At 58.6% G+C, this 115,343-nt stretch carries 99 protein-coding genes, 2 tRNA genes, 1 other RNA gene and 3 pseudogenes (1 of these 105 running past the window's edge); 45 read left to right on the top strand and 60 right to left on the bottom strand.

The window, feature by feature from the left end; all coding sequences use genetic code 11:
* The 15 genes from pnp to rlmE form a co-directional block, all read right to left on the bottom strand.
* Nucleotides 1–772, bottom strand: the 5' end (the start) of a protein-coding gene (pnp, locus tag ASE80_RS07075) for a polyribonucleotide nucleotidyltransferase (protein ID WP_056858281.1). The gene continues 1,334 nt to the left of window position 1, outside the view; 772 of the gene's 2,106 nt are visible here — the first part of the coding sequence; its start codon is at nt 770–772; its stop codon lies beyond the left edge, outside the window.
* 195 nt (nt 773–967) lie between these two features.
* Nucleotides 968–1,237: a 30S ribosomal protein S15 gene (gene rpsO, locus ASE80_RS07070; RefSeq protein WP_003176135.1), complete on the bottom strand. Its 270-nt coding sequence runs from the start codon at nt 1,235–1,237 to the stop codon at nt 968–970.
* Between the two features lie 115 nt (nt 1,238–1,352).
* Nucleotides 1,353–2,270, bottom strand: coding sequence for a tRNA pseudouridine(55) synthase TruB (truB, locus tag ASE80_RS07065; protein ID WP_017139248.1), 918 nt, complete (start codon nt 2,268–2,270; stop codon nt 1,353–1,355).
* Between the two features lie 3 nt (nt 2,271–2,273).
* On the bottom strand, nt 2,274–2,669 hold the full coding sequence (rbfA, locus tag ASE80_RS07060) for a 30S ribosome-binding factor RbfA (RefSeq protein WP_003176137.1): 396 nt from the start codon (nt 2,667–2,669) through the stop codon (nt 2,274–2,276).
* Between the two features lie 159 nt (nt 2,670–2,828).
* Nucleotides 2,829–5,354, bottom strand: a complete 2,526-nt coding sequence (infB, locus tag ASE80_RS07055) for a translation initiation factor IF-2 (protein ID WP_056858280.1) — start codon at nt 5,352–5,354, stop codon at nt 2,829–2,831.
* 27 nt (nt 5,355–5,381) lie between these two features.
* Nucleotides 5,382–6,863 (bottom strand): transcription termination factor NusA, encoded by a 1,482-nt coding sequence (gene nusA / locus ASE80_RS07050; protein ID WP_043051766.1) that lies wholly within the window; start codon nt 6,861–6,863, stop codon nt 5,382–5,384.
* A gap of 47 nt (nt 6,864–6,910) precedes the next feature.
* Nucleotides 6,911–7,369, bottom strand: a complete 459-nt coding sequence (gene rimP / locus ASE80_RS07045; RefSeq protein ID WP_032865935.1) for a ribosome maturation factor RimP — start codon at nt 7,367–7,369, stop codon at nt 6,911–6,913.
* A gap of 140 nt (nt 7,370–7,509) precedes the next feature.
* Nucleotides 7,510–7,586 (bottom strand) — tRNA-Met (locus ASE80_RS07040).
* Between the two features lie 96 nt (nt 7,587–7,682).
* Nucleotides 7,683–7,768: transfer RNA gene (locus ASE80_RS07035), tRNA-Leu, on the bottom strand.
* Between the two features lie 22 nt (nt 7,769–7,790).
* Nucleotides 7,791–8,174: a preprotein translocase subunit SecG gene (gene secG / locus ASE80_RS07030; protein ID WP_010206600.1), complete on the bottom strand. Its 384-nt coding sequence runs from the start codon at nt 8,172–8,174 to the stop codon at nt 7,791–7,793.
* 4 nt (nt 8,175–8,178) lie between these two features.
* Nucleotides 8,179–8,934 carry a triose-phosphate isomerase gene (gene tpiA, locus ASE80_RS07025; protein WP_043051841.1) on the bottom strand — a complete coding sequence of 252 codons (756 nt, stop codon included), beginning with the start codon at nt 8,932–8,934 and terminating at the stop codon, nt 8,179–8,181.
* 66 nt (nt 8,935–9,000) lie between these two features.
* The gene (gene glmM, locus ASE80_RS07020) at nt 9,001–10,338 is read right to left on the bottom strand and encodes a phosphoglucosamine mutase (RefSeq protein ID WP_017139252.1); all 1,338 of its coding nucleotides are present in this window, start codon (nt 10,336–10,338) and stop codon (nt 9,001–9,003) included.
* Nucleotides 10,339–10,354: 16 nt separating this feature from the next.
* Nucleotides 10,355–11,206 (bottom strand): dihydropteroate synthase, encoded by an 852-nt coding sequence (folP, locus tag ASE80_RS07015; protein WP_056858279.1) that lies wholly within the window; start codon nt 11,204–11,206, stop codon nt 10,355–10,357.
* Between the two features lie 8 nt (nt 11,207–11,214).
* Nucleotides 11,215–13,125, bottom strand: a complete 1,911-nt coding sequence (gene ftsH / locus ASE80_RS07010; RefSeq protein WP_032865933.1) for an ATP-dependent zinc metalloprotease FtsH — start codon at nt 13,123–13,125, stop codon at nt 11,215–11,217.
* A 200-nt stretch (nt 13,126–13,325) separates the two neighbouring features.
* A complete protein-coding gene (rlmE, locus tag ASE80_RS07005; RefSeq protein ID WP_017139255.1) occupies nt 13,326–13,976 on the bottom strand; it encodes a 23S rRNA (uridine(2552)-2'-O)-methyltransferase RlmE in 651 nt (216 codons plus the stop codon).
* Between the two features lie 105 nt (nt 13,977–14,081).
* Here rlmE and ASE80_RS07000 point away from each other — a divergent pair, with 105 nt between their 5' ends.
* Entirely contained in the window at nt 14,082–14,390 is a 309-nt protein-coding gene (locus tag ASE80_RS07000) for a YhbY family RNA-binding protein (protein WP_017139256.1), read from the top strand.
* An 8-nt stretch (nt 14,391–14,398) separates the two neighbouring features.
* Here ASE80_RS07000 and ASE80_RS06995 read toward each other — a convergent pair whose 3' ends face one another.
* From ASE80_RS06995 to grpE, 8 genes are all read right to left on the bottom strand, one after another.
* Nucleotides 14,399–14,803, bottom strand: a complete 405-nt coding sequence (locus tag ASE80_RS06995; RefSeq protein ID WP_056858278.1) for a hypothetical protein — start codon at nt 14,801–14,803, stop codon at nt 14,399–14,401.
* A gap of 28 nt (nt 14,804–14,831) precedes the next feature.
* A complete protein-coding gene (gene greA / locus ASE80_RS06990) occupies nt 14,832–15,308 on the bottom strand; it encodes a transcription elongation factor GreA (RefSeq protein WP_056858277.1) in 477 nt (158 codons plus the stop codon).
* Nucleotides 15,305–18,526, bottom strand: a complete 3,222-nt coding sequence (gene carB, locus ASE80_RS06985; RefSeq protein WP_056858276.1) for a carbamoyl-phosphate synthase large subunit — start codon at nt 18,524–18,526, stop codon at nt 15,305–15,307. Before carB ends, greA begins: the two co-directional genes overlap by 4 nt.
* A 105-nt stretch (nt 18,527–18,631) precedes the next feature.
* Nucleotides 18,632–19,768, bottom strand: coding sequence for a glutamine-hydrolyzing carbamoyl-phosphate synthase small subunit (gene carA, locus ASE80_RS06980; protein ID WP_056858275.1), 1,137 nt, complete (start codon nt 19,766–19,768; stop codon nt 18,632–18,634).
* 259 nt (nt 19,769–20,027) lie between these two features.
* The gene (gene dapB / locus ASE80_RS06975) at nt 20,028–20,834 is read right to left on the bottom strand and encodes a 4-hydroxy-tetrahydrodipicolinate reductase (RefSeq protein ID WP_056858274.1); all 807 of its coding nucleotides are present in this window, start codon (nt 20,832–20,834) and stop codon (nt 20,028–20,030) included.
* Between the two features lie 10 nt (nt 20,835–20,844).
* The gene (dnaJ, locus tag ASE80_RS06970) at nt 20,845–21,969 is read right to left on the bottom strand and encodes a molecular chaperone DnaJ (RefSeq protein WP_056858273.1); all 1,125 of its coding nucleotides are present in this window, start codon (nt 21,967–21,969) and stop codon (nt 20,845–20,847) included.
* 318 nt (nt 21,970–22,287) lie between these two features.
* The gene (dnaK, locus tag ASE80_RS06965) at nt 22,288–24,201 is read right to left on the bottom strand and encodes a molecular chaperone DnaK (RefSeq protein WP_056858272.1); all 1,914 of its coding nucleotides are present in this window, start codon (nt 24,199–24,201) and stop codon (nt 22,288–22,290) included.
* 102 nt (nt 24,202–24,303) lie between these two features.
* Entirely contained in the window at nt 24,304–24,864 is a 561-nt protein-coding gene (grpE, locus tag ASE80_RS06960) for a nucleotide exchange factor GrpE (RefSeq protein ID WP_017139264.1), read from the bottom strand.
* Nucleotides 24,865–25,118: 254 nt separating this feature from the next.
* On the opposite strand from grpE, the gene recN reads away from it, so the two are divergent.
* Nucleotides 25,119–26,792, top strand: coding sequence for a DNA repair protein RecN (recN, locus tag ASE80_RS06955; protein ID WP_017139265.1), 1,674 nt, complete (start codon nt 25,119–25,121; stop codon nt 26,790–26,792).
* 97 nt (nt 26,793–26,889) lie between these two features.
* Here the strand turns inward: recN and fur are convergent, their stop codons facing one another.
* Entirely contained in the window at nt 26,890–27,294 is a 405-nt protein-coding gene (fur, locus tag ASE80_RS06950) for a ferric iron uptake transcriptional regulator (protein ID WP_017139266.1), read from the bottom strand.
* 98 nt (nt 27,295–27,392) lie between these two features.
* Between fur and ASE80_RS06945 the strand changes: the two genes are divergently transcribed.
* Nucleotides 27,393–27,920, top strand: coding sequence for an outer membrane protein assembly factor BamE (locus ASE80_RS06945; protein ID WP_017139267.1), 528 nt, complete (start codon nt 27,393–27,395; stop codon nt 27,918–27,920).
* A gap of 64 nt (nt 27,921–27,984) precedes the next feature.
* Here ASE80_RS06945 and ASE80_RS06940 read toward each other — a convergent pair whose 3' ends face one another.
* Nucleotides 27,985–28,287: an RnfH family protein gene (locus ASE80_RS06940; RefSeq protein ID WP_056858271.1), complete on the bottom strand. Its 303-nt coding sequence runs from the start codon at nt 28,285–28,287 to the stop codon at nt 27,985–27,987.
* Nucleotides 28,280–28,714, bottom strand: a complete 435-nt coding sequence (locus ASE80_RS06935) for a type II toxin-antitoxin system RatA family toxin (RefSeq protein ID WP_056858270.1) — start codon at nt 28,712–28,714, stop codon at nt 28,280–28,282. The genes ASE80_RS06940 and ASE80_RS06935 overlap by 8 nt, the downstream gene beginning before the upstream one ends.
* Nucleotides 28,715–28,881: 167 nt before the next feature.
* Here ASE80_RS06935 and smpB point away from each other — a divergent pair, with 167 nt between their 5' ends.
* A complete protein-coding gene (smpB, locus tag ASE80_RS06930; RefSeq protein ID WP_003176160.1) occupies nt 28,882–29,364 on the top strand; it encodes an SsrA-binding protein SmpB in 483 nt (160 codons plus the stop codon).
* 28 nt (nt 29,365–29,392) lie between these two features.
* Here smpB and ASE80_RS06925 read toward each other — a convergent pair whose 3' ends face one another.
* Nucleotides 29,393–30,160: a GntR family transcriptional regulator gene (locus tag ASE80_RS06925; RefSeq protein ID WP_056858269.1), complete on the bottom strand. Its 768-nt coding sequence runs from the start codon at nt 30,158–30,160 to the stop codon at nt 29,393–29,395.
* 252 nt (nt 30,161–30,412) lie between these two features.
* Between ASE80_RS06925 and ASE80_RS06920 the strand changes: the two genes are divergently transcribed.
* The 9 genes and pseudogenes from ASE80_RS06920 (at nt 30,413) to ASE80_RS06890 (ending at nt 41,601) form a co-directional block, all read left to right on the top strand.
* A complete protein-coding gene (locus tag ASE80_RS06920) occupies nt 30,413–32,107 on the top strand; it encodes a lactate permease LctP family transporter (protein WP_056858268.1) in 1,695 nt (564 codons plus the stop codon).
* 72 nt (nt 32,108–32,179) lie between these two features.
* On the top strand, nt 32,180–35,002 hold the full coding sequence (locus tag ASE80_RS06915) for an FAD-binding and (Fe-S)-binding domain-containing protein (RefSeq protein WP_056858267.1): 2,823 nt from the start codon (nt 32,180–32,182) through the stop codon (nt 35,000–35,002).
* Nucleotides 35,003–35,127: 125 nt separating this feature from the next.
* Nucleotides 35,128–35,406, top strand: a complete 279-nt coding sequence (locus ASE80_RS06910) for a hypothetical protein (RefSeq protein WP_056858266.1) — start codon at nt 35,128–35,130, stop codon at nt 35,404–35,406.
* Nucleotides 35,407–35,510: 104 nt separating this feature from the next.
* Nucleotides 35,511–35,907, top strand: a transfer-messenger RNA (tmRNA) gene (ssrA, locus tag ASE80_RS29925).
* 381 nt (nt 35,908–36,288) lie between these two features.
* Nucleotides 36,289–36,549, top strand: a complete 261-nt coding sequence (locus tag ASE80_RS06905; protein ID WP_056858265.1) for a DUF6124 family protein — start codon at nt 36,289–36,291, stop codon at nt 36,547–36,549.
* Between the two features lie 113 nt (nt 36,550–36,662).
* Nucleotides 36,663–37,196 (top strand): annotated as a pseudogene (locus ASE80_RS29920) (integrase domain-containing protein); the annotation flags it as partial.
* A complete protein-coding gene (locus tag ASE80_RS06900; protein ID WP_056858264.1) occupies nt 37,193–37,471 on the top strand; it encodes a hypothetical protein in 279 nt (92 codons plus the stop codon). The pseudogene ASE80_RS29920 and the gene ASE80_RS06900, both read left to right, overlap by 4 nt.
* Nucleotides 37,472–37,625: 154 nt before the next feature.
* On the top strand, nt 37,626–40,193 hold the full coding sequence (locus ASE80_RS06895; protein ID WP_056858263.1) for a hypothetical protein: 2,568 nt from the start codon (nt 37,626–37,628) through the stop codon (nt 40,191–40,193).
* Nucleotides 40,138–41,601 carry a hypothetical protein gene (locus ASE80_RS06890; RefSeq protein WP_056858262.1) on the top strand — a complete coding sequence of 488 codons (1,464 nt, stop codon included), beginning with the start codon at nt 40,138–40,140 and terminating at the stop codon, nt 41,599–41,601. Before ASE80_RS06895 ends, ASE80_RS06890 begins: the two co-directional genes overlap by 56 nt.
* Nucleotides 41,602–41,708: 107 nt before the next feature.
* On the opposite strand, the gene ASE80_RS31220 is transcribed toward ASE80_RS06890, so the two are convergent.
* Nucleotides 41,709–43,520: a hypothetical protein gene (locus tag ASE80_RS31220; RefSeq protein WP_201784826.1), complete on the bottom strand. Its 1,812-nt coding sequence runs from the start codon at nt 43,518–43,520 to the stop codon at nt 41,709–41,711.
* Between the two features lie 715 nt (nt 43,521–44,235).
* Between ASE80_RS31220 and ASE80_RS06880 the strand changes: the two genes are divergently transcribed.
* Nucleotides 44,236–44,496: a DUF6124 family protein gene (locus tag ASE80_RS06880; protein ID WP_056858261.1), complete on the top strand. Its 261-nt coding sequence runs from the start codon at nt 44,236–44,238 to the stop codon at nt 44,494–44,496.
* A gap of 186 nt (nt 44,497–44,682) precedes the next feature.
* On the opposite strand, the gene ASE80_RS06875 is transcribed toward ASE80_RS06880, so the two are convergent.
* The 8 genes from ASE80_RS06875 to ASE80_RS06840 form a co-directional block, all read right to left on the bottom strand.
* A complete protein-coding gene (locus ASE80_RS06875) occupies nt 44,683–45,852 on the bottom strand; it encodes an MFS transporter (RefSeq protein WP_056858260.1) in 1,170 nt (389 codons plus the stop codon).
* 16 nt (nt 45,853–45,868) lie between these two features.
* On the bottom strand, nt 45,869–47,284 hold the full coding sequence (locus ASE80_RS06870) for a saccharopine dehydrogenase C-terminal domain-containing protein (protein ID WP_056858259.1): 1,416 nt from the start codon (nt 47,282–47,284) through the stop codon (nt 45,869–45,871).
* Between the two features lies 1 nt (nt 47,285).
* Nucleotides 47,286–47,996 (bottom strand): hypothetical protein, encoded by a 711-nt coding sequence (locus ASE80_RS06865; RefSeq protein WP_056858258.1) that lies wholly within the window; start codon nt 47,994–47,996, stop codon nt 47,286–47,288.
* Between the two features lie 392 nt (nt 47,997–48,388).
* Nucleotides 48,389–48,772 (bottom strand): 5-carboxymethyl-2-hydroxymuconate isomerase, encoded by a 384-nt coding sequence (locus tag ASE80_RS06860; RefSeq protein WP_056858257.1) that lies wholly within the window; start codon nt 48,770–48,772, stop codon nt 48,389–48,391.
* Between the two features lie 61 nt (nt 48,773–48,833).
* Nucleotides 48,834–49,664, bottom strand: coding sequence for a phytanoyl-CoA dioxygenase family protein (locus tag ASE80_RS06855; RefSeq protein WP_056858256.1), 831 nt, complete (start codon nt 49,662–49,664; stop codon nt 48,834–48,836).
* 40 nt (nt 49,665–49,704) lie between these two features.
* Nucleotides 49,705–51,084, bottom strand: a complete 1,380-nt coding sequence (locus ASE80_RS06850) for an MFS transporter (RefSeq protein ID WP_056858255.1) — start codon at nt 51,082–51,084, stop codon at nt 49,705–49,707.
* Nucleotides 51,085–51,094: 10 nt separating this feature from the next.
* Nucleotides 51,095–52,252, bottom strand: a complete 1,158-nt coding sequence (locus ASE80_RS06845) for a hypothetical protein (protein WP_056858254.1) — start codon at nt 52,250–52,252, stop codon at nt 51,095–51,097.
* Between the two features lie 21 nt (nt 52,253–52,273).
* A complete protein-coding gene (locus ASE80_RS06840; protein ID WP_056858253.1) occupies nt 52,274–53,260 on the bottom strand; it encodes an aldo/keto reductase in 987 nt (328 codons plus the stop codon).
* Nucleotides 53,261–53,574: 314 nt separating this feature from the next.
* Here ASE80_RS06840 and ASE80_RS06835 point away from each other — a divergent pair, with 314 nt between their 5' ends.
* The 10 genes from ASE80_RS06835 to ASE80_RS06790 all read left to right on the top strand — a co-directional run bounded on the left by ASE80_RS06835 (nt 53,575) and on the right by ASE80_RS06790 (nt 64,302).
* Entirely contained in the window at nt 53,575–55,230 is a 1,656-nt protein-coding gene (locus ASE80_RS06835) for a GH3 family domain-containing protein (protein ID WP_056858252.1), read from the top strand.
* Between the two features lie 15 nt (nt 55,231–55,245).
* Entirely contained in the window at nt 55,246–56,124 is an 879-nt protein-coding gene (locus ASE80_RS06830; RefSeq protein WP_056858251.1) for an alpha/beta hydrolase, read from the top strand.
* Nucleotides 56,111–57,304, top strand: a complete 1,194-nt coding sequence (locus ASE80_RS06825; protein WP_056858250.1) for an enolase C-terminal domain-like protein — start codon at nt 56,111–56,113, stop codon at nt 57,302–57,304. The genes ASE80_RS06830 and ASE80_RS06825 overlap by 14 nt, the downstream gene beginning before the upstream one ends.
* Nucleotides 57,301–59,022, top strand: a complete 1,722-nt coding sequence (locus ASE80_RS06820; protein WP_056858249.1) for a thiamine pyrophosphate-binding protein — start codon at nt 57,301–57,303, stop codon at nt 59,020–59,022. Before ASE80_RS06825 ends, ASE80_RS06820 begins: the two co-directional genes overlap by 4 nt.
* 10 nt (nt 59,023–59,032) lie before the next feature.
* Nucleotides 59,033–59,905 (top strand): hypothetical protein, encoded by an 873-nt coding sequence (locus tag ASE80_RS06815; protein ID WP_056858248.1) that lies wholly within the window; start codon nt 59,033–59,035, stop codon nt 59,903–59,905.
* On the top strand, nt 59,898–60,218 hold the full coding sequence (locus ASE80_RS06810) for a Dabb family protein (RefSeq protein ID WP_056858247.1): 321 nt from the start codon (nt 59,898–59,900) through the stop codon (nt 60,216–60,218). The genes ASE80_RS06815 and ASE80_RS06810 overlap by 8 nt, the downstream gene beginning before the upstream one ends.
* Nucleotides 60,205–60,915, top strand: coding sequence for an SDR family oxidoreductase (locus tag ASE80_RS06805; RefSeq protein WP_056858246.1), 711 nt, complete (start codon nt 60,205–60,207; stop codon nt 60,913–60,915). The genes ASE80_RS06810 and ASE80_RS06805 overlap by 14 nt, the downstream gene beginning before the upstream one ends.
* A 109-nt stretch (nt 60,916–61,024) precedes the next feature.
* Nucleotides 61,025–61,597, top strand: coding sequence for a TetR/AcrR family transcriptional regulator (locus tag ASE80_RS06800; protein WP_056858245.1), 573 nt, complete (start codon nt 61,025–61,027; stop codon nt 61,595–61,597).
* 115 nt (nt 61,598–61,712) lie between these two features.
* Complete coding sequence (locus tag ASE80_RS06795; RefSeq protein ID WP_056858244.1) at nt 61,713–62,738, top strand: hypothetical protein; 1,026 nt, start codon at nt 61,713–61,715, stop codon at nt 62,736–62,738.
* A 127-nt stretch (nt 62,739–62,865) separates the two neighbouring features.
* Nucleotides 62,866–64,302 carry an ArnT family glycosyltransferase gene (locus tag ASE80_RS06790; protein WP_056858243.1) on the top strand — a complete coding sequence of 479 codons (1,437 nt, stop codon included), beginning with the start codon at nt 62,866–62,868 and terminating at the stop codon, nt 64,300–64,302.
* Between the two features lie 15 nt (nt 64,303–64,317).
* Here the strand turns inward: ASE80_RS06790 and ASE80_RS06785 are convergent, their stop codons facing one another.
* Nucleotides 64,318–64,806, bottom strand: a complete 489-nt coding sequence (locus ASE80_RS06785) for a TIGR00645 family protein (protein ID WP_056858242.1) — start codon at nt 64,804–64,806, stop codon at nt 64,318–64,320.
* A 162-nt stretch (nt 64,807–64,968) separates the two neighbouring features.
* On the opposite strand from ASE80_RS06785, the gene ASE80_RS06780 reads away from it, so the two are divergent.
* The gene (locus ASE80_RS06780; RefSeq protein WP_056858241.1) at nt 64,969–66,792 is read left to right on the top strand and encodes a hypothetical protein; all 1,824 of its coding nucleotides are present in this window, start codon (nt 64,969–64,971) and stop codon (nt 66,790–66,792) included.
* A gap of 357 nt (nt 66,793–67,149) precedes the next feature.
* Here the strand turns inward: ASE80_RS06780 and ASE80_RS06775 are convergent, their stop codons facing one another.
* Nucleotides 67,150–67,479, bottom strand: a complete 330-nt coding sequence (locus tag ASE80_RS06775; RefSeq protein WP_056858240.1) for a PA4575 family protein — start codon at nt 67,477–67,479, stop codon at nt 67,150–67,152.
* Between the two features lie 300 nt (nt 67,480–67,779).
* The gene (locus ASE80_RS06770) at nt 67,780–70,218 is read right to left on the bottom strand and encodes a Lon protease family protein (protein WP_056858239.1); all 2,439 of its coding nucleotides are present in this window, start codon (nt 70,216–70,218) and stop codon (nt 67,780–67,782) included.
* 280 nt (nt 70,219–70,498) lie between these two features.
* Here ASE80_RS06770 and ASE80_RS06765 point away from each other — a divergent pair, with 280 nt between their 5' ends.
* The 4 genes from ASE80_RS06765 (at nt 70,499) to ASE80_RS06750 (ending at nt 74,701) form a co-directional block, all read left to right on the top strand.
* Entirely contained in the window at nt 70,499–70,987 is a 489-nt protein-coding gene (locus tag ASE80_RS06765; RefSeq protein WP_017139294.1) for a DUF3015 domain-containing protein, read from the top strand.
* 102 nt (nt 70,988–71,089) lie between these two features.
* Nucleotides 71,090–72,943, top strand: coding sequence for an Lnb N-terminal periplasmic domain-containing protein (locus ASE80_RS06760; protein ID WP_056858238.1), 1,854 nt, complete (start codon nt 71,090–71,092; stop codon nt 72,941–72,943).
* Nucleotides 72,944–73,111: 168 nt separating this feature from the next.
* Entirely contained in the window at nt 73,112–73,438 is a 327-nt protein-coding gene (locus ASE80_RS06755) for a chorismate mutase (RefSeq protein ID WP_056858237.1), read from the top strand.
* A 177-nt stretch (nt 73,439–73,615) separates the two neighbouring features.
* Nucleotides 73,616–74,701, top strand: a complete 1,086-nt coding sequence (locus ASE80_RS06750) for a type I restriction endonuclease (protein WP_056858236.1) — start codon at nt 73,616–73,618, stop codon at nt 74,699–74,701.
* Nucleotides 74,702–74,890: 189 nt separating this feature from the next.
* On the opposite strand, the gene ASE80_RS06745 is transcribed toward ASE80_RS06750, so the two are convergent.
* Nucleotides 74,891–75,181, bottom strand: a complete 291-nt coding sequence (locus tag ASE80_RS06745; protein WP_056858235.1) for a DUF3077 domain-containing protein — start codon at nt 75,179–75,181, stop codon at nt 74,891–74,893.
* Between the two features lie 556 nt (nt 75,182–75,737).
* Between ASE80_RS06745 and ASE80_RS06740 the strand changes: the two genes are divergently transcribed.
* Together ASE80_RS06740 and ASE80_RS06735 are read left to right on the top strand one after the other, a co-directional pair.
* Nucleotides 75,738–76,094 carry a hypothetical protein gene (locus ASE80_RS06740; protein WP_056858234.1) on the top strand — a complete coding sequence of 119 codons (357 nt, stop codon included), beginning with the start codon at nt 75,738–75,740 and terminating at the stop codon, nt 76,092–76,094.
* Between the two features lie 109 nt (nt 76,095–76,203).
* Nucleotides 76,204–76,692 carry a GreA/GreB family elongation factor gene (locus ASE80_RS06735; RefSeq protein WP_056858233.1) on the top strand — a complete coding sequence of 163 codons (489 nt, stop codon included), beginning with the start codon at nt 76,204–76,206 and terminating at the stop codon, nt 76,690–76,692.
* Here ASE80_RS06735 and gdhA read toward each other — a convergent pair.
* Both gdhA and ettA read right to left on the bottom strand, forming a co-directional pair.
* Entirely contained in the window at nt 76,689–78,026 is a 1,338-nt protein-coding gene (gene gdhA, locus ASE80_RS06730; RefSeq protein WP_056858232.1) for an NADP-specific glutamate dehydrogenase, read from the bottom strand. The genes ASE80_RS06735 and gdhA overlap by 4 nt on opposite strands.
* Nucleotides 78,027–78,374: 348 nt before the next feature.
* Nucleotides 78,375–80,039: an energy-dependent translational throttle protein EttA gene (gene ettA, locus ASE80_RS06725; RefSeq protein ID WP_056858231.1), complete on the bottom strand. Its 1,665-nt coding sequence runs from the start codon at nt 80,037–80,039 to the stop codon at nt 78,375–78,377.
* A gap of 284 nt (nt 80,040–80,323) precedes the next feature.
* On the opposite strand from ettA, the gene ASE80_RS06720 reads away from it, so the two are divergent.
* Both ASE80_RS06720 and glyA read left to right on the top strand, forming a co-directional pair.
* Nucleotides 80,324–84,175: a bifunctional diguanylate cyclase/phosphodiesterase gene (locus ASE80_RS06720; protein WP_056858230.1), complete on the top strand. Its 3,852-nt coding sequence runs from the start codon at nt 80,324–80,326 to the stop codon at nt 84,173–84,175.
* A 172-nt stretch (nt 84,176–84,347) separates the two neighbouring features.
* Nucleotides 84,348–85,601: a serine hydroxymethyltransferase gene (gene glyA / locus ASE80_RS06715; RefSeq protein ID WP_056858229.1), complete on the top strand. Its 1,254-nt coding sequence runs from the start codon at nt 84,348–84,350 to the stop codon at nt 85,599–85,601.
* A gap of 207 nt (nt 85,602–85,808) precedes the next feature.
* Here glyA and yjiA read toward each other — a convergent pair whose 3' ends face one another.
* The 3 genes from yjiA to ASE80_RS06700 all read right to left on the bottom strand — a co-directional run bounded on the left by yjiA (nt 85,809) and on the right by ASE80_RS06700 (nt 89,224).
* Nucleotides 85,809–86,813 (bottom strand): GTPase, encoded by a 1,005-nt coding sequence (gene yjiA / locus ASE80_RS06710; RefSeq protein WP_162238843.1) that lies wholly within the window; start codon nt 86,811–86,813, stop codon nt 85,809–85,811.
* 131 nt (nt 86,814–86,944) lie between these two features.
* Nucleotides 86,945–87,142, bottom strand: a complete 198-nt coding sequence (locus tag ASE80_RS06705) for a YbdD/YjiX family protein (RefSeq protein ID WP_003176208.1) — start codon at nt 87,140–87,142, stop codon at nt 86,945–86,947.
* Between the two features lie 15 nt (nt 87,143–87,157).
* Complete coding sequence (locus tag ASE80_RS06700) at nt 87,158–89,224, bottom strand: carbon starvation CstA family protein (protein WP_056858228.1); 2,067 nt, start codon at nt 89,222–89,224, stop codon at nt 87,158–87,160.
* Between the two features lie 173 nt (nt 89,225–89,397).
* Here ASE80_RS06700 and ASE80_RS06695 point away from each other — a divergent pair, with 173 nt between their 5' ends.
* The 4 genes from ASE80_RS06695 (at nt 89,398) to ASE80_RS06680 (ending at nt 93,038) form a co-directional block, all read left to right on the top strand.
* Complete coding sequence (locus tag ASE80_RS06695; protein ID WP_056858227.1) at nt 89,398–89,766, top strand: PilZ domain-containing protein; 369 nt, start codon at nt 89,398–89,400, stop codon at nt 89,764–89,766.
* Nucleotides 89,767–90,152: 386 nt separating this feature from the next.
* Nucleotides 90,153–91,298: a mandelate racemase/muconate lactonizing enzyme family protein gene (locus ASE80_RS06690; RefSeq protein ID WP_056858226.1), complete on the top strand. Its 1,146-nt coding sequence runs from the start codon at nt 90,153–90,155 to the stop codon at nt 91,296–91,298.
* Nucleotides 91,299–91,323: 25 nt separating this feature from the next.
* Nucleotides 91,324–92,253, top strand: a complete 930-nt coding sequence (locus tag ASE80_RS06685; RefSeq protein WP_056858225.1) for a LeuA family protein — start codon at nt 91,324–91,326, stop codon at nt 92,251–92,253.
* 38 nt (nt 92,254–92,291) lie between these two features.
* Complete coding sequence (locus tag ASE80_RS06680) at nt 92,292–93,038, top strand: sulfite exporter TauE/SafE family protein (RefSeq protein WP_017139306.1); 747 nt, start codon at nt 92,292–92,294, stop codon at nt 93,036–93,038.
* 25 nt (nt 93,039–93,063) lie between these two features.
* On the opposite strand, the gene ASE80_RS06675 is transcribed toward ASE80_RS06680, so the two are convergent.
* From ASE80_RS06675 to ASE80_RS06660, 4 genes are read right to left on the bottom strand one after another with little or no spacing between them, the layout of a single operon-like run.
* On the bottom strand, nt 93,064–93,798 hold the full coding sequence (locus ASE80_RS06675; protein ID WP_017139307.1) for a hypothetical protein: 735 nt from the start codon (nt 93,796–93,798) through the stop codon (nt 93,064–93,066).
* A gap of 26 nt (nt 93,799–93,824) precedes the next feature.
* Nucleotides 93,825–95,192 (bottom strand): DNA repair protein RadA, encoded by a 1,368-nt coding sequence (gene radA, locus ASE80_RS06670; protein ID WP_056858224.1) that lies wholly within the window; start codon nt 95,190–95,192, stop codon nt 93,825–93,827.
* Between the two features lie 35 nt (nt 95,193–95,227).
* A complete protein-coding gene (locus tag ASE80_RS06665) occupies nt 95,228–95,767 on the bottom strand; it encodes an ankyrin repeat domain-containing protein (protein WP_056858223.1) in 540 nt (179 codons plus the stop codon).
* A 56-nt stretch (nt 95,768–95,823) separates the two neighbouring features.
* The gene (locus ASE80_RS06660; RefSeq protein ID WP_056858222.1) at nt 95,824–97,365 is read right to left on the bottom strand and encodes a catalase; all 1,542 of its coding nucleotides are present in this window, start codon (nt 97,363–97,365) and stop codon (nt 95,824–95,826) included.
* A 287-nt stretch (nt 97,366–97,652) separates the two neighbouring features.
* Here ASE80_RS06660 and mscL point away from each other — a divergent pair, with 287 nt between their 5' ends.
* On the top strand, nt 97,653–98,069 hold the full coding sequence (mscL, locus tag ASE80_RS06655; protein WP_056858221.1) for a large-conductance mechanosensitive channel protein MscL: 417 nt from the start codon (nt 97,653–97,655) through the stop codon (nt 98,067–98,069).
* Between the two features lie 45 nt (nt 98,070–98,114).
* Here mscL and ASE80_RS06650 read toward each other — a convergent pair whose 3' ends face one another.
* Nucleotides 98,115–98,891, bottom strand: a complete 777-nt coding sequence (locus ASE80_RS06650; RefSeq protein WP_056858220.1) for a ferredoxin--NADP reductase — start codon at nt 98,889–98,891, stop codon at nt 98,115–98,117.
* Between the two features lie 425 nt (nt 98,892–99,316).
* Between ASE80_RS06650 and ASE80_RS06645 the strand changes: the two are divergent.
* Together ASE80_RS06645 and ASE80_RS06640 are read left to right on the top strand one after the other, a co-directional pair.
* Nucleotides 99,317–100,027: pseudogene (locus tag ASE80_RS06645) on the top strand (helix-turn-helix transcriptional regulator).
* Nucleotides 100,028–100,194: 167 nt separating this feature from the next.
* Nucleotides 100,195–101,319 carry a methyltransferase gene (locus ASE80_RS06640; RefSeq protein ID WP_056858219.1) on the top strand — a complete coding sequence of 375 codons (1,125 nt, stop codon included), beginning with the start codon at nt 100,195–100,197 and terminating at the stop codon, nt 101,317–101,319.
* A gap of 55 nt (nt 101,320–101,374) precedes the next feature.
* Here ASE80_RS06640 and ASE80_RS29915 read toward each other — a convergent pair whose 3' ends face one another.
* The 3 genes from ASE80_RS29915 to ASE80_RS06630 are packed head-to-tail and all read right to left on the bottom strand — an operon-like array spanning nt 101,375 to nt 104,003.
* A complete protein-coding gene (locus ASE80_RS29915; RefSeq protein WP_010206690.1) occupies nt 101,375–101,542 on the bottom strand; it encodes a DUF2474 domain-containing protein in 168 nt (55 codons plus the stop codon).
* Between the two features lie 12 nt (nt 101,543–101,554).
* A complete protein-coding gene (gene cydB, locus ASE80_RS06635) occupies nt 101,555–102,562 on the bottom strand; it encodes a cytochrome d ubiquinol oxidase subunit II (protein WP_056858218.1) in 1,008 nt (335 codons plus the stop codon).
* Nucleotide 102,563: 1 nt separating this feature from the next.
* Complete coding sequence (locus tag ASE80_RS06630; protein WP_056858217.1) at nt 102,564–104,003, bottom strand: cytochrome ubiquinol oxidase subunit I; 1,440 nt, start codon at nt 104,001–104,003, stop codon at nt 102,564–102,566.
* Between the two features lie 317 nt (nt 104,004–104,320).
* On the opposite strand from ASE80_RS06630, the gene ASE80_RS06625 reads away from it, so the two are divergent.
* Complete coding sequence (locus ASE80_RS06625; protein ID WP_056858216.1) at nt 104,321–105,559, top strand: MFS transporter; 1,239 nt, start codon at nt 104,321–104,323, stop codon at nt 105,557–105,559.
* Between the two features lie 138 nt (nt 105,560–105,697).
* Here the strand turns inward: ASE80_RS06625 and ASE80_RS06620 are convergent, their stop codons facing one another.
* The 4 genes from ASE80_RS06620 to ASE80_RS06605 all read right to left on the bottom strand — a co-directional run bounded on the left by ASE80_RS06620 (nt 105,698) and on the right by ASE80_RS06605 (nt 109,913).
* On the bottom strand, nt 105,698–107,881 hold the full coding sequence (locus tag ASE80_RS06620; RefSeq protein WP_056858215.1) for a xanthine dehydrogenase family protein molybdopterin-binding subunit: 2,184 nt from the start codon (nt 107,879–107,881) through the stop codon (nt 105,698–105,700).
* Nucleotides 107,878–108,867 (bottom strand): FAD binding domain-containing protein, encoded by a 990-nt coding sequence (locus ASE80_RS06615; protein WP_056858214.1) that lies wholly within the window; start codon nt 108,865–108,867, stop codon nt 107,878–107,880. The genes ASE80_RS06620 and ASE80_RS06615 overlap by 4 nt, the downstream gene beginning before the upstream one ends.
* The gene (locus ASE80_RS06610) at nt 108,864–109,373 is read right to left on the bottom strand and encodes a (2Fe-2S)-binding protein (protein ID WP_056858213.1); all 510 of its coding nucleotides are present in this window, start codon (nt 109,371–109,373) and stop codon (nt 108,864–108,866) included. The genes ASE80_RS06615 and ASE80_RS06610 overlap by 4 nt, the downstream gene beginning before the upstream one ends.
* Before the next feature lie 96 nt (nt 109,374–109,469).
* Nucleotides 109,470–109,913: a DUF4879 domain-containing protein gene (locus ASE80_RS06605; protein WP_056858212.1), complete on the bottom strand. Its 444-nt coding sequence runs from the start codon at nt 109,911–109,913 to the stop codon at nt 109,470–109,472.
* A 209-nt stretch (nt 109,914–110,122) separates the two neighbouring features.
* On the opposite strand from ASE80_RS06605, the gene ASE80_RS06600 reads away from it, so the two are divergent.
* On the top strand, nt 110,123–111,418 hold the full coding sequence (locus ASE80_RS06600) for an NCS2 family permease (protein WP_056858211.1): 1,296 nt from the start codon (nt 110,123–110,125) through the stop codon (nt 111,416–111,418).
* Entirely contained in the window at nt 111,415–112,494 is a 1,080-nt protein-coding gene (gene trmA, locus ASE80_RS06595) for a tRNA (uridine(54)-C5)-methyltransferase TrmA (RefSeq protein WP_056858210.1), read from the top strand. The genes ASE80_RS06600 and trmA overlap by 4 nt, the downstream gene beginning before the upstream one ends.
* Nucleotides 112,495–112,593: 99 nt before the next feature.
* On the opposite strand, the gene ASE80_RS06590 is transcribed toward trmA, so the two are convergent.
* The 3 genes and pseudogenes from ASE80_RS06590 to ASE80_RS29910 all read right to left on the bottom strand — a co-directional run.
* On the bottom strand, nt 112,594–113,061 hold the full coding sequence (locus tag ASE80_RS06590; RefSeq protein ID WP_056858209.1) for a DUF2442 domain-containing protein: 468 nt from the start codon (nt 113,059–113,061) through the stop codon (nt 112,594–112,596).
* On the bottom strand, nt 113,058–113,486 hold the full coding sequence (locus ASE80_RS06585; protein WP_056858208.1) for a hypothetical protein: 429 nt from the start codon (nt 113,484–113,486) through the stop codon (nt 113,058–113,060). Before ASE80_RS06585 ends, ASE80_RS06590 begins: the two co-directional genes overlap by 4 nt.
* A gap of 135 nt (nt 113,487–113,621) precedes the next feature.
* Nucleotides 113,622–113,766 (bottom strand): annotated as a pseudogene (locus ASE80_RS29910) (peptidase); the annotation flags it as partial.
* Nucleotides 113,767–113,919: 153 nt separating this feature from the next.
* Here ASE80_RS29910 and aroQ point away from each other — a divergent pair.
* Both aroQ and ASE80_RS06575 read left to right on the top strand, forming a co-directional pair.
* On the top strand, nt 113,920–114,369 hold the full coding sequence (aroQ, locus tag ASE80_RS06580; protein ID WP_056858207.1) for a type II 3-dehydroquinate dehydratase: 450 nt from the start codon (nt 113,920–113,922) through the stop codon (nt 114,367–114,369).
* The gene (locus ASE80_RS06575) at nt 114,366–115,214 is read left to right on the top strand and encodes a shikimate dehydrogenase (RefSeq protein ID WP_056858206.1); all 849 of its coding nucleotides are present in this window, start codon (nt 114,366–114,368) and stop codon (nt 115,212–115,214) included. The genes aroQ and ASE80_RS06575 overlap by 4 nt, the downstream gene beginning before the upstream one ends.
* Nucleotides 115,215–115,343: the final 129 nt, after the last annotated feature.

The raw sequence follows: 115,343 nt of genomic DNA, 5'->3' as shown, positions 1-115,343 counted from the left end.
CGTCGGAGATGGCAGCACCGAACTCGGAGCGGATAGCGCCCAGCAGTTCAGTCGCTTCAGCTTGTGGAGCCCAGGCCCATGTCGGCTTGGCAGCTTCGGCAGCCAGTTCTTTAACGGCTTTGATCACGGACTGGAACTCGTCGTGAGCAAACAGTACAGCGCCCAGCATCTGGTCTTCGGTCAGCTCTTTGGCTTCCGATTCAACCATCAATACGGCTTCAGAGGTACCGGCAACGACCATGTCCAGGCTCGACGCTTTCTGTTGCTCGTAAGTCGGGTTCAGCAGGTAGCCGGTGCTTTCGTGGAAAGCAACGCGCGCCGCGCCGATCGGGCCATCGAAAGGAATGCCGGAGATGGCCAGGGCAGCCGAGGTACCGATCATCGCAGCGATGTCCGGATCGGTCTTCTTGCTGGTGGAAACGACGGTGCAGACAACCTGCACTTCGTTCATGAAGCCTTCTGGGAACAGCGGACGGATCGGACGGTCGATCAGTCGGGAAGTCAGGGTTTCTTTCTCGGAAGGACGGCCTTCACGCTTGAAGAAACCGCCAGGGATCTTACCGGCAGCGTAAGTCTTTTCCTGGTAGTGAACGGAAAGAGGGAAGAAGCCTTTGCTCGGGTCAGCGGTCTTGGCGCCAACAACGGTCACCAATACGGTCACGTCGTCGTCAACGGTAACCAGCACTGCGCCGGAGGCTTGACGGGCGATACGGCCTGTCTCGAGGGTAACGGTCGACTGACCGAACTGGAATTTTTTGATAACCGGGTTCACGGTGTCCTACCTTCTTTGTGGCTCTTGGGGGAACTTGTCTTCTTGCGAAATTCTTGGGCAATGCCGGGAATCGGCCCGACGCTCGTCCAGGGTAAAACGTGTATCCAGATAAAACTTGAGGCTGGGAGCCTGCCATGGGCCAGCGGGAATCCCACTGACACACGGCAGACAACCAACCTCTAGCGCAATCGCTTATTAGCGACGCAGACCCAGGCGACCGATCAGAGCCTGATAACGACCCAGATCCTTGCCTTTCAGGTAGTCCAGCAGCTTACGGCGCTGGTTTACCATGCGGATCAGACCACGACGGGAGTGGTGATCTTTACCGTTGGCCTTGAAGTGACCTTGCAGCTTGTTGATGTTGTGGGTCAGCAGTGCAACTTGCACTTCTGGCGAACCAGTGTCACCAACAGCTTGCTGATAGTCAGCAACGATTTGTGCTTTTTCTTGAACGTCGAGAGCCATGAGGCAATCCTTTTTTCAGGAAACCACCCAAAGGGCAGTTTCAACAGGCCAGGGACAAATCCCTGTATCTAAAAATGAGTGTTGACCGTGCCTGTTAACAGCCACACTCGTTCGGTCATTCTGACCGAATCAGTCGACGCGGCGCTATACGCCCGTCTTCGCTCACTTCACCGATACCGATAAAGCGACCGTTATGATCCTGTACCCGCACCATACCGAACTTCGGAGCGTCCGGGGCACGTACCGGCTGGCCGTTTAGCCAGTAGAACGCGCTGTGCTCCGAGAAGTGCAGCAATGGCCAATCCAGCAAACCGCTGTCCGATGGCATCAGGAAGCGATCAACCGCTTCATTGCCGCCTTCGGCATGTACCGCTTCCAACTCTTCCAGCGTGACCGTCTGGGCCAGGGTGAAAGGTCCGGCTTGAGTACGTCGCAACTCTGCAACGTATGCACCACAGCCCAGTTGCTCACCGATATCTTCCACCAGGGTACGAATATAGGTGCCTTTGCTGCAGTCCACCGACAGTCGTGCGGTGTCGCCTTCACTGGCGAGCAATTCAAGCCGCGCAATAGTAACAGAACGCGGTTCACGCTCCACTACTTCGCCCGCACGTGCCAGCTTGTAAAGAGGCTGGCCATCACGCTTGAGCGCCGAGTACATCGGCGGTATCTGACTGATTTGCCCACGAAAAGCGGGTAAAACGGCCTCGATATCAGCACGACCAACGGTCACGTCGCGAACCTGCAGAACATCACCTTCGGCATCGGCCGTGGTGGTGGTCTTGCCCAGTTGCATGAGGGTTTCGTAACCCTTGTCGGAATCGAGCAGGTATTGCGAGAACTTGGTGGCCTCGCCAAAGCACAACGGCAGTACGCCGGTGGCCAATGGGTCGAGGCTGCCGGTGTGCCCGGCCTTCTCGGCATTGAGCAGCCAGCGAACCTTCTGCAGCGCGGCATTGGAGGTAAAGCCAATGGGCTTGTCGAGCAGAATGATGCCGCTGACGTTGCGACGGATACGTTTGACCTGAGCCACCGCTTACTCCTTGGCGTCTTCAGGTGTGGACGGGTGCTGGCTGTCTTCAGCCACGGCGCGCTCGATCAATGCCGACAGGTGCGCACCACGCACGACGCTTTCGTCGTAGTGGAAGTGCAACTGGGGAACACTGCGCAGCTTCATTTCACGGGCCAACTGCATGCGCAGGAAGCCAGCAGCCGAATTGAGCACCTTGATGCTTTGCGCGATTTCTTCGCTGTTGTCCTGCCCCATCACGGTGATGAAGATCTTGGCGTGACCCACGTCACGGCTCACTTCAACGGCGGTGATGGTGACCAGGCCAACGCGCGGGTCTTTGACTTCGCGACGGATCAGTTGGGCCAGCTCACGCTGCATCTGATCGCCGATACGTTGGGTACGGCTGTATTCTTTTGCCATGTCTTGTTACCTGTTACTGCCACACGGTGAAACCCGTGGGGTCTGAAAGCGGCAAACGCCCGGCCTGACAAAAGCCAGACCGGGCGTTGCGTTTAGAGTCCGTACGCTGCGCGGGGCATTTGCATGCCCACACGCGACGTGGCTCCGGAAGTGCGCGAGTTAGAGGCTGCGAGCAACCTGGACCTTCTCGTAGACTTCGATCTTGTCGCCAGCCTTGACGTCGTTGTAGCTCTTGACGCCGATACCGCATTCCATGCCGGCACGTACTTCGGAAGCGTCATCCTTGAAGCGGCGCAGGGATTCCAGCTCGCCTTCGAAGATAACGATGTCTTCACGCAGTACACGGATCGGACGGTTACGGTACACAGTACCTTCGATAACCATGCAACCGGCGATCGCACCGAATTTCGGCGAGCGGAACACGTCACGCACCTCGGCAACACCCAGGATGTTCTCCCGGACATCGCTGCCAAGCATGCCGGTAAGGGCTTTCTTGACGTCTTCGATGATGTCGTAGATGACGTTGTAGTAACGCATGTCCAGGCCTTCCTGCTCGACGATCTTGCGAGCGCCAGCATCGGCACGCACGTTGAAGCCGAACAGTACAGCGTTGGAAGCCAGTGCCAGGTTGGCGTCGGATTCGGTGATACCACCGACACCGCCACCGACAACGCGTACTTGCACTTCGTCGTTACCCAGGCCATTCAAGGCGCCGTTCAACGCTTCGAGGGAACCACGAACGTCAGATTTGAGGACGATGTTAAGCGTCTTCTTCTCTTCCTGGCCCATGTTCTCGAAGATGTTTTCCAGCTTGCCGGCGTGAGCACGGGCCAGCTTGACTTCGCGGAACTTGCCTTGACGGAACAGAGCCACTTCACGGGCTTTCTTCTCGTCGGCCACTACGCTCATCTCGTCGCCAGCATCCGGGGTACCGTCCAGGCCGAGGATCTCGACCGGGATAGCCGGGCCGGCTTCCTTGATTGGCTTGCCGTTCTCGTCGAGCATGGCACGTACACGGCCGTAGTTCGAACCAACCAGCACCATGTCGCCTTGGCGCAGGGTACCGTCTTGAACCAGAACGGTCGCAACCGGGCCACGGCCCTTGTCGAGGCGCGATTCAACCACAACACCACGGCCAGGAGCCGATGGGGTAGCGGTCAACTCGAGTACTTCGGCTTGCAACAGAACGGCTTCGAGCAGTTCGTCAACGCCAGTACCCATTTTTGCGGATACCGACACGAATGGCGTCTCGCCACCCCACTCTTCAGAAGTCACGCCGTGAACCGACAGTTCGCTACGGATGCGATCGAGATCGGCGCCCGGCTTGTCGATTTTGTTCACTGCAACCACCAGCGGTACGCCTGCCGCTTTCGCGTGCTGAACAGCTTCGATGGTTTGCGGCATCACGCCGTCGTCCGCTGCAACGACCAGGATCACGATGTCGGTGGCCTTGGCACCACGGGCACGCATTGCGGTAAACGCAGCGTGACCAGGGGTGTCGAGGAAAGTCACCATGCCACGCTCGGTTTCAACGTGGTACGCGCCGATGTGCTGGGTAATGCCGCCGGCTTCGCCTGCAGCAACCTTGGCACGACGGATGTAGTCGAGCAGGGAAGTTTTACCGTGGTCAACGTGGCCCATTACGGTCACAACCGGTGCACGGGAAACAGCCTCACCTTCAAACTTCAGGGACTCGGCCAGGGAATCTTCCAGGGCGGTGTCGCTGACCAGGGTCACTTTGTGGCCTAGCTCTTCAGCAACCAACTGGGCAGTTTCCTGGTCCAGTACCTGGTTGATGGTGGCTGGAGTGCCCAGCTTGAACATGAACTTGATGATTTCAGCTGCCTTGACCGACATCTGCTGGGCGAGATCGCCAACAGTGATGGTCTCGCCGATCTTCACTTCACGCACGACAGGGCCGGTTGGGCTCTGGAAACCGTGGGCGTTGCGTTTTTTCAGCTTGGCCTTGCCGCGACCACCACGACGGAAGCCATCGCTTTCTTCGTCGGTAGTACGTGGGGCAACGCGTGGAGCAGGCGCTTTCTCTTTGACCGAGGCACGATGCGGAGCGTTTTTACGCTCGCCGTCGCCACCACCACCGCGACGATTGTTATCGTCGGCACGTGGCTTGTCCGGACGACGAGGTTCGTCGCGCTTGCGAGCGTCAGCTGCAGGAGCAGGTGCGGCGGCAACCGGAGCGGCCTCACGCACAGCTTCAACAGGCGCACCAGGCGCGGCGACTGCTTCAGTAGTAGCAGTTTGCGCAGCTGCAGGCTGGCGACGCGCTTCTTCTTCGGCGCGACGCTTGGCTTCTTCTTCAGCCTTCTGACGAGCAGCATTTTCTACTGCGCGACGCTCTTCCAGCTCGCGTTTGCGCTCGGCTTCGATTTCTTCCGGGCTGCGCTGTACGAAGACTTTCTTCTTGCGTACTTCAACGCTGATGCTCTTGCTACCAGCAACACGCAGGGTGCTGGTGGTTTTGCGCTGCAATGTAATCTTGCGCGGTTCTTCCACTTTCGCCTTGTGGCTGCTCTTCAAGTGAGTCAGCAAAGACTGCTTCTCACTATCGCTCACACCTTCGTCGGCGGCGGTGTGCGGCAGACCTGCCTCACGCATCTGCTGCAACAGGCGCTCTACCGGTGTTTTGACCTCATCGGCCAGTTGTTTCACCGTGACTTGCGTCATGCACTTCTCTCCTCAGGCCGCGCCTAGTTACTCGAACCAATGGGCTCGGGCGGCCATGATCAACTTGCCGGCACGATCATCGTCAATGCCGTCGATGTCGAGCAGATCGTCAATAGACTGCTCGGCCAGGTCTTCGCGGGTAATTACGCCGCGCACCGCCAGTTCCATCGCCAAATCCTTGTCCATACCCTCAAGCGAGAGCAGGTCTTCGGCCGGATGGGCGTCTGCCAGCTTTTCCTCAGTAGCGATGGCTTTAGTCAACAAGCGATCCTTGGCCCGAGCGCGAAGCTCGTTGACGGTGTCTTCGTCAAAGCCGTCGATGTTGAGCATTTCTTCCAACGGTACGTAGGCAATCTCTTCCAGGCTGGTGAAGCCTTCATCAACCAGTACCTGTGCCAGGTCTTCATCGACTTCCAACTCTTCGATGAAGTTGCGCAGGATGTCACCGGTTTCAGCTTGCTGCTTAGCCTGGATGTCCGATTCGGTCATCACGTTCAGGGTCCAGCCGGTCAGTTGGCTGGCCAGACGCACGTTCTGACCACCACGACCAATGGCCTGAGCCAGATTGTCTGCGCCAACGGCGATGTCCATTGCATGGGCATCTTCGTCAACGATAATTGCCGCCACTTCAGCCGGCGACATGGCGTTGATCACGAACTGCGCCGGGTTATCGTCCCACAGGACGATGTCCACACGCTCACCGCCCAACTCGCCCGACACTGCCTGGACACGCGAACCGCGCATACCAATGCAAGCACCTTGCGGGTCGATGCGCTTGTCCTTGGAGCGGACCGCGATCTTGGCGCGCGAACCCGGGTCGCGGGACGCAGCCATGACTTCGATCAGGCCTTCGGCGATTTCCGGCACTTCGATGCGGAAAAGCTCGATCAGCATTTCCGGCGCGGTACGCGACAGGATCAGCTGAGGGCCGCGGTTCTCGGTGCGGATTTCCTTGAGCAGCGCACGCAGACGCACGCCGACACGGAAGGTTTCGCGAGAGATGATGTCTTCGCGGGCCAGCAACGCTTCGGCGTTGTTGCCCAGGTCAACGATCACGTTGTCGCGGGTCACTTTTTTCACGGTGCCGGAGATGATCTCACCCAGGCGTTCGCGATAAGCGTCAACGACTTGAGCGCGCTCAGCTTCGCGAACCTTTTGCACGATGACCTGCTTGGCGGTCTGTGCAGCAATACGGCCGAACTCGATCGACTCGATCTTTTCTTCGACGACATCACCGACCTGGGCGCCCGGATGCGTTTGCGCAACCTTGCTCGGCCAGGTTTCGATGGCCGGATCATCAAGATCGGCTTCTTCGACGACCGTCCAGCGACGGAAAGTCTCATAGGCACCGGTGTGGCGGTTGATTTCCACACGCAGATCAACTTCGTCTTCAAAACGCTTTTTGGTAGCAGTGGCCAGGGCCAGCTCCAGCGCTTCAAAAATCACGTTTGCCGGTACGCCCTTTTCATTGGATACCGACTCAACAACCAGCAGTACTTCTTTGCTCATCGTACGCCTCGCCTTTCGCAAGCCATTGGATCCGCGGGATCCGCGTCTCAGTCAAAACTGGGAATAATGTTGGCCTTGTCGATCATATCGATCGGCAACAGGAATTCATGGTCTTCTACCTGCACCACGACATCCTGTTCTTCTACACCGCGCAGAAGGCCCTGAAAGTTGCGTCGCCCTTCAAAGGGAGAGCGCAGCTTGATCTTCACTTGTTCACCGGCAAATTTTGCAAACTGATCAATAGTGAACAGTGGGCGTTCCATGCCTGGCGAGGAAACTTCGAGGGTGTATTCAACGGCGATTGGATCTTCAACATCCAGGACACCGCTGATCTGACGGCTGACAATGGCACAATCGTCCACCAGCACACCGCCCTCTTTATCGATATAAACGCGCAACATTGAGTGGCGACCTTGAGCCGAAAACTCAATACCCCAGCATTCATAGCCTAGGGCCACGACCACCGGGGCCAGCAAGGCCTGCAACTCTTCTAGCTTGCTCGACACCTGAACCCCCTCGTGCATGTATGTGCATGCTGTGCAAAATAAAAAAATGGGCGAAACGCCCATCCTTGAAACGCCGTCGAACAGCGGCGTTGAAAGTGTCCAGCTAACAAAAAGCCCCTTAAAAGGGGCTCCGCTAAAACTGGTTGCGGGGGCCGGATTTGAACCGACGACCTTCGGGTTATGAGCCCGACGAGCTACCAGACTGCTCCACCCCGCGACAAAGCTGGGGCGGAAGTATACGACCGATCCCTTACAGGGTCAATGTAACCTTCCACCTACAAGAAAGCCCGCAACAGCGGGCTCTCCTGATAATTGGTACCGAGAAGGGGACTCGAACCCCTACACCCTATGGGCACAACCACCTCAAGGTTGCGTGTCTACCAATTCCACCACCTCGGCAATACAGCGTTTACAACCCTTCTTACTTCTGCTCTTGAGCTGGAGGTACGTCAGTCGCTGGAGTAGCCGACTTTTGCTCTTGAAGCACCGGTACATCATCAGAAGCCGGTTTTGCTTTTGGTACTTCCAACACTGCCGGGTTTGGGAGACCTACTTGAGTCAGCACATGAGCTTTCTCTTTAGCAAAGTAACCTAACCCCAAGCTGGTTATGAAGAAACCGGCGGCAAGTATAGCAGTAAACTTACTAAGAAAGGTAGAGGAACCTTGGCTTCCGAACACAGTATTTGAAGCACCTGCACCGAAAGACGCACCAGCATCCGCACCTTTACCCTGTTGCAACAAAACCAGGGCAACTACGCCCAGGGCAGCCAACAAATGAAAAACGACTACGACTGTTTCCAGCATTTTTTCAGTTTCCCGCGGCGCGACAAATCGCACCGAACTCATCTGCATTCAGGGAAGCTCCACCAATGAGCCCCCCATCGATATCCGGCATGCCGAACAGTTCGACCGCATTGGCCGCCTTCACGCTGCCGCCGTATAGAAGCCGCACACCTTGTGCGACTTCAGAATTCTCTGCCGCTAACTGCGCGCGAATGGCTGCATGCACATCCTGCGCTTGTTGCGGCGTTGCAGTCAGCCCGGTGCCAATGGCCCAGACCGGCTCGTAAGCGATTACTGCCTTTGCAAATGCACCAACACCCAGCTCCTCGATGATGCTGCCCAGCTGACGCGAGACAACTTCAAGAGTCTTGCCCGATTCACGCTGCTCCAGGGTCTCCCCTATGCACAACACTGGAATCAAGCCACAAGCCTGTGCCGCTGCGAACTTGCGATTGAGTGTCCCATCACGCTCGCCCATCATCTGACGGCGCTCGGAGTGCCCGACAAGCACATAGGAACAACCCGCATCAACCAGCTGACTCGGTGAAATCTCACCGGTCAACGCACCTTGCATGGGTTCCACCGCAGAGTTCTGCGCGCCGACCTGAATCGACTTGCCTTTCAAGCCATCAACCACTTGGTTGATATGCAAGCAAGGCGGGAAAACCGCAACATCAACACCGCCAGGCAAGGCCAAGTGACGAAGGCCATTGATCAGCTCAGCGACACTGGCGCGGGTACCGTGCATCTTCCAGTTACCAGCTACCATAGTGCGACGCATGCTGTACCTCGTCGGTCAAAGTGGGCGCAGATGTTACCCAACCACATCATCACTGGCAAGCCGAATTCAGGCGCAAATTTCAGTTACCAGTTTTGCCAGGTCTTCGGCGTGGCCGCGAACCTGCGTTTCGTCCTCGCCTTCGACCATGACACGCACCAGCGGCTCTGTGCCGGACTTGCGCAACAACACGCGGCCACGCCCAGCCATTGCGAGGGTCACACGCTCGCAGGCGTCTTTGACAGCAGGGTGCTCGATAGGGTTTTCGCCACCGGCAAAGCGCACATTCAGCAGAACCTGCGGGCATTTGCGCAGCGCCTGGCGCGCTTGAGCCAGACTCTCTTTGCGACGACGCAACGACAGCAGTACCTGCAGCGCAGCAATAATGGCATCGCCCGTGGTGGTGTGTTGGAAGCAAACCACATGCCCCGAGTTCTCTCCGCCCACCAGCCAGTTACGCTCCAGCAGCTCGGCGATGACATAACGGTCACCGACATTGGCGCGCACAAACGGAATCCCCAGCTCGGCCAAGGCCAACTCAAGCCCGAGGTTGCTCATCAGCGTGCCAACCACACCGCCTTGCAGCTTGTCACGCTCATGCAGGTCGCGGGCAATGATGAACAACAGCTCATCGCCATCAACCACCGCACCGGTGTGATCCACCATCAATACACGGTCACCGTCGCCATCGAAGGCAATACCGAGGTCAGCGTGCTCGGCCAGGACAGCAGCCTGCAGCTGCTCCATATGCGTCGAGCCGCAGTTATCGTTGATGTTCAAACCATTTGGCTGGGCCGACAGCACCGTCACATCGGCGCCCAGCTCCTTGAATACGCTGGGAGCCACTTTGTAGGTTGCACCGTGAGCACAGTCGACAACAATTTTGAGGCCGGCAAAATTGGTGCTGGTCGGCACACTGCTCTTGCAGAACTCGATGTAGCGGCCCGAGGCGTCATTGATACGCGAGACCTTGCCCAGCTTGCTGGACTCAACCACGGTCATCGGCGCATCCAGCAACTCTTCGATCATCAGTTCGATCTCGTCCGGCAACTTGGTGCCCTGGCCCGAGAAGAACTTGATGCCGTTGTCATCATGGGGATTGTGCGAGGCACTGATCACGATACCGGCTTCAGCGTGGAAGGTACGCGTCAGGTAAGCGATTGCCGGTGTCGGCATTGGCCCCAGCAGCATGACATCGGCGCCCGCGGCAGACAGCCCCGCCTCCAGCGCAGATTCGAACATGTAACCCGAGATGCGGGTGTCTTTGCCCACCAGGATGCGGCAAGCGCCCATGCTGCGGAACGCCATACCGGCCGCCCAACCCAGCTTGAGCATGAAATCAGGAGTGATCGGGAATTCGCCGACCCGACCACGAATACCGTCGGTGCCAAAATATTTTTTAGTCATAAGTGCTCCATCATTCTTATTCGGCTGATTCTACCGCGGCCAGCATGCGCACCACATCAACCGTCTCGGCGACGTCATGCACCCGCAAAATACGCGCGCCCTTGGTCACGGCAAGTGCCGCCAACGCCAGGCCACCGTACAACCGCTCACCCACCGGGCGATTCAGGGCCAGCCCTATCATGCTCTTGCGCGACACGCCGACCAACAGGGGTCGACCAAGTGCGTGCAAGGCTTCCATATGCTTGAACAGGCTCAAGTTGTGTTGCAGGGTCTTGGCGAAGCCAAACCCGGGATCCAGGATAATCTTTTCGGCGGCGATACCCGCCTTGGTGCACTCAGCCATTCTTTGCGCAAGAAACCCACTCACCTCACCCACGAGATCATCGTAGTACGGGCTGTCCTGCATATTGCCGGGCTCTCCCAACATATGCATAAGGCACACCGGCAGCCCGGTGGCCGCCGCCGCATCCAGGGCGCCATCACGCTGAAGGGAGCGCACATCATTGATCAGCCCGGCACCGAGGCGCGCCGTCTCGCGCATTACGGCGGGAGTCGAGGTGTCCACCGAAATGATCACGTCCAGCTCACGGGCAATCCGCTCGACGATTGGCGCAACCCGCTCAAGCTCCTCCAAGGGGGAAACCACGCGAGCGCCCGGCCGAGTTGACTCACCACCCACATCAATCAATGTCGCGCCGGCCGCCACCATCGCTTCGGCATGACGCAACGCGGCATCCTGCTGGCTGAAGCGGCCGCCGTCAGAGAAAGAATCGGGGGTTACATTAAGAATGCCCATGACATGCGTATGGGCCAAATCAAGAACCCGGTTGCCGCAAGGCAACCGGGTGGAGGACAGCACGGAAGTCATTTCAAACCTTAGTGGTCAGCTGCGGGGCCGCCGATCGGGGCTTCAGGGCGCTCGTTCTGCACCACAGGCGGGGTGCCCGAAGTGCCCGAACCACCTTCCCAATCACGAGGCTCACGCGGTGCGCGACCCGCCATGATGTCGTCGATCTGATCGGCATCAATGGTTTCGTACTTCATCAGCGCATCAGCCATTGCATCCAGCTTGTCGCGGTTATCCGTCAGGATCTGCTTGGCCGTGCCGTAGCACTGGTCAATGATGCTGCGCACTTCGGAGTCGATCAGCTTGGCCGTCTCACCCGAGAAGCTGGCAGCTTGACCGCCACCACCACGCCCCAGGAACACTTCGCCTTCTTCCTCGGCATACATCAAAGGACCGAGTTTTTCCGACAAGCCCCACTTGGTCACCATGTTCCGTGCGATCTGGCTGGCACGCATGATGTCGTTGGAAGCACCGGTGGTCACACCGTCGAAGCCAAGCGTCATCTCTTCAGCAATCCGGCCGCCATACAGCGAACAGATCTGGCTGATCAGCGCCCGCTTGGAGAGACTGTAACGATCCTCTTCCGGCAGGAACATGGTCACACCCAGCGCACGCCCACGAGGAATGATCGACACTTTGTAGACCGGGTCATGCTCAGGCACAACACGACCAACAATGGCGTGACCGGCTTCGTGATAAGCGGTGTTCTGCTTCTCTTTCTCGGACATGACCATGGATTTGCGCTCGGCACCCATCATGATCTTGTCTTTGGCCAGTTCGAACTCTTTCATTTCAACAATGCGCTTGCCGGTACGGGCAGCGAACAACGAAGCCTCGTTGACCAGGTTGGCCAGGTCGGCACCGGAAAAGCCTGGCGTACCACGGGCAATCACGGCCGGAGCCACGTCGTCACCCATTGGCACTTTGCGCATGTGTACTTTCAGGATCTGTTCGCGACCGCGGATATCCGGCAGGCCCACCACAACCTGACGGTCGAAACGGCCTGGACGCAGCAACGCTGGGTCGAGTACGTCCGGACGGTTAGTCGCAGCGATGACGATGATGCCATCATTCATTTCGAAGCCGTCCATCTCAACCAGCAATTGGTTGAGGGTCTGCTCACGCTCATCATGACCGCCCCCCATGCCGGCGCCACGATGGCGACCCACAGCATCGATTTCGTCGATGAAGATGATGCACGGTGCGTGCTTCTTGGCCTGTTCGAACATATCGCGAACACGGCTGGCACCGACACCGACGAACATTTCGACGAAGTCAGAACCGGAAATGGTAAAGAACGGCACCTTGGCTTCGCCGGCAATTGCCTTGGCCAGCAAGGTTTTACCGGTACCCGGAGGACCGACCATCAGCACGCCACGAGGAATGCGGCCACCCAGGCGCTGGAACTTGCCCGGATCACGCAGGAACTCAACCAGCTCGCCGACTTCTTCCTTGGCTTCATCACAACCTGCGACGTCAGCCAGGGTGGTCTTCACCTGATCTTCGGAAAGCAGGCGTGCCTTGCTCTTGCCGAAACTCATCGGCCCGCCCTTGCCTCCCGCACCACCTTGCATCTGGCGCATGAAGAACATGAACACGGCGATAATCACCAGGATCGGGAAGCTCGCTACCAACAGCTGAGTCCAGATGCTCTGCTGCTCAGGCTGTTTGCCTTCAACCACTACGTGGTTATCCACCAAGTCGCCGATCAGACCGTTGTCCTGGATTGCCGGACGAATGGTCTTGAAGCTGTCGCCATCGTTGCGCTTGCCGGTGATCACGTAGCCATCAACCGCTACGCGCTCGACCTTGCCATCCTTAACTTGCTGGATGAAGTCGGAATAGTTGAGGGTCTGCGGCTCGTTAGGGCTGGAGAAGTTGTTCATCACCGTCACCAGGACAGCCGCGATGATCAACCACAGGATCAGATTCTTTGCCATATCGTTCAATTAACTACCCTCTGAAGCAAGCTCCGCTAGTGGCGCGCGCTTCGCATGATATTCACCGGCCTAACTTACTACATTACCTACAACTCTGGCAGGCGCCGTCTGTAACCCTTTGTGAAACTTTGACTACACAATATTCGTAAAGCTTCGTGACGAAAGCGATATAAAAAAACCTATCGCCCTCCTCGAATTCCTCAAAAACGCTCTTCGCTCTCAGCCCCTTCAACACCACGGAAGCCGCGGCACAGCAGGTATTGCTCGCGTGACCGGTCTCGCGAAGAGTCAGGTTTGCGCGTCTGTACCTTGTCGAACAGCTTGCGGATGTTCTTGTGGTACTCGTCAAAACCTTCGCCCTGGAAGACTTTCACCAGGAAATCACCGCCCGGACGCAAAACCCGACCCGCCAGGTCCAGTGCCAACTCGCACAGGAACATGGCTCGCGGCATATCAACGGCCGGTAATCCACTCATATTGGGGGCCATGTCGGAAATCACAAGGTCTACCTGCGAATTTCCCACAGCCTCGAGGATCTCGGCCAACACCGTGTCCTGGGTGAAGTCGCCGTGTACAAAGGTCACATCCGGGATGCTGTCCATCTCAAGGATGTCGGATGCGATCAATCGACCTTGCCCACCAATCAGACGACTGGTCACTTGGGACCAGCCACCAGGGGCTGCGCCAAGGTCAATAACGCTCATGCCTGGACGAATCAATTTGTCCTTGTCCTGGATCTCCAGCAGCTTGTAGCTGGCCCGGGAACGGTAGCCGTCCTTTTGCGCCTTTTTGACGTAAGGATCGTTGAAATGTTCTTGTAGCCACTTAAGGCTGGTTTTGGAACGGGCCACGGGCCACCTCGAAAATAAAACGGGTCGTGATTAACTGGGCGGTCCCGGACTCGCTCGGGTAAACTGGCCGCCGCTTTTTACAAGATCAGACGCAGGGGTCAGATTATGCCGCTCACTCAAGAGCAGAAGAAACAGTACAAATCCATTGGCCACCATCTGAAACCAGTTCTGATTGTGGCAGACAACGGTTTGACTGAAGGTGTGTTAGCCGAACTGGAACGCGCATTGGGCGATCACGAACTGATCAAGATCAAGGTCAACATCCTTGACCGCGAAGCGCGTTTGGCTGCCATTGCAGAACTGTGCAAGGTCGGCAAAGCGGACCTGGTACAGGTCATCGGCAAGATGGCACTGCTGTATCGCAAGAACTTCAGCGTCAACAAGCAGCTGTCGAACGTACACCGCTTCAAGTAATACAAGGGTCACGGGCGTGCTTCGCGCGCCCTGCCGCTCCATCCCGGTGCCGGCTGTATGACCAGCACCAGGCCGGAGAACCCTAGCACAAGATAGCTGAATAGCTGCCAGCGCAACGCTTGCGGCAGCCACACATGCACCACGCAAAACATTGCGCACGCATACAGCGCCATCAACAGCAGTTGGCCGCGAATATCCCGCCACAAGCTCTCCAAACCCTCGGCCTTGACCAGCACCAATGCCTGGAGCGTCACGCACGCCGCTGCAAAACCCACCAGCAGCGCACTCAGCATTCCGTTGAGCTCATCAATCAGCAGCGGCGCCAGGCCAATCAGGCCCAACACCGGCAGCACACCGATGTGCAACAACCACAGGCCGCCCACCCACAGCATCTGGGCAAGCTGCCAAAGCATGGCGCCCGCACGAAGCGGGCGCCGTCTTTCAGATGTGACGAACTTCAACAATCTCGTACTCGATTACACCACCGGGCGTTTTCACAGCCACCACGTCACCCTCTTCCTTGGCAATCAAGGCCCGGGCCAGTGGCGAACCGACGGAGATTTTGCCGAGTTTGAAGTCGGCTTCGTCTTCACCGACGATGTGGTAAACCACGCGCTCGTCGGTCTCGACGTTGGCGATTTCCACGGTAGTGCCGAAAATCACTTTGCCAGTCTTCGGGATGGTCGTGACATCGATGATGACCGCATTCTGCATACGGCCTTCGATATCACGGATCCGCGCCTCGACCATACCTTGCTGCTCACGAGCAGCGTGGTATTCGGCGTTCTCCTTCAAGTCACCCAGCTCGCGGGCCGTACCGATGTCCTGGCTCAGCTTCGGGCGGACGACCTTGGTCAAATGGGCGTGTTCTTCTTCCAGGGCCTTGGCGCCCTGGACGGTCATTGGGTATTTGGTCATGCCTTCAATCCTGCGTGTAGATCCTGCAAGCGACGCACGGTCTTTTCCGGACCGAACTTGAGCGCTTCGCAGATGGCTTCGCCAGCAGCAATGGTGGTGGTGCAATAGATCTTGTGCTGCAAGGCATTACGACGAATGGAATAGGAGTCCGCGATCGACTGGCGACCTTCGGTGGTGTTGATGATCAGGGTGACTTCGTCATTCTTGATCATGTCGACCACGTGCGGACGGCCTTCCGTCACCTTGTTCACGCGACGTACTTTCAGGCCGGCAGCCTCGATCAGCTTGGCCGTCCCGGCAGTCGCCACGACTTCAAAGCCCAAGTTGATCAGATCACGGGCCACGCCTGCAACCAGTGGCTTGTCATCATCACGCACGCTGATAAACGCAGTACCGCCGGTCGGCAGCACTTCGCTGGCGCCCATCTGGGCCTTGGCGAACGCTTCACCGAAGGTATCGCCCACGCCCATTACTTCACCGGTGGACTTCATCTCCGGGCCCAGGATCGGGTCCACGCCAGGGAATTTGGCGAAGGGGAACACCGCCTCTTTCACGCTGTAGAAGTTTGGAATGATTTCCTTGGTGAAGCCGATTTCCTTCAGGGTCTTACCGGCCATCACGCGGGCAGCGATCATGGCCAGGGACACACCGATGCACTTGGAAACAAATGGCACGGTACGCGAAGCACGCGGGTTCACTTCGATGACGTAGATGTCTTCGCCTTGCAGCGCCAACTGTACGTTCATCAGGCCGACCACGCCGAGTTCCAGGGCCATTTTCTTGACCTGCTCACGCATCTCGTCCTGGATGTGCGCCGGCAGCGAGTACGGCGGCAGCGAGCAAGCGGAGTCACCGGAGTGAACGCCAGCCTGTTCGATGTGCTGCATGATCGCGCCGATGACGACGTCGGTACCGTCGCACACCGCGTCCACGTCCATTTCGATGGCGCAGTTGAGGAAGTGGTCCAGCAGCACCGGGCTGTCGTTCGACACTTTCACCGCGTCACGCAGGTAGCGCTTGAGCTCGTCTTCTTCGTAGACGATTTCCATCGCCCGGCCGCCCAATACGTAGGACGGACGCACCACCAGCGGGTAGCCGATCTTGCTGGCTGCGCGGATGGCTTCATCTTCGCTGCGCACGGTGGCGTTTGGCGGCTGACGCAGGTTCAGGCGTTCAACCATTTGCTGGAAACGCTCACGGTCTTCAGCACGGTCGATGGCGTCAGGGCTGGTGCCGATGATCGGTACGCCGGCCGCTTCCAGGGCACGTGCCAGTTTCAGCGGGGTTTGGCCGCCGTACTGCACGATCACGCCTTTTGGCTTCTCGACGCGACAGATCTCCAGCACGTCTTCCAGGGTGACCGGCTCGAAGTACAGGCGGTCGGAAGTGTCGTAGTCAGTGGAAACGGTTTCCGGGTTGCAGTTGACCATGATGGTCTCGTACCCGTCTTCGCGCAGCGCGAGGGCGGCGTGTACGCAGCAGTAGTCGAACTCGATGCCCTGGCCGATACGGTTCGGACCGCCACCCAGGATGATGATCTTGTCGCGGCCCGACGGCGCAGCTTCGCACTCTTCCTCATAGGTGGAGTACAGGTAGGCAGTGTCGGTGGCGAACTCGGCAGCGCAGGTGTCAACGCGCTTGTAGACCGGGAAGATATCCAGCTTGTGGCGATGGGTACGCAGGTTCTTCTCGGTCACACCCAGCAGCTTGGCCAGGCGCTGGTCAGAGAAGCCTTTGCGCTTGAGGCGGAACATCAGGTCGCGGTCGATAGCGGACAAGCCCAGGGTCTTGACCTTCTCTTCTTCCTTGATCAGATCTTCGATCTGCACCAGGAACCACGGATCGATCATGTTCATGCCGAAGATATCTTCAACAGTCATGCCTGCGCGGAAAGCGTCAGCCACATACCAGATACGCTCGGCGCCCGGCACAGTCAGCTCGCGCTTGAGCACGCTCATGCTTTCCGGGTTGCTCAGGTCGAGCTTCTCGTCCAGGCCGCAAACACCTACTTCCAGGCCGCGCAGCGCTTTCTGCAGGGATTCCTGGAAGGTCCGGCCGATGGCCATGACTTCACCGACCGACTTCATCTGAGTGGTCAGGCGTGCATCGGCCTTGGCGAATTTCTCGAAGGCAAAGCGCGGCAGCTTGGTCACGACGTAGTCGATGGACGGCTCGAAAGACGCCGGCGTAGCGCCGCCCGTGATTTCGTTTTGCAACTCGTCCAGGGTGTAACCGATCGCCAGCTTGGCAGCGATGCGCGCAATCGGGAAACCGGTCGCTTTCGATGCCAGCGCCGAAGAACGCGATACACGCGGGTTCATCTCGATCACGACCATGCGGCCAGTGTCCGGGCAGATGCCGAACTGAACGTTGGAACCACCGGTTTCAACGCCGATCTCACGCAGTACCGCCAAGGAGGCGTTACGCATGATCTGGTATTCCTTGTCCGTCAGGGTCTGTGCCGGAGCAACGGTGATCGAGTCCCCGGTGTGCACGCCCATCGGGTCGAAGTTTTCGATGGAGCAAACGATGATGCAGTTGTCTTTTTTGTCGCGGACAACCTCCATCTCGTACTCTTTCCAGCCGATCAGGGATTCGTCGATCAGCAGCTCTTTGGTCGGCGACAGGTCCAGGCCACGGGCGCAGATTTCTTCGAACTCTTCACGGTTGTAGGCGATGCCGCCACCGGTGCCGCCCATGGTGAAGGACGGACGGATAATGCACGGGAAGCCCAGCTTTTCGAGTACCGCATTGGCCTCTTCCATGCTGTGGGCAATGCCGGAGCGCGGGCAGTCAAGGCCGATGGACTTCATGGCCTTGTCGAAACGCGAACGGTCTTCAGCCTTGTCGATGGTGTCGGCATTGGCGCCAATCATCTCTACGCCGAACTTCTCCAGAACGCCTTCGCGCTCCAGGTCCAGGGCGCAGTTCAGTGCGGTCTGGCCACCCATGGTCGGCAGCAACGCGTCCGGACGCTCTTTTTCGATGATCTTGGCAACGGTCTGCCACTTGATCGGTTCGATGTAGGTGGCGTCGGCCATGTCCGGGTCGGTCATGATGGTGGCCGGGTTGGAGTTCACCAGGATGACGCGGTAACCCTCCTCGCGCAGGGCTTTACAGGCCTGGGCGCCGGAGTAGTCGAATTCGCAGGCCTGGCCGATCACAATCGGGCCAGCGCCGAGAATCAGGATGCTTTTTATGTCTGTACGTTTTGGCATGGGTTTGTCACTCAAATCCGCAGGTCAGTCGGCAAGCCGTCTTGAACAATCGTTGAAGAGCCTGTGGGGGCCACCGAAGTTCGGGGCCGCCCGCAGGCCACTCAGTCAGCGTCGCTTGGCCATCTCATTGATGAAACGGTCGAACAGCGGCGCTACGTCGTTCGGGCCAGGGCTGGCTTCAGGGTGGCCCTGGAAGCTGAACGCGCTCTTGTCGGTGCGCTCGATGCCCTGCAAGGAGCCGTCGAACAGCGACTTGTGAATCGCGCGAACGTTGCTCGGCAGGGTGGCTTCATCCACCGCAAAACCGTGGTTCTGGCTGGTGATCATCACAACGCCGGTGTCCAGGTCTTGTACCGGGTGGTTGGCACCGTGATGGCCGTGGCCCATTTTCAGGGTTTTGGCGCCGGAGGCCAGGGCCAGCAGTTGGTGGCCGAGGCAGATGCCGAATACCGGAATCTCGGTTTCCAACACGTCCTTGATCGCCTGGATGGCATAGTCGCAAGGCTCAGGGTCACCCGGGCCGTTGGACAGGAACACGCCGTCCGGTTGCAGGGCCAGCACGTCGCTCGCAGGGGTTTGCGCCGGCACCACGGTCACGCGGCAGCCGCGCTCAACCAGCATGCGCAGGATGTTGTACTTCACGCCGTAGTCGTAGGCCACAACGTGGTATGGCAGATCAGCAGCTTCGATGGTCGCGTGACTGTCGGTCTTCAAGTCCCAGACAGTGGAGCGCCACTCGTACTTCTCTTTGACGCTGACAACTTTTGCCAGGTCCATGCCTTTCAGGCCTGGGAAACCTTGCGCAGCGGCGATCGCCGCCTCTTCGGAGATACTGTCACCGACCATGATGCAGCCGTTCTGCGAGCCTTTTTCACGCAGGATGCGTGTAAGGCGGCGCGTATCGATACCGGCGATCGCCACAACGTTGTTGGCTTTCAGGTAATCGGACAGCGACATCGTGTTACGCCAGTTGCTCGCAACCAGGGGCAGGTCACGAATCACCAGACCGGCCGACCAGACACGATCAGACTCGACATCTTCCGGTGTAGTACCGGTGTTGCCGATGTGCGGATAGGTCAGGGTAACGATCTGCTGGGCGTAGGAAGGATCGGTAAGGATTTCCTGATAGCCGGTCATGGCAGTGTTAAACACTACCTCTCCAACGGTTTGACCGTCGGCTCCAATGGCTTCGCCGCGAAAAATGCTGCCATCAGCAAGGGCGAGTATGGCTGGCTTAGTCAAGAAGACCTCCCGTAAATAAAGCCTGAAAGGGCGATCGCAGGTTGTAAAAAAGCGGAGTGACGTATGGACACGTCACCCCGCTTCTTCACTGAATTATTCTGCGCGCTTTTAGTGGACACACTAAAGCTGTAGCTTACAGAAAAAGGCTTTTTTGGTCCACCGCTAATGAGCCTTAAAGGCAGGGGAATGCGACAGGACGTCGCTTAGCGGGTAAAAACGGGGCCTAAGCATAAGCTTGAGGCCCTATTTTAGCTACTGATTAGTGCAGATCCAGCACGTCGCGCATGTCGTAAAGAGCAGGCTCACGACCTTCCAGCCAGAGCGCCGCACGCACCGCACCCTTGGCAAATGTCATGCGGCTGGAGGCCTTGTGCGTGATCTCCAGGCGCTCGCCTTCACTGGCAAACAGCACGGTGTGATCACCGACCACATCACCACCGCGCACCGTGGCAAAGCCAATGGTGTCGCGGGCACGCGCGCCGGTATGGCCTTCACGCCCGTAAACAGCGACTTTGGACAGGTCGCGCCCCAGGGCATCGGCAATCGCCTCGCCCATGCGCAGCGCAGTACCCGACGGCGCATCGATCTTGTGGCGATGGTGGGTCTCGATGATCTCGATATCCGCCTCATCACCCAACACGCGCGCGGCCAGGTCCAGCAACTTGAGCGACAGGTTCACGCCGACGCTGAAGTTGGCGGCGAAGACGATCGGAATATCCTTGCCCGCCTCCACCAGCAACTGCTTCTGCTCGGCACTCAAGCCTGTGGTGCCGATGACCATGGCCTTGCCCGCCTTGCGGCAGAACGCCAGGTTTTTCAGCATCACTTCCGGCAAGGTGAAGTCGATCAGCACATCAAACTCGTCAGCCACCTGCTCCAGGTTGCCCGACAACGAAACGCCGATGCGACCCAACGAGGCCAGCTCACCGGCGTCCGCACCGATCAGCGTGCTGCCGGGGCGAACAATCGCCGCCGTCAGCCCGGAGGCCGGCGAGCGCTGCTGCACCGCCTCGACCAGCGTCTTGCCCATGCGCCCGGCAGCGCCCATTACGGCTATACGTCGCATATTCACGTCCTTACAAGTCGCCGAAGAAGCGCTTCACGCCATCGAAGAAGCCAGTAGTTTTCGGCGAATGGGAGTCATCGCCTTCCAACGAGCTGCGGAACTCTTCAAGCAGTTCGCGCTGACGACGGCCGAGGTTGACGGGCGTTTCTACCGCCACACGGCACATCAAGTCGCCAGCACCGCCACCGCGCACCGGCGCAACGCCTTTGCCACGAATGCGGAACTGCTTGCCGGTCTGGGTGCCTTCCGGGATCTTGAGCTTGACCCGACCATCCAGGGTCGGAATTTCCAGCTCGCCACCCAATGCCGCGTCGACAAAGCTGATCGGCACTTCGCAGAACAGGTGCTTGCCATCACGCTGGAAGATCGAGTGCTCGCGCACATTGATCACCACGTACAGGTCGCCCGTCGGGCCGCCCTGAGCGCCCGCCTCGCCTTCGCCCGACAGGCGAATACGGTCACCGGTATCAACACCCGCCGGCACTTTCACCGAAAGGGTCTTGTACTCTTCGACACGGCCTTCGCCATGGCAGGAGTCGCACGGGTCGGAAATGATCTTGCCCTGGCCATGGCAGCGCGGGCAGGTCTGCTGCACCGAGAAGAAGCCCTGTTGCATGCGCACCTGGCCAATACCGCCACAGGTTGGGCAGGTGATCGGCGAGGAACCTTTCTTGGCCCCCGAACCGTCGCACGGCTTGCAATTGACCAGCGTCGGCACACGGATATTGACCGTGGTGCCGCGCACAGCTTCTTCCAGGTTCAGCTCCAGCGTGTAGCGCAAGTCACTGCCGCGCTGGGCACCGCCGCGCTGACCGCCACGGCCGCCACCAAAAAAGTCACTGAACACATCGCCGAAAATATCGGAGAAGTTCTGACCACCAAAACCGGCACCGCCGCCACCCATACTCGGGTCGACACCGGCATGACCATACTGATCGTAGGCCGCGCGCTTATTGGGATCAGACAAGCATTCGTAGGCCTCATTGGCCTCTTTGAACATCTCTTCGGATTCTTTGCTATCCGGATTACGGTCCGGGTGGTGCTTCATCGCCAGGCGACGGTAAGCCTTTTTCAGGTCCGCCTCGCTGGAGCTGCGCTCCACACCCAACACTTCGTAATAGTCACGCTTTGCCATAAGTCTTTGCACTCTTAAGGACGTTCAGCCCGGCCCTCCTGAGCCTTGCCGAACTCGTTGAGCCCCAATACAGGCCCGGACCCAACTCACGTCAATTCAACGATCCTGGTCATAACTACTTTTTAGCCAGGGACCCGGCCAAAAATGCGGTATTTACTGCTCGGAAAGCAGGAGCATTCCCGATCACACCGCCAGCACCCGAACCTTGTCGCATGCTGTAAAAATTCACATACCCCAGACACGCCAACGCGGGAGCAAGCTCCCGCGCGGCGACATCCTACCAGTCACCGCTTGATAGCGGTCAACCGGGCAATCAACTTACTTCTGCTCTTTGACTTCTTCGAACTCGGCATCGACAACATCGTCGTGCTTGGCTTCAGGCTCTGCTTGTGCAGCGCCTTCTGCCGACTGGCCTTGCTCGGCGTACATTTTCTGGGCAACCGGAGCGGAGACTTTCGACAGCTCCTCAACCTTGGCTTCGATGGCAGCCTTGTCGTCGCCTTTAATGGCGGTTTCCAGGGCAACCACAGCGGCTTCGATCGCGGTCTTCTCTTCGGCAGTCACTTTGTCGCCTGCTTCGGAGACCATTTTACGCGTCGAGTGAACCAGGGCATCGCCTTGGTTACGCGCACCGGCCAGCTCAGCAAACTTGGCATCCGCATCAGCGTTGGCTTCAGCATCACGAATCATCTGTTGAATTTCTTCATCAGACAGACCGGAGTTGGCCTTGATGGTGATCTTCTGCTCTTTGCCGGTCGCCTTGTCTTTGGCACCTACGTGCAGGATACCGTTGGCATCGATGTCGAAGGTCACTTCAATTTGCGGCACGCCACGTGGTGCTGGTGGAATCTCGGCCAGGTCGAACTTGCCCAGGGACTTGTTCTGAGCGGCTTGCTTACGCTCACCTTGCAGCACGTGAATGGTCACAGCGCCCTGGTTGTCGTCGGCCGTCGAGAACACTTGCGATTTCTTGGTAGGAATCGTGGTGTTTTTCTCGATCAGCGCGGTCATCACGCCACCCATGGTTTCGATACCCAGGGTCAGCGGGCTGACGTCCAGCAGCAGCACGTCTTTCACGTCGCCGGCCAATACCGCACCCTGGATCGCAGCACCCATGGCAACCGCTTCGTCCGGGTTCACGTCTTTACGTGCTTCTTTACCGAAGAACTCGGTGACCAGCTTCTGAACCAGTGGCATACGGGTCTGACCGCCAACCAGGATCACGTCGTTGATCGAGCCAACGTCGATACCGGAGTCTTTCAGCGCGATGCGGCAAGGTTCGATGGTGCGTTGAACCAGGTCTTCAACCAGCGCTTCCAGCTTGGAACGGGAGATCTTCACGTTCAAGTGCTTAGGACCAGTGGCGTCTGCAGTGATGTACGGCAGGTTCACGTCGGTCGACTGAGCCGAAGACAGCTCGATCTTGGCTTTTTCAGCGGCTTCTTTCAGGCGCTGCATCGCCAGCGGGTCACCCTTAAGGTTCATGCCGCTTTCTTTCTTGAATTCGTCAACGAGGTAGTCGATCAGACGAATGTCAAAGTCTTCACCACCCAGGAAGGTGTCGCCGTTGGTGGCCAACACTTCGAACTGGTGCTCGCCGTCAACTTCAGCGATCTCGATAACGGAGACGTCGAAAGTACCACCGCCCAGGTCATAAACGATCACGGTGTGGTCGCCCTTGGCCTTGTCCATACCGTAGGCCAGAGCGGCTGCGGTGGGTTCGTTGATGATACGTTTTACGTCCAGGCCAGCGATGCGGCCGGCGTCTTTGGTCGCCTGACGCTGGCTGTCGTTGAAGTAGGCCGGAACGGTGATCACCGCTTCAGTCACGGCTTCACCGAGGTAGTCTTCGGCGGTTTTCTTCATCTTTTTCAAGATTTCAGCCGAGATTTGCGGCGGCGACATTTTCTGGCCGTTTACTTCAACCCAGGCGTCACCGTTGTCAGCCTTGGCGATTTTGTAAGGGACCATCTTGATGTCTTTCTGTACGACTTCTTCGTCGAACTTACGACCGATCAGACGCTTAACCGCGTACAGAGTGTTGTGCGGGTTGGTGACAGCCTGACGCTTGGCCGATTGACCGACGAGGATTTCACCGTCGTTGGCGTAAGCAATGATCGACGGCGTGGTACGCGCGCCTTCGGCGTTTTCGATAACTTTAGCAACGCCGTTTTCCAGCACGGAGACGCAGGAGTTGGTAGTCCCCAGGTCGATACCGATAATTTTGCCCATGATTTACTCTCCCGAAACTTTAATTTGGTTGCCGCAGCAGTGGTGGCTAACTGCGGTAGCACTTAAACGCTTGACTTATAGATGGGGCCGTTACGACTGATTTCAAGCCTGCTCATCAATAGAAGGTGCAACGGGTGCAGGAGCCTTGCTCACCACCACCATCGCCGGGCGCAACAAACGACCGTTGAGCTGATAACCCTTCTGGAACACTTTCAAAACACTGTTGGGCTCCAGGTCATGGCTTTCCTGCATGGCCATGGCTTGGTGATGCTCAGCATTGAACGGCTCACCGCCTTGTGGATCGATGGCTTCCAACTGATAACGCTTCAGGGTGTCCTGGAACATTTTCAGGGTCAGCTCAATCCCTTCGCGCATCGGACGGATGTTTTCGTCGTCAGGGTTGGACAACTCAAGGCCACGCTCCAGGCTGTCGATAATCGGCAGCAGGTCGTTGGCGAATTTTTCCAGCGCGAATTTATGAGCCTTTTCGACATCCTGCTCGGCACGGCGGCGGACGTTCTGCAGATCGGCGGCAACACGCAAAGATTGATCCTGCGCAGCGGCCAATTGCTCTTCGAGCACTTGCACACGAGTCGCCAGTTCATCACCGGCAGCCGAATTGGCGTCTGGAGTTTGCGTATCCTGCGTCTGTTCGTCAGCCATAGATTTCTCCTTTCAAAATCATGCGCGAACTCAACTCGCGCTTCTGTTCCGGTATATGGGGCCACAATTTTCAGGTTCAAGGGCGCAGGCGTTACCAAAAGTCTTTCAGTTGCTCTGGGTCAATTCCGGCAGCGTCATTGCGCTTTGCGCTAAAAAATACTTCTACTCAAGCAAATTGAGCTAAGCATCAGGATTGTCAGCGCTGAATAAAACACTGTATAAATAACCAGACCTAAAGCCTGGGAGCGGCCGTCATGCTGGTGCACCTGTCCGTACATAACTACGCCATCGTTGAACACCTGGACCTCGAACTGGATCGCGGGATGAGCGTAATCACAGGCGAAACCGGCGCCGGCAAATCGATCATGCTCGACGCCCTGGGTCTGACCCTGGGCGACCGCGCCGACAGTGGCGTGGTACGCCCAGGCGCAGACAAGGCCGACATCCTCGCCACTTTCGACCTCGCCGATATTCCCGAAGCCGAGGCCTGGCTGGCCGAGCGCGACCTTAATAATGAAGGCCCGTGCATCCTGCGCCGCGTCATCACGGCGGAAGGTCGTTCACGCGGCTACATCAATGGCACACCCTGCCCGCTCGGCGATTTAAAGGCACTGGGCGAGTTGCTGATCGATATCCACAGCCAGCACGAACACCAATCCCTGCTGAAAACCGACACCCATCGCCGCCTGCTCGACGAATACGCCGGCGCCACCGACCTGGCGCGCCAGGTGCAGCTTGCCGCCCAGCGCTGGAGGCAAACCCGCCAGGAGCTCGAGCGACTCTCCAACTCCGGCGACGAACAACGCGCTCGCCATCAACTGCTCAGCTATCAGCTTGAAGAGCTGGAGAGCCTGGGCCTTGGCGAAACCGAGCTGGAGCAACTGGAGCAGGAACACAAAAACCTGACCAACGCCGAAACCCTGCTGGGTATCTGCCGGCAAGTGGTGGAGCAATGCAGCGAAAGTGATTCGGGCAATGTACTCAATGCACTCACCGCCAGCCTCAACCGCCTATCAAGCGTGAACAGCGGGTCGGGCTCCTTGAGCGAGGCCACCACCCTGCTGACCAGTGCGCAGATCCAGGTAGAAGAAGCCGTAGGCGAACTGAATCGCTTCCTCGATCACTTCGACGCCGACCCGGCGCGCCTGCAAGAAATCGAAGAGCGCCTGGACACTATCTATACCCTGGCGCGCAAACACCGTATCCAGCCGACCGAAGTGGCGACGATGCAGCAAAAGCTGCTGGATGAGATCGAAACCCTCAACGCCAACGATGAGTCGATTGAACGGCTGGGCGATGAACTCGCCTCCTTCGCCCGCCACTACCAGGAAAAAGCCCGCGAACTCAGCGACCTGCGCCAGCAAGCCGCTACCAGCCTGGCCAGCGCCGTAGAGCAGGAAATTCAGCGCCTGGGCATGCCCGGCGGGCGCTTCACCATTGAGCTGCACGCCAACACCAGCAACGAACTGCAACCCCATGGTTTGGAACAAGTGGAGCTGCTGGTCAGCGCCAACCCTGGCCAGCCGCTCAAGGCACTGGCGAAAGTGGCGTCCGGCGGTGAGCTGTCGCGAATCAGCCTGGCGATTCAGGTGATTACTGCCCAAACCTCACGGGTACCCACGCTGGTATTCGACGAAGTGGACGTGGGGATCGGTGGGCCGACGGCGGAGATTGTCGGCCAACTGCTGCGCCGCCTTGGCGAACGTGGCCAGGTACTCACCGTGACTCACTTGCCGCAAGTGGCCGCCCAAGGGCATCAGCATTTATTTGTACACAAAGTGCGCGGCAGCGATGCGACGCATACGGCCGTGTCCAAATTGAACAAATCGGAGCGGGTAGAAGAGGTGGCGCGGATGTTGGGCGGTATCGACCTGACGAAAGAGTCGCTGGCCCACGCGAAGAAAATGGTGGTGGCTGCCAAGGCCTGAATCGAGCTTTTTCGCTCTATTTTCTCTCTTATAGAAAGCACGAAGGCGACCCTGGGGTCGCCTTCTATCGTTTCACAGAGCAAATCTGTGTCGATTTTTACTTTTTCTTACGGATGTACAGGACCAGATTATGGTCCACCAAATCGAATCCATGCTGCTCAGCGATCTGGTGCTGGAGCTTCTCGATTTCCGGGCTGGTGAACTCGATAACCTCATTGGTATCCAGGTCAACCATGTGATCGTGATGACCACCGTCAGCCAATTCGAACACTGCATGACCGCCGTCGAAATTATGACGAACCACCAGCCCTGCGGCTTCAAACTGGGTCAGCACACGGTAAACCGTGGCCAGGCCAACGTCCTCGTTAGACTCCATCAGCGCCTTGTAAACATCCTCGGCACTCATGTGGCGCTGCTCAGCAGAATCGAGCATTTGTAGAATCTTGACTCGTGGCAGAGTCACTTTAAGACCGGCTTTGCGTAGTTCGCTATTTTCAACCATGGTTAGCTTTCTCGCGGATGCTGCTTCGCAGCTTCTCTTAATACGGGTATGATCGGCGTTTACGTTGTCCCAGCCAAGATAGTGGAAGTCGCCCACCGATGCAAAACACCAAGCTCTTGCTAACCAGTTTCACCCTTGTGGGACTGCTCGCACTCGCCGGTTGTTCATTCCCCGGGGTTTACAAAATCGACATCCAGCAGGGCAATGTCGTCACGCAGGACATGATAGACCAGTTACGCCCGGGAATGACCCGACGGCAAGTACGGTTTATTATGGGCAACCCCCTGCTGACCGACACTTTTCATGCCGATCGCTGGGATTATCTCTACAGCATCCAGCCAGGTGGCGGTGAGCGCCAGCAGGAACGCGTCAGTGTCATCTTCAATGGCAATGACCAGCTTGTGAGCCTGTCCGGTGACTTCATGCCCGGCGTAAGCCGTGATGAAGCCTTGCTCGGCAAGGACAACGGTACCAATGTAACTGCGCCAGCGCAGGAAGCAGAGAAGCCTAAGTCCGAAGTGCCGGCCAAGCCTGGCTCCTTGCTGGATCAGATCCAGAAGGACGTCGACGGCGTGCAGACCGTCCCTGTCCCGACGCCCCAACCTCTGGACACCAGCCCGCAGTAATTGTGCGGCGCTCGATAAAAAGCCCGGCATGCCGGGCTTTTTATTGCCCTGCCGATTGGCAGCCTTATGGGTTCTGCTGCCGCGCCAAGGCCGCCTTGGCCGCACGCAGCCTGCGCACTTCCTTGGGGTCTGCCAGCAAGGGCCGGTAAATCTCGATTCGATCACCTGGCTGCGCAACTCGCACGTGCGCATCGGCGACCACTTTGCCGAATATGCCCAGCGGGCAATCCGCTAATACCAAGCCTGGACACTGCTCAGCAATCCCCGACGCCAGCACCGCAGCCTTCAGGCTAGTACCCGCAGGCACCGTCACCGCCAGCAAGACCTGGCGATCCTCGGCGGCGTACACCACTTCAATCTCAACCATGCAGTTGTTTGGCTCGCTGGCAAAACGCATCCACCAGGGTATTAGCCGCCTGGTTGAACAAAGGCCCCAGGGTCGCCCGCACAATCGGGCCAGCGTAATCAAAGGACAGGTCCAGGCTGATCTTGCAGGCCTTGTCGGTCAACGCCTTGAATACCCATACCCCATGCAACTGAGTGAACGGCCCTTCCTGCAGGTTCATCTCAATGGATTTGCCCGGCACCAACACATTGCGCGTTACAAAATGCTGGCTAAGCCCACCCTTGGCCACCCCGACACTGGCGACCATATGCTCATCGCTGCTTTCCAGCACGTCGGCGGTTGAGCACCAAGGCAGGAACTCCGGGTAACGCGCTACGTCATTGACCAGGTCATAGAGCGCCTGCGCCGGATAAGGCAATAAAGCCGAACGTTGAATATGCGTCGTCATGTGAGCGTTACTTCCACTGCTTGAGGCAAACATCGCGAAAGAACAGCCCGATCCGCGAGAGAAAAAAACCAGAGAACTGCCGGTATTGTCCGGGATTCGTCCAACACGCTCAAGCACGCAGGTTGACCGTAGCCGACACGCTCGCAACTCCCTATAATGCCGCCCCTATGGCTAAACAAAAGAAACACCCCACAGGGACCATCGCGCAAAATAAAAAGGCGCGACACGATTACTTCATCGAACATCGGTTCGAGGCTGGTCTGGTCCTGGCCGGCTGGGAAGTAAAAAGTCTGCGCGCCAGCAAGCTGCAACTGGTCGACAGCTACGTATTGCTCAAAGATGGCGAGGCATGGCTGCTGGGCAGTCATATCACCCCGCTGACCACCGCGAGCACCCACGTGATTGCCGACCCGGTGCGCACGCGCAAGCTGTTGCTCAACGCCCGCGAACTGGAAAAGCTCGCGGCTGCCGTACAGCAGAAAGGCTATGCCTGCATCTGCCTGTCCTGGTACTGGAGCAAGCACCTGGTCAAGTGCGAGATCGCGCTGGGCAAGGGCAAGAAGGAATACGACAAGCGCGATACCGAGCGTGAGCGCGACTCCAACCGTGAGTTGCATCGCGCCGTGCGCAACAAGGGCAAGGAAGAGTAATCCTTGTGACGGTGTAGCCCCACGCGGGCTACATCCCTTTACGTCGCTCCGCCCGAGCCACGCGCTGGACCTCCTGACGCACCTCCTCCAACACTTCCTGCACGTACAGCAGGTGACGTGTTGAGACGTCCCGCGCCTGCTCGGCGCGCCCTTCGATAATCGCCAAATACAAATCCCGATGCTGGCTGATCAACATGTCACGGGTTTCTGTGCGTTGCTGGTACATGCCACCGATATTGGTCACCACGTTACGCTTGAGCAAATCGAACAGGCCACGAATGGTGTGCAGCAACACGGCGTTATGGCTGGCTTCAGCGATGGCCAAGTGAAACCGTGCATCCGCCGCGCCCTCTTCCAGCCGGCTGACTTCATCAGCACGGGTGTAGCAATCCTGCAGTGCCTCAAACGCTGCGGTCAGCCGCTCGCGGTCGACCTCAGTGGCACGCAATGCGGCGTAGTAAGCGCAGGACGCTTCCAGGGTCTGACGAAACTCCAGCAAATCCCGCTGAGCCTCCGGATTATTTTCCAGCAGGTGCAGCAACGGATCACTGAAGGTCGAACCCAGAGAATCCGCCACATAGTTACCGCCGCCCTGACGGCTGACCAACAACCCCTTGGCCGCGAGCTTCTGGATCGCCTCACGCAGCGAAGGGCGCGACACGCCAAACTGTTCAGCCAAAGCGCGCTCGGCTGGCAAGCGTTCGCCCGACTTGAGCGTGCCTTCGAGGATCATGCCCTCAAGCTGCTCGACAATATCGTCAGACAAACGGCGCTGACGCACCTGATCAAACCCCATAACTCACTCTCCACAAACCCGACCACTCGCCAGGCCCTCTATTCTCGCCTATCGCCGCGCTTGCGGCACCTATCAGAACGCCTTCGATTCACCCAACCAGATCACCCCACCCACACCGCTACGACCAAAGTTTCGTGGGCGGCAAATTGACACACCCCTGCCAAGGCTTTTACTCTAGCCGAAAGCGACTGTAAATTGGTATTACCAATTATCCAAGCTGACCAAACAACAACAATCAGGGGCCACCCCATTATGCAAACCTGGCAACAGCTCTACAGCCCACTCGGCAGCCTCGGCCTGTCCGCATTGGCCGCCGTTATCCCGATCGTATTTTTCTTCCTGGCACTGGCGGTGTTCCGCCTCAAAGGCCACGTGGCAGGCAGCATCACCCTGGGGCTGTCGATCCTGGTGGCTATTTTTGCGTTCCAGATGCCGGTAGACATGGCCTTGGCCGCCGCCGGTTACGGGTTTGCCTACGGCCTGTGGCCCATCGCCTGGATCATCGTCGCCGCCGTATTCCTCTACAAACTGACGGTCAAGAGCGGGCAGTTTGAAATCATCCGCAGCTCGGTCCTGTCGATTACCGATGACCAGCGCTTGCAGGTGCTGTTGATTGGTTTCTGCTTCGGCGCCTTCCTCGAAGGTGCGGCCGGTTTCGGCGCACCCGTGGCGATTACCGCCGCGCTGCTGGTCGGCCTGGGGTTCAACCCGCTGTACGCCGCCGGCCTGTGCCTGATCGCCAACACCGCGCCGGTGGCGTTCGGCGCGCTGGGTATTCCGATTATCGTCGCCGGGCAAGTCACCGGTATCGACTCGTTCAAGATCGGCGCCATGGCCGGCCGCCAGTTGCCGCTGCTGTCATTGTTTGTGCCGTTCTGGCTGGTGTTCATGATGGACGGCCTGCGCGGCGTTCGCGAAACCTGGCCAGCCGCACTGGTAGCAGGCCTGAGTTTTGCCGTCACCCAATACTTCACCTCCAACTTCATCGGCCCGGAGCTGCCGGACATCACCTCGGCCCTGGCCAGCCTGGTAGCGCTGACCCTGTTCCTGAAAGTCTGGCAGCCCAAACGCAGCGCCGGCGCACAAATTGCCGGCGCCACCTCCGCCGCAGCGGTCACCGCCAGCGCCGGCGGCTTCGGTCAACCACGCCAAACCGTCGCCTCGCCTTACAGCCTGGGGCAGATTTTCAAAGCCTGGTCGCCGTTCCTGATCCTCACCGTGCTGGTCACTATCTGGACGCTCAAGCCGTTCAAGGCGATGTTCGCCGCCGGCGGCTCGATGTACAGCTGGGTGTTCAACTTCGCGATCCCGCACCTGGACCAATTGGTCATCAAGGTCGCCCCGATCGTCACCAACCCCACGGCGATTCCGGCCGTGTTCAAGCTGGACCCGATTTCAGCCACCGGTACCGCGATTTTCTTCTCGGCACTGATTTCGATGCTGGTGCTGAAAATCGACCTCAAGACTGGTCTTACCACTTTAAAAGAGACCTTCTACGAACTGCGCTGGCCGATCCTGTCCATCGGCATGGTGCTGGCGTTTGCCTTCGTCACCAACTACTCCGGCATGTCCTCGACCATGGCTTTGGTATTGGCCGGCACCGGCGCTGCGTTCCCGTTCTTCTCGCCGTTCCTCGGCTGGCTGGGGGTTTTCCTGACAGGCTCCGACACCTCGTCCAACGCCCTGTTCAGCTCGCTGCAAGCCACCACGGCGCATCAGATCGGCGTCAACGACACCTTGCTGGTCGCAGCAAACACCAGCGGCGGCGTGACCGGCAAGATGATCTCGCCACAGTCGATCGCCGTGGCCTGCGCCGCCACCGGCCTGGTGGGCAAAGAGTCCGACCTGTTCCGCTTTACCCTCAAGCACAGCCTGTTTTTTGCCACCATCGTCGGGCTGATCACGCTGGCGCAGGCCTACTGGTTCACCGGTATGCTGGTGCACTAAAAGCCTGCACGTAAGTAGGGTAAGAATCGACGCCGGACAACGGTTCCGGCGTCAGCTATTTCTGGAGGACCGATGAGCCTGCCTGCTGCTTTCCTGAGCGACGTCGCACAACTGATCCCGAAAGATCGTCGCTTCGACGACCCTCTTTCCACCCTCGCCTTCGGCACTGACGCCAGCTTTTACCGACTGATCCCACAGCTGGTGGTTCGCGTGGAGTCGGAAGATGAAGTCGTGGCTCTGCTGCATCTGGCCCAGCGCGACCGCGTACCCGTGACCTTCCGCGCAGCCGGCACCAGCTTGTCCGGCCAGGCCATCAGCGACTCGGTGCTGATCGTGCTGGGTGACAATTGGAACGGCCGCGAAATTCGTGGCCAAGGCACGCAGATTCGCCTGCAACCTGGCGTGATCGGCGCCCAGGCCAATGCGTGGCTGGCGCCGTTCGGGCGCAAGATCGGCCCGGACCCGGCCTCGATCAACGCCTGCAAGATCGGCGGCATCGTCGCCAACAATGCCAGCGGCATGTGCTGCGGCACCGCGCAAAACACCTATCACACCCTGGCCGGCATCCGCCTGGTACTGGCTGATGGCAGCCGCCTGGATACCGAGGACGCGGCCAGTGTCAGTGCCTTTCGCCAACAGCATGGCGAATTACTGGAACGCCTGGCCACGCTGGGCCGGGAGACCCGGGCCAACGCCGAACTGGCTGCAAAAATCCGCCACAAATACCGTCTGAAAAACACCACCGGCCTGTCACTCAACGCCTTGGTGGATTTCGATGAGCCCCTGAATATCCTCAGCCATCTGCTGGTGGGCTCCGAAGGCACCCTCGGTTTTATCAGCGCAGTCACCTACGACACCGTGATCGACCACCCGAACAAGGCCTCAGCGCTGATTGTGTTCCCGGATGTGGAAACCTGCTGCAATGCCGTGACGGTGCTCAAAACCCAACCTGTCTCCGCCGTTGAGCTGCTGGACCGGCGCAGCATGCGCTCGGTGCAGGACAAACCGGGCATGCCGGCTTTCGTACAGCAGTTATCGGAAAACGCCTGCGCGCTATTGATCGAATCCCGTGCCGCGTCGCCGTCACTGCTGCAGGAACAACTGGCGCTGATCATGGCGTCACTGGCCACTTTCCCGGTGGAAAAGCAGGTCGACTTCACCCAGGACCCGCTGGAAAACGCCCGCCTGTGGGCCATCCGCAAAGACACCTTCCCGGCCGTCGGTGCCGTGCGTAAAACCGGCACCACGGTGATCATCGAAGACGTGACCTTCCCGGTCGAGCAACTGGCTATCGGCGTAAACCGCTTGATCGAGCTGTTCGATAAACATCACTACGACGAAGCAATCCTTTTCGGACACGCCCTGGAAGGCAATCTGCACTTCGTCTTCACCCAAGGCTTCAACAGCGCGGAAGAAGTCGCACGCTACCAGGCGTTCATGGACGACGTCGCACAGCTTGTGGCAGTGGAATTTGGCGGTTCACTGAAAGCCGAACACGGCACCGGCCGCAACATGGCGCCCTTCGTCGAGCTGGAATGGGGCAGCGATGCCTACCAGTTGATGTGGCAGCTTAAACGCCTGCTCGACCCCAACGGCATTCTCAACCCCGACGTGGTGCTGAGCGAAGACCCGCAAATCCACCTCAAGCACCTTAAGCCGCTGCCTGCGGCCGACGAGCTTGTGGATAAGTGCATCGAGTGTGGTTTCTGTGAGCCGGTGTGCCCTTCCAAAGGCCTCACACTCAGCCCGCGCCAGCGCATCGTGATCTGGCGCGATATCCAGGCAAAGAGACGTGCAGGCGTCGATACCACCGAACTGGAAGCGGCCTACCACTACCAAGGCATCGACACCTGCGCCGCCACCGGCTTGTGCGCGCAACGCTGCCCGGTGGGCATCAATACCGGCGACCTGGTGAAAAAGCTGCGCGCCCGCGACGCCGACCGTACGAAAACCGCCGACTGGCTGGCCAGCCATTTCGCCACGGCCATGCAAGGTGCGCGCTTTACCCTGCATGTGGCCAATGGTGCGCGCATGCTGCTGGGCGCGCCCCGCCTGGCGAAGCTCTCGGCCAAAGTCACGCAACTGTCCAAAGGGCAGATCCCGCAGTGGACCAACGCCATGCCGCAGCCGGAAAAAGCCATCCGCTTCAGCCCGGCAGTGACTGACGAGCGCCCGCGCGTGGTTTACCTGGCCGCCTGCGTCTCACGCGCCATGGGCCCATCAGCCGACGACAAAGAGCAAATGTCGCTGTACGACAAAACCCGCGGCCTGCTGGAAAAAGCCGGTTACCAAGTCGTGTTCCCCGACAACCAGGACAGCCTGTGCTGCGGCCAGCCATTCGCCTCCAAAGGCTACGCCGAACAAGCCGAACACAAGCGCCAGGAACTGATCGGCGCCCTGCTCCACGCCAGCCGTGGCGGCCTCGACCCGATCTACTGCGACACCAGCCCCTGCACCCTGCGGCTGGTGCAAGACCTCGGCGAAACCCGCCTGGACCTCTACGACCCGGTGCGCTTTATCCGCACCCACATGATGGACCGCCTCGACTTCACCCCACAAGAAGCCCCGATCGCCGTGCATGTCACCTGTAGCACCCAGCACCTGGGCGAAAGCCAGGCCTTGATCGACCTTGCGCGGCGCTGCGCCACCACCGTGGTGATCCCGGAAGGCATTCACTGCTGTGGCTTCGCCGGCGATAAAGGCTTCACCACCCCGGAACTCAACGCCCACTCACTGCGCTCGCTCAAGGATGCAGTGCAACATTGCAGCGAAGGCATTTCCACCAGCCGCACCTGCGAGATCGGCCTGAGCCAGCATGGCGGCATTGATTACCACGGCCTGGTGTACCTCGTGGACCGCGTCACCCAGGCCCGCGCCCATGAAACCTGCAAATAAAACAGAACCCCTGCGCGCCGGCGCAGTCATTTGAATAGGCCTCGGCGAACGAGGCTCACCCGTGACCTCGCTGGCTGCCCCGCCTCGGCGCAGCATCGAGCCTTATTTGCTCAAGGAGATACCCCATGAAGCGTACTGCTCTTGCTGGCTTGTTCATCACCGCCGCAATGTTGGCCTCGCCTGTTTTTGCTGCCGGCGAGACGGACCTGTGCAAAATCAACCTGGATAAAATCAACAACGGCCAAGCCCTGCTCGCCACCGACACCAGTGGCAAAAAGGGCGAAATCGACACCGCCGTGTCCCAGGCCAAAGCCGCGCACGCCGCTGGCGATGACAAAAAATGCATCGAGATCACCTCCAAGGCCCTGCAAGATCTGCAGAACGGCGACAAAGGCGGCCAATAAGCGGCTCACTCGCTGAGGGCCAACCTTCGGGTTGGCCTTCCGTGACGGTTTGGCGTACACTGCACAGGCTTGTCACTCACTAAGAAACAACGAGTTACAAGCACGGGGCCGTTTAGGATTCGACGCCGGTCGCGAAACTTTAGGTGCATGCCGAGTTGGTAACAGAACTCGTAAATCCACTGTTGCAACTTCTTATAGTTGCCAATGACGAAAACTACGGCCAGGAATTCGCTCTCGCTGCGTAAGCAGCCTTAGCCCTGAGCTTCTGGTACCTTCGGGTCCAGCAATCACCAGGGGATGTCTGTAAACCCAAAGTGATTGTCATATAGAACAGAATCGCCGTGCAGTACGTTGTGGACGAAGCGGCTAAAACTTACACAACTCGCCCAAAGCACCCTGCCCTTCGGGTCGCTGAGGGTTAACTTAATAGAAACGGCTACGCATGTAGTACCGACAGCGGAGTACTGGCGGACGGGGGTTCAAATCCCCCCGGCTCCACCAATTCGAAGCATCGACAAAACCCGCCTAGTGCGGGTTTTGTTGTTTCTGGAGGCTGGAAAGCCCAGCCGGCGGGCCTTCGGATTTTTCCTTCAAGATGTCGCGCCGTTGGTGAACTGGCGCAGCCCCCACCACAACGCTAACGTTCCCCCGTCGCTGCTCATCAGCGACCGGCTTTGACAGGCCGAAAAGTGTAACCTTTCACACCCCATGATTTAACGGCATGCTTCACGCATCCCGTCTCGTTCATGGCGGCTGTGCGTGGGGCATCTTCGGGTGCGCCGGGTTCCTACACTTCCGGTCTGTCAACCCGCGTACAGCTGCCACCCAATCCTGTTTGACAGCAGGGGGCGGCAGCTCCTTAAACAGTGTGGGAGCTTCATCATGAAAAAAATCACTCCGAATCCTCCGGCAAGTCTTTTCACGGTCGTTCAAGACATCGACTCCGAAACCCTACTGATTCAAGCCAGCGAAACTCTGGCCTCGCTGAACGCTATCACCACTGACCTGGCTTTCGAGCTCGAGGGTGAAAACCGTCAGAAGCTCTTGGGGAGCCAACAATTAATCGTGCTGGGTGAGTTACTGATCGAGCGAGTGTTGGTCGTAATGCACCCCACAACCGACACGTCACCGTCCCCGCAATAGCAAAAATCAAAAGGCCGAGTCGCTATGCAGCAACTCGGCCTTAAGAATCTTCGGCTCTCAGCCGTACGTTACCTCACTCAAAATAAACGTGGTCTGACCCCAGCCCCCACAGCGAACAGCAGCACCACCGCGTAGCCGCTATTGTCTGCTTGGCCCGCGCAACCGGCATGCGCCTACGCTAAGCCATCCTGGCTGACTTGCCACGCTTGCAACGTGAGGCTGAGTGCTTAGGTCGCATCAATATTCAGGACGGTACCAAAGGTGGCAGGTCCGGGGCTTCAGCACCGCGCTGGATCGAGGCCAATGAAGAGGTGAAGGCGGCGCTGCTGATCGCTTGTAATACCTCGCCGACCGGCAGCCGCAATTTGTTAGCCCGAGACGAAAGCTACGCCAAGTTCCTACAACAGACAACGCGCCCTGCTCGTGAATTACTTCAGGAACAAGGGTTGAAGGGGTTTCATGAATTGCGAGCAGCGTACCCCTGCGAACGTTACACACAGCTCACGGGCCACCCCGCGCCCATCAATGGTGGCCGATGCTATCGCATTGACCGCGGTCTTGATCAGAAGGCACGACGGCAAATCAGTATTGAGCTTGGGCATAACAGAATTGATGTGGTTTCGGCCTATGTAGGAGGAAGAACGTGACCAAGCCCTTCGAAATGGAGATGTTTCTGAGTGGTGCCCTGACCGGCTCGCAGATCACACAGCGACGACACCTACGCCAAGCTCGAATCATGCAAGCTGCCATCCAGCAGCAATGGCAGCGCGAAAACCCTTGGACCTGGCAATGCAAACATGTGCGTTGGTTCCTAGCTCACTACTTGAAGGATCGCTCCGAGGCTACTCGATATTACTATCAACTCACCGCCATCTTGATCTGGCAGCGAATGGGTAAGCCGGCTTTGCGCATCACCATGTGATCAACATATCTTGGACGTTCCATTGGTGCCCAGCGTTGGGATATTATCTTGCTACTGAAGAAACACCGAGCCCCCACGTTTTTTCCTGTGCCACATCACGAGAAAGTAGAGGGTTGCCAACCAACCGAGGCTGACAAAAGGCCTGGAAATCGCTATGGAAAACTTCGACGATGAGATTGGCAGAGCTATAGAAGCAGGCCAGGCCAATCTCCGGGCAATGACACTTGTACGTAACTGGTGTTTCCACGCCGAAATCACAAGGAGTGGTGGGAGGGGGATGATAGAAGAAATGACCAACCTCCCTATTGGTCACATGGGCATGCAATGCAAATACTCCAAATCGCACTCAATGCAAAGTTGGCGACTAGAAGATGCTGCTTATGACTTCTACATAAATAACTGCAAAGGGTGTACAAAACGTGTTCACGTAGGGCTCCCCAACATATCTGCCTTCATTGGACCAAGGGAACAAGCTGCTGAGCTCCGAAAAAAAGAACGTGAGAAGGAAGAAGATTTAAGAAAACAAAACCAAGATCTTAGACGCCAAGCACGGGCAAAACTACGTCACGAGTCCTCATTAGAAGAAAGCTTCGTCCTTGACCTGCTGGACGAACTTGATCAGGACTCAATCGATAGTGAAGATCCTCGCCTCGAACAGCTTGCAAAGCTAGCACCTGAGACCTTCACTAGAAATATCATCCTACATGTACTGCCCGATGTCTTATGTGGAAACTTACCTTATTCAATTTCAGCAGGTAAAGCTTTACTCAAAGCCTCGCTGCAAGACGAGGAGCGGCTCCAAATCGCTATCCGATTGATAAAAGCGGGTGAAATGTCAACCTATGCAGTTGATATTGTTCTGTCTAAATCTGAGGCGATCCTCTCAACGGATCTCCCAATGATAGTACACCGTTTTGCAACACTAGCCTTAGGTGCTCCCCCTGGACAAATATTCGGATCCGTAGTTCGAGAAAGCCTCGACAGCAGACCTATTCGTCAACTTTTCGCATCCAAATCAACAGAAATCAGCTCAAAAATAAAAGAGTTATTAAGTGATCCAAGATCGGACGCGGTGCAGGATGCCCTAGAGATCATACTTGCCACCAACGATAGTGACTTACTCTTGTTGCACGCAAGAACGGTCATTTCGAAACTTATGCGCAGGCGAACATTATTCCCTAACGAGAAGAAAGACAGCGCAACCATTTATTATTTACGTAAGGCTGCAGAAAAACTTCTAGAAATTTCTCCGACCAGTACCGACCTGCTTCTTGAGTCCTATCTCGCGGACAATGACGAAATAGGGCGGAAAGAATACTGCAAAGTCTACTACTCAGTTCTTAATCAACCCTATGATGAAGCTCCACGTATCGGCCAGGCACAACGAATAGCATTCAGAAGGCTACTATGGAGCACTGTTCAAAGCCCTACAGACTCAGGAAGTGAAGCCGCCCATTTCTTTCTTAATCCACGAGAACGTTTTGAAGAACTGGCCGCTTTTCACTTCGACGATATGATTGGGGCCGCTGCCACGCTGGGGAGAATACATGATGACGAACAAGAAAAAGGACTTGTTGATGTTCCCGAAAATCTATTCTCTGAAATAGACAAAAGGAACAAACTTTCGGCAATTGATAGGTTACAAGGAGCACTAATCAGTTGGGCAGCGAAAGGCGCAAACTTTAAAGGTGTCGAAGGCATCGAAGACTTTTTGCGACTTTACCGAGGTTTGCCCAACGACCAAATTTTATTACGCGGAAAGATGATCGGCGCTATCTCTTTACTCCTCACGGATGTGCGAAGTATAAATCTTATACTATCGGATTGGTACCGCGCGATTTTGGACGAACATAGCTTCATCCGGGCCTCCGCCATTGAGGCATGGGAGAAAGTCCCAAGAAAATTAATCGAAAACTTCCCTAATCTCTTCATAGAATCAGTGGCCGCTCTCTTAACAGACCCTTATATAATTGTCCACAAGGCTGCCGTTCGCACCTTACGACACAACCCCTTACCCCAAGAACACTCTTCCATCATACAAAATAAGCTTTGGAGCTTAATCCTCCACTATTCAAATACAAACAAACAGGATGAGTTCACGGTCGACTGCATTGAAACACTTATATCCACTGGCATATCAGCAGAACAAATAGAGGGATCAACGGGTAAGTTTTTATCAGAAGTTACTTTAAGGCTTGAACAGGGTGCACTATATCGCGCAATCGAACACCTAGGGCGCAGCTTAAAAAACGCCCCGAATTTTACAAAGGTCGCGACTAAAGCAATTCAGGATAATTATATCCGATCTATCTCTATCGATTCCGCTTCTGCCATTATACTACGCGCGAGCAAGAACGAACTCAGGAACTGCTCAGACGATTTAATTTCAGCATTCAACAACCTTGACCTCTCCAACCCAACGAACTTCAGCGAGGCTTTACTGTATGTCGCCTCACTAAGCAGCACCGGGCTACAGGAACTTGCTGAGGGCTGCCTATTAAAAATAACAGAAAACATTCCTAATGAAGACAGAGCGACACATTGGCTACTACAAGCTAGTTTAGTTTCCACATCCAGCCGCATTGAAAAAACCATCAAAAGCGGAATCACCAACAAAGAATTATTCAGCAACTGGAAAAAACTAACATCTGACCTGGAGAAAGAGAATGAGGCAAGAGCCAAAACTAGAAATTTTCCACCAAATTTTTTCTTTGAGAATTGAAATTTGGTCGGCGCTTGAAGATGTTCTACAGCCAACACACAGAGAAATCTCCGAATTAAATACGGCCTGTACCAAGTTGCAAGACAATCTTGCAACATTCACATCCTCAGACACAGTGGACGATTACAAGGCTCATTGCACTGCGGCTACAATATTCATACTGTTAGCAGAGTGGCGACACAGTATTCGCGTTGCGGCACCTGACTCCCAACGTTTCTTGCAGTCAGCGAAGCTTCATGTTTCCGATATAGATCGCAGTTTAAGTTTCACAATGAATGACCGGTTACTAAAATTCTTTTCCACAGTGGAGAACCTTGTCAATCCAAGCGACTTATTTGCCATACAGAAAGATTTGCTCAACTGGCCTCTCCCTCTACCGCTTTTTTTGAAAAGCCGGAGCAGCGGCTTATCGATTCCACACACTAAACTACCAGATCAACCCGCTGAAAATCTCGACTCCACGATCGCCTTTCTAAAGTTTGATATCGATGGCCAACCTGCAAAAAACTGGAATTATTTGAAACCAGGAATATCATACGATCTGGCCATTGAGGTCAGAGTGTCAAATTGGCCAAACGACGCACACTCACTTTCTCTCTCTCCAGTGACAATGGACTCAAGAGAGCGAAATTGGCTTCCGAGCTTTAGATTCTCGAAACCTGATGGCGTACACCCATTCACATTTACGGCGACTGGTCGAGCAGTTTTAGAAGTCGCACACTCATTTGGCTCACGGCCCTATGAGTTTCTCTACGCAGCTGAGTTTGACCAAATAAATGGTCGGCAAAAGGTCACTACGATAGGCCATAGACGACTTTTGCTAGAAGGCTGCGATGTTGTAGCCAACCCTCTTACCGGTTTCTCAAGTATCGACCAATATCTTCTTAAAATAAGGAACGAGTTAAGAAGCCAACCAGGGATTAACCCTGACGACATTTCCAACGCTATGGTTTTACTCTCAGGGATTGGGAACATTGCTGGCCAAGCCCTGAGAGATGCAATCTTTGAGACTGGGACTTCTGAGCGTGCTTTTCAAATCAAGGCGACCGAAATGTTGCGTAACCGCAGCGATATTGGAGAAAGCCTTCAAGCTCATGGCGAGGCCGCTGGAGGTATAACCGACCTGAGCTTTCACAGCATTCCTCTGGAATTGAAGGTGGAGCACAAGAAAGCTTTACTGCCAGAACACTTTTCGAAATATTTTGAACAAGCGGCCGCATATGCAATTGGGTTTGGCAAACGGATCGCTATACTTTCCGTACTTGAAACCTCTGAGAAATTGACCCCCATCGGAGTTATCGAAGACGATATAAAAGTCTTTGCCCATCAATCAGGCCAATCAATTATTCTGATTATAGTGGCCGTTATTAGAGGCGGCTTTCCTAAACCAAGCTCATACTCACGTTGAAACAAATTACATCCTACTACCAAAAAAAGCTGGCTCCCCCATTAGGCGATCAAGACCCAGACTAATAAAAAAGGGAAACGGCCTCCTCGCCTCGAGTTTCTCTGGGATCACTCTTGGCAAATCACACAACCGAAAGCCCCTACCTCTGCACACGCGGCAAAGTAAGACGAGAGGAGCCAATAGAGCTGCACAAAATAGGGGTCAACCCGCCCTCCGACGTTCATCCTGTCAAATTCTGCCGCTACGGCAGCTTTGCTGAGCGATGACGTCACAATCGCTACCCTCTTCATGGTATGCGGAGCACTACGACACTGGGTAACTGCGGCTTGGACGGCGGCCATGGTCCCTCTACAGACTCGCTGGATCCTAGTTCTTTGTCTGTCGTTGTTGTAACAGCGGTCCCATACCCCAAATTTCGCTGCCATTTTCGGTTCTGGAAGTGCCAGGTTTCCCAGGTTTTTCAGCGCCTGGCTGACCGAAATATGGAACGGGCTGGCACCCAGTGAAAGCGCCCCATGCTTGGCATGATAAAAGGTGATCCGAGGGGAAGCTGGGTCTGTTCTGAATCCGATGAAGTCAGCCCATTCTTCGTTGAGATCGTCACACACGATGACATCATCCTCTGCCGCAATAGGGCCAAGAATTGCCCCAAAGGTTGAAGTATCGTCAAATGTCGTATGCGCTGCCGAGAACGTCCCCTTCTCACCCGTGACGTGAGCAAGCTCTTCACTTGCGAATAGGTAGCCCAAGAAAGTAGCCCCTCCACTCGTGAGGGAGTCGTCCTGGTACAAGCTTCCGTCGATATAGGCGTACTGAGGTTGATCGAACAACACAATGAAGGCGTCGTTTTGATCGATGAAGCGTCTAAGCGGCAGGCGGTTTTCATCTGTTCCCAGTACATACTGTGTACTCTCGACAGAGACGTCCGAGATCGAAGGGACGTCCAGGCTCCTCAATGCGATTCGAGTTTTGTTCAGCGCGATTCCGCCAACCTCATCTCCTGTCACAGGATGCTTCAGCAACGCCTTTCCCCCTGCCTGCTCAACAGTAAGAACATACGTCAGATCCTGAATGATGGCTTCAACCTCTACGCGTCCCAGCTCCCGATAGCCCGCACCGTTCGGCTTTACGAATCGTACGGAGGCATCATCAAAAATGCTCTCCTGCAAGAGTGCAGTGTCTACCGCAAATTGTGTCGGCAGTGCACTTAATTGGGATAGCTCTAAAGGTCGGGCAAAGGTGCTCAGGAAGGCTGAAGAATCGGCGCCGGCATTGACCGTAATCTGGTCGATAATTGCGGTGGCAAAATCCACCAGATGCTCATGGCCAGATCGGTCAGACCGCTGGGAAATGCGTCCCGTCCGTGGGGTGGTGGAGAAATGCTCTCCGTCGTGGCGGAAGCTGTACCCGAGCGGCGCGAAACGGCTGGATGAAGTCAATCCAACATTATTCAGAAGGTTCTCCCCTTCAAGCGTCTTCCCTCGCAGGGCTAGTCTAGAGGTCGTCATATGCCGGAGCCGAACTCGACCGAATACAGAGCCCTCGGTGGTTATCCCGGTATCGATATCCTGAGAATTGATACGTAAGAGATGCGCTTTGACAAACGCCGGGGTGAGATCCAGTTGGGATTTGAACACCGCAATGTGATCGCTGTACTCGACAATCAGCAAGTAGCCACTCACCTTTTCAAACACTTTGGTGGTATCGGCCAAGAAGGCTGGCTTACGATCAAACTGGAAACATACAGCCGACCAAAGGGCGTCACCATGCGGCTGGCGGACGTAGCAAAAATGGTTATTAGAAGGGGTAATCTGACCTTGCCGCACCGCTCGAAAAAGCTGATTAACTGCTTTAGCTGTGAGAGGGGCGCTTTGTTTGTAGAAATAGCAGGACTTGCTGGCTTGAAGCTCAGTGATCATAACCGTATCCCTGTTGTCGATGCACATGTCGCCAAAGTAGCCCAATGCCATTAAAGGTGTCTAGCCGAGCAGGTATACCTACTTGCCTTCTTGCCCCCCCTCCTGACCGCTTCTGCCCCACCTACGCCTTAGGTTGCACAAAGCATCTTGAGAAGAAAAATAGAGGCGAAAAATTTACTACTCCGAATTTTCCTTCATGACATTGACTCATAGAGAAAACCTGAACAGAGCAGTTTTCACTAAAACCGTATTCCAATCGGTATTCCACAAACAAAACATGCTAACTATTATTCATACAAATCATATATATACAGCAGCAGTTCAACTTACCCCGGCCCACCAATTCGAAGCATCAACAAAACCCGCCCAGTGCGGGTTTTGTTGTTTCTGGAGGCTGGAAACCCCAGCCAGCGGGCCTTCGGATTTTTCCTTCAAGATGTCGCGCCATTGGTGAACTGTTCCCACTCCCCCTACACAGCTAACCTCCTCCCGTCGCTGCAAAATCAGCGACCGGGTTTAGCAGCTCGGTTAATATCAAGGCCTGCAACGCCACCATCCGTTCAGCATCCGCTGAACTGCGTTATGGCGGCTGTGCGTGGGGCACTTTCGGGTGCGCTGGGTTCCTTGATTCCTGGTCTGCTAACCCGCGTACAGTCGCCACCCTCTTCGTTTAGCAGCGATGTCTGGCGACTCCACCAATCAAGGAGTTTGCGCCATGAAAAAAATCACCCCCAATCCTCCAGCGAGCCTTTTCACGGTCGCTCAAAACATCGACCCCGAAACCCTCTTGATTCAAGCCAGCGAAACCCTTGCCTCGCTGAACGCCATCACCACTGACCTGGCTTTCGAACTCGAAGGCGAAAACCGTCAGAAGCTCTTGGGTAGTCAACAATTAATCGTGCTGGGTGAATTACTGATCGAGCGGGTGTTGTCCGTACTGCACCCCACAACCGACACATCACCGTCCTCGCAGTAGCAAAAATCAAAAGGCCGAGTCGCTATGCAGCAACTCGGCCTTAAGAACCTTCAACCCTCAGCGTACCTTCGCTCACTCGAAATAAACCCAGTCTGAATCCAACGTCCACAGATTACCCCGCCCCACCACCTCAACAAAAAAAGACCTCCACAGACGTCTTTTTTTGTACCTGAAACCCACCCCCAATCACCCCCGCACCGGATCTCTACGCAACACCAACACCCCCACAAAAACCACCCCCACCACCCCCACCGATATCATCAACCCATGCCCACTCACATAAGAAACCATCCCCCCCGTAACAATCGGCCCCAACACACTCCCCAACGTATAAAACATCGCAATTGCCGTCATCGCCGTAGACACCTGATGCTCCCCCACCCGATCTCCCGCTTCGATCACCGCCAAGGTGTTCATCCCGCCAATCGCGCCACCCCACAGAAACACGATAAGCGTCGCCAACCAGGGAAGCGGCTGGCTGAACGGGATGGCGAATGTGCCCAGCAGCAGGACCAACCCGCAAACCAGTTGGCCGATTTTGTAGGAGCTGCGGTCGGCCATCCAGCCGATGGGCAGTTGCAGGAGGGTGCCGCCGATGCCGAAGACGGAGATCAGCAGGGTTGCGGCGGTGAGGAGGTAGCCGGCCGAGAGGCTGTAGCCGGCCAGGAATGATACGGATGAGGTTTCGGCGAAGCCGGCGATAAATGCGCCGCAGAGTGCGGTGGGGATGAGGCTGAATAATTTGCCGTGGCGTTTTTCTGCCGGGGTTTGTGGTTGGGTGTCGTAGGGTTTGAGGGTGAGTGCCAGTAGGCCGGAGAGCAGGACGATGACGGCGCAGGCGTAGTAAGGCGTGGCGCTGCCGACGCCGAAGACCACCAGCAGCAAAGGGCCGACGGCGATGCCCAGGCCCATGAGGGTTTCGTGCACGCCGATCGCGCGGCCGCGTTCGTCTTTGGAGGCGACGGCGACGATCCAGGTGTCGCAGGCGATCCAGCGCAGGATCAGGCCGATGCCGAGGACAAAATTCAGCGCAAAAATCAGCCCCAGGTGATGGGTCAGGGTCATGCCGATCAGCGCGCCAACGGTGAGCAGTGCACTGAGGATGTTGGTTTTGACCAGCCCCAGGTGGGCGAGCAAACGCGGTACCCATTTGTACAGCAGCAGGATCGCCAGCCAGGAGGCGCTGACAATCACGCCGATTTTGGCCGGCTCCACGCCTTGCTGTTCCAGCGACAGCGACAGCAGTGGCGTGACGGTGCCGATCTGCACGATCTGCGAGAGTGCCGAGAGGGTGTTGATCTTGGTCAGGGCAAACCAGCGCTGTTTGTCGGTGTATTCGATGCTCGGGCTTTCCATGGGTGACAGGCCTTGTTTAAACCGCCGTAAAGTGTTCGAACTGCCACGGGCACAACTCACCTTCGGGCTTGTGGAACAGGGCATTGATGGTGTCCAGCGGCGTCCAGTCGGTCTGGATGCCTTGGAGGCTGCCAAGGAAGGGTAGAGCAATTTCCAGCACGCGTTGGTGGTCCATCTGTTCCGGCTCGACGATGCCACGGTCGGGGTTTTCGATGGCCCAGAGAATACCCGAGTACACACCGGCGGCCACTTGCAGGCTGGTGGCGGTGTTGAACGGGGCAATCTGGCGCGCTTCGTCGATGCTCAGGATCGAGCCGTACCAGTAGGCATTCAGGGCGTGGCCCATGAGCAAAACGCCCAGTGCATCGACGCCACCAGGGGCAATCTCGTCGTTCATGATTCGCTTGGTGTCCTGGAGCTTCCAGCCTCGGCCGACATATTCATGCACTGACAACAGCGCATCGTCGCAAGGGTGATAGGCGTAATGCACGGTGGGCCGGTACAGCAGCGTCTCGCCCACTTTGACGGTCAGAAAGTCGGGCAGCGAGATGGCTTCATTGTGGGTAATCAGCAGGCCGGTGCAGGGCCCGCCGTTGGGCGTCCAGGTTTTCACCGAGACCGAGGCGCCGGGGCGCTCCAGGTAAATGGCGTTATTGGAGCCGAACAGATGATGATGGGCGAACGGTGGCCAGGTTTTCTCGTGGGAGCCCCAGCCCAGTTCGGCAGGCTGCCCGGCTTCGCTGACGAAGCCGTCGACGGACCAGGTGTTGACGAACTCGTCGTCGGTTTTGATGCGTGACGAGCGCTGAGTGTCGCGCTCGGCAATGTGGATCACCTTGACGTTCAGTGCCATCGCCAGCTCGCCCCAGGCCACGCCCTCCTGGCCGCCTGGGACGCTCACGTCGAGTTTCGCCGCGAGCTGCAGCAAGGCCGATTTGACGAAGTGCGACACCAGGCCCGGGTTAGCGCCATGGGTCACCACCGCTGTCGGGCCGGGGCCCAGCTCACTTCTCAGCGACAGCAACTGGTCGCGCAACGCGTAGTTGGAACGCTGCGAGGTGCTCAGGCTCGGTTCGTTATAGGTGCCGGCCCAGGGTTCAATGCAGGTGTCGAGGTACAGAGCGCCGTGGGCATGGGCAAAGCGGATCAGGTCGGCGCTGCTGACATTCACCGACAGGTTGACGATGAAATCCCCCTGACGCACCACGTCGCGTAGCACGCCACCAAGGTTTTCGGGCGTGAGCGCCACGTCGATAAAGCTCACGCCGAGGTCAACAAAGGGTTGGTGCTGCTCGATCTGCGGGGCGATTACCACCACCGACGAAAGCTCGAATGTACGCGCGCTCACCAGCAGCCCGAGGGTCGCCTTGGTGATCGAGCCAAAACCGATAAACACCCACTTTTTGCCGGAAATAATCGCGTCCTTGCTCATTTCAAATGGCCTCAAGAGTCGTTTCAGCTGTATCCAGGTGCTGGCTGCCAGGCGTGGCCGTTTCGCTGAAGTCCGGGATACGCCCGCTGGCGAAATATTGTTCCCATTCACAAAATATCTTCGGCACGTAGATCAACGGCATATCGTGCCGGTACAAGGCCTTTACCGATTCGGCAAACGCCGGGTCCTGATGGTTGGCGAACCAGTACCGATTATTGTCATGCAAGTACACCGGGCACTTTTGAACATCGGTCATGGCGATGTAGTTACCCAGGGTTTTTTCGGCAATACGCTGCCAACCATGTAACACCACTTCGTAAAGTTGGCCGCGCTCTGCAGGGGTCAACTCATAGACTTCGCGCTTGAACTTCTGCACGCTCATGTCGCGACAGAACATTGAAAAGGCATAGACATCCGAGTTGAAGTTAACTGCCGGAATCGGCGCTGACATCAAAGGGTCATAAAGTTCGTCGTTCAGGTCATCGGATTGCGGACAGAACGCCACTGCATCAAAGTCTTCGAACAACACCTTGGCATTGGTCACCGGGCACGTCAGGTAGAGCTTTTTATTCAGCGTATGGCCGGTCGCCAATGCTTCGGCAGAGAACTCACTGAGCGGGCTGAACAGCGCCGACAGGCGCCGTACTTCCTGGGCCACGCTGTATTGGCCCTGCTCAGGGTGGGTGGTCGGGCAGATGATCAAACAGGCCACTACTTCTCGAGCTTCAAGGGCGCGTACATACGCCTCAAAACTATCCCTGACATCTTGCGTGGTCCGCGCAACCGCCAACATATAACGATTTTTACTGAACTCCCGTCGCCCGGCCGCACACCCCAGGCAACTGGTAAACCACTCTCTTATTTCTTCTATTATCTGTTGATCATCCATGAGCCACCGTCCTGGTTATGTTCCAAGTGGTGTGACAGCCTGGCATGAGAACGGCTTGATCTCTCTGGATCCCGGCGTGATTACGCAGCGATTAGTACATCGCAAAAATCTCAAAGACCAATACTGTTACGACATAAGGTTATAAAAAACTTTTCATCGAACTGACTGCAACGGAACACGCTTGTGAATAACGGCATTGGTTATTTACATAGCATTTACGGCAGTAAGGTCGCCGATCGCTTGCGCACATAACCACTGGCCGGAACCTCGGTGACTTGCACCGACAGATCAACCTTATGTCGCAGCAGCGCAGGCGCGAAGATATCGGCCATCACTTCGAGCAGCGCCGTGCTGAGCGCGCGTCGCTGCTCATCGTCACCGGCCTTGCCGGTCACCGTGGAGACGTTGAGGTGGATGAAATGCTGGCGCTCGTCACAATCGCCAACGAACGCGTGGTCGTAGCTGACCAGGCGGGTTTTGACCAGGTCCAGTCGCAACCCCGACACCTCGACCAGTGTTCGATGCAGACGCTGGCAGGCACTTTTGAAATCAACCTCGTCAGCCACCCCGGCGGTGTACTCAAGATAGACATGTGGCATGTGCAGTTCCCCTCACGTAATAGAACGCCGACCGGCAAGCGCCGGCCGGAGTACACGGCTGTCAACGGGTCGGGATAACGGGAAACTTGGGGTGCTCCATCGGCATGTCGAGCGTCAGCCCAAGCGGGTCGGTGCGATGGTTCGAGGCGCCGGTGTAGCGCGCCGACACCGGCAGCCACAGGGTGGAATACACCCAGCGCGGCACATTGGAGCTGTTGGCGGGCGCCGCATGGATCACGTTCATGTCGTGCACGGTGGCATCGCCGGCCTTGAGTGCAATCGGCGGCGACATCTCGAACTCGTCCAGCACCCACGGGTGCTCGTCGAGCAAGGTCACGTTATCGCGGCGGTTGAAGTAACGCCCCAGCATGCCCGCCCGATGGCTGCGGCTGAGAAACTGCATGGTGCCCATTTCCGGCGTCAGGTCGACCAGTGCAATCCAGATATTCAACGCGCCCTGCCGATCCAGCGGGTGGTGGGGAAAGTCCTGGTGCCAAGGTGTGTCGCCACCGGCCTCGGACTCGGGGTTCTTGGCGAACACGTGGTCGGAATAGAACCGCACTTCCTCGCCCACCAGTTGCGAAGCAATGCTGGCCAGCTGCGGCGAATGGCTGAGCGCCTTGATCTGCGGGCAAGTACTGGAGACTTCATCCCAGCGCGCATACCAGCGGTAGGCATTCTCGATCTGCTTGCCCGGGTCGTTGCGGTCGACCGTGCGCGCCACCTCGCCCATGCGGGTCTTGGCCTCCTGGAGCAACATCTGCACCGTCTCGGCGTTGATCACGTTTTCCAGTTTCATCCACCCATTGGCCCGAAAATCCAGGATTTGCTGGGCATCCAGTTGGCGCGGCGCGTAGCCGGAATTTGCCTCGGTCTTCATGACTGCTTGCATGTTCAATCTCCATTGCTTCCAGGGTTTATTGAGCACTGCTTCAGGCGGCCGATTGCGCGGCCAGGGGTTGCTTGCGCAACAACACGAGCGTCAACGCCCAGCCTGCGGCCAACAGCAGCGCGGACAAGGCGATAACTTGGGCGAACCCGTGGCCGAACTGGGCTGCATCGGTCACGTTGATCAACAGGCTGAAGATGGCCACTCCGATCAGGCCACCCACTTGGCGCGAGGCATTGACGATGGCCGAGGCCACGCCGGACTTGTCACTGCTGACGTGGTTGACGGCGGTGGCGGTCAGGGTCGGCACCGTGAGTGAAATACCGAAGCCGATCACAAACATTTGCACGGCGATGTTGGCGTATGGCGCGCCCCCCACGAATGGCGTCAGTGCCACCACGCCGAGCAGCGCGATGGCCAGGCCCAGCGCCAGCAGGCGCCGCTCACCCAGCTTGGGCAGCCAGCGGGCAGCCAGCTGATTGCCGAAAAACAGCACGCCGGTCATGGGGATAAAGGCCAGCCCGGTATTGATCACCGAGTAGTGATTGACCTGCTGTAAAAAGATGCTGAACACAAAAATCAGCCCGTAGAACACGAAGTTGACGATCACGCCCAGTATCGAGGCCAGGCTGAACGCTGCGTTGTTGAACACCGCGAGCGGCACCATCGGCCGGGCCGTGCGCGACTCGACCCACAAAAACCCGAGCAGGCCGCCGACAAAGCACACGGCATGCACCGCAACGCGCAGATCGACACCGTTCTGGCGGCCCAGCTCGATCACCGCGTAGGTCAAGTTGGCCAAGGTAAACAATGCCAGCAACTGCCCCCACAAATCGAAACCGCCTTTGTGATTGGCCGGGATACGTGGCGCATTGATCAGGCACAACACGATGCCGATCAGGCCAATGGGCAAGTTGATGAAAAAGATGCTGCGCCAGCCGAACACACCAATCAGCAAACCGCCCACCACCGGGCCGGCGGCCAGCGCGATACCGGCGACGCCCGCCCACAAGGCAATGGCCTTGCTGCGTTCGGCGGGCACCTCAAAGGTAATTCGCACCAGCGCCAGGGAAGTGGGCACCAACAGTGCCGCGCCGATACCTTGCAGCGCGCGAAAGCCGATCAGCGTGGGCAAGGTGTCCGCCAGGCCGCAGCCGAGCGAGGCCAAGGTAAAGACCGCATACCCCCACAGGAAGATTTTCTTGTGGCCAAACCGGTCACCCAACGCGCCACCGGTCAGCAAAAACGAGGCAAACAACAGCGTGTAGGCGTTGACGATCCATTGCAGTTGCAGCACGTCGGTGGCGAACTCGGCCTTGAAGCTTTCAAGGGCCACGTTGACCACGCTCACATCGAGCAGCACCACCACAAAGCCAAGGCAGGTGGCGAACAGGGTCAACTTCTTATGACTGGAAGTATCCATTATCAATTCCTCAGGAGGTGTGGAGCGCAGCCGGCAGCGACTCCAGGGTCGCCTCGAGCTGCGCCTTGAACGCCAGCGCCGTAGCGCGTTCGACTTTCAGCGAACTGAACGCCAGCGCCGCATGCCAGTTGCCATTGAATCTGCCCAGGTGCAGGACGAAGTCGTAGTTGCCGCCGGAGCGGTTAACCAGGGTTGAGAAGCCGAGCACAGCCGGCGCGGGGTGAGTCAAGAAGCGGTCCAGCGGCCCGGTATTGGTAAAGGCCAGCGCGGGCCGCGGGCTGTCGTTGGCCGCACTGGTCGGGGGTGCGCCCAGTTGCGCGCGGCCCTCGGCGACCGCCTGCGCATAGCGCTCAATACAGCCGAGCACGCCTGGGTTTTGCCGTGCAAAGGTGGTTCTGCGCACGTCGATCAGGCAGGCCTTGGTCAACGGATGGCCATGGCTGGCGGGTTCACGCAGTGAATACGCGGTGAACAAGTCGAACGCCGGCACATCCGCAAAGCTCTGATAACTGTGGGCCAGCACCCCGCCCCAAATGGCATTGGTGGTGAAGCCAGACGACGCGCGCAGTTGATCCAGGCGTTCGGTGGCCTTTCGGCTGACCTGCAGCCGGACAAAATCGGCGTAGCTGGCTTTACCCGTCTCAAGGGGTGACCCGCGCCAATGCTTCAGGCGGATATGGAACGCCTGCGACACCCGGCTATCGAGGCTCGCGGGCGTCGCGCCGAGGTAACCGGCCAGGCTGTTGACCAGCCTGGCGGTGCTGTAACCGTCGGAGATCGCATGGTTACGTGTCAGCAGAATATGGGTCTGGTTGATCTCGGCATCGGCAACCACTAACGCGCGCCAGCCCTCTTGATCCCCCAGCAAGCGGTTCAATTCAAGCTTGAGCAACACGTCGGTACGCCGCGACGGTGGCGTCGTGCTGGTCGACGACTGCACGTGATTGTCGACCGGTACGAACCCGTACCGGTCATCACCGACCGGCACAATCTTCTGGTGCAGGAACGGATACTCCGCCACCAATTGCGCGAACGCTTTGCGGGCCTGCACAGGGCCCACACACCCAGGCACCGTCAGCAACGAGGTCACCTGCGTGTTGCCGTTACGTTGCAAAAAGTTCTGGTGAAAGCGCTGTTCCGTTTCGTCGAGCAAGCGGTGCGGTTGCATGGCTGGCCTCCCTGGCAGTGCCTATCGGTCGATGAACTGCATCATTCGCTGCTCGTAGCGCTCACCGGCAACCGCCCACTGCCCCAGCAAGGCCTCGATCGCCTGAAGCTGTTCAGCGCTGAGCACGCAGTCGTCGGCGGCGACGTTTTCTTCCAGGTAGGCCACACGCTTGGTGCCGGGGATCACCGCCAGGTGCGGGCTGCGCGTCAGCAGCCAGGCCAGCGCCAATTGCGCGGGCGTCATCGACCAGGACGCGGCCAGCGCCAGAATCGACTCGGTCAGAAAAGTGTTGGCCGCGAAATTTTCTTCGCGAAAGCGCGGGTCCTGCTGGCGGAAGTCATTGGCGTCGTAGTTCGCGGCGCTGACGGCCTTGCCGGTCAAAAAACCTCGGCCCAAGGGGCAGAACGCGACGTAGCCGATCCCCAGGTTGTGCAGCAGCGGCAAGATCTCTTGCTCGACATTGCGCTCCCACAACGAGTACTCGCCCTGGACTACAGAGATCGGGTGGGTGTTATGGGCGCGCTCGATCGTGCTTGTCCCCACCTCACAGAGGCCCAGGTACTTGACCTTGCCCTGATCAACAAGGCGCCCCATCGCGCCTACCACCTCTTCGATGGGAATGGTGGGGTCGAGCCGGTGCTGATACAGCACATCAATGTGGTCGGTGCCCAGCCGTTTGAGGGAGGCCTCGACGACCTTTTGCAGATTGCCCTGCGAGCTGTCGACGCCAACGATCTGGCCGTCGACGATGCGGAAACCAAACTTGGTGGCGATCACCACCTCTTCACGCCGACCGGCAAACGCGCGCTGCAACAGCCGCTCGTTGGTAAACGGCCCGTATGCCTCGGCCGAGTCGAAGAAGTCCACGCCCAGCTCCAGCGCACGGTGCAGGGTTCGCACCGATTCGTTGTCATCGGTAGCGCCATACCACTGGCTCATGCCCATGCAGCCAAGGCCGATGCGGCCGACACGCAGCCCTTGAGTACCCAATGTGATCCTGGAAACCATGGAATCGCCCTCCTTGTGATACTGATCGTTCTACATAATTTTCAAAAAATCGCTTCTCCGTCAACACAAAACTTCGATAAATAAAATTTAATTTTCGCCTCAACGCCGCAAGAACAATCCTGAACGCCCCCTAAAAACGTATAAATAACAGGAATTTAATCAACAAAACAGGCACCAGATTAATCTCGTCATACAAACCAAATGATTGGATCCAAGAACAAGAAACATATTGACACATAAAATTTGAGGGACTAAACACTCACAACAGAGACATACCAGTCTCTCTTTCCTTTCACGTGATCGAGGACGAACGCATGGGCAAGATGGACTCTTGGATCGGCCATTGGGAACGCAGGGTGCCGACCTTCAAAGCTGAATGCGCCCAAGCGCAAGCGAACTATTTGGAAAGGCTCGACAAACCCCTCCGGGCACAGGAACACGTGCTTGAGGACATCATTTCGGTGTGCCAGAAATCGCTGTTCTGGAAGGAAAACGGCTTTCAGGTCAGCCACTGCAACGGCCGCATCACCCGCACCAACATCCCGGTCATGACCTACGAAGGGTTCCGCGAAATCCTGGTGCGTGAAGGCCAGCAAAAAGGCGGGATACTCAGCTGCAGCCCAGTGGTGCGCTGGCTCAAGACCAGCGGCACCACCGGCCAGTCCAAGCGCATTCCTTACACGTTGCACTGGATCCGCCAGTACCGGGTGCCCGCCATCCAGGCCATGTGGGGCTTTTTTGGCCATGACTACCCGGCGCTGCATGCCAACCCCTGGGCCACGCTGGACACCCAGACCGTGCGTGACCCGAGTAACGAATACGTGGAAGGCCTGCCCTACCAGGCCATCAGCAACCGCCACCCGCAAATCGGCAGCGGCGACTGGAACCCGCCCTGGTATGAAGCCCCCTGGTTCACGCCGACCCAAGATGCCAGCCATGAACAGAAGATGTACGCCCGGCTGCTGTGGACCTTGGGCGAAGACGTAAGGCTGCTCACCGCGATCAACCCCAGCACCCTGCTTTCCCTGCACCACAGCCTGCTGGAAAACCGCGAACGTCTGCTGCGTGACCTGCATGACGGCGCCCACACCGGCAGCCTTTTGCGCGCAGCCGACCCGGCTGCCGCGCGACGGCTGGAGACGGTGCTCGCGGCTGACGGGGTGTCGCTGACCGATGTATGGCCGGGGCTTGAGCGCTTCAGTTGCTGGACGGCGGCGTCGGCCAAACTCTACAAGCCACAGCTGGAGCGGATCATGGGGCAGGCCAAGGTGCTGCCCTTCATGTCGTGCGGTACCGAAGGCGTGGTGACCTTGCCAGTCGACGCTGACCAGGACAGCCAACCACTGGCGGTGGACCAGGCGTTCTTCGAGTTCATCCCCGTGTCGGTGGACATGGATGCACTGGTACGCGACCAGGCGCAACCGGAAACCGTTGCCCTGGACCAACTCAAAGAAGGCGACGAATACCACCTGGTCATGTGGCAGGGCAACGGCATGGTCCGTATGTACACCGGTGATATTTACCGCGTGCACGGCTATTACCGTGGCGTGCCGCGCATCAGTTTCAGCCGCCGCAACGGCGTCATGCACTCCTTCACCGGCGAAAAAATCACCGAGACCCAGCTGCACGAAGCCGTGCAGATGTGCGGCATTCCCAATGCCGGGCTGTACCTGTGCGCTCCGGTCTGGCACGAAACGCCTTACTACGCCGTCGCCATCGAGGCCGGCGGCGCGTCGTGCGGCGAGTCGCAAACCCTCAGCCAACTGCTCGACGGGCACTTGCAGGCGATCAATATCGAGTACGAGTCCAAGCGCTCCAGCAAGCGCCTGGGGCAAATCAAGGTCATCACGGTGCCCGGCAACGCGATCTCCATGGCCATCGAGCGCGAGAAGGCCGCGAGGAAAACCCTGCAGATCAAATACAAGCCCTTCCAACCGGACCTGTCCCTGCTGGGCATCCAGCAATTCTGATCTTGAGAGGCACTCATGAATATGCACTTGTTTGCACACAGCATTGCGCGTGAAGTTCACCACTTGGCTCAGGCAGATCGGCGCATGGCCCTGCACGCCTGGCGCCCCCAGCGGCCGCAAGGGGCGATTTTGTATTTTCATGGCCTGCAAAGCCACGCTGGCTGGCTGTGGTCGGTGGGCAACGCCTTCGCCAACCTGGGCATCGCGTTTTACGCCCTTGACCGCGAAGGGTGCGGCATCAGCAGCGGCCAGAAACATGGCTTCCCGGATGTGCGCACGCTGCACGCAGATGCGGCGGCAGCCATCGAGCACATCCGCCGTGAAGTGCCCGACGACATTCCGCTGTGCCTGTTCGGCCACTGCCTGGGCGGGTCGGTGCTGGCGGCCATCGCAAGCAGCAGCTACGCGCAATTGCCCTATGACAATCTGGTGATCTGCTCGGCGTGGCTGGGCAAGATGCACGACCGCTTGAGTGAGCAGGAGCGCGCCAGTATCGACCTGGACGACCGGCAAAGCCTGTGGGATTCGGGCCTCGACGCCGAAGACTTCACCGCCAACCCGCACCTGGTCGAATTTATCCGTAACGACGCGCTGGCGACCACTCACCTGGAGCATCGCGAACGCAAGAAGTTGCTGGCCCTGGAGAAGGTTTACCTGGCGGCCGACGCCCGCCCTATCGACGCGCCCAGCCTGTTTATCTGCGCTAATAAAGACCCGCTGGTGGATGTGAATGCCACGGTGGGCCACTTCCAGCGCCTGTGCCGCAACGGCTCGACCCTGCTGGTGAACCAGGACAAGCACTACCTGTTTTTTACCCCGGCCATGGGGCAGGTCGTGCAGTTCACCGCCGACTTCGTCAAAGCCAACGGACGCTACGCCTATGACGCCGCCTGAGGTCTACCTCGTGCGCCAGCCCATGGCCAACCCGTTCGTGCATGGCGCCCACCGACGCCTCAGCTCAGACAGTGTGGTGCTCAGTTGGACGCTCGGTGCCTTTACCGGGATCGGTGAATGCGCGCCGCGCCGCTACGTGACCGGCGAGGACTGCGAGTCGGTGCTGACCCAACTGCGCAGCCTTGACTTCGCGCATCTGGCAAAAGCATTGGCCAGCGGCGACCCGGTCGACCGAGGCCGTGCGCTTTATGAGCACGGCCTGCCCGGCGAGGACGATGCAAGCCTGGGCAACAATACCCGCTGCCTGGTGGAAATGGCGCTGCTCGACACCCTGGCGCAACAGGCCGGCCTGCCCTTGTCCGCCTACCTGCTGCGCATCACCGAGACGGCGCCGACGGCACGCCGCAGCCTGCCCGCCCAGGTCAACATCACCCAGGTGCTCGACCTGTCGCAACCGGTGCAAGCGTTCCTCGAACAGCGCAAACCGTTGCGCTCGCTCAAGCTCAAACTGGCCGGCGATGCCCAGGCCAATAAAGAGCGCCTGGGCAGCATCAAGGCGCTGGCGCCGAACCTGGCGCTGTATGTCGACCCGAACATGAGCTGGTCACCCGCGCAACTGCACAGCAGCGCCCGGCAGTTTCGCGAGCTCGGCGTGGCGCTGTTCGAGGAGCCCTTGCCGCGCGGCAGCCTGGAGGATTACCGCCAGGCGCGCCTCAAGCATGGCGTGCCGATCATGCTCGACGAGTCGGTCACCTCGGCCCTGAGCCTGGAACGCGCCTGGCAACACCAGGCGCTGGATGCGGTGAACCTGCGCATTGCCAAGTGCGGTGGCTTGCTCAGCAGCGCAAAAATGCTCGAGCAATGCCGCCGCTGGGGCCTGCCGGTTTACCTGGGCGTGCAGGTCGCTGAAGTCGGCCCGCTGATTGCCGCCCACCGCGCACTGCTGGCGGCCTTTGACGGTTTTATCGGCGTGGAGGCCGGCCAGCACGACCGCTTCTTCGACGACCACCTGCTCGACCCCATGCCGGCGATAGACCGGCAACACAACGCCATTCACCTGCCAGCCCATATGCAACCGGGCCTTGGCGGGCGGTTGACCGCCCACGTACTGCCCTACCGCTGCGCCCTCGGCGCGGACCAACACACTTATTTGCCCCACCACATGGAGCGTGCGCGATGAAGTATTTTTCCGATTTGCTTGTGGATCTGTTGATCAACCAGGGCATCGAGTACGTCTGCTTCAACCCCGGCGCGTCATTTCGCGGCATTCATGACTCGCTGGTGCATCACCCCGACCCTGCCGTGCCGGCCATCCTGATGTGCTGCCATGAAGAAATCTCGGTGGCCATGGCCCACGGTTATTACAAGGCCAGCGGCAAGCAAATGGCGGTATTGGTACATGCCAATATCGGCCTGCAACACGCGAGCATGGCCATCTTCAACGCCTGGTGCGACCGCGTGCCCTTGCTGGTATTGGGCGGCAACGGTCCGATCGATGCGGCCCTGCGGCGCCCGTGGATCGACTGGATCCACACGTCCCAGAGCATCGATAAAATTCTCTCGGGCTACACCAAATGGACCGACATGCCAGTGTCCCAGGCCGCCACCCTGGAGTCGGTGCAACGCGCGCTCAAACTCTGCGCCGCCGAGCCCCATGCCCCGTGCTATGTGGCCATCGACAGTGCGGTTCAGGAAGAGTCACTGGCCAACGGGCTCTCGCTGCCCGCCGGGCCGGTGCGCCCGGAACGCTTGCCGGCGCTGGATGACCAGCAACTGGCCGAACTGGTCACCCAGTTGATGAGCGCGCAACACCCCGTCATCGCCATCGACTACGCCGCACTCGACGATCAGCAGGCCGAGCAGTTGCTGGGCATCGCCAGCCTCACCGGTGCTGCGGTGATTTCCCGCAATGGCCGCTATAACGTGCCCAACACCCACCCTCTGGTGTTCCAGGACCATGATGCGCACCTGCTGGGCGAATGCGATTTTCTGTTGGCCTTGGAAGTCCAGGACCTGTATGGCCTGCTGGCCAACTCCGGGCAAAAACCCCACCCAGGTTTGTACATCGCCACCCTGGGCACCCATTCGCTGCTCATCAGCAGTTGGGTGGCCGACAGCCAGAAACTGGTGTGCGCCGACCTGGCCCTGCACGCCAACGTGGTCGCCTCCATCGCCCGTATTGCCGAGGCGGTGCAGGCATCCGCCGAACGCCGCGATAGCACGGCGCAGGCCTTGGTCAATGAGCGCATCGCGCGTATTACGGCGCACAAGCAGGTGCGCCGCCAGGCGTTGCTTGCACAGGTCACTCAACCTGCCGATGGTCTGACCATCGCCCAGGCACTGATCGCTATCCACGAAGCCATCGGGCACCAGCGCTGGGTACTCACCAACACCGGGAGCGTGACCATCGACACGCTGGTGCGCCAGCTCTGGCCGATCGATCGCAGCGAGGCGTATATCGGCATGAGCGGTGGTGCCGGGCTGGGTTATGGCCTGGGTGCAGCCATCGGCGCGGCCGTTGCCCACAAGGGCACGGGCCGGCTGAGCGTGAACCTGCAATCCGATGGCGATTTGCTCTATACGCCGAGCGCCCTGTGGACCTTGTCGGCCTACGACATTCCGTTGCTGGTGCTGGTGATCAACAACCGCCTCTACCTCAATTCCAAGCAACATGCCGAACGCATTGCCGACCTGCGCCACCGGCCCAGCGACCTGTCCAACCTGGGCACCAGCTTCCTTGAAAACGAAGTGGATTTTGTCGCCCTGGCGAAAACCTTCGACCTCTATAGCCCCGGCAGCGCCGACACCCCGGCGGCGATTCAAGAAAAGATCGCCGATTGCCTGGCCTATATGGAAACCCACGGCAAACCCGCCCTGCTTGAAATCAAGACCCTCTAGGAGCTTGCCCATGTCGATCATTTTTGAATGCGTGCGGGACGGCCAGCGCTACGTCACCAGCCCCGGCACCAGCGGGCAGTACAGCCTCTACCCGGTCGCCGACCTGTATGCGTTGTTGCGCGACACACCGGCGCGCGAATTCCCCGGTGGGCCACTGGCGTATCTGCGCGAACACTCGCCAGCGCCGTTGACGGTTACCGACCTCGCAGGCTTCGAGCTGCTGCCATGCCTGCTGCCGCCCGACCCGCGCCAGGGCGTGGTGTGCGGCTTTGGTTTGACCCACCAGAGCAAAGTCGCGCAGCCACCGGAAAGCGACGAGCGCCCGGCCTTTTTTATCAAGGGCTTTGCCGACACGCTCAAGCGCAGCGGCGATGTGCTGCGCATGAGTCGCGGCGCGCTGTCGGCGTGTGAAGAGGCGGAAGTGGTGGCGCTGTTTCTGGTGGCCGACAACGGCCGCCCGGACTACATCGGCTACACCTTCGGCAACGACCTTACCGATATCGCCCTGGCCAAATCCAAGCGCAACTACCTGGCCTACGCCAAGTTGCAGCCCAGCGCCATTTCCCACCTGCTGTATTGGCAGCCGCTGCCCGACCTGATCAGGGGCACAACCTCCATCTACCGCGCGGGCGACCTGCACTGGGAACAGCGCTTCAGCACCGGCCTTTCCTGCCTGTGTTATGACGCCGATGACCTGTTCGACACCCTGTGGCAGCACCCGTCACTGCGCCTGCCCGGCACGCTGATCTACCTCTATATGGGCGCCGATCGCAACAGTGCCGACGCCGGCATCCACCTCAGCCACGGCGATACCGTGGTGTGCGAGTTCGACAGCGGCCCGCGCCTGAGCAATTTGATCGAATGGGAGAACGTCCATGTATAAGCGCATCGTTTTACTCAAAAGCCCCGACGCCCCGGCCGTCTCGACGCTGCTGCAGGAACTGCACGGCTTTCCCGGCCGCGTGCCCGGCCTGGTCGCGGTGGAGGTGATTGCCGACAGCGGCGACCGCTCGCTGGGTTACGACCAGGGTTTTATCCTCACCTTTACCGACGAATCCGTACTCCCCGGCTGGCGAGAACACCCGTTGCACGCAGGCTTTCGCCCGCGCTTGCGTGCGTTGTGCGAGATGTTGATTTTCGATTACCCGCTCACACACCCTTTGCCACAGGAGGAATACCACCATGCCTACGCTTGAGCGCAATACCCAGGTGCTGGTCATCGGCGGCTCCGCCGGTATCGGCTTTGCCATCGCCAAACTGTTCCACCAGCAAGGTGCCACAGTCACCCTGGCCGGGCGCAGTGCCGCGCGGCTAAGCCAGGCGGCGCACGACATCGGCGCCGACGTTGCCACCGTGCCACTGGACGTCACGCAGCCGGCCGAACTGGAGCGCTTTTTTGCCCGGCCCACGCGCTGGAAGCACATCATTGTCACCGCCGCCTCGCTGACGTTCGGCCCGGTGCGCAGCGTTGCGCTGGAGGATGCGCAGCGCATCTTCGACAGCAAGTTCTGGGCGGCGTACCACATTGCCCGGCTGGCACCTTTTGACGAGGATGGCTCGCTGACCCTGGTCTCTGGGCGTTTTGCCCAGCGCGCCGGGCCGCAGACGGCACTGATCAGCGCGGTCAACGCCGGTATCGAAGGGTTTGCCCGTGGGCTTGCCAGCGAACTCTCGCCGGTGCGCGTCAACGTGCTGTCCCCGGGTTTTGTCGACACCGGCATGCACCCCGAAGCACTGGTACAGAAAATGCGCCAACGCAGCCAATCACTGCCTGTCAAACGCATCGCCCGGCCGGAAGACATCGCCTCGGCGGCCCTGCTGCTGGCCACCAACCCGATGATCAGCGGCACGGTACTGGCCGTAGACGGCGGGGACACCGTGAGCTTTACCTGAGGTTTTGCGACATATGGGCGAAACACCGAATCGAGACTGAGATAGACTGGTCTATATCATAATGTTACGGTTTTCGCCCATCCCAACTACTTGAACCTGGAGTTCCGAGTTGTCCGTATCGAAGAAGCAGCATGTCGTCGACACTGCTACCGGCCTGTTTTCCCAGCACGGTTTCCACCCCGTAGGCGTCGACTGGATCATCGAAGCATCGGGCGTCGCCAGAATGACGATGTACCGTAATTTCAACGGCAAGGAAGACCTGGTCAAAACCGTCTTGACGCAACGCTCGGCGCATCTGATCGAGCAATTGAAGACGCGCATGGATGAAAAGCCCAGCCTGGAAGAAAAGATCATTTCGATCTTCGATTGGCGTGGCCAGTGGTTCTGCTCCACCAGCTTCGCCGGCTGCCTGTTCGGCCGCGCGGTGGCCGAATACCCGGAGCACTCCGACATCCGCGAGATCGCCCTGGACTACAAGCACAAACTGCATGCGCTGGTAGAACACGAGATAGCCCGCCACCACACGCCCGAGACCGCGAGAACCCTCGCGACCTACATCATGATGCTGCTCGATGGGGCCACGGTGAATGCCCAGGCGTTCAGCAAAAGCCACTATGCCGGCGATGCCTGCGATGCGGCGCTGATGTTGCTTCGGTTTAATGTGGGCAAGCAGATTCGATAAGGGCTTGAACGTCTGGAAACGGGCGAGCCGTCTCACAACGCCTCGCCCTATGGAATCCCCCCACACTTCCCATTACCCTGACGGCCTTTATCAGACAACCGGAAGTCAGATACCCGTGCTCAAGCCCCTCGCCGTCATCGCCCTCGCCTTCACGCCCTTGCTCGCCAACGCCGCCGACCTTGCGGGCGTATGGCAAGGCACGCTGGGCAAATCCGCCATCACCGCCTGTTTCAACGGCGCCGACGGCGAGCAGGGCAGTTACTACTACCAGCGCATTCTCACGCCGATCCAACTGACCCAGGCCAGCGACAACGCGCCGTGGGTGGAAGCCGGCAATACCGGGCTGTGGAAGCTGGACAAACCCCAGGGCGATACGCTCGCGGGCGCCTGGAGCAAAACCAAAGACGCCAAATCGCTGCCACTGGCTTTGAAACGCATCAGCACCGACGGCTGCGGCAGCGATGCCTACAACGCGCCCATGGAAGCCGCGCCGCTGCCGGTGAAGACCGAGAAAAAAAGCTTCGAAAACCACGCGTATCTGCTCAAGGCCCAAGGCGCACAGGTCACGATCAAGCTCGAGGGCGACAGCCCGGCGATTCAGAAGATCAACCAGCAACTCGCTGCCATGGCTGTCAGCGATGAGGCGCAGGCGGACTACTTCCAGGAGCGCCGTGAGTACCTCGGGCGAAACGGCTCGGGCTACACCAGCGAAATCGACGTCGAGCCTGTGTATTGGTCGTCGCAATTCATCACGGTAAAGTTTTATCGCTGGGCGGCGGGCACTGGCGCGGGGGGCATCAGTTGGGGGCTGCACTCCTGGAACCTGCAAACCGGCGAACGTGTTGACCCGTGGACCTGGCTCGGCGGCCAACAACAAGGGTATGACATCTACTCCGGGCACGTGAAGTTGCCAGCCAGGTTCAGCGCCTGGCTGGCCAAACAAACCACCACCGACGAGGGCTGCCCGGCCATCACCAGCTACGACAGCTTCGACCTGAGCTTCAACACCCAAGGCTTGCAACTCGCCACACGTGCCACGGGCGACGGCTGCGACAATGACTTGAGCTTCACCTGGGCGCAATTGGAGCCGGTACTCACCGCGCAAGGCAAAGCGGCTTTGCCCAGCTTGAAACTGCCCTGAATACGGGGCTGAGCGAGCCTTACAAAAACCCCACATTCGTTCACGAAATGTTAAGAAACGGCTACCTATACTGACCGATTAACATGGCCGCTCCCCCGAGCGGTCCCCTGCTTCGGTAGCCAGAACCATGACGCGTCCCGCTCCTCTGCTGCTCTTTCTTCTCGCTGGTCTGTTGTTCTTCTTCGCCCTTGGCAGCCATGAGCTGCAAGGCTCCACCGAAGCCCGCGTCGCCGGGATCGCCATGGCCATGCACCTGGACAATGACTGGGTGATCCCGCGCCTGTTCCGCGAGCCCTTTCTGGAAAAGCCACCCCTGAGCCTGTGGCTGGATGCCGGCGCCATTCGCCTGTTTGGCGGCACCACCTGGGCCGTGCGCCTGGCGTCGGCGTTTGCCGGGTTGTTCAGTGTGATGCTGTTTTACGCGATGCTGCGCAAGTTCGGGCGGCCGCAAACCCTGGCGTTCTGCGCCGCGCTGATCCTGGCGACCATGGCCAGTTACTGGGGCAATGTGCGCGGCGTGGGCGAGGACTCGTTGCTCAGCCTCGGCGTGACCACCGCGCTGCTGGGGTTCTACCAGGCCGTGCGGACTGATCGCGAAGGCTCAAGCGGTTGGGCCTGGGCGATGTTTACCGTCGGCATGGTCATCGCCACCTTGAGCAAAGGCGTGCTGGGTCTGGCGATGCCGGGCATTGTGATTTTTGTGTATTTGCTCAGCACCAGCCTGATGGACAAACGCCTGCGCTTGGCCGACTGGCTCAAGCCGGCGCTGTTCACCTTGCTGGCGCTGGTGCCGCTATTGATCTGGCTGGGCTTCCTGTTCCAGCGCGGCGGTATGCAGTCGGTGGCGGAAGTGCTGTGGACCAACAGCGTCGGGCGCTTCAGCGGCTCCTTCGTCGAAGCCGGGCATTACGAGCCGTTCTATTACTACATCGCCAAGCTGCCCGAGGCTTTCCTGCCGTGGAACATCCTGGTGTACCTGGGCCTGTGGCACTTTCGCAAAAGCCTGGTGCGTAACCGCTATCGCCTGTTTTTCAGCGTGTGGCTGGTGGCGCAGTTCACGCTGCTGACCCTGGCGTCGAGCAAGCGTGTGGTTTACCTGATGGCACTCACGCCCGCTGCCGCCGTACTGGCAGCCGAATATGCGGGTGTGTTACTGGAGTGGCTTAAAGCCAATAAACCGTCGATTTATCGCTACCACCGCAGGGTGATCGGCGGGGTTTTCACCCTGGCGATTGCCTGCTACCTGGCGGCGGCCTTCTGGTTTGCCCCCAAAGCCGACGTGCGCCAGTCGTTTGTGCCGGTGATCAGCCAGGTACAGGCCTACCAGGCACAAGGCAAAGACGTAGTGCTGTTCCAGCCCAACGAACGCATCGCCGGGGCCAGCGTGTTCTACCTGCAGGCCTACTTGCCGATCCTGCAAACCGAAGCAGAGCTGCGCAGTTACCTCACAGCAAAACCCGGCAACGTGGCGCTGCTGGACCGCACCGAGCAGCTGAGCGAGAAAGTAACGGTGATCAAGGAAATGGCGATCAACCGCCAGCCTTACTATTTCGTCGAGCAGTAAGGCCGGCGCTGCACATCAGTGCTTGGTGAGCTTGTCCAGATAACCCATGGCGAACGCGGAGATCACGAACGTCATGTGGATGATCACGTACCACATCAAATGCTGCGGATCGATGTTCTTGGCATCCATGAAGATCCGCAGCAGGTGGATGGACGAAATCGCCACGATGGAGGCCGCCACTTTCATCTTCAGCGAGGAAGAGTCCATGGTGCCCAGCCAGTTGAGCTTCTCTTTGTTCTCATCGATATCCAGCTGCGAGACGAAGTTCTCGTAGCCGGAAATCATCACCATCACCAGCAAACCGCCGACCAGGGCCATGTCGATCAACGACAGCAGCAACAGGATCACTTCCGATTCCAACATGGTGAAGATGTTGGGCAGGACGTGAATGATTTCCTGGAAGAATTTCAGCGCCAGGATCAGCAGGCCCAACGAAAGCCCCAGGTAGATCGGGGCCAGCAGCCAGCGCGAGGCGTACATCGTATTTTCGATAAAGCGTTCCATCAGATCTCACACAGCCAAGCTAAAAATGGCCGCGAGTATACCAGCCGCCTCCAAACAGCTGGAACCACGAGAAAACTGATCTGTACGGCATCTGTAAGAGAATTTTTCTGCTAGTGTCGAGTCCTCTCACTCGGCTTGATGATGTCGGACAGGAAGATTCAGATGACGGATGTGCGATCCCCTTTGGCCACCCTTGGCCTGTGTGCGGTGTTGCTGATGGCTGGCGGCTGCTCCCCGAAAGAAGAGCAGAAGCAGGCCACCCTCGAAGAGAAAACCGCGAAGTTCGAACAGTCGCTGGACAGCATTCAAGACCCCAAGCTCAGAGACGCCATCGCCGACCTCGGCGGCTCCCTGCTGTTGCTGGAACGGGCGCGCGTCAAGCTCGCCAACAAGCCTGTCGAAGCCGAATACGGCGAAGACACCCTGGCCCTGCTCACGCACTACCCCACGCCCCAGGCCCTGGTCGACACCTACATCAACGGCCTGTTCGTGCTGCGCAAAGCCTCGCACTCCGACTACCTGACCGATCTGCAGCCAGTGTTCCCGTTCAGTTTCAACAGCCCCGACCAGTTCCCCTTCCCCCACGGCCTGGAATGGCAGTCGGTGACCTTGAGCAACAATAAGGTCATCCCCTTCCAGCCGGAATGGTCGGAAACCGACCCGGGTATCCAGTTGAGTCCCAGCAGCTCCAACCTCACCAACCCCGATGACCTGACCGTCACCTACCCGTTTATCGAAGGCATCGAGACCGACAACAAGAGCCAGCCGCAACCCGTCAGCCTCAAAGGCTCGGTTGAAGTGGTTGCACCGGGCAAGGTGCTGACCTTCGACCTGTCGAAAAAAGACGTGGGCCACAAACGCACCGAGGGCACTGTCACCCTCAACCTGCTGTTGCTGGAGAAGAACTACGCCGAGATTGAACTGACCAACAGCGCTCCGCTGGCGCCGGAAGTCGGTGACGAGTCGCCCAACCCTTTGCTGGTGCAGGCACGCGACAGCACCGGGCAGTACCTGACCCGCTCGGGCTCGATCAACGAAAATGCCGCGCAAGTGGCGTTCTACGAGAAACAATTGGCCGAGATGCAAAAGCAGAAGGCCTGGTCGGATGACTTTGAGAAGCAACTTACCGACGAGCAAAAAGCCTTCGAGCACAAACAGAGCAGCCACTACGCCAAGGTGTATTTCAATGGCGTGATCGACACGTTGCAGGTCGATGTCCTGGACTTCTCCACCGCCACCCTCACCCGCAAAGACCTGGACCTGCCGGTGCAGCGCTTTGACAAGAACAGCCTGCAAAGCAGCGTGCAAGCGCTGCCGATGCCCGTCACCGTGTACGACGACAGCGCCGCCAGTTGGCTTAAAGATGCCGCCATGACCGAGGACCAACTGAAAAAAAGCGTGACTATCACCCAGTCAACCGAAGACGCCAGCGCCGCGAAAATCGTGTTTGACCACCCGTTTACGTTCAATGACGACCTGGTCGGCGCTGATCGCAACAACAGCGACGCGCCCATCACCTTCTTCACGGCGGACGATAAAGGCGAGCGCGGCGAGCCGATTGAACTGCCCACCGAAGCTTTCGAGCTGAACGCCGGCAGCGGCACTCTCACTTACGACCTCAACCTGTTCCCGGAAAACCCGGCCTTTGTGGTGGGCTCGGTGCCGCTGTTTTTGGCCACCATCGAGAAAAATACCCTGGATGCGAGCAAGCTGCCTAAAGGCCTGTCGCTCAAGGACAACGCGCTGATCGTCGACCAAAAGGAATTCCCCGCCGACAGCTGGCGCTTCTACGCCAAGGACGCCAGCGGCAAGTACCTTAAGGAAATCCTCGGCGTGAGCCACCGCGCCGAGGAGTACGGCACGGCGCTGTTTGATGTGCATTACTTCTACGGCCAGCCCACCAGCCTGGAAAGCTACCAGCGCACCGAACTGAACACCGTGCAATACGGTTTTGAGGTCAAGCTGGATAAGCCCGAGAGCAAATAACCCCGCCGATCGTCCCCACGCTCCGCGTGGGAATGCATCCCGTGTCGCTCCGCGTCACCTGCCCACGGCTTGAACCTGCGCTGGCTGCGGGACGCGGAGCGTCCGGTGCGGCATTCCCACGCGGAGCGTGGGAACGATCATCACAGCACCAATCGCCCTCGCCCGCCGTTGTTGTCGCAAATATACGGGGCATCAGCCAGCGCAAAGCCACGCAACGTCAGGCAATCGATCGTTCCCACGCTCCGCGTGGGAAAGCATCCCGTGACGCTCCGCGTCACCTGCCCACGGCTTGAACCTGCGCTGGCTGCGGGACGCGGAGCGTCCGGGGCGGCATTCCCACGCGGAGCGTGGGAACGATCAGTGGTGGGTATCGCTGACTAGGTGCGAGCGCCCGCCGTTGAGTTGTCGCAGATGGGCCTGCAGGTGCAGGCACCAGATCTGCGGGTCATCGGCCAGCGCATAGCCGTGCAGGGTCAGGCTTTGCACAATCGACTCCAGAATGGTTTCTGCCACAAAAGGCCCATGGAACGGGCCTTGGGACTTGACGGTGGACGGCTGCTCGCCGGTCATGCCGGCGGCAAACAACAAGGTCCACATCCCGTTTTCCCCGGCGAGCGGGCGAATGGAACATTCGATACGGGTGACCAGGCCCAGGCATTGGCGGGTAAGGCAAAGGCTGCGCGGCATGGCGGCGACCCTCGGTAGATCGGTGTTCAGCCCCAATCACGCGGCGAGGCTGTCTCTGTCCTGCGACTCCTGTGGATATCCCTTGAAGTGAGAATAGAAGAAAACCGGTGCAAACCAAGGTTGTAGGGACCAACGGGCGTTGGTCCCTGCAATGGGAGTCAAATTTATGACGAAACACCGCCGATCCATGTGGGAGCTGGCTTGCCTGCGATGACAGACTCAAAGCCGACACTTCTGCTGGCTGACCCACCGCTATCGCAGGCAAGCCAGCTCCCACATTAACCGTGTTCCGGCGAAAGATCAGGTTGGCTGGGTTTGCGCCAACGCCTGCTGCGCCAGTTCCTTCTCGGCCTCCTTCAAATCATCCTCGCTGATCATCTCGGCAATCGCACGCAACCGCTCAACCACGCGCGCATTCACCGTGCCTTCGGGGAATTGCCCTTCTTCGTCCGGCTCACCGGCAGGCTCGCCCACCAACAGGCTCAGCGCCTCGTCGGCCTGGCGCACGGCGTAGATATGGAACTGCCCGTCGCGCACGGCTTGCAGTACCTTCTCATCGAGCATCAGCGTGGCCACGTTGGCCTGCGGGATGATCGCGCCCTGCTCGCCGGTCAAGCCGCGGGCTTCACACAGGCGGAAGAAGCCTTCGATCTTCTCGTTGACCCCGCCCACCGCCTGCACTTCACCGAACTGGTTGATCGAGCCGGTGATGGCAAAGCACTGCTTGAGCGGCGTTTTCGACAAGGCCGAAATCAAGGTGCATGCCTCGCCGAGCGACGCACTGTCGCCGTCCACGTAACCGTAGGACTGCTCCAGCGCGATACTCGCCGAGATCGCCAGCGGGAATTCCTGGGCATAACGACTGCCCAGGTAACCGGTGAGGATCATCACGCCCTTGGAGTGGATCGGCTGGCCAAGGTTAACTTCGCGCTCGATGTCGACAATGCCGCTGCCGCCGGGGTACACCGTGGCGGAAATCCGCGCCGGTACGCCGAACGCCGAATCACCGACTTCCAGCACCGTCAGCCCGTTGCACTTGCCCACCGCCGCACCGGCGGTGTCGATCAGGATGACCCCGGCGAGCATGTCGTCGAGAATCCGCGCCGATACCCGCCCGGTGCGCGTGGCCTTGGCCTTGAGCGCACGTTCGATATGGCCGGCATCGGTCATCTCGTCACCCGCCAGGTGGCGGATAAAGTCCGCCTCGCTGACCAGTTGGAACAAGTCGCCAATGCGCGCCGACAAACGGCCCTGATGCTCTGCCAACCGCGCGCTGTAAGTGGCCAGCCGCGCCACTGCGTCCGAAGTCAGCGGCGCCATGCCCTCTTCCGAGGTGCGGGTTTTGAGCAACTGGGCGAACTGTTCCAGGCTTTCGTCGACCATCGGGATGTCTTCGTCGAAGTCCACCAGCACGCGGAACATCTCCTGGAAGTCCGGGTCGGCGTCCTGCAACGCGTAGTACAGCTGGCGCGAGCCAATGATGATGACCTTGACCTGCAACGGGATCATCTGCGGGTTGAGGGTCACGGTGGCCAAGCGGCCCAGTTCACCCAGCGGTGATTCCATCTTCAGCTTGCGCGACTGCAAGGAACGCTTGAGCGCGTCCCACACAAACGGCTCGCTGAGCATTTTTTCGGCTTCCAGGATCAGGAAACCGCCATTGGCACGGTGCAACGCACCTGGGCGCAACTGGCGATAGGTGGTGTAGAGCGCGCCCTGGTCGGTGCTGTATTCGATACGGCCGAACAGGTTGTCGTAGGTCGGGTGCGGCTCAAACACCACCGGCGCGCCGCCGTTGACCGAGTGGCCCACCACCAGGCTTGGGCAATATTGCTCTTCAAGCAGCTTGCGCGCCTGGGCGTCGGTCTTGGCGTCGTCGACCAATTGCTCGACCACGGTTTTCAACAGGTAGACCTGCATGGCTTGCAGGTAACCGCAAACGCCTGCGTTTTCTGCGTATTTTTCCGACAAAGGCGCCAGCAACGGCTGTAGAGCCAGGGTGATGGTTTCTTCGTTGAATTGGCGCAGTTGGTTGTTGGACTCACGTTTCCACTGCGGCAGGCTGGCCAGTTCTTCGTTGAGGCGCTCTTCCAGCTCGGAAATATCCGTGTGGAAGCGCTCGCGATCGACTTCCGGCAGTTGCGAGAACTCGGCCTCGTCCAGCGCCTTGCCGTCGAGCATCGGCGTGAAAGCGATGTTGGAGCTGTCGCGGTACAGCGCCACGTCTTTTTCCAGCGCCAAACGCTCGATCACGTCCAAGGCCTTGTCGTAACGCTGGTTGAAGGCGCGGTCGATGGCGCTTTTGCGCTGTTGATAGGTCGGGTGTTCGAACACGGCCGGGAACGTGGCGACAAGGTTGTCGACCAAGCCGTTGATATCGGCGATGAACGCCGCCGCAGCGCCGCCCGGCAATTCCAGGGCACGCGGTTCGCGCGGCTCATCAAAATTGTTGACGTAGACCCAGTCCGCCGGGGTCTGCAGGCGTTTGCCTTCGGCTTTCAGGTAGCGTTTGACGAACGAAAAGCGGCCGGTACCGGGCTCGCCCATGACAAACACGTTGTAACCAGGGCGTGGCATCGCCACACCGAACTGCAACGCTTCTACTGCGCGTTCCTGGCCAAGCACACCGCGAAAGGGCTCCAAATCATTGGTGGTCGAGAAGCTGAACTGTTCAGCGGAGAAAGGGCGAGTCAGCGCTTCGGGCGCTAGACGCAAGCTGGCAGCAACAGGATCAGGCATCGGGCTTCCTTACATCAGGCGGGGCAGATGTCGGCATTCTGGCTCTCGCTGACGCGCTCTGGCAAGGCGAGGCTGTGGGAAAGCATAGACAGGGCATGCGTCTTACAAAAAAATCGCTGCAGCGCTCGACAACCACACCGATTGTTTTATAAAAAATCACGGAACCCTGGGATCGTGCCTAAACTCCAAACTGCGCGGGTTGGACTAATAACTGGCCCCTAGGGCGCTGCGACGCGCCTGAACCCTTGTCCATTGGTTTGCACACAAAGAGAACAAAGCTATGAAACGGATCCTTCTTGGTACTCTCTTCACCGTTGTCTCCCTCAATGCAATGGCTGAATCGCCAGGTGGCCCGAACTGCGGTTGGGGCAACATGCTGTTCGAAGGCCAGCGCGGTACTCCGGCTCACTTCCTCGCTTCCACCACCAACGGCACCTCGGGTAACGCCACCTTCGGCATGACCTCGGGCACCAACGGTTGCAGCACCAACAGCGCCCTGACCTACGGCGGCAAGTCCTGGATTGCCATGAATGGCATGATGAACGAGCTGTCCGAAGACATGGCCAAAGGCAACGGCGAAGCGCTGACCACCTACGCGGTGGTACTGGGCGTTGCACCGGAAGATCGCGAGCACTTCGCGGCCGTGACCCACGAGCACTTCCAGCAGATCTTCAGCAAAGCTGACGTGACCGCCGACGACGTGCACAACAACACCCTGGCTGTACTGAAAAGCGATACCCGCCTGGCCAAATACGCCACCCAGGCTTAAGCTCGACTGGCCCGCGCCTTTCGAGGCGCGGGTTTTATTTCTGGCTTTATTTTGGGCCCGCCTCCTCTTTGGGTCTCACTACTTCCGACTTAAGTTGCCCTTATGCTCAAACGCTTTGCCTGGCTGGCACTCTTCGCCTGCGCCCCGCTGTACGCGGCGCCGCATATTGATGATCAACGTTTGCAGCAACTGGCTAATGATCCGTTCTGGCTGTCTTTGGGCCATTACGAAGCCGGCAAGCTCAAAGGCTGGCGCAGCTATGTCAGCGACAAAAAGTTCTTCCTCGCCCCCGATGGCGCCCACCACCCGGACCAGGAACTGCAGGCCACCGTGGAGGCGCTGTACGCCCCGGCCAGCCTCGGCGAAAAGCACGCCCAATGCGTTTACCCCGCACGTACCCGCTGGCTCAAGAGTCAGTTGAACCTGACCGATTTGCCCGCGCTGGAGTGCAAGGAATTCACCCAATGGTTCAAGGACGTCGCGCCCCACAGCGCGGTGATGATCTTCCCGGCGGCCTACCTCAACAGTCCGTCGTCGATGTTCGGCCACACCCTGCTGCGTATCGACCAGGCTGACGTGCAGAGCAACAACACCGCGCTGCTCAGCTACGCGATCAACTTCGGCGCCTATATCGAAGGCTCCGACAACAGCATCCTCTACGCCTGGAAAGGCCTGATGGGCGGCTACCCCGGCCTGTTCGCACTGGTGCCGTACCAGGAAAAACTCTCGGAGTACCGCAGCCTCGAGAACCGCGACCTGTGGGAATACCGCCTGAACCTCACCGAAGTCGAGACCAAGCGCATGGTCGAGCACGTGTGGGAACTCAAGCAGATCCAGTTCGACTACTTCTTCTTAGATGAAAACTGCTCCTATCGCTTGCTGGAGCTGCTGCAAGTGGCGCGCCCGAGCCTGCGCCTGACCGAGCAATTCCCGCTCACGGCGATCCCCACCGACACCGTCAAGGCCGTCAAAGAAGCGGGTCTGGTGGAGAAGATCGACTACCGCCCGTCCCGTGAACGCGAGTTGCTGGAACGCGCCAAGCCACTGGACGGCGACGAGCAGCAATGGGTGCTGAAAATCAGCGATGACCAGAAGCAGTTGCAGGAACCGGCCTTCAAAACCCTGCCTCGCGAACGTCAGGCGCTGATTATCGACGCCGCCTATCGCCTCGGCCGCTACCGCGCCAATGGCCTGGAGCGCGACACCGAACGCTCGCAACGCAGCTTCGAACTGCTGCGTGCGATCAACCAGAATCCGGCGCCAGACCTTAAAATCGAACGCCCCGGCCTGCCCGAAGACGGCCACGAATCGCGCACCTGGCAGGCCGGCATCGGCACCCGAGGCAGCAAAACCTTTGGCGAATACGGCCTGCGCATGGCCTACCACGACCTCAACGACAACGCCGAAGGCTTCCCGCTGGGCGCGCAGATCGAAATCCTGCAAATGAAACTGCGCCAGTACGAAGGCAACCACTGGCAGCTGCAGCAACTCGACCTGGCCACCATCCGCTCCCTGACCCCGCGCAACGCGCTGTTGCAACCGTGGTCCTGGCAAGTGACCGGCGGTCTGGAGCGCGTGCCAGGCAAACACGACGACGAAACCCTGGTTGCCCACGTCAACGGCGGCGCCGGCGGCACCTGGCAACTCACCGACGACATGCTGGGTTTTGCCCTCGGCACGGTGCGTGTGGAGCATAACAACGACTTCAGCGAAGCCATCTCCCCGGCTGCCGGGTTCAACACGGGCGTGCTGTGGAAGAACCCGTTGGGGAATCTGAGCCTGGAAGCCAAAGGTGATTTCTTCACCAATGGCGAAGTGCGGCGCAGCATCAGCCTGAACCAGCAGTGGGAACTGTCGCGCAACCTGGGCCTGCGCTTGAGCGCCCAGCGCGAGTACAGCCACCTTTCCACGCCGGTGAATGAAGTGATGCTTGAAGTGAAGTGGTATCACTACTAACCAAAGCTTGGCGATGATCAAAATGTGGGAGCTGGCTTGCCTGCGATGGCGGAGTGTCAGCCACTGATTTTTAGCTGACATACCGCCATCGCAGGCAAGCCAGCTCCCACACTTTTTTGCGCCTGACTTGAGTTCTGCGCGCACATCCCAATCAGGAGCTCCCTCAACATGGCTGTTAACTGCACCACCCTTGAACAAGTCCGCGAAAACATCGACCGCCTCGACCAACAAATCGTCACCCTGCTGGCCGAGCGCGGCCACTACGTTTCCCAGGCTGCGCGCTTTAAGAAAGACGCCGATGGCGTCAAGGCGCCGCAACGGGTCGAACAGGTGATTGCCAAGGTGCGGGGGTTATCCGAAGCGGTGGGCGCCAACCCTGAGGTCACTGAGCAGGTGTATCGCGCAATGATTGCGGCGTTTATCCAGCAGGAACTGGCTGAACATGCCGTTCTAACTAGCCTGGAAAAACCATCATCAACACACACAAAATCGTAGCCTGCTTCTAACCTATTGATAAATAGACAGGAAATTTCAGACGGTTTTTTAGCTTTTTTCAGTCGAGCAAAACTGGCTCTTACTTCATTCTCTTTGTGGGGTTTTGTGACTAGTATCGGATGGCAATCAAATTGCCACCCCATCTATACACGGATCTGAATAGGTAAGAGGCTCACCATGGATTTCTTTGAAAAGCTAACCAGTCTGGCAGCGAAAGTTCGGTTACAAGGCCCTGCCATTCAAACAGAAGAAGCGACAAAAAATGCTTTCGTAATGCCTTTCATCAACACCGTATTGGGCTACGACGTATTTGATCCACAGGAAGTGACGCCAGAATTTGTCTGTGATGTAGGGACGAAGAAAGGTGAAAAAATCGACTACGCAATCATGAAAGAAGGTGAAGTCCAAATACTCATCGAATGCAAAAAAATCGGTGAGTCATTGAGCATCAACCATGCCTCACAGCTTTTTCGGTATTTTCACGTTACGAGCGCAAGAATCTCAATTCTCACCAACGGCCAGGTCTATAGGTTTTTTACTGACTTGGACGCCCCTAATAAAATGGACGAAAAGCCATTTCTAGAGCTCGACCTACTGGACATTGATGAGTACGCCGTACCTGAGTTGATCAAGCTCACCAAGTCGGCTTTCGATGTTGACTCGATCATCAATGCAGCCGGGGAGTTGAAATACGTCAGCCAACTCAAAAAACTCATCGGAGCTCAAGTTAGCAAGCCAGAAGATGATTTCGTGAAATTCTTCGCTTCGCGTGTCTACGAAGGTGTAATCACACAGAAAGTGCGCGAGCAATTTTTCGAACTGACACGAAAAGCGTTAGCCCAATTTTTGAACGATCAGATCAACGATCGGCTGAAGTCTGCAATGAGTGGCGCGATCCAACCGACAATGGCATCACTCCCCGCCGCAAACAGCGCGAATGCAGATACGCAGGATAGGGACGAGTCAGAAGACAAGATTCTGACAACGCTTGAAGAGCTGGAGGGTTATCACATCGTTCGCGCTCTGGTTCGATCCGTAGTCGATGCAAAGCGCATTGTTCAACGAGATACCCAAAGCTATTTTGGGATACTGCTGGACGACAACAATCGCAAACCTATTTGCCGCCTTCACTTTAATCGCAGCCAGAAGTACATCGGGATATTTGACGAAGATAAAAATGAGACCCGACACGCGATTTCGTCAATAGACGAGATTTACGAGTACGCAGATCAACTGAAAAAAACAGTGGGCTATTACGATTGAAGGCCGCACAGCTTTAACTGAAACTATCGACAACCCTGTGGCGAGCAGGCTTGTCCTGCGTTGGGCTGCGCAGCAGCCCCAAAGTAGTCAACCGAAGAGTGCCAGATACACCGCACTCCTCCTTTTATTGGGGCCGCTTCGCAGCCCAACGCAGGAAAAGCCTGCTCGCCACATGAGCAGGCTCAGCCGCTAAGTGGTAGGGGTCATCGCTTGGGTCAGGTCGTCGACGACGGCTTTGCCCATTTCACACAGGTAATGCGCGGCCCAGGCGTATTGCTCGCCGCGCACGTCCATGGCGGCTTCCATAGCGAGTTTCTTTGAGTAAAAAAGCAGGGTGGAGGCGTGTTCCAGGGCTTGCTCGATGGGCATGCCGGCATTGATGCGGAACAGCGGCTTTTGGTTTTCGCCGTAGTCGCCAAAGGTGACGACGCCGAGGGTGGTGATTGAGGACAGGGGTGGATCGGGGACGACTTTAGACATGGTGTACCTGCTAAGTGAGATAAAGGACCACCAGAGCACGTCGCTAAACATGAAAGGGTGGCAGCTGTACGCAGGTTAGCGAACCGGTCACCTAGACACCCGGCAGATCCGAAGATCTCCCGCGCACAGCCGCCATAACACGATATCGACAGGTATAAAAACCGCCTGCCAAGTGTGTAAAGAGGATGAGTCTCGATGGTTCGGGTCGCTAAACCCGGCCGCTGTTTTCACAGCGGAGCCAGGAGACTAGTGCCCCAAACCCTAAGGCACAATAGGCCAGCGATTCTCTAGGAAACGTCCTGCAAGTTAAAGGGAATCGTCGTTAATGGCCCTTTAATAGATCGTTCCCACGCTCCGCGTGGGCATGCATCCTGTGACGCTCCGCGTCACGACTTCAAAGCGGACGCAGAGCGTCCTGGGCTGCATTCCCATGCAAAGCGCGGGAACGAGCGCTAACCCTTTAACTCAACACTTTTCTCACCGCCCTTTCACGCCTCCCCGACAAATCCCTGACTAGACTTCCCCTATCAGCCGTAAAGCGGCCAGGGAGTACGCCATGTGGCGGTCTGCGGTAATGCTGTGTGCGGTAGTGTGGTTGTCGGGTTGCCAGTCCACCCATCAGGATTTAATTGCCAAGGGTTATCCACCGGCTTTCGCCGATGGCTTTGATGACGGTTGCAGCAGTGGTCGCCAGGCGGCTGGTGTGATCAGCGGGGAATTTCGCAAGAACGTACCGCGTTATCTGAAGGACCGTGAATACGCCGAAGGCTGGGAAGACGGCTTTCGCCAGTGCAAGGCCATGCGCGAGAACGAAGAGTTGCGCGACTACAAGGACAACCACTGGGATGACCGTGAACGCGCCTGGCAGCAGGAGAAGGATCGCGACGCCGCCCGCGCCTATCGCACGCAATAGGTCGCTTTTCTGAAAAGCGGACGCCGAGCGTCCAGGGCTGCATGCCCACGCAGAGCGTGGGAACGATCGCGCGGTGAAGATGGCCCAACCTTCATGGAAGGAGAACGTCATGAGCCGAGCTTTTGTAAATGAAGACAACGCCGCCGCCCAGGCCGACCAGCCGGTGGAGCGCCTGGTGAGTGAGCAGCCCAATCGTCTCACCGCGCAAGGGTTGGCGCAGTTGCAGGCCAAGGTTGCACAGTTGCAGCAGGAATACAGCCTCGAATCCGCCAAGGAGGATAAACAACGCCTGGCGGACCTTGAGCGCGATTTGCGCTACTTCAACCAGCGCGTGCAAAGCGCCCAAGTGGTAGCACCGGCCACGTCCACCGACAAGGTACAGATCGGCAGCTGGGTGACTTTTGCCAACGAGCAGGACGAGCAGCAACGCATTCAACTGGTCGGCGAAGACCAGGCCGACGCCCACGCCAACCTGATCAACTGGGGCTCACCGCTGGGCCGCGCATTGCTGGGTGCGCAAGTCGGCGACGAGGTGCTGTGGAAGCGCCCCGTCGGCGATCAGTTGATCGAGGTGCTGCGCGTCGAGCCCGAGGTTTAGACGATGCCTTGGGCCAGCATCGCATCGGCGACTTTCACAAAACCCGCGATGTTCGCGCCCTTCACGTAGTTGACCCGGCCGTTTTCTTCGCCGTAGTGCACGCAGGCGTGGTGGATCGACTGCATGATGTTGTGCAGCTTGCTGTCGACTTCGCCTGCGGTCCACAGCAGGCGCATGGCGTTCTGCGACATTTCCAGGCCACTCACGGCCACGCCACCGGCGTTGGAGGCTTTGCCCGGCGCGAACAGAATGCCCGCCTCGATAAAGATATCCACAGCCTCCAACGTGGTCGGCATGTTGGCGCCTTCGGCCACGCAGATACAGCCGTTGCGCAGCAGCGTGCGGGCGGCGTCGGCGTCGAGTTCGTTCTGGGTCGCGCAGGGCAAGGCGATGTCGCAGGCCAGTTCCCATAGCGTTTTACCGGCGCGAAATTCCAGCCCGTAACGAGAAGCCAATTCACTGATGCGCCCGCGCTGCACGTTTTTCAGCTCCAACAGCGCCGACCATTGCTCCTCGGTTAAACCGCTTTCGGCGTACAAGGTGCCTTCGGAGTCGGACAGGGAAACCACCTTGCCGCCCAGGTCCATGACTTTGCGCGCAGCATATTGCGCGACATTACCCGAGCCGGAGACCGCCACGCGCTTGCCCTCAACCCGCTGGCCGTTGCGCTTGAGCATTTCTTCAGCGAAGTACACGCAGCCAAAGCCGGTGGCTTCAGGGCGGATCAGGCTGCCGCCGTAGGCCATGCCTTTGCCGGTCAGTACTGAGGTGAACTGGTTGCTCAGGCGTTTGTACTGGCCAAACAGGAAGCCGATTTCACGCGCGCCCACGCCGATATCGCCGGCCGGCACGTCCACGTCCGCGCCGATGTGGCGGTACAGCTCACTCATGAATGCCTGGCAGAAGCGCATCACTTCGGCGTCGCTCTTGCCCTTGGGGTCGAAATCCGAGCCGCCTTTGCCGCCGCCCATGGGCAGCGAGGTCAGGGAGTTTTTGAAGGTTTGTTCGAAGGCGAGGAATTTGAGCACGCCCAGGTTCACCGACGGGTGAAAGCGCAGGCCGCCTTTGTAGGGGCCGATGGCGCTGTTCATCTGGATGCGGAACCCGCGATTGACCTGAACCTTGCCGTGATCATCCACCCACGACACCCGAAAGGTGATCGCGCGTTCCGGCTCGCAGATGCGCTCCAGAATGCCCGACGTCAGGTAGTGAGGGTTGGCCTCAAGAAACGGCCACAGGCTGCGCAGGACTTCTTCTACGGCCTGGTGGAACTCCGGCTGGTCGGGGTCGCGTTTCTTGAGGCGCGAAAGGAAGGATTCGACAGATTCGATCATGGAGAAGTCTCGGCAAATTGATTGTTTTTAAATGAGATTGAGCCGGACCTTAGCAATTCATGCTGCACCTGAAAAGCGCAAAATGTCGCCTTTGTGAATTTAAATGGTGCTTTATATATAAATTACTGTGATTTTATGCACCATTAAGGGGATTTAAAATCAGCAAATGCACCAACAGGTAAAACGCTATCGCAGGCCAGCCAGCTCCCACATTTGATCGGGTTTCCAATTTGTAATGCGGTCGAAGGTGGGAGCTGGCTTGCCTGCGATGAATCCACCGCGGTCTTCCTGAAACCCACGCAAAAAAAAGCGGAGCCCGAAGGCTCCGCTCTTTCAAACCAGCCCAACTCAGGCCAGTTTTTTGTGCCGTACACGGTGCGGCTGGGCAGCAGCATCGCCCAAACGCTTTTTACGGTCCGCTTCGTACTCGGTGTAGTTACCTTCGAAGAACACCGCCTGGGAGTCATCTTCGTAGGCCAGGATGTGCGTCGCAACGCGGTCCAGGAACCACCGATCGTGAGAGATCACAATGGCGGCGCCCGGGAAGTCCAGCAGGGCTTCTTCCAGGGAACGCAGGGTTTCAACGTCGAGGTCGTTGGACGGTTCGTCGAGCAGCAACACGTTGCCGCCTTCTTTCAAGGTGAGGGCCAGGTGCAAGCGACCGCGCTCACCACCGGACAGGTCCTTGACGAACTTCTGTTGATCGCCGCCCTTGAAGTTGAAACGGCCGACATAAGTGCGCGACGGGATTTCATAGTTGCCGATGCGGATCTGGTCCGAACCCTCGGAGACTTGCTGGAATACCGTTTTGCTGCCGTCGAGGTCTTCGCGGCTCTGGTCCACACAGGCCAGCTGCACGGTTTCACCGATTTCGATGCTGCCCGAATCCGGGGTTTCCTTGCCCATCAGCATGCGGAACAGTGTGGATTTACCCGCACCGTTACCCCCGATAACGCCGACGATCGCGCCTTTTGGCATGGAGAACGACAGGTTGTCGATCAGCACGCGGTCGCCATAGCCTTTGCAGACGTTCTTGAATTCGATGACCTTGTCACCCAGGCGCGGGCCGGCCGGGATGTAGATCTCGTTGGTTTCGCTGCGCTTCTGGAATTCCTGCGACTGCATTTCTTCAAAGCGTTGCAGACGGGCCTTGGATTTGGACTGGCGGGCCTTGGCGCCTTTGCGCACCCACTCCAGTTCTTCCTTCATGGCTTTTTCGTGGGCCGATTGCTGCTTGGATTCGGCGGCCAGACGGTCGGACTTGGCTTCCAGCCAACCGGAGTAGTTGCCCTCGTAAGGGATACCGGCGCCACGGTCGAGCTCGAGGATCCAGCCGGCGACGTTGTCGAGGAAGTAACGGTCGTGCGTGATCGCTACCACGGTGCCCGGGAAGTCGTGCAGGAAGTGCTCCAGCCAGGCGACGGAATCGGCGTCCAAGTGGTTGGTCGGTTCGTCGAGCAGCAGCATGTCGGGAGCCGACAGCAGCAGGCGGCACAGGGCCACACGGCGTTTTTCACCGCCGGAGAGGAATTCGACCTTGGCATCCCACGCAGGCAAACGCAGCGCGTCGGCGGCGACTTCCAGCTGGCGCTCCAGGTTGTGGCCGTCGCCAGCCTGCAGGATGGCTTCGAGCTTGGCCTGTTCGGCGGCAAGCTTGTCGAAGTCGGCATCTTCTTCGGCGTAGGCGGCGTACACCTCGTCCAGGCGGGCCTGGGCGTTCTTGATCACGGCCACCGCTTCTTCGACCACTTCACGCACAGTCTTGGTCGGGTCCAGGATCGGCTCTTGCGGCAGGTAGCCGATGTTCAGTTCGGGCATCGGGCGGGCTTCGCCTTCGAACTCGGTGTCGACGCCGGCCATGATTTTCAGCAGCGTGGACTTACCCGAACCGTTGAGGCCGAGCACGCCGATCTTGGCGCCAGGGAAGAAGGACAGCGAAATGTTTTTCAGGATTTCCCGCTTCGGCGGAACAACTTTTCCCAGCCGATGCATGGTGAAGACGTATTGAGCCATGGTGAACCTAGCGTCAGTGACTGATGAATTAAGCGGGCGAAGCCCGTGCAGGCCATGCGCCGCGCGGGCCGTTGACTATCATCAATGCCTGCGAGCGGAAAAAGCCTGAATGTCTGGGGCTGGAACGCCCCCGCGTAACCGGCAAAGCTACCTGAATGCGCTTGGGCAGTCCAGCCAGGCGGGGCTGGCACTTTGCCACAAGGCAAGGCATGCTAGCCGCCCTCCGGGCGTCCGGCTTATAGTGCACGTCGCGCGCCAGTCCAGCCAAACCGCAGGATCACAGCTTGTCCAAAGTCACGCCGCCTACGCCCTTGCGCGCCGCTCATATAGCGCCGGGCGCGCCCCTGCACGGCACTTTTAAAGGCGCATTGGCGACGCTGGTGCTGATGCTGCTGGCGCTATTGTTCTGGCAACTGCTGGACCAGCTGCAGCAAAACCAGAAAAACCAGCAGCAATACACCATCGACTACAGCGCCGACCTGGCTGAACAAATCAGCCTGAGCATGGCCCTGAGCGCGAAAATCGCCCTGAACCTGCTGCCGATGGTCGAGCCGCCGCGCAACGACGAACAGCAACAAGCCTTGATGCGCACCTTGCAACGTACTCTGCCGGAGTTGCGCAGTTTCGCCCTGCTCGCCCCCAGCGGCGCATTGATCAGTGACAGCGCCAAAGACAGCCAGGACCGCGCCTGGCTCGAAGAACTGGTGCAGCGCAGCCACTCGCAACCTTATTACCTGAGCAACAACGCCGACGGCACCCTGATCTATCTGTTGCTGCAGCAGCCCAGTGGCGGCTCGAAAATGTACTGGGCCTTGCGCCTGGCGCCCAACTACCTGAGCAACCTCACCCGCCAGGACAACCAGGGCCAGCGCCCGATGTGGGCCATCGAGAACCGCCTGAACCACCGCGTGGTCAGCCGTGACAATGGCATGCCCGCACAGTGGGCCACGGCATTGACGCCGGATGAGTTGAACAAAAGCGTACTGGTCACGCCCCTGAGCAAAAGCGACTGGCAATTGCGCGGCCTGTTCGACCGCAGTGCGGTGCTGCAACAACTGCTGCCGGCGTTTATCGGTAAATGCCTGCTGGGCCTGGCGTTCTCGCTGATCCCGCTGATCGTGCTGCTGAACATGCGCCGCCGCCAGCGCCAGGTGCATGAGGGCCGCCGGCGTTACCAGGATATTTTCGAAGGCACCGGCGTGGCCCTGTGTGTGCTGGACCTGTCGGGGCTCAAGGCGTTTTTTGACAAAACCCGGGAGCAGACTCGCGAGCAATTGCAGGCCTGGCTGCACAATAACGCCGCAGAACGTCAGCAATTGCTCAGGGAATTGCGCATTACCGAAGTCAACCAGGTGGCCGTGCGTCTGTTGAATGTTGGCTCATGCGAGGAAGCCTGGGAACGCCTGATCGATGATTGCCCACGCAATGCCACCGCCATCGGCTATCAAGTGCTTGAGGCGGTGCTGACCCAGCAAAAGCAACTTGAGCTGGAAATCCAGCTCAATGACGTCGCCGGTAACGATCAGTACCTGTGGCTGGTGATGCGCCTGCCGGAGCAGCAGGACGACTTCAAGGCCGTGATCCTCAGCATTAACGATATCACCAGCCGCAAGCTGATCGAGCTGTCGCTGGTGGAGCGTGAGAGTTTCTGGTCGGACGTGGTGCGCACCGTGCCGGATCACCTGTATGTGCAGGACGTGATCAGCCAGCGCATGATTTTCAGCAACCACCATTTGGGCCACACCCTCGGCTACAACAAGGCCGAACTGCAGCAAATGGGCGAGTACTTCTGGGAAATCCTGCTGCACCCCGAAGATGCCGAGTACTACCACGACTTGCGCCAACGCCAGCGTGAGGTCGGTTACACCACGCAGTTGCAGTGCCAGTTGCGCTTTCGTCATCGCAATAACCAGTGGCGGCGCTTTGATATCCGCGAGCAGGCCCTGGCCCGCGACAAAACCGCGGTGGTCACGCGCATCATCGGCGTGGCCAAGGACATCACCGACCAGATCGAAGCCAGCGAATCCCTGCGCGACAGCGAGCAGCGCTACCGCATGCTGGCCGAAAGCATCAGCGACGTGATCTGCTCCACCGACAGCCAGTTGGCCCTCAACTACGTCAGCCCGTCGGTCAACGCCGTGCTGGGTTATGACGTGGACTGGGTGTTCAAGAACGGCTGGCAGTCGATCATCGCCAACCCGCAGCAACTGGCCGGCATTTACAGCCTGATGGAACAGGTGAGCCGTGCCCTGGGCGACCCCGTCGCGCTGAATACGCTGCGCGATCAAGTACACACGCAACTGTTCCTGTTCGACTGCCTGCGCGCCGATGGCCGCAAGGTGCCGATCGAGTTGCGCCTGGTGCTGGTGTGGGATGAGCACGGCGCGTTCGAAGGCATCCTTGGCGTGGGCCGTGACATCAGCCAGCAACGCCGCGCCGAAAAAGACCTGCGCATGGCGGCCACGGTATTCGAGCACTCAACCTCGGCGATCCTGATCACCGACCCGGCCGGTTATATCGTGCAGGCCAACGAGGCGTTCAGCCGGGTCAGCGGCTATGCCGTGGCGGATGTGCTCGACCAGTTGCCCAACATGCTCACCGTCGACGAACAGCAGGAAGCCCACCTGCGTTACGTGCTCAAGCAGCTGCATCAGCACAGCACCTGGGAAGGCGAAGTGTGGCTCAAGCGTCGCAATGGCGAGCATTACCCGGCCTGGGTCGGCATTACCGCCGTGTTCGACGATGAAGGCGACCTGGCCAGCTACGTGTGTTTCTTCAGCGATATCAGCGAGCGCAAGGCCAGCGAACAGCGCATCCACCGCTTGGCGTATTACGACGCCCTGACCCACCTGCCCAACCGCACGCTGTTCCAGGACCGCCTGCACACCGCGTTGCAGTCGGCCGAACGGCAAAAGTCGTGGGTGGTGCTGATGTTCCTCGACCTCGACCGTTTCAAACCGATCAACGACTCCTTGGGCCACGCCGCCGGCGACCGCATGCTCAAGGAAATGGCCACCCGCCTGCTGGGCTGCGTGGCCGAAGACGACACCGTGGCGCGCATGGGCGGTGACGAGTTCACCCTGCTGCTGCAACCACGGGTGAGCCGCGAGATGGCGCTGAACCGCGCAATCAGCGTGGCCGAACAGATCCTGGCGAGCCTGGTGAAGCCGTTTGTGCTGGAGGGCCGCGAGTTCTTTGTGACCGCCAGTATCGGTATCGCCTTAAGCCCGCAGGACGGCAACGAGCTGAGCCAGTTGATGAAAAACGCCGACACGGCGATGTACCACGCCAAGGAGCGCGGCAAGAACAACTTCCAGTTCTATCAGGCCGACATGAACGCCAGCGCCCTGGAGCGTCTGGAGCTGGAAAGCGACCTGCGCCATGCCCTGGAACAGAACGAATTCGTGCTGTATTACCAACCGCAGTTCAGCGGCGACGGCAAGCGCCTGACCGGCGCTGAAGCCCTGCTGCGCTGGCGTCACCCGCGCCGTGGGCTGGTGCCGCCGGGGGATTTCATTCCGGTGCTGGAGGAATTGGGGCTGGTGGTGGACGTGGGCGACTGGGTGATCTCCGAGGCTTGCCGCCAGCTCAAGACCTGGCACCAGAACAAGGTGCGCGTGCCGAAAGTCTCGGTGAACATCTCGGCGCGGCAGTTCTCGGACGGGCAGCTGGGCGAGCGTATCGCCACCATTCTCAAGGACACCGGCCTGCCGCCGGCGTGCCTGGAGCTGGAGCTGACCGAAAGTATCCTGATGCGTGAAGTCAACGAGGCCATGCAGATCCTCGCCAGCCTGAAAAACCTGGGCCTGAGCATTGCGGTGGACGACTTCGGCACCGGTTATTCGTCGCTCAACTACCTCAAGCAATTCCCCATCGATGTGTTGAAGATCGACCGCACCTTTGTCGACGGCCTGCCGTCCGGCGAGCAGGACGCGCAAATTGCCCGCGCGATTATCGCCATGGCCCACAGCCTCAACCTGGCGGTGATCGCCGAGGGCGTGGAAACCCATGAGCAGCTGGATTTCCTGCGTGAGCATGGTTGCGACGAGGTGCAGGGGTATCTGTTTGGGCGGCCGATGCCGGCGAATCGGTTTGAGGCGCAGTTCAGTAACGACGCGCTGTTCATGTTCGACTGACCTCCACAGCGGACGCAGAGCGTCCAGGGCGGCATTCCCACGCAGAGCGTGGGAACGATCGGGGGCTAAAGTGAGCCCCACTTGTCCGCGACATGATGTCCTTTCATATGCCATCTAAAACCCATTGGGTTAGAATGCCCTCCTTTTCTGCCCCCGATCCTTGAGGACCGCCATGTTCAGCCGTGATTTGACTATTGCCAAGTACGACGCCGATCTCTTCGCCGCCATGGAGCAAGAAGCCGTGCGCCAGGAAGAGCACATTGAGCTGATCGCTTCGGAAAACTACACCAGCCCTGCGGTGATGGAGGCTCAAGGTTCGGTTCTGACCAACAAATACGCCGAAGGCTACCCTGGCAAGCGCTACTACGGTGGTTGCGAGTACGTCGACGTGGTTGAGCAGCTGGCTATCGACCGTGCCAAGGAACTGTTCGGCGCCGATTACGCCAACGTTCAGCCGCACGCCGGTTCCCAAGCCAACAGCGCCGTGTACCTGGCCCTGCTGCAAGGCGGCGACACCATCCTGGGCATGAGCCTGGCCCACGGCGGTCACCTGACCCACGGCGCCAGCGTTTCCTCCTCCGGCAAGCTGTACAACGCCGTTCAATACGGTATCGATGCCAACGGCCTGATCGACTACGACGAAGTCGAGCGCCTGGCGGTTGAGCACAAGCCAAAAATGATCGTGGCCGGTTTCTCTGCCTACTCGCAGATCCTCGACTTCCCGCGCTTTCGCGCTATCGCCGACAAGGTTGGCGCCTACCTGTTCGTGGACATGGCTCACGTAGCCGGTCTGGTCGCCGCTGGCGTCTACCCGAACCCGGTGCCATTCGCTGACGTGGTGACCACCACCACCCACAAGACCCTGCGTGGTCCACGTGGCGGCCTGATCCTGGCGCGCGCCAACGCCGAGATCGAGAAGAAGCTCAACTCCGCGGTATTCCCAGGCGCCCAGGGCGGCCCGCTGGAGCACGTCATCGCTGCCAAAGCGATCTGCTTCAAAGAAGCCCTGCAGCCTGAGTTCAAGACTTACCAGCAACAAGTGGTGAAGAACGCCCAGACCATGGCCAGCGTGTTTATCGAGCGCGGCTTTGACGTGGTGTCCGGCGGTACTGAAAACCACCTGTTCCTGCTGTCGCTGATCAAGCAGGACATTTCCGGTAAAGATGCTGACGCTGCCCTGGGCAAAGCCTTCATCACCGTGAACAAAAACTCCGTGCCGAACGACCCGCGTTCGCCGTTCGTCACCTCCGGCCTGCGCTTCGGCACCCCGGCTGTGACCACTCGTGGCTTTAAAGAAGCAGAGTGCAAAGAACTGGCCGGCTGGATCTGCGACATCCTGGCTGACCTTTCCAACGAAGCCGTGATCGACGCGGTCCGTGAGAAGGTCAAGGCCATCTGCAAAAAGCTGCCGGTGTACGGCGCTTGATTGCAGTTGCGTGACTGAAAAGCCCGGCTCTTGAGCCGGGCTTTTTTATGCCGATCGTTCCCACGCTCCGCGTGGGAATGCAGCCCAGGACGCTCCGCGTCCCAAAGCGTGACGCAGAGCGTCACAAGAGGCATTCCCACGCGGAGCGTGGGAACGATCAATCGCAGGCAAGCCAGCTCCCACCTAGGATTGCAATTCAAGTCGGGATTATTGGTAGACCCGGGCAAAGCCTTCGCGGATTTTGTCCTCGGGCAACTCGTCAGCAATAAACACAATCACACTTTCACGCGCCTCGCCCTCGGCCCATTCGGTGTCCCAATCGAAACCGTAGAGCTTGAGCACGCCCTGGAACACCATGCGCCGGTCTTCCCCGGCAATGTTCAGCACGCCTTTGTAGCGCAGCAGCTGTTTGCCGTGATCTTCCAGCAACTCATTCATGAACTCGCTGAGCCGGTCGATATCCAGCGGCTGGTCGGTGCGCAGCACCAGGCTGGAAATACGGTCGATGGATGGCGCGGCACTGACCGGGCGCAGGCTCATGCCTGCGTTGAGGTTGAAACCGCGCACGTCGAGCAGTTCGGCCAAATCGATTTTGCCGTGGTCGACCACCCGAATCGGCGCGCGGCGGTTGATGCGGGTCAGGCGCTGGCTGAGGGCGTCGAAGCTCGCTTCGTCCACCAGGTCGCGCTTGCTCACCAGCAGGCGGTCGGCGAAACCAATCTGGGCCTGGGCGATGGTCTGGGTCAGGTGGTGTTCGGCGTGGGCCGCGTCCACCAGGGTGATGATGCCGTCGAGGATGTAGCGCTCGCGCAGCTCCTCGTCGATGAAAAAGGTCTGGGCCACGGGCGCAGGGTCGGCCAGGCCGGTGCACTCGATCACCAGGCGGTCGAAGGCAATCTCGCCGCTGTCCAGACGCTCGAGCAGCAGGTACAGGGCTTTGGTCAGGTCGGTGTGGATGGTGCAGCACACGCAACCGTTGGACAGGGTCATGACTTGTACAGGCTCGGCGCCCAACAGTTGGGTGTCGATGCCGGCATCACTGAATTCGTTTTCGATTACGGCGATTTTAAGGCCGTGCTCGGCTTTGAGCAGGTGGCGCAGCAAGGTGGTTTTGCCGGCGCCGAGGAAGCCGCTGAGGATGGTGACGGGGATGGGAGAGGACAAAAAATTCTCCTTGAAGAAACACAGAAACAAATGTGGGAGCAGACCCATGTGGGAGCTGGCTTGCCTGCGATAGCATCACCTCGGTCTATCAGTCAGACCGAGGTGATGCTATCGCAGGCAAGCCAGCTCCCACACAAGCCCGCTCCCACACGGGATCACTGCAAGCCTGACTTATCGGGCTAGCAGCACTTGGGCCCACCCTTGCCACCGTAACGGGCTTCCTGGCGTTCGCGGAAGAACGCCTTGTAGTCCATCATCGGTTTGTCCGGGTGCTTGGTTTGCATATGCTCGACGTAGGTGTCGTAGTCGGGCATGCCGACCATCAGGCGCGCGGCCTGACCGAGGTATTTACCGAGGCGACTGATGTCATTGAACATGGTTGCAATCCTCGTTTACGCGTCCGGTACAGCCTGGAACGGGGCTTCTTTGTCCGTACGTTCTTTGTTGCCCCAGGCGGCGACGCCGACCTTGAGCGCATAGAACAGGATGCTGAAGACCACGAACAGGAACAGCGCAGTCAGCGTTGCGTTGGTGTAAGCGTTCCAGATCACGTGTTGCATCTGGTCGATGTTCTTGGCCGGCGCGAGGATCTGGCCGTTGGCCAGGGCATCGCTGTACTTCTTGGCCAGCGACAGGAAGCCGATCGCCGGGTTAGCGTCGAACAGCTTGATGAAGCCTGCGGTCACGGTGCAGATCAGCAGCCAGACAGCCGGCAGCATGGTCACCCAAATGTAGCGCTGGCGCTTCATTTTGATCAGCACAACGGTAGCGAGCATCAGCGCGATACCGGCGAGCATCTGGTTGGAGATACCGAACAGCGGCCACAAGGTGTTGATCCCACCCAGCGGGTCGATCACGCCCTGGTACAGCAGGTAGCCCCACATTGCCACGCAACCTGCCGTAGCAATCAGGTTGGCGGTCCAGGACTCGGTGCGCTTGAGCGACGGCACGAAGGAGCCGAGCAGATCCTGGAGCATGAAGCGCCCGGCACGGGTACCGGCGTCGACGGCGGTCAGGATGAACAGTGCTTCGAACAGGATCGCAAAGTGGTACCAGAACGCCATGGTGTTTTCACCCGGCAGCACACTGTGCAGGATCTGCGCGATACCAACGGCCAGGGTCGGCGCACCGCCGGCACGTGCCAGGATGGTGGTTTCACCGATGTCATGGGCCACTGCCGTCAAGGCTTCCGGGGTAATTGCAAAACCCCAGCTGCTGACGGTTTGCGCCACCGTCACCACGTCAGCGCCGACTACCGCAGCCGGGCTGTTCATGGCGAAGTACACGCCAGGCTCGATGACCGAAGCGGCAACCATGGCCATGATGGCCACGAACGATTCCATCAGCATCGCGCCGTAACCGATGTAGCGCGAGTTGACTTCGTTATCCAGCAGCTTGGGCGTGGTGCCCGAGGAAATCAGTGCGTGGAAACCCGACACCGCGCCACAGGCAATGGTGATGAACAGGAACGGGAACAGGCCGCCCTTCCATACCGGGCCGGTGCCGTCGATGAATTGGGTGAGGGCCGGCATTTTCAGCTCTGGCATGGTGACCAGAATGCCGATCGCCAGGGCAATGATGGTGCCGATTTTCAAGAACGTGGAGAGGTAGTCACGCGGCGCGAGGATCAGCCACACCGGCAGTACCGCAGCGACGAAACCATAGCCCACCAGCATCCAGGTGATCTGGATCCCGGTAAACGAGAAGGCCTTGGCCCACACCGGGTCAGCGGCAATTTGCCCGCCCAGCCAGATCGAACCCAGCAGCAACAGCACGCCGATGACCGAGATTTCGCCAATGCGGCCAGGACGGATGTAGCGCATGTACACGCCCATGAACATCGCAATCGGGATGGTCGCCATCACCGTGAAGATGCCCCACGGGCTCTCGGCCAAGGCCTTGACCACGATCAGCGCCAGCACCGCAAGGATGATGATCATGATCAGGAAGCAGCCAAACAGCGCGATGGTCCCCGGAATGCGGCCCATCTCTTCGCGAACCATGTCCCCCAGGGAACGGCCATTGCGACGAGTGGACAGGAACAGCACCATGAAGTCCTGCACCGCACCAGCCAGCACCACCCCGGCAATCAGCCAAAGCGTGCCAGGCAGGTAGCCCATTTGCGCCGCCAGTACCGGGCCGACCAGCGGACCTGCACCGGCAATCGCCGCAAAGTGGTGACCAAAAAGGATGTGTTTGTTGGTCGGCACATAGTCCAGACCGTCATTATTGAGCACTGCGGGGGTGGCCCGCCGTGGGTCGAGCTGCATCACATTGTTAGCGATGAACAGACTGTAGTAACGGTACGCAACCAGGTAGATGGCGACAGCAGCAACCACAATCCACAAGGCGTTGATCGCTTCGCCGCGGCGCAAGGCCACTACGCCCAGGGCGCATGCTCCTACGATTGCCAGCACCAGCCAGGGTAGGTGGCGTAGCAGGCTATTATTATTTTTCATTTTTATATTCCAGCCAGGGTGGACAGAAAGACAGCCAGCCCGAGTTTAGCGCTGTTGGCCCTAAAGGCCACCCCCCTACGTTGGTCTAGAGCCTTGCAACGCTAAAAAAAGCAGAAATAAAGGCCCAATGATGGCGCAGGGCTACAATTCCCTTATCCACAGAGGGTTTGACCATGAGCGAACACCCGTCAGATCGCCGCCGTTTCCGGCGTATAGCCTTTGATGCCCGAACGACCATTGCGCAAGACCGCTGGAATTGGCCGGTGCAATTGGTGGACCTGTCGCTCAAAGGTTTGTTGGTGCAGCGCCCTGATGATTGGCAGGGCAATCGCGCTCAGCCGTTTGATGTGGATATCCGTCTGGATCCGCAGGCGCATATAAAGATGCAGGTAAGGCTGGCCCACGATGATCATGGGCAGTTGGGGTTTGTGTGTGAGCACATTGACCTGGAATCGATCAGCCATTTGCGGCGGTTGATTGAGCTGAATGTGGGCGATCATGAAGAACTGGAGCGTGAGCTGGGCGCCTTGTTAGAGATTTGAAAACCCTCCAAACCGCAGAGGCTACGGATGTCTGAATAGATCCACTCACCCGCCAGCCTCCGCTACATCCTCATCAATAAAAGTCATACCTTTAGATCAAATCATCATAACAACCCCGCCTGCACGACCACCTGGAAACATATAAACCCTTCACAAAAACGACATACGTCATTTTAATTAAAACTGTAACAACTTAATCCACATTGAATTCGGTGGGAAAAATATGCAACGCCGCTCCTTTCTTTAAAAAGCAACACTTCCAATAATGAAATTATTTTCATGATCGATCATTAAGACGATACGGTTCGCACGCTTGATAAAAACACAGTTAATAAACTACATTTCACCTGCCCTTCCAGCCCGGCCCTCTAACAGGATGTTAAAGCATGCTTATTGCCAAAGCCGAAATCTTCTTGACCGAAATCCCCTATAAAAACCCCTACCAAACCGCTACCAACATAACCCCGAAGGGGCGGCATATAGTATTAAAGTTAACCACCGATACTGGCTTGGTAGGTTGGGGAGAGTCCGGAATTATCTCAAGACGCTATCCTGCTCAAGGTGATACTCCCGAAACCATGTTGGCCGTCCTTGAAAGTTATCTATGCCCGGCAATCATTGGAAAAGACCCTTGCGCATTCGAAGTTATCATGAGCCAACTCGACACGCTGATCAAAGGGCATCTATTTGCCAAATGTGCGATTGATCATGCTCTGTTAGACCTCGCGGGTAAAGTTCTTAACATTCCGGTCTGCAACTTGTTGGGCGGCGCATACAACCTCAGCTATACCGTCAGTCGAAGTTTGCCATTTGCCTCCACCAGAGAGGTGACTGAGCGGGCAGTTGAACTACAGGCATTGGGCTATAACCGATTGACATTCAAAGGTTCCGGTGTACTGGAAGATGACTACGCGTGCTTCAAAGCGGTTAGACATGCGCTAGGCGATCACTTTGAGCTCGAAGTGGACCCCAACTGCGCCTACGACGTCCCCACGGCCATCCAATTTATAAAGCGAATTGAGCAGTATGGCGTTTTCGCTGTCGAGCAACCAACGCCAGGTCATGACATCGCTGGGTTAGCGGAAGTAAAGCGGAATGTAGCAACGACTATAATTGCCGATGAAAGCCTGTTTACCCCTAGGGATCTGAAGGACATCATTAGCCTCAATGCAGCACACGCTATATGTCTGAAACCCTTCAAATCCGGCGGAATATTAGCCTCACGTCGACTGTGTGCCGCTGCTGAAGTTGCAGACCTGCAAGTCAGCACGGGTAGCATGCACCCCTTCGGAATTGGCACTGCAGCTCTTCATCATTTTGTTGCCACGCTCAAAAATGTGGCAACCACCGGCTATGGCTGTCCTGCCGAGAGGTTCGCCGATGATATTGTTGATGAAAGCGGTTATTCATTTTGCGATGGCAGAGTAACACTCGCTATCGACAAACCCGGACTCGGCGTTGAAGTCAACGAAGATAAATTGTTGACGTATTCGTCACAATGCAAAGTCGTCGAACACTCAATGCACCGCTAACTCTCAAGACAATGGATTGCTTGTGATGACATTTATTACGCTTGTCGACTCAACGTTGCGAGAAGGAAATCAAGCGCCAGGCGTCAAGCTGACAATCAAGTCGACGCTGGCCATTGGCCAAGCACTCGCGGATGCAGGCATCGACTTTATCGAGGCCGGTCACCCCTATGCATCAAAGCAGGAGTTTGACCGAGTCACCTCACTGGTAAAGTCGAGACTGGCGAAAAACATACTGGCGCACTCGCGCGCGCATCGCGATGACATTGATGCCGTTTACGCAACGGGGGCTAACTGGATAGGGATATTTGCTGGCATTAATGAGGCCTCACAAAAATACAGGCTCAGAAAAAAAAAAGAAGAGATACAAGAAATTGTCAGGCGTAGCATCCTATATGCTAAATCGCTAGGGCTGAACGTGCGATACACCATTGAGGATGCCTCAAGAACTGATCTGGCAGCATTGATTGAAACCTATAAAATCGCCGAAACCGCCGGCGCCGACCGCATATGTTATGCCGACTCACTGGGCATCTGCGAGCCTTTCAAGGTTCGATCCACAGTTCATCTGATTAAACAGGCATTACCCAACGTTGACTTAGAAGTGCACTTCCATGATGACAGAGGTTTGGCAATGGCAAATACACTGGCCTCCATCGAAGCAGGCGCTACCTTTGTGTCGTGCACCGTGAATGGCATCGGCGAACGCTGCGGTATCACTGAGACATGTCTACTGATTACAAATCTTCATTTCAATTCAATATTGTGCAGCGGCAAAAGCCAAAAGGTATTAAAACTCAGTAGTCTTGTTTCAAAAGCGATAGGCGACACCTTTGATCGCCGTCGTCCGATCATTGGTGAATATAGCTTTGTGCACACCGCAAAACTGCACCTAACCGCTAATAGTAGGGACCGCAATTGCTACCATTGGGTAGACCCCCTCTGCTTGAACGAATAACAATTAATGCACTTCATCAGGGATGCAGGTCTTTCAATATGATTGAGCATGAGTGGCTGATAGGCGCAGGGTTGGTCGTACTGGGTGTTATGACGGGTTTTATCGGCACCAATACCGGCGGCAGTGTATTTCTAACAGTGCCGGTGATGATCTGGCTCGGAATATCCCCACAGGCGTCGATAGCGACAGCCCGCCTGGCATCGGTAGGGACGATGTTTGCCGGATTAAGACACTTTCATAACAATGGAAAAGTGGATTACAGGTTAGCGGCCCCCGCCGCCGCACTTGGGTTGGCTGGCGCCTTGGTCGGTGCAAGTCTGCTCGTGCAAATAGATCCGGCGCTGCTGCATAAAATCATTGGCGGTCTGACACTGCTACTGGTGGGGCTTTCACTCATCAGGAAGCCTCACTCGCCGAAGACGGCCCCTTCTTCGCTCAGGCGCTTTTGCGGGTATATCCTGTTTATTCCCGTCGGCATGATCGGCGGCCTGTTCGGCGGGCAGGCCAAGCTATCAACTTATTTGTATATTATATTTTTTAAAAAAACGATCAGTGAGTCAATTGGCACACGTAAGGTGGGTGGCCTCATCCTCTCAGTCGGCTCGTTAATAATATTCGGTGTCAGCGGAATTATTAATTGGCAGTACGGGTGTTGCCTGATCATAGGCACGCTATTTGGCGCCAATGCGGGCGCCAAGTTTGCTCTTCAGAAAGGCGATAAGTGGATGGAAAGCGCTTTCAACGTAGTCGTGATTGCCTTGGCGTTGAAAATGATCTTCTGGTAGTGACGCTCTCACGGAAAAGCGACACTCAGGGAAACGCGGCACTCGGGGGGAATTCGCTTTCCGTGTCCCAATAACCCGCCTTCTGACGCGACACGGCCTGCCATTGCCCATCGATAAAACGATAGGTCGTGTAGCGGGTTGCGAAATCATCGTCGCCGTCACCGTCCATAAAGGACGAGACCTGCAGTAACTCATCCGTACCGCCGGCGGCTGACGTGGCGATCTGCCAGGCGGCTTTGCCGGTCTGGGCCAGGGTCAGCGGCTCGACCTTGCCGGCCGAGCCCTTATAGCTCATTGGTTTGAGTTGCTGTTTGGCCGGCAGCAGCAGCTGAGTCGCCGGGCCGCTGTAACTGCCCATCGGCGCCGTCTGGTCGATGCTCAAAAAGTACACAGTGTCCGGCAGGCCTTTAAGCGGGGCCTTCTTGACCTTGGCCAAGGGGTAGCCAAGATCGTCGTGCGCAAGCACAGCGCCGGACGCCGACAGCAAACGTACCTGGGCATTGAGCAACGGGTTTTCCACCAGATCGCCGGGCTCGTCAAATGAGTCCTCATCCAGGCCATTGCCCCAGCTGTCTTTATGCAACTGCGCGCTGATGCGCTGGTCTTCCAGCACCTGCAGCACGCTGCCGTCTGCTGTCGCCAGTTCCTGGGCCAGGCGGTAACCGGCCGGCAGTGGGGCCGACTCAGCCAAGGCAATGCCCGACAACCCGAGCAAGGCCACGAACAGGGCACATACCCCCCAACGATTGGTCTGTTGCATTGCGTTCATGCCTGATTGCTTCACGGTTATTCGAACAGTGCATCCAGCGCCTGTTCCAGCCGCGTAACGCCAATAATCTTGATTCCCGGCGGCGATTCCTTCGGCATATTGCCCTTGGGCACGATCGCGCGCTTGAAGCCGTGCTTGGCCGCTTCCTTCAAACGCTCTTGGCCGCTCGGCACCGGCCGCACTTCACCCGACAGGCCGACCTCACCAAACACCAGCAAGTCATGGGGCAACGGCTTATTGCGCAGGCTCGACATCACCGCCGCCATCAGCGCCAGGTCGGAGGCGGTTTCCAGCACCTTGACCCCGCCGACCACGTTGAGGAACACGTCCTGGTCGTGGGTGGGAATGCCGCCGTGACGGTGGAGCACAGCGAGCAACATCGCCAGGCGGTTCTGATCCAGGCCGAGGGTGACCCGGCGCGGGTTGGCCAAGTGGCTGTCATCCACCAGTGCCTGCACTTCCACCAACATCGGGCGAGTGCCTTCCCACGTCGCCATCACCACACTGCCGGGGACTTCTTCCTGGGCGCGGGTCAGAAAAATCGCCGAAGGGTTGGAGACTTCTTTTAAGCCGCGGTCAGTCATGGCGAACACGCCCAACTCGTTGACCGCACCAAAGCGGTTCTTCACCGCCCGCAGCAAACGCAGGCGGCCATCGGATTCGCCTTCAAAATACAGAACGGTGTCGACCATATGCTCAAGCACGCGCGGCCCGGCCAGCGCGCCTTCTTTGGTCACATGGCCGACCAGGAAGATCGCCGTGCCGCTCTGCTTGGCATAGCGCACCAAGAGCGCCGCGCTTTCGCGCACCTGGGACACGCCGCCGGGTGCCGATTGCAGCTGCTCGGTGAAAATCGTCTGGATCGAGTCGATCACCATGACCTTGGGCTTTTCGATGCGGGCCGTGGCGATGATGCTTTCGATGCAGGTTTCGGTCATCACCCGCAGTTGATCCTGGGGCAAGCCCAGGCGACGGGCGCGCATGGCCACTTGCTGCTGGGATTCTTCACCGGTGACGTACAACGCCGGCATGCGGCTGGCGATGCTGCACAGGGTTTGCAGCAGGATGGTCGATTTGCCGATGCCGGGGTCGCCGCCGATCAGCACCACTGAGCCGTCCACCAGCCCGCCGCCCAGTACGCGGTCCAGCTCGCCGGACGCGGTGGAGAAACGCGGGATTTCTTCGACGCTGACTTCCGCCAACGTCTTGATCTGCGCCTGCTGCCCAGTCCAGCCGGCACGGCCGGTGGGAGCAGCAGCGCCGCCGCTTTCAATCATGGTTTCCGTCAGGGTGTTCCATGCACCGCACTCGGTGCACTGGCCGGCCCACTTGGGAAAGGTCGCGCCGCACTCGGTGCAGCCGTACATGCGCTTGGCCTTTGCCATTTGAGAACCTCCAACCGAAAAACCGCGATGATAGCTCAGCGCGGCGCCGGGGTCCGGATTTCACCACTGGCCAAACGTGAAGCGCTGTTGCCAATCGGGTCTTCGGCGTTAAGGTCGGCGCCTTTGGCCTTTAACTCATCCAGCAACTCAACACGCTTGAACAGCCCGGCGTACATGGCGGCGGTCTGCCCGGCGCCGTTGCGCTGGTCGGGGTTGCAGTCGGTGGCGAGCAGGCGCTGGGCGATTTTCAGCTCGCCTTTGAAGATCGCGCCCATGAGGGCGGTGTTACCGCGTTTGTCTTGCACGCAGGCGTCGGCGCCGGCGTTGAGCAGGCGTTCCACGAACGGCGCCTGGCCGTGGTAGGCGGCAAGGATCAGCGCGGTGTAACCCTTGTCATCCTGGGTGTTGAGGCTGTAGCCGGATTCGATAAAGGTGTTGAGCATGCCGATATCGCCACGGCGGGCGGCGTCGAAGTAGTAGTCCTGCAACTGGGCCTTGAGCGCGACCGGGTCGGGCGACTCGGCATGGGCGACAAAGGCCAGCATGGCCATCAGTAAACCGATAGAAATTCGCATGGGTTTTCTCCAGCTCGGGGTCGACGCCCATCAGCGGGCGCCGACCGTCACCAACGTCAGTCAGTCAGTTTTTCTGCCAGCGCCTTGACGCGCGCCAGGTCGCCTTTGGCCACCTTGGTCACGCCAGTGCCGTACTCAGGGTCAGCCTTGTAGAGGAACGACAGGATGATGTGCTTGCTTTCGTCATCGGTGGTGGCCAGGGAGCCGCCGAAGTTGTCGATCAAGTCCTCACGCTCTTTCTGGCTGTAGGAGCGGTACAAATCACCGGCCTGTTTGAAGTTCTGCTCGCGCTGGATCTTTGCCTGCTGGGTGCTGCCCGACAGCGCCGACTGGCTGTAACGTGCGGCTTGCGGCTCGTCACGCGGCAGCAGGCGGCTTGGCTGGTAGTTCACGCCCGTGGTGGTCTTGCCGGTGTTCATTGCGCCATCCTGGTTACCGTTGTTGACGGTAACGCGAGGTGCGTTGATCGGCAGTTGCAGGGCGTTCGGCCCCAGGCGGTACATCTGCGTGTCGGCGTAGGAGAACACCCGACCTTGCAGCAGGCGGTCTTCCGACGGCTCGATGCCCGGCACCAGGTTGGCCGGGGCCATGGCCACTTGCTCGGTTTCCTGGAAGACGTTGGCCGGGTTGCGGTTCAGCACCATCTGCCCGACTTTACGTTCCGGTACGTCAGGCCAGATCTTGGTGGCGTCCAGTGGGTCGAAATCAAACTTGGCCAAATCCTCAGGCTTCAGTACTTGCACGTACAGGTCCCACTTGGGGAAGTCGCCCTTGTTGATGTGAGTGACCAGGTCGTTGGTCATATGGCTGTAGTCACGCCCCTGCACGTCGGTTACTTGCTTGGGGTCCAGGTTCTTGATGCCCTGCAGGCTCTTCCAGTGGAACTTGACGTAGTGCACTTCGCCCTTGGCGTTTATCAACTTGTAGGCATGTACGCCGTTGCCGTCCATTTCGCGATAACTGGCGGGCGTGCCGGAGTCGGAATACAACTCGGTGAGTGTGCGGGTGGATTCTGGAACATGGGAGAAGAAGTCGAAACGACGGGAGTCATCGTCGAGGTTAGTGCGCGGGTCCGGTTTGAACGCATGCACCATATCCGGGAACTTGATGGCGTCGCGGATAAAAAACGTCGGAAAGTTATTGCCTACCAGGTCCCAGTTACCTTCACTGGTGTAGAACTTGGTGGCGAAACCGCGCGGGTCACGCAGGGTTTCCGGGGAATGGTTGCCGTGCACCACCGCCGAGAAACGCACGAACACAGGGGTGGCTTCACCGGCTGCGAAGACTTTGGCTTTGGTCAGGTCGCTGAGGTTGTCGGTAACCGTAAAAGTGCCGTGGGCGCCGGTGCCACGAGCGTGAACTACGCGCTCCGGGATGCGTTCACGGTCAAAGCGCTGCAGCTTTTGAATAAGTTGCACGTCTTGCAACAGCACCGGGCCATTGGCCCCCGCGGTTTGTGAATTCTGATTGTCGCCCACGGCGGCGCCGTTATCGCGGGTCAGGTTGGCGGCGTGTACGGAAAGGGACAGCAGGCTGGCAGTGACCAGTGCCAGCGCATAGCGCGCTGAAACAGGCCCGCGGTTCATTGACGTGTTCATCGAGGTTTCCTCTGGCTTTTTTAGCGCACATTCAGTTGTGCTTGCCAGAGGCTAGTGACCTGCGAGTCAGAAGATAAATAGAAAAACACCACCGGGCTGATTAAGAAAAAAATGTGGTAAGCCCCTGAATTGAAGCGTATTCCGCGCGCGATTGGTGGCACTTTGCAAACTATTTGCGATTTAATGGGTCGATAAAAATTGACAGTGTTAACGGTTGTGTCGAGCGAGCGGGCTACGACTGACTTACACTGACCTCCACCCTTCTCATCTGTAACAAGGAATAACCTATGGGCGTGATCAGTGAGTTCAAGGCCTTCGCGGTCAAAGGTAATGTGGTCGATATGGCCGTCGGTATCATCATCGGCGCCGCGTTCGGCAAAATCGTTTCCTCGTTTGTAGGCGACGTGGTGATGCCACCCATTGGTCTGCTGATCGGTGGTGTGGACTTCGGGGACCTGGCGATAACCCTCAAGGCCGCGCAGGGTGATGTGCCCGCTGTGGTGCTGGCTTATGGCAAGTTTATCCAGAGCGTCATCGACTTCGTGATCGTCGCCTTCGCCATCTTCATGGGCGTGAAAGCCATCAACCGCCTGAAACGCGAAGAAGCTGTAGCCCCAAGCCTGCCGCCGACGCCGACCAAGGAAGAGCTGCTGCTGGGTGAGATCCGTGATCTGCTCAAAGCACAGAACGACAAGCCGCTTTAACCGGTGTTTGCCTGGAAAAGGCGCCTGTTTCAGGCGCCTTTTTTATTACCAGTAGTTTTCCACCGCCACCTGCCCAGGGCGCCGGCTCAGGCTTAGTTGCAGGTCGCGCTGCTTGAGCAATTGGCGGGTGTCATCGACCATCTGCGGGTTGCCGCAGATCAGCACGCGGGAGTGCTCCGGCGCCAGTGCTACGCCGGCAGCGCGCTCCAGCTCGCCATTTTCGATCAGCGTGGTAATGCGCCCGTTCAGCGCCCCAGGGTGCTGCTCACGGGTAACGATGGGAATGTAGGTGAGTTTATGCGCGTATTCGGCCAGGTATTCGCGCTCGCCCAGCGTGTCAATCAGCGATTGATACGCCAGCTCCCTGGCCTCTCGGGCACTGTACACCAGCACGATGCGCTCGAATTTTTCCCAGACCTCGAAGTCCTGCAGGATCGACAAAAACGGTGCCACCCCGGTGCCGGTACCCAGCAGCCACAGATCACGCCCGTCCACAAAGCGGTTCAAGGTCAGATAGCCAGTGGCTTGGCGCTCCACCATCAAGGTATCGCCCACCTTCAGGCGGCTTAATTCACTGGTGAACTCGCCTCCCGGAACCACAATAGAGAAGAAGTCCAAGTGTTCGTCAAATGGCGAGGACACGATGGAATAGGCGCGCCACACCGTGCTGCCGTCCGCCTTGGTCACGCCCAAGCGCACAAACTGGCCGGCGGTAAACCGAAAGCCCGGATCACGGGTGGTGCGCAGGGTAAAAAGGCTGGGCGTCAGCGATTGCACCTCGAGCAAGGTCTGGCGGGTAAATTTCTCAGCACTGGCCGTCATGAGGGGCTCCGTTGAACAGGTGCCCTAGTGTCCCTCAAAGTCGCGCAGGGAAACACCGGTGGTTTGTACTGGCATTGCCACGCGCAACGGGTAGCCGTTCGCATGCGAGCGCTGAAATCGAATCTATCCAGTCCAACTAAACATTTAGCTATTTCTCACCTTCCAACAGGCCATTACCTGTCACTGTGTATTTAAACCACTATCAATTTAATATCACTGCCAACTCATTAAAATCATTAGTTTTCTCAGCGCAACCGCGATACATGTACAAAAGATGACTCGGCGTATAAGTATTAAACAAAGAAAATACCAACAATCAGTAAATTTTTTTCACGCTACGAGTTGTAGGCTTTGTCCTACACTGATTTCCGTACTCGCTGGGATATAGGACGTGCCCAGGCAATAACACCTATGGAGAGTTACCGATGGTCAACTGGCGCAATACACGACTCCCCAAACTGGAAGGTGAGAACAAGATCAGCACTATTTATGAGATGGTGATCAATCACACCTATGAGCTCGGGTTCAAATACTGATCATTCACGATGAGCTCACAACAATCAGGCACTCAAACAAAACCCATTCACTTCAACAACTACCCAAGCGAATGGAACAACGTCTACAAACAAGCGCATTTCTTTGATATTGATCCGGTCGTCGCCCACTGCAAAAGCAGTGTGATGCCCATCATGTGGGATGAAAAAACATTCAATACCACGCCACATTTATGGTCGTTGGCCCAATCCTTTGGTGTGCATTTGGGGTGGACCCAGGCCGTGCACGACTTTCAAGGCGTGTTCAGCATGCTCACCCTGGGCCGCAGCAACGGCGAAGTCAGCCCGGAAGAGCTTTACGAGAAAGCCGGCCAGGTCCTCTGGCTTTGCCACGTGATGCACGCGGCGGTGGCACAAGAATATGCCGAAAAAACCAGCGTCACGGCGCCTTGCAAGTTGACGCCACGAGAAACAGAAATCCTCAGGTATTCAGCCTTGGGCAAGACGGCGTGCGAAATTGCCATGATCCTGTGCCTGTCGGAGCGCACCGTGGGCTTCCATATCAGCAGTTGCTTGAGAAAACTTGGGGTCAATAACAAGATTGCGGCCGTGCTGTGCGCCTCCAAAGCCGGGTTGTTTTAACCGCTGAAGAAACACTGCATGTAATCGCGCCGAAAAAAAAGTAACATTTACGGCCAATTCTGAGTGTTGATACGGCGCATGGGTGCCACTTCGTTGTTCACTCAGATGGTTGCGCCGGCCTCCCGTGCCCGCTGCCGCCCCATCGATGACCCAGAGCTCCCCCCGCCATGCCCCTGCTTGACAGCCCCTTCGCCCAGCTCGACCTGATTCGCCAGCCAGAGCAACACAATGACCCGTTGCAGGCCTTCGATGCCGCCGACGAGTACCTGCTCAGCTACCTGGCCGAGCAGCAGCCTGGCGCGGCAACCCGTGTACTGGTGCTCAACGACAGCTTCGGCGCCTTGGCGGCCAGCCTTGAAGGCCAGGTGCAGGTCACATCCAGCGGCGACTCGTTTTTGGCGGCCCAGGGTCTGGAAAAAAACCTGGTACGCAACGGCAAGACCTTTGATGCCGTGGCATTCGTGCCCGCCAGCCAGCTGCCGGCCGGGCCGTTCGACCGCGTGCTGATCCGCGTGCCAAAGACTCTGGCCCTGCTGGAAGAACAGTTGATCCGCCTGCAAGGGCAGTTGGCGCCAGGCGCTCAAGTCATTGCCGGTGCAATGATCAAGCACCTGCCACGGGCGGCGGGCGAGTTGCTGGAGCGCTATATCGGCCCGATGCACGCCTCCCTCGCCATGAAAAAAGCCCGGTTGCTGATCGCCACGGCTGAAGACCGCCCGGCCGCCGTCTCGCCCTACCCTACTCGCTACACACTAGACACACCGACCATCGAGTTGTTGAACCACGCCAACGTGTTCTGCCGCGAAGGCCTGGACATCGGCACCCGCGCCTTCCTCCCGCACCTGCCAACCAATCTCGGCAGCGCGCGCGTCGCGGACCTGGGCTGCGGCAACGGCGTGCTGGCAATTGCCAGCGCCCTGCAAAACCCCGACGCGCAGTACACCCTGGTGGATGAGTCCTACATGGCCGTGCAGTCGGCGGCCGAGAACTGGCAGGCCGCCTTCGGTGCGCGCGAGGTCACCGTACGCGCCGCCGATGGCCTCGCCGGCCAGGAACCGCAATCCTTGGACGTGGTGCTGTGCAACCCGCCGTTTCACCAGCAACAGGTGGTCGGCGACTTCCTGGCCTGGCGCATGTTCCAGCAGGCGCGCGAAGCCCTGGTAGTGGGCGGTGCCCTTTATATCGTCGGCAACCGCCACCTGGGTTATCACAGCAAATTGGCGCGTTTGTTCCGTGGCGTTGAACAAGTAGCCGCCACGCCGAAGTTCGTCATTCTCAAAGCCCGCAAATAAAAAAGCCCTCGTAGCGAGGGCTGGAAAACCGGGCCGCAAAGCCCGGATCGGGATATCAGTGAGTGGTCAGGCCGGCGGCATTCATGAACATGCGCATCAGGCTGGCCACGACGAACAGGGCCAGCACGCTGCCGGTCCAGATCATCGCCAGCCACCCCAGGCGCCGCCATAACGGCTGTTTCTCGGCCTGTTCAATCTCGTGTAACGAAGGTTTGCCGGACATACAACGACCCTCCTAGTGGTAGCCGTCTTCGTGGGTGACCTTGCCGCGGAACACGTAGTAGCTCCAGAAGGTGTAGCCCAGGATAAACGGGATGATGAACAACGTGCCCACCAGCATGAAGCCCTGGCTCTGCGGTGGAGCAGCGGCGTCCCAGATCGACACGGAAGGCGGAATGATGTTCGGCCACAGGCTGATGCCCAAGCCGCTGTAGCCGAGGAAGATCAGCACCAGCGTCAGCAGGAACGGCGTGTAGTGGGCATTACGCGCCACGGCGCGGATCAACCCGTACATGGTCACCAGCACCAGAATCGGCACCGGCAGGAACCAGAACAGGTTCGGCAGGGTGAACCAGCGTGAAGCGATTTCCGGATGCGCCAGCGGCGTCCACAAGCTGACGATGCCGATCACCGCCAGCACCACAAAGGCCAATGGCCGCGCCAGGTTGTGCATCTGCTCCTGCAACTTGCCTTCGGTTTTCATGATCAGCCAGGTGCAGCCGAGCAAGGCATAGGCGACCACCAGTGCAACGCCACAGAACAGGGTGAATGGCGTGAGCCAATCCAGCGAACCGCCGGCAAACTGGCGATTCACCACCGGAATGCCATCGATAAACGCCCCCAGCGCCACGCCCTGGAAAAACGTCGCGGCGATGGAGCCACCGATAAACGCCTTGTCCCACAGGTGACGCTTGTCGTCCTTGGCCTTGAAGCGGAACTCAAAGGCCACGCCCCGGAAGATCAGCCCGATCAGCATCAGGATCAGCGGCAGGTACAGCGCCGACAGCACCACCGAATAGGCCAGCGGGAACGCGCCAAACAATGCCGCGCCACCGAGTACCAGCCAGGTTTCGTTGCCGTCCCATACCGGTGCGACGGTGTTCATCATCACGTCACGGTCGACTTTGCCGGGGATAAACGGAAAGAGGATGCCGATGCCCAAATCGAAGCCGTCCATCACCACGTACATCATGATGCCGAAGATGATGATCACGGCCCAGATCAGCGGAAGATCAATACCCATCTCAATTCCCCTTGTGCTGGATGTGGGCGTGGTCGTCGTCGCTGCCGTCATCGGCGGCGGACAACGGACGGGCCGGTGTACGTTTCTGGCCAGGGCCACCATGGGTTGGCTCGCTGCCTTCGTGGGTCTGCGGGCCTTTGCGCACCAGGCGCATCATGTAGCCCAACCCGGCGCCGAACAGCGCGAAGTACACCACCACAAACAGCACCAGCGTAATGGTCATCTGCGCCAGGCTATGCCCGGAGGACGCGTCCGCCGTGCGCATCAACCCGTAGACCACCCACGGCTGTCGGCCGATTTCGGTGGTGAACCAACCGGCAAGAATCGCGATCAGGCCGGACGGGCCCATCCACAGTGCCAGGTACAGGAACGGCCTGGACGTGTACATCTTGTCGCCCCGGCGCAGCCACAGGCTGAACAGACCGGTGAAAATCATCAGGAAGCCCAGGCCGACCATGACCCGGAACGACCAGAACACAATGGTCGAATTAGGACGGTCTTCAGGCGGGAACTCCTTGAGCGCCGGCACCTGTTTGTCCAGGGAGTGGGTCAGGATCAGGCTGCCGAGATACGGAATCTCCACCGCGTATTTGGTTTTCTCGGCTTTCATGTCCGGCCAGCCGAACAGGATCAGCGGCGTCGGCTCATTGCCGATATTTTCCCAGTGGCCCTCAATCGCGGCGATTTTCGCCGGTTGGTGCTTCAAGGTGTTGAGGCCATGGAAGTCACCGATCACCGCCTGGATAGGCGCCACGATCAGGGCCATCCACATCGCCATCGACAACATGGTGCGGATCGCCGGGTTGTCCTTGCCGCGCAGCAAATGCCAGGCTGCCGAAGAACCGACGAAGAACGCGGTCGCCACAAAGGCGGCCGTGGCCATGTGCATCAGGCGGTAGGGGAACGACGGGTTGAAGATCACCGCCAGCCAGTCGGTGGGAATCACCCGGCCGTCGATGATTTCAAAGCCTTGCGGGGTCTGCATCCAGCTGTTGGAGGCCAGGATCCAGAAGGTCGAGATCAGCGTACCGACGGCCACCATCACCGTGGCAAAGAAGTGCAGCTTGCGCCCCACCTTGTTCCAGCCGAACAGCATCACCCCGAGAAAACCCGCTTCAAGGAAGAAGGCCGTGAGCACTTCGTACGTAAGTAGTGGCCCGGTTACGGCACCGGCGAAGTCCGAAAAGCGACTCCAGTTGGTGCCAAACTGATAGGCCATGACCAAGCCCGAAACCACCCCCATGCCGAAGTTGACGGCAAAGATCTTCGACCAGAAATGGTAGAGATCACGGTAGGTATCGTTATGGGTCTTGAGCCACAAGCCTTCCAGCACCGCAAGGTAACTGGCCAGGCCGATGGTGATCGCCGGGAACAGGATGTGAAACGAGATGGTGAACGCGAATTGAATTCGGGCGAGATCTAGCGCCTCCAAACCGAACATAAGTCTTCCTCTGTCAGGTAATACCGGCTGCTGGCGGGAGCCTGCACCCACTGCCCCCACGGATATGGAGTGTGGCGAATTTCAATTCGTTTCTTTTTTTACCCATCACGTAGGGATTCTGGCCTTGCGGCCGCCAGACCAATCCCGGGGCCGGTTTTGATCTGGATCAAGCATTGCTGAAAGAGTAGTCCCATTTTCGGACGAAAGCCGTGTGGTTCATTGACGCGTGACAGGTTGCCTCAGCTCAGTTCTTGCAACTATTTGTTACAGCTTGATGCTAATCTGCCTGCTCCCTCTGCTCCTGACCTGACTTCCCGATGCCTAGTGAACCTGCGTTGCTGTTGCGTCACCACCGCCCTTTCATCGCGTTCTGGCTGGCGCGTATCTTCACCGCCAGCGGTTTCCAGATGCTTACCGTGGCCATCGGTTGGAACCTCTACCAACTGACCGGCAATGTGCTGGACCTGGGCCTGGTCGGTTTGGTGGAGTTTGTTCCACGCGTGCTGTTCATGTTGCACACAGGCCACGTGGCCGATCGTTATGAGCGGCGCAAGGTCGCCGCCATCTGCCAGACCGTGCAGGCTTTGATTGCCCTGTCCCTGGCCATCGGCGGGCTGACAGGCAACGTGACCCGCGAGATGATCTTTATCCTCGCCTTCCTGCTCGGCGCCGCACGCTCGTTTGAGATGCCCACCACCCAGGCGCTGCTGCCGAGCATCGTGCCCAGCGCGCTGTTCCCGCGTGCCGTGGCCTCGTCGCAATCGGCGCAGCAACTGGCCACCATCGTCGCGCCGGCGTTGGGCGGCTTGCTCTATGCGTTTGGCAGCGTGTGGGTGTATGGCCCGACCGTGGTGCTGTACCTGATCGCCTGCGTGCTGACCCTCAACCTGCCCGCGCGCCAGACGCCGCTCAATAAAGCCAAGGCAACCATGGATTCGCTGCTGGCCGGGATCCGCTTTATTCGCAGCCGCCCGGACATTCTCGGCGCCATCTCGCTGGACCTGTTCGCCGTATTGCTGGGCGGCGCCACGGCGTTGCTGCCGGTGTTCGCCAAGGACATTCTGCTGACCGGCGCCTGGGGGCTGGGCCTGTTGCGTTCAGCACCGGCGGTGGGCGCGTTGTTGATGTCGCTGTGGCTGGCGAGGTTCTCGGTAGACCGCCATGTCGGGCGCGTGATGTTTACCGCCGTCGGTGTGTTTGGCGTGGCAACCATTGCGTTCGGCCTGTCGACATCGTTCTGGTTCTCCCTGGCGGTATTGGTGGTGCTGGGCGCGGCGGACATGATCAGCATGGTGATCCGCGCATCGTTCGTGCAGCTGGAAACACCGGATGAAATGCGCGGGCGGGTCAGTGCGGTCAACGGCCTGTTTATCGGCGCATCCAACCAACTGGGCGAGTTTGAATCGGGGATTACCGCCCACTGGTTCGGCACCGTGCCCGCCGTGGTCATGGGCGGGATTGGTACGCTGTTGGTGACGGGAGTGTGGATCAAGCTGTTTCCGACCCTGGCCAACCGCGATCGCATGCATGTGCCGGTGGAAGAAACCAAGCTATAACCTGGTTGAAAAGTAGTCAATGTGGGAGCTGGCTTGCCTGCGATGGCGGAGTGTCAGTCACTGATTTTTAGCTGACATACCGCAATCGCAGGCAAGCCAGCTCCCACAATTGGATCTGCGGAGGTTTGAAGACCTGCGCTACAGCACCTTATCCAGGGTGATAGGAAACTCCCGAACCCGCTTGCCGGTGGCGTGGTAAATCGCATTTGCCACTGCTGCCGCCACCCCGACAATGCCGATTTCACCCACGCCCTTGGAGCCCAGGGCGTTGACGATTTCGTCGTGTTCGTCGACAAAAATCACTTCAATGTCGCCGATGTCGGCATTTACCGGGATGTGGTACTCAGCCAGGCTGTGGTTCATGTAGCGCCCCAGTTGATGGTCGACCTGGGTTTCTTCATGCAGTGCCATGCCGATGCCCCAGACCACGCCGCCGAGGATCTGGCTGCGGGCCATTTTCGGGTTGACCACGCGCCCGGCGGCAATGGCGCTGACCACCCGACGTACCTTGATCGTGCCTAGGTCTTCATCGACCTGAACCTCGACAAACACCACCGAATGGGTCGCCGTCGCATAGCCTTCGCGCTTTTTGTCTGGCTGGCTGTCAACCTGGACGGTCAATACCTCCTCACCACTGTCCTTGACCAGTTGCGCCAGGGACACACTCACGTTCCCTGTATGCAACTGGCCGTCTTCAAAGCGCACCGTTTCTGCGTCTTTGAACACCGGGTAAGTCTGCCGGGCAATCGCCAGCAGCTTGGCGTTCAGCGCTTCGCAGGCCTGCTGCACCGCAGTGCCGACGGACGAGACGGTAAACGAGCCGCCCTGTAACGGCGCCGTGGGTAACGACGAGTCTCCCAGCAGAAAACGCACATCGGCCATCGCCACACCGCTGGTTTGCGCGGCAATCTGGGTCATCACCGTGTAGGTGCCGGTGCCGATATCGGTGGTGGCGCTGCTGACGGTCAATTGGCCTTGGGCATCCAACTGCGCCTTGGCGCTGGCCTTCATCTGCAGGGCTTCCCACACACCACCGGCCATGCCCCAACCGATCAATTGGTTGCCGTCACGCATACTGCGCGGTTCGGGGTTGCGCTGGCTCCAGCCGAAGCGCTCGGCGCCTTCGCGGTAACACTCGCGCAGGGCTTTGCTCGACCAGGGTTTGTCTTCGTTCTGGTTGCGCTCGGCGTAGTTGATCAGGCGCAGTTGCACAGGGTCCATCCCCAGGGCGCAGGCCAGTTCATCCATCGCACATTCCAGGCCAATCACGCCCAACGCGGCGCCCGGCGCGCGCATGTCCATCGGCGTGGACACGTCCAGGGGCACCAGTTTGTAGGTCAGTTGCACGTTGTCGCAGTGGTAGAGCATCCCGCTCCACTCCACCACATGTTCGCTGAAATCTTCGAAGCGCGAAGTCTGGCCAATCGCAGTGTGGCCCAACGCCAACAGGCGACCATTGGCAGCAGCGCCCAGTTGCAAACGCTGCAGGGTGCGCGGGCGGTAGCCGAACGTGAACATCTGTTGACGGGTCAAGGTGACGCGCACCGAACGCTTGAGTGCCAACGCTGCCATCACCGCCAGCGGTAATTGATACTGCGGGCGAAGGCCCGAGCCAAAGGCACCGCCGACGAATGCGGCAAAAATCCGTACCTGGCTTTTATCCAGACCGAAGACTTTTTGCACATAGGCCTGGCAGTTCTGCGGGCCCTGGGTCTTGTCGTGGATATGCAGGGTGCCGTCCGGCTGATACAGCACGGTGCTGGCGTGGGGTTCCATCGGGTTGTGGTGCTCGATGGGCGTGCTGTAGTGCATATCCAGGCTGACGGCGGCGGCAGCCCATTCAGCCTGGAAGTTGCCCCGTGGCTTGGGCGGCGTTTGCGGCGAGGGGTGCGCCTGCTCCTGCTGGGCCGCAAGGTCAGTGGCAAACGCCTCGCTCGCGTATTCGATCTCGACCAGCGAAGCAGCGTGCCGCGCCAGTTCAAGGTTGTCGGCGATCACCAGGGCCAGGGGTTGCCCGTTATAAAGCACGCGGTCGTTATACAGCGGGCGAAACGGCGAGCCGTCGGCCGCATCGGCGTCGGCGAAGGCCTCATCGTAGCTGGCAAGTTGGGGGCGGTTCAGATGATCAAGCACCCTGACCACGCCCGGCAGCGCCAGGGCTTTGGACGCGTCGATCCGGATTACCCGGCCCTTGGCAATCGTGCTTGAGACAACACTGCCATGCAGCAAGTCGTTGCCTGGAAACTCACCGGCATAACGCGCCTGGCCGGTGACCTTGAGCAGACCGTCAACACGGTCCAGGGGTTTGCCGACGGCGGTCATGGGCGTTCTCCTGCGACAGCGGCGTCGCTCAGGGCACGGATAATTGCGCGGCGTGCCAGCTTGATTTTAAAGCGGTTGTGTTCCAAGGGTTCGGCGTCCTGCAGTAAGGCGTCAGCGGCCTGGCTGAAGGTTTCGCGGCTGACCGCTTGCCCGATCAGCGCGGCTTCGACGGCGCGATCGCGCCAGGGTTTGTGGGCCACACCGCCAAGGGCCAGGCGCGCATCGACGATGGTGTCGCCTTCCAGTTCCAGCGCGGCGGCAACGGAGACCAGCGCGAAGGCGTAGGACGCACGGTCACGAATTTTCAGGTAGTGGCTATGGTTGGCGAGATGATCAGGCGGCAGTTCGATGGCGGTGATCAGCTCGTCGTCGGCCAGCAGGTTGTCGCGCTCAGGCGTGTCGCCGGGCAAGCGATGAAAGTCGGCAAACTCGATCACCCGCGCACCGCCACGCCCTTCTACATGCACCCGCGCCTGCAGCGCTGCCAGGGCGACGCACATGTCTGAGGGATGGGTGGCCACGCAATGTTCGCTGGCGCCGAGGATCGCATGGATGCGGTTCAACCCCGCGCGCGCCGGGCAGCCGCTGCCAGGTTCACGTTTATTGCACGGCACGCTGGCATCATAGAAATAGTAGCAACGGGTACGTTGCAACAGGTTACCGCCGGTACTGGCCATATTGCGCAGTTGCGGCGAGGCGCCCGCCAGGATGGCCTGGGACAGCAATGGGTAACGCGCTTCGATCAGCGGGTGCCAGGCCAGGTCGGCATTGCTGACCAACGCGCCGATCATCACCCCGCCGTCGGCGGTCTCCTCTACGCCGTTGAGCGCCAAGCCGGTGATGTCGATCAGGTGTTCGGGGCGGCTGATGTTTTCTTTCATCAGGTCCAACAGGTTGGTGCCGCCGGCGATAAACCGCGACGTCGCGCTGCTCAGGTGCACGGCCTCCTGCACATCGGCCGGCTTGCTGTACTGGAAGGGGTTCATTGGTCACCTCTCAGCACGACGTCCTCAATGGCATCGCGAATATTGCTGTAGGCCCCGCAGCGGCACAGGTTGCCGCTCATCAGTTCCTGGATTTGCCCGGTGTTGTGGGCGCGGCCTTCATTGGCGAGGCCGACGGCGGAGCAAATCTGCCCAGGCGTGCAGTAGCCGCACTGGAACGCGTCATGCTGGATAAAGGCCTGCTGCATCGGGTGCAACCGGTCGCCGTCGGCCAGGCCCTCAATGGTGGTCAATTCGGCACCGTCGCACATCACCGCCAGGGTCAGGCAGGCGTTGATACGCTTGCCATCGCGCAACACCGTGCAGGCGCCGCACTGGCCGTGGTCACAGCCTTTTTTGCTACCCACCAGATCCAGCTGTTCGCGCAGCAGGTCCAGCAAGGTGGTCCAGGGCAACACCTGCAGCTGGCGGTCCTGGCCATTCAGGGTCAGGCGTATCGGGTGGCTGACGAACGGTTGGGTCGTCGTGCCATTAGGGTTCGCGCTCATAAACACCTCACGGGTTGGTGCACATCCGCGGCGTTCAGGAAAGTCGCCGTCTAAGGGCTACGACTTCCCGAGGTAGTGAGCGTTCAAGGGGATTGATCAGAGGATGTTGAACTCGAGTTTCAAGGTGTTCTGCGCGCCATTGATCGAGATATTGCTGTATTCGAACCAGCCTTGGGCCTGGACATTCAGGTCAAACACATAGATGTAGCCCATCACAGTGCCTGCGCCGTTACAGACTTCGCTGATGTTGCCCACCTGACACACCGGCGTGCGTTGCCCATTCAATTCGGCGCCGTTGAAGCGCCCCATCGGGCTTTTGCCCAGGCCGACTTCCATCACCGAAACCCTGGTCTGCCCACGATGGGTGCACATCTGGGTGGTCGTCACTCCCGTGGGGATGGTTTCCGTGCAACGTGCCGATTCGACCTTGAATACCCGCACCTCGCTCAAGGGCGGTGCAGCCGCGCCCCACGCCGGTGCCACGAGCCCCAGGCCGATTACGGCGAACAGAGCTAGACTGCTGGCGTTGGCTTTTTTCATGCTGATAACGACCCTGTGTTTAACGTCGGCGCAGTATGCCTCAAGGCCAGATTCGAGAATACGCAGCCTATCCGCCACATCGCGTCGGCTGCTGGTATCATGCGCCGCTTTTTCCGATCCTCTCTGAAACCACAGCCGCTTGGCGCAGTTTGTGCTTTGACTTAGAGGTCAACAAATAACGACGCAAAATAGCGTCACAGGGAGCCGGCATGCTGGAAAAGCTGTTTCAACTCAAAGCACACAACACCAACGTGCGCACCGAGATTCTCGCGGGTATCACGACCTTTCTGGCCATGGCCTACATTCTGTTCGTGAACCCGAGCATCCTCGGCGAGACCGGCATGGACAAGGGCGCGGTGTTTGTCGCCACCTGCCTGGCCGCCGCCATCGGTTCGACCGTGATGGGCATGATCGCCAACTACCCGATCGCGCTGGCGCCGGGCATGGGCCTCAACGCCTTCTTCACCTACACCGTGGTCCTGCACATGGGCCACACCTGGCAAGTCGCGTTGGGCGCGGTATTCATATCGGCGGTGTTGTTCTTCCTGCTGTCGATCTTCCGCATCCGTGAGTGGATCATCAACAGCATCCCGCTGCCGCTGCGCTCGGCGATTGCCGCCGGTATCGGCCTCTTCCTGGCGCTGATCGCCCTGCACAATGCCGGTATCGTGGTCAGCAACCCGGCCACCATGGTCGGCCTCGGCGACCTGAAACAACCGGCGCCGATCCTCGCTACCTTGGGTTTCGCGCTGATCGTGGCGCTGGAAGCCCTGGCGGTACGCGGCGCGGTGCTGATCGGCATCCTGGCGGTGACCATCGTATCTATCGCGATGGGCTTCACCCCGTTCGGCGGCGTGACCTCGATGCCACCGTCCCTGGCCCCGACCTTCCTGCAACTGGATATCAAGGGTGCGCTGGATATCGGCCTGGTCAGCGTGATCTTCGCCTTCCTGTTCGTTGACCTGTTCGACAACTCCGGCACCCTGATCGGTGTGGCCAAACGCGCAGGCCTGATGGGCAAGGACGGCCACATGCCGAAAATGGGCCGTGCACTGATCGCCGACAGTACCGCCGCCATGGCCGGTTCGCTGCTGGGTACGTCGACCACCACCAGCTACATCGAGTCGGCTGCGGGCGTGAGTGCCGGTGGCCGTACCGGTTTGACCGCCATCGTGGTCGCCATCCTGTTCCTGCTGGCGCTGTTCTTCTCGCCACTGGCCGCCAGTGTTCCAGCATTTGCCACCGCGCCGGCACTGCTGTTCGTGGCCGTGCTGATGACCCAGGGCCTGGCCGAAATCGACTGGGATGACATTACTGTTGCAGCGCCGGTGGTGGTCACCGCCCTGGCGATGCCTTTCACTTACTCCATCGCCAACGGCATCGCCTTCGGTTTCATCGCCTGGACCGCCATCAAGCTGCTTTCGGGCCGCTACCGTGAGCTGAACCCGGCACTGGTAATCCTGTCGATTCTGTTTGTGATCAAGCTGGGCTGGTTCAACGCATGACTTTTGACGCCACAAGCTACACCGCTCAACTGCAAGACAAGGTCACGCGCCTGCGTGACCTGTTGGCACCGTTCGACGCACCCGAACCGCAAGTATTCGATTCGCCGCTGCAGAACTTCCGCCTGCGCGCGGAGTTCCGCCTGTGGCGCGAAGGCGGTGAGCGCCACTACGCGATGTTCTCCCAGGACGACAAACGCACGCCGATCCTGATCGAAGCATTCCCGATCGCCAGCCAACGCATCAACCAGTTGATGCCGCAACTCAAAGCCGCCTGGCAAGCCAGCGCAGCCTTGAGCCACAAGCTGTTCCAAGTGGAGTTCCTGACCACACTGGCCGGCGACGCGATGATCACCCTGTGCTATCACCGCCCGCTGGACGAGCATTGGCACACGGCTGCGAACAAGCTGGCGGCGGACTTGAATGTCAGCATCATCGGCCGCTCCAAGGGCAAGCGCGATGTGATCGGCCACGATTATGTGGTGGAAAAACTCGAGGTCGGTGGCCGCACGTTCAGCTATCGCCAACCCGAGGGCGCGTTCACCCAGCCCAACGGCACCGTGAACCAGAAGATGCTCAACTGGGCCTATGAAGCCTTGGGCGATCGCCCGGATGATTTACTGGAGCTGTACTGCGGCAACGGCAACTTCACCCTGCCACTGGCAACCCGTGTGCGTAAGGTACTGGCCACCGAAATCAGCAAGACCTCGGTGAATGCGGCCTTAAGCAACCTCGATGAAAACGCAGTGGCTAACGTCACCCTGGTGCGCCTGTCTGCCGAAGAACTCACCGAGGCACTCAACGAAGTTCGACCGTTCCGCCGTCTGCACGGCATCGACCTGAAGAGTTACGAATTCGGTAGCGTCTTCGTCGACCCACCGCGCGCCGGCATGGACCCGGACACCTGCGAACTGACCCGTCGCTTCGACAATATCCTGTACATCTCCTGCAACCCGGAGACGTTGGCGGCGAACATTGCGCAACTGCATGACACGCACCGGATTACCCAGTGTGCGATGTTTGACCAGTTCCCATGGACGCACCATATGGAATCCGGGGTGTTATTGACTCGGCGGTAAACTGTGGGAGCTGGCTTGCCTGCGATGGCGGTAGGCCTGCCCTGCATCGGTCAACGGATACACCGCTATCGCAGGCAAGCCAGCTCCCACACTGGGTTTTCATGCATCTGTTGAATCACCGTTATCCAACGGCTCCTTGCGTGGTCGACCGCCCTTCTTGCCATTGGCTCGGGCGGCGGCGGTTTTGGCGGCGCTGCTCTTGCGACCGTTGCGCGATGCTACCAGGCTTGTCGCCAGGTCCATCAAGGGCTGGCTGGTGGCGATGAGCCCGGTGATCGACACGTCCAGATCCTGCGCCTCACAGCACAGCGCCTTGCCGCCAAAGCCGACCTCCAGCTGCTGAAAGTCCTCCAGGGAAAACCCTTCGAACTCCGGCAGCCCGGCCACAGGCAACACGACGCGGCTGCCGTCGCTGAAACCGATGGAAATGCACTCGTGTTCATAGCGCACGTTGCTGGCATTGGCGTACAGACGTTTGAGCTTGCGCCCACGGGCGATTGCCTTGTCGACATCGGCGTCAGTGAGCGGCTTGTAGGGCACGACTTTGGCTTTTACGATTTTTTTCATAAATCAATCTCCACAAAACCCGGTGCCCTGACCAGATTCAAAATTGTCTTCTGCCCCACGACATCGTGCCGGGCACGTGCAATCACATAAACACCGCGCTGAATGATCAGCCCCGGCAATACCTCATCGGCTTCCCAATCCCAGGAATGATTCTCCAGGCAAACCGTTTGCAGCTTCTCCCACCAGATCCTGCGCGCCCGCGCCAGGTAGTGCGGCTGCATGATCGCCTCGCGTATTTCCTTCAGGAGCGCAGTGGATGGCCGCCTGCGATCCGGCTCTACATCCCACAACTCCACGTCTCCATCCAGAAAGCTGAAACGAAAACGCGCATCCCATGCCATGCCCCTGACATGAACGTGGGGCGGGCAGTGTTCATCCCGCAAAAACACTGAAATCACATATCCCTTGTAAGCACCTACTCTCATCGTAACCCATCCGTTAGGTTATTTTCCGTCAGGTAACAATTTTTCCGTGGCACCCGACAACCGGCTCCATCCTTGCGAAGCTGTTTCACAGATTAGTAACGACGAACAACCCCGCGAACGCGGGGTTGTAACCACTCATGCCGACGGCTGGAAATACCCTGCCAACGCCCGCAAGTCCTGCTCGCTCAGAAACCCCGCGTAATACTTCAACTGAATCCGCGCCAGCAAATACGTTCGCCACGTCGCGGCGGGCGATGAACAGCCGTCGTTCGGCGTCGAGGTTGATTTCAATCGATCGTGAATCTGATGCTACGGCGGTATGCCTGCGAATAAGCGTTCGATAATCGAACACATCAGCCGCCTTCAATTGACCAAATTAACCATCCAGTACATTTTATCCGCACAACCAATAATAAGTGTGGAGATACCCTTTATGCCGCCCATCGTGCTGGTGCTCAACGGCCCCAACCTCAACCTGCTCGGCACCCGCGAGCCTGCTACCTACGGGCATGAAACCCTGGCCGACATCGCCGCACTGTGCGGTCGCAGCGCGGAAAACCTGGGGTTGAAAATCGAATTTCGCCAGACCAACCACGAAGGTGAACTGCTCGACTGGATCCACGGTGCCCGCGCCCGTTGCGCTGGTATCGTGATCAACCCGGCGGCCTGGACCCACACCTCCGTAGCGATTCGCGACGCACTGGTGGCCAGTGAAGTGCCGGTGATTGAAGTGCATTTATCCAATGTGCATGCGCGCGAGGCGTTCAGGCACCACTCGTTTGTATCGCCCATTGCCAAGGCGGTGCTTGCAGGCTTCGGCAGCCACGGTTATCACCTGGCGCTGGAACACTTCAGCCACAGCCTCAAAGGATCCGCCCGATGAAACCGCGCATCCTCGCCGGCCTGATCGGCGCCGGCATCCAGGCCTCCCGCACGCCCGCGCTGCATGAACAGGAAGGCGACGCCCAAGGCTTGCGCTACCTGTACCAGTTGATCGACCTGGAAGCGCTGCAACTGAACATCAACGCCCTGCCCGACCTGCTGGACGCGGCCGAGTTGATGCACTTTACCGGCTTGAACATTACCTACCCGTGCAAGCAGGTGGTTCTGGCGTTGCTCGATGAATTGTCTGACGAGGCGCGAGGCATTGGCGCCGTCAATACCGTGGTGTTCAAGGATGGCAAGCGCATTGGCCACAACACGGATTGCCTGGGGTTTGCCGAAGGTTTCCGGCGCAACTTGCATGATGTCGCGCGCGAGCGAGTCGTACAGATGGGCGCCGGCGGTGCGGGCGCAGCAGTGGCCCATGCGTTGCTGGCCGAAGGCGTGCAGCACTTGAGTATTTTTGACGTGGACATGGCCCGCGCCCGCGACCTGGTGGATAACCTTGCGCAGCGCTTTGGTGCCGGTCGCGCCCAGGTTGGCAACCACCTGGAAAACGCCATGGCCGAGGCGGATGGCCTGGTGAACACCACGCCCATGGGCATGGCCAAACTGCCCGGCACGCCGGTGCCGCCGGCGCTGTTGCGAGCCGAACTGTGGGTCGCGGAAATCGTGTATTTCCCGCTGGAAACCGAACTGCTGCGCGACGCCCGCGCCCTGGGTTGCCGCACGCTGGACGGCGGCAATATGGCGGTGTTTCAGGCGGTGAAGGCGTTTGAGTTGTTCAGTGGCCAAACGCCGGATGCGCAGCGAATGCTGGCGCACTTTCAGAGCATGAATGGCTGACTGCCGAAACCGAATCAAAAAATGTGGGAGGCCCCGCCACCTCTTCGATGTAGCGCTGTCGCGCATCAAACTGGTTCATCGTAAGGTTGAAGAACGCGGGCGGGGCAAAGGCCGTAACCAGCACTGGTG

The organism is Pseudomonas sp. Leaf15 (genome assembly GCF_001421425.1).
Classification (GTDB): domain Bacteria; phylum Pseudomonadota; class Gammaproteobacteria; order Pseudomonadales; family Pseudomonadaceae; genus Aquipseudomonas; species Aquipseudomonas salomonii.
This window is presented reverse-complemented; position numbering and strand designations above follow the sequence as displayed.

Bases quoted from the DNA above. Each gene is read 5' to 3' on its own strand.
- ASE80_RS06695 (WP_056858227.1), top strand. From the start codon at position 89,398: ATGAGCGAACACCCGTCAGATCGCCGCCGTTTCCGGCGTATAGCCTTT.
- ASE80_RS06605 (WP_056858212.1), bottom strand. From the start codon at position 109,913: ATGAAAAAAGCCAACGCCAGCAGTCTAGCTCTGTTCGCCGTAATCGGC.
- rbfA (WP_003176137.1), bottom strand. From the start codon at position 2,669: ATGGCAAAAGAATACAGCCGTACCCAACGTATCGGCGATCAGATGCAG.
- ASE80_RS06755 (WP_056858237.1), top strand. From the start codon at position 73,112: ATGGCTGTTAACTGCACCACCCTTGAACAAGTCCGCGAAAACATCGAC.
- rpsO (WP_003176135.1), bottom strand. From the start codon at position 1,237: ATGGCTCTCGACGTTCAAGAAAAAGCACAAATCGTTGCTGACTATCAG.
- secG (WP_010206600.1), bottom strand. From the start codon at position 8,174: ATGCTGGAAACAGTCGTAGTCGTTTTTCATTTGTTGGCTGCCCTGGGC.
- tpiA (WP_043051841.1), bottom strand. From the start codon at position 8,934: ATGCGTCGCACTATGGTAGCTGGTAACTGGAAGATGCACGGTACCCGC.
- grpE (WP_017139264.1), bottom strand. From the start codon at position 24,864: ATGGCTGACGAACAGACGCAGGATACGCAAACTCCAGACGCCAATTCG.
- ASE80_RS06660 (WP_056858222.1), bottom strand. From the start codon at position 97,365: ATGAACACGTCAATGAACCGCGGGCCTGTTTCAGCGCGCTATGCGCTG.
- ASE80_RS06600 (WP_056858211.1), top strand. From the start codon at position 110,123: ATGCTGGAAAAGCTGTTTCAACTCAAAGCACACAACACCAACGTGCGC.
- ASE80_RS06835 (WP_056858252.1), top strand. From the start codon at position 53,575: ATGGGCAAGATGGACTCTTGGATCGGCCATTGGGAACGCAGGGTGCCG.
- ASE80_RS06825 (WP_056858250.1), top strand. From the start codon at position 56,111: ATGACGCCGCCTGAGGTCTACCTCGTGCGCCAGCCCATGGCCAACCCG.
- folP (WP_056858279.1), bottom strand. From the start codon at position 11,206: ATGACTTCCGTGCTGTCCTCCACCCGGTTGCCTTGCGGCAACCGGGTT.
- ettA (WP_056858231.1), bottom strand. From the start codon at position 80,039: ATGGCTCAATACGTCTTCACCATGCATCGGCTGGGAAAAGTTGTTCCG.
- ASE80_RS06590 (WP_056858209.1), bottom strand. From the start codon at position 113,061: ATGAAAAAAATCGTAAAAGCCAAAGTCGTGCCCTACAAGCCGCTCACT.
- ASE80_RS06790 (WP_056858243.1), top strand. From the start codon at position 62,866: ATGACGCGTCCCGCTCCTCTGCTGCTCTTTCTTCTCGCTGGTCTGTTG.
- dnaJ (WP_056858273.1), bottom strand. From the start codon at position 21,969: ATGGCAAAGCGTGACTATTACGAAGTGTTGGGTGTGGAGCGCAGCTCC.
- ASE80_RS06810 (WP_056858247.1), top strand. From the start codon at position 59,898: ATGTATAAGCGCATCGTTTTACTCAAAAGCCCCGACGCCCCGGCCGTC.
- ASE80_RS06615 (WP_056858214.1), bottom strand. From the start codon at position 108,867: ATGAACCCCTTCCAGTACAGCAAGCCGGCCGATGTGCAGGAGGCCGTG.
- radA (WP_056858224.1), bottom strand. From the start codon at position 95,192: ATGGCAAAGGCCAAGCGCATGTACGGCTGCACCGAGTGCGGCGCGACC.
- ASE80_RS06770 (WP_056858239.1), bottom strand. From the start codon at position 70,218: ATGCCTGATCCTGTTGCTGCCAGCTTGCGTCTAGCGCCCGAAGCGCTG.
- ASE80_RS06850 (WP_056858255.1), bottom strand. From the start codon at position 51,084: ATGGATACTTCCAGTCATAAGAAGTTGACCCTGTTCGCCACCTGCCTT.
- cydB (WP_056858218.1), bottom strand. From the start codon at position 102,562: ATGGGTATTGATCTTCCGCTGATCTGGGCCGTGATCATCATCTTCGGC.
- ASE80_RS06820 (WP_056858249.1), top strand. From the start codon at position 57,301: ATGAAGTATTTTTCCGATTTGCTTGTGGATCTGTTGATCAACCAGGGC.
- ASE80_RS06860 (WP_056858257.1), bottom strand. From the start codon at position 48,772: ATGCCACATGTCTATCTTGAGTACACCGCCGGGGTGGCTGACGAGGTT.
- ASE80_RS06920 (WP_056858268.1), top strand. From the start codon at position 30,413: ATGCAAACCTGGCAACAGCTCTACAGCCCACTCGGCAGCCTCGGCCTG.
- ASE80_RS06625 (WP_056858216.1), top strand. From the start codon at position 104,321: ATGCCTAGTGAACCTGCGTTGCTGTTGCGTCACCACCGCCCTTTCATC.
- ASE80_RS06945 (WP_017139267.1), top strand. From the start codon at position 27,393: ATGCAAAACACCAAGCTCTTGCTAACCAGTTTCACCCTTGTGGGACTG.
- ASE80_RS06735 (WP_056858233.1), top strand. From the start codon at position 76,204: ATGAGCCGAGCTTTTGTAAATGAAGACAACGCCGCCGCCCAGGCCGAC.
- ASE80_RS06880 (WP_056858261.1), top strand. From the start codon at position 44,236: ATGAAAAAAATCACCCCCAATCCTCCAGCGAGCCTTTTCACGGTCGCT.
- ASE80_RS06610 (WP_056858213.1), bottom strand. From the start codon at position 109,373: ATGAGCGCGAACCCTAATGGCACGACGACCCAACCGTTCGTCAGCCAC.
- ASE80_RS31220 (WP_201784826.1), bottom strand. From the start codon at position 43,520: ATGATCACTGAGCTTCAAGCCAGCAAGTCCTGCTATTTCTACAAACAA.
- ASE80_RS06780 (WP_056858241.1), top strand. From the start codon at position 64,969: ATGACGGATGTGCGATCCCCTTTGGCCACCCTTGGCCTGTGTGCGGTG.
- ASE80_RS06840 (WP_056858253.1), bottom strand. From the start codon at position 53,260: ATGGTTTCCAGGATCACATTGGGTACTCAAGGGCTGCGTGTCGGCCGC.
- ASE80_RS06740 (WP_056858234.1), top strand. From the start codon at position 75,738: ATGTGGCGGTCTGCGGTAATGCTGTGTGCGGTAGTGTGGTTGTCGGGT.
- ASE80_RS06745 (WP_056858235.1), bottom strand. From the start codon at position 75,181: ATGTCTAAAGTCGTCCCCGATCCACCCCTGTCCTCAATCACCACCCTC.
- ASE80_RS06750 (WP_056858236.1), top strand. From the start codon at position 73,616: ATGGATTTCTTTGAAAAGCTAACCAGTCTGGCAGCGAAAGTTCGGTTA.
- glyA (WP_056858229.1), top strand. From the start codon at position 84,348: ATGTTCAGCCGTGATTTGACTATTGCCAAGTACGACGCCGATCTCTTC.
- ASE80_RS06665 (WP_056858223.1), bottom strand. From the start codon at position 95,767: ATGCGAATTTCTATCGGTTTACTGATGGCCATGCTGGCCTTTGTCGCC.
- ASE80_RS06805 (WP_056858246.1), top strand. From the start codon at position 60,205: ATGCCTACGCTTGAGCGCAATACCCAGGTGCTGGTCATCGGCGGCTCC.
- ASE80_RS06940 (WP_056858271.1), bottom strand. From the start codon at position 28,287: ATGGTTGAGATTGAAGTGGTGTACGCCGCCGAGGATCGCCAGGTCTTG.
- ASE80_RS06995 (WP_056858278.1), bottom strand. From the start codon at position 14,803: ATGCTTTGGCAGCTTGCCCAGATGCTGTGGGTGGGCGGCCTGTGGTTG.
- fur (WP_017139266.1), bottom strand. From the start codon at position 27,294: ATGGTTGAAAATAGCGAACTACGCAAAGCCGGTCTTAAAGTGACTCTG.
- ftsH (WP_032865933.1), bottom strand. From the start codon at position 13,125: ATGGCAAAGAATCTGATCCTGTGGTTGATCATCGCGGCTGTCCTGGTG.
- ASE80_RS06925 (WP_056858269.1), bottom strand. From the start codon at position 30,160: ATGGGGTTTGATCAGGTGCGTCAGCGCCGTTTGTCTGACGATATTGTC.
- ASE80_RS06620 (WP_056858215.1), bottom strand. From the start codon at position 107,881: ATGACCGCCGTCGGCAAACCCCTGGACCGTGTTGACGGTCTGCTCAAG.
- ASE80_RS06855 (WP_056858256.1), bottom strand. From the start codon at position 49,664: ATGCAAGCAGTCATGAAGACCGAGGCAAATTCCGGCTACGCGCCGCGC.
- ASE80_RS06915 (WP_056858267.1), top strand. From the start codon at position 32,180: ATGAGCCTGCCTGCTGCTTTCCTGAGCGACGTCGCACAACTGATCCCG.
- infB (WP_056858280.1), bottom strand. From the start codon at position 5,354: ATGACGCAAGTCACGGTGAAACAACTGGCCGATGAGGTCAAAACACCG.
- ASE80_RS06700 (WP_056858228.1), bottom strand. From the start codon at position 89,224: ATGAAAAATAATAATAGCCTGCTACGCCACCTACCCTGGCTGGTGCTG.
- ASE80_RS06845 (WP_056858254.1), bottom strand. From the start codon at position 52,252: ATGCAACCGCACCGCTTGCTCGACGAAACGGAACAGCGCTTTCACCAG.
- ASE80_RS06765 (WP_017139294.1), top strand. From the start codon at position 70,499: ATGAAACGGATCCTTCTTGGTACTCTCTTCACCGTTGTCTCCCTCAAT.
- ASE80_RS06680 (WP_017139306.1), top strand. From the start codon at position 92,292: ATGATTGAGCATGAGTGGCTGATAGGCGCAGGGTTGGTCGTACTGGGT.
- nusA (WP_043051766.1), bottom strand. From the start codon at position 6,863: ATGAGCAAAGAAGTACTGCTGGTTGTTGAGTCGGTATCCAATGAAAAG.
- mscL (WP_056858221.1), top strand. From the start codon at position 97,653: ATGGGCGTGATCAGTGAGTTCAAGGCCTTCGCGGTCAAAGGTAATGTG.
- ASE80_RS06705 (WP_003176208.1), bottom strand. From the start codon at position 87,142: ATGTTCAATGACATCAGTCGCCTCGGTAAATACCTCGGTCAGGCCGCG.
- ASE80_RS06785 (WP_056858242.1), bottom strand. From the start codon at position 64,806: ATGGAACGCTTTATCGAAAATACGATGTACGCCTCGCGCTGGCTGCTG.
- ASE80_RS06815 (WP_056858248.1), top strand. From the start codon at position 59,033: ATGTCGATCATTTTTGAATGCGTGCGGGACGGCCAGCGCTACGTCACC.
- ASE80_RS06905 (WP_056858265.1), top strand. From the start codon at position 36,289: ATGAAAAAAATCACTCCGAATCCTCCGGCAAGTCTTTTCACGGTCGTT.
- recN (WP_017139265.1), top strand. From the start codon at position 25,119: ATGCTGGTGCACCTGTCCGTACATAACTACGCCATCGTTGAACACCTG.
- ASE80_RS07000 (WP_017139256.1), top strand. From the start codon at position 14,082: ATGCCGCTCACTCAAGAGCAGAAGAAACAGTACAAATCCATTGGCCAC.
- ASE80_RS06875 (WP_056858260.1), bottom strand. From the start codon at position 45,852: ATGGAAAGCCCGAGCATCGAATACACCGACAAACAGCGCTGGTTTGCC.
- greA (WP_056858277.1), bottom strand. From the start codon at position 15,308: ATGACCAAATACCCAATGACCGTCCAGGGCGCCAAGGCCCTGGAAGAA.
- ASE80_RS06650 (WP_056858220.1), bottom strand. From the start codon at position 98,891: ATGACGGCCAGTGCTGAGAAATTTACCCGCCAGACCTTGCTCGAGGTG.
- dnaK (WP_056858272.1), bottom strand. From the start codon at position 24,201: ATGGGCAAAATTATCGGTATCGACCTGGGGACTACCAACTCCTGCGTC.
- ASE80_RS06675 (WP_017139307.1), bottom strand. From the start codon at position 93,798: ATGCAACAGACCAATCGTTGGGGGGTATGTGCCCTGTTCGTGGCCTTG.
- ASE80_RS06640 (WP_056858219.1), top strand. From the start codon at position 100,195: ATGCCCCTGCTTGACAGCCCCTTCGCCCAGCTCGACCTGATTCGCCAG.
- carB (WP_056858276.1), bottom strand. From the start codon at position 18,526: ATGCCAAAACGTACAGACATAAAAAGCATCCTGATTCTCGGCGCTGGC.
- ASE80_RS06895 (WP_056858263.1), top strand. From the start codon at position 37,626: ATGGAAAACTTCGACGATGAGATTGGCAGAGCTATAGAAGCAGGCCAG.
- glmM (WP_017139252.1), bottom strand. From the start codon at position 10,338: ATGACTAAAAAATATTTTGGCACCGACGGTATTCGTGGTCGGGTCGGC.
- ASE80_RS06685 (WP_056858225.1), top strand. From the start codon at position 91,324: ATGACATTTATTACGCTTGTCGACTCAACGTTGCGAGAAGGAAATCAA.
- ASE80_RS06585 (WP_056858208.1), bottom strand. From the start codon at position 113,486: ATGAGAGTAGGTGCTTACAAGGGATATGTGATTTCAGTGTTTTTGCGG.
- ASE80_RS06910 (WP_056858266.1), top strand. From the start codon at position 35,128: ATGAAGCGTACTGCTCTTGCTGGCTTGTTCATCACCGCCGCAATGTTG.
- ASE80_RS06935 (WP_056858270.1), bottom strand. From the start codon at position 28,714: ATGACGACGCATATTCAACGTTCGGCTTTATTGCCTTATCCGGCGCAG.
- dapB (WP_056858274.1), bottom strand. From the start codon at position 20,834: ATGCGACGTATAGCCGTAATGGGCGCTGCCGGGCGCATGGGCAAGACG.
- gdhA (WP_056858232.1), bottom strand. From the start codon at position 78,026: ATGATCGAATCTGTCGAATCCTTCCTTTCGCGCCTCAAGAAACGCGAC.
- ASE80_RS06890 (WP_056858262.1), top strand. From the start codon at position 40,138: ATGAGGCAAGAGCCAAAACTAGAAATTTTCCACCAAATTTTTTCTTTG.
- yjiA (WP_162238843.1), bottom strand. From the start codon at position 86,813: ATGGGTCTGCTCCCACATTTGTTTCTGTGTTTCTTCAAGGAGAATTTT.
- ASE80_RS29915 (WP_010206690.1), bottom strand. From the start codon at position 101,542: ATGTCCGGCAAACCTTCGTTACACGAGATTGAACAGGCCGAGAAACAG.
- trmA (WP_056858210.1), top strand. From the start codon at position 111,415: ATGACTTTTGACGCCACAAGCTACACCGCTCAACTGCAAGACAAGGTC.
- ASE80_RS06690 (WP_056858226.1), top strand. From the start codon at position 90,153: ATGCTTATTGCCAAAGCCGAAATCTTCTTGACCGAAATCCCCTATAAA.
- ASE80_RS06830 (WP_056858251.1), top strand. From the start codon at position 55,246: ATGAATATGCACTTGTTTGCACACAGCATTGCGCGTGAAGTTCACCAC.
- ASE80_RS06760 (WP_056858238.1), top strand. From the start codon at position 71,090: ATGCTCAAACGCTTTGCCTGGCTGGCACTCTTCGCCTGCGCCCCGCTG.
- aroQ (WP_056858207.1), top strand. From the start codon at position 113,920: ATGCCGCCCATCGTGCTGGTGCTCAACGGCCCCAACCTCAACCTGCTC.
- ASE80_RS06870 (WP_056858259.1), bottom strand. From the start codon at position 47,284: ATGAGCAAGGACGCGATTATTTCCGGCAAAAAGTGGGTGTTTATCGGT.
- smpB (WP_003176160.1), top strand. From the start codon at position 28,882: ATGGCTAAACAAAAGAAACACCCCACAGGGACCATCGCGCAAAATAAA.
- ASE80_RS06775 (WP_056858240.1), bottom strand. From the start codon at position 67,479: ATGCCGCGCAGCCTTTGCCTTACCCGCCAATGCCTGGGCCTGGTCACC.
- ASE80_RS06575 (WP_056858206.1), top strand. From the start codon at position 114,366: ATGAAACCGCGCATCCTCGCCGGCCTGATCGGCGCCGGCATCCAGGCC.
- ASE80_RS06630 (WP_056858217.1), bottom strand. From the start codon at position 104,003: ATGTTCGGTTTGGAGGCGCTAGATCTCGCCCGAATTCAATTCGCGTTC.